Origin of the sequence: Aquitalea sp. FJL05, from assembly GCF_003852595.1 — a bacterium.
In the GTDB taxonomy this organism is placed as follows: Bacteria; Pseudomonadota; Gammaproteobacteria; order Burkholderiales; family Chromobacteriaceae; genus Aquitalea; species Aquitalea aquatilis.
On sequence record NZ_QAJS01000001.1, the window covers coordinates 1 to 113,610 of the forward strand.

The following is a 113,610-nucleotide window of genomic DNA, read 5'->3' on the forward strand; positions in this document are numbered from 1 at the left end:
CATGAATGCGTAGTTCTACGGATGGCCATTAATACATAGAGGGGGGGCTAGAATGATCGAGTTGCCTCCTTTGCCAATTCCGTTGAATGCGTCGTTGCAGGCTATCAACGGACTGCAGCAGAACAGGCGTGCAGCCTTCTGGCGGCCACTATCATTTAGCAATATGATGTTTGGATGATTAAAGCATTATCCTTATCCCTGCTACTGGCCAGCGCCAGCGCAGCCGCCCAGGTTTACACCTGTACCGACCCGCAAACCGGTCGGCCCATCTATAGCAATTACCCCGGTTGTACGGTCATGAATACCGGGCAACCCGCGCCTGGCCAAGTGGTGCAGCCCTCGACACCGGCGCAGGCCACGCCGCAGCCACTGCCCACCACGCCAGCCTTGCCGCCCGCGGAGGCTATTACTCCGCAGCCAGCGCAGGCGGCCAGTCAACAAGTACCGCCTTTGCCGGTTGTTATCCCTGCGCCATCCTTGATGGGACCCATCATGTGGGCGATCAAATGGCCGTTGATCTTCATGGCTATTGTGGGTGTGCTGGCCATGATGATGCCCAGGCGGCGACGTGGCACACGCGGCCGTGGCAAGCGGCCCGATCTCAGGCAAGAACCACGCACGGCATCTGCACCCGAGGCACCGCCTGAGCTGAAGTCTCCGCCTGTGGTTAAAAAGCCGATGGATTACGGCAATGCACGCTTCTGCCTGAAAAACCCGAGCCTGCTGACCGAGCGTGAGCAGGGCTGTTACTGGCGGCTGGTGGAGCACCTGTCGCCAGACTTTATCGTGCTGGCCCAGGTGGGTTTCAGCCAGTTGCTAAGCGTTAAGGGCGGGGCCAACGAACAGAACAATGCGCTATTTGGCACCATGCGCCAGAAGGTGGCGGACTTTGTGGTGTGCCGCAAAGACCTGAGCGTGGTGGCGGTCATCGAGCTGGACGATAGCAGCCACCGTGGTAAAGAAGAACAAGACAAAAAGCGCGACGCCGCCGTGCGCCAGGCTGGCCTGCTGGCCTTCCGGCTACCCAATACCCCCGGCAACGAGCCGGTGAAGAACCTGGCGGATGTGCTGCGGCGGATGTATCTGGGCGCTGATTTTGTATCATCCAATGCAGGGCCGTCTCCCGCCACAAAGGAAACACGATGAAGCAAAGTTTGGTAGCTGGCTTTACCCTGTTGGCGGTGATAGGTGGCGCACAGGCCATGGAGGTGGAAGTGCGTGGCCAGGCCATGCTGATGTCCGGGCCGGTTACCGGCATCGAGCTACGCGTGCTGGAAAGTACGCTGGAGAGCCATCCGGACATTACGACGGTGGTGCTGAAAAATTCAAACGGCGGCGATGCCCGCAGCGGCTATGCAGTGGGGGAGTTCATCCGTGCGCACAAGCTCAATACCGCGCTGTCCGGTTTCTGCATCTCCTCCTGCTCTCGCATGTTTCTGGGCGGGGTGCAGCGGCAGTACTCCGATGAACAGCCACTGAACAAAACCTTTGTCGGCCTGCATGGCAACTATGCGGCCGATGGCAGCCTGCAAGTGGGGCGCATGGGCTACTTGAAAGACTGGGTCATTAAATACAGCGATGGCAAGGCCAACCCCGACCTGGTGGAGCAGTGGGTGCACATTCCCAATCATCATGGCTACATCGCCTTTTATCACCGGGATGCCAGCATTCTGCCTGGCACGCAAAAAGTAATGCTGTGCCAGGGCACAGAGGATAAAGGCAAGCGACAGGAACAATGCGCCAAGCCCGAGATGGGAGATGCACTGGCTAATGGGATTGTCACCTCATGGGAGATATATCCTTTGCGTGTCAACACGCAACAAGCTGACTGAGGTTAGTTAAATGCACAAGCTACTAGGCGGTTTTATTGACGCTTTAAAGCTGGGGGCATTGTTTGTGCTCTTGCTGTGCTGGGGCTGCAATACACCGCATTACCTGATTTCCAACTGGGTAGGCGCACATTTTCCCTGGACCAGCAGTCGCCAGCTTTGGGATGTTTGGGCTGCCTTGCTGATTGAAGGCATGTTGATACATCTCATCATGGCCGTGCTTACCGTGCCTTTGCTGCTGTTGATTTACCGCCATCATGCCACCAAGGTGGCGCTTGCCCTGTCCGCTGTATTCATTACGCGCGCCATGGCTGAGCTACCTCTGTCAGACCCATCCCATATCCTTTACCTTTGCTATCTGTCTGTAGCCAACCTGATCATGATGGTTGGTTTGGCTTATTTGTTGATTAAACTTCTCGGCAGGCGCGACTGTCGAGGACAGTAAATATCTCCCATCCATTCTTGAAAGCAGTAACTGCCTGTGAAACCCATCCTGATTATTCTTGCCTTACTGCTTCCCGCCTATGTATTTGCCGGGTTCGATGAGGGCATGCAGGCGTATCAACATGCCGACTTTGCGGCCGCACGGGCACTGTGGCAGCCACTAGCCGAGCAGGGCAATCGGGATGCCCAATTCGGCATGGGCTTGCTGTATGAGGCCGATAAAGGAAAGCAGGCAGACCCTACGCAGGCCGTGCAGTGGTATCAGAAAGCCGCGACGCAAGGGCAATCCAGAGCACAAAACAATCTGGCAGATGCCTACCGCATCGGACTGGGCGTGCAGCAGGATTTTAGCCAGGCGGCACACTGGTACCAGCAGGCGGCAGACCAGGGCAACGCCCAGGCACAGGCCCGGCTGGGTGTGCTGTACTACAACGGCCAAGGCCTGAAGCAAGACATGCAGCAGGCCCGAAACTGGCTGCAAAAAGCGGCTGATCAGCACCAGGTACTGGCTCAGCTGTATCTGGGCATGATGGCTTACAACGGCGAAGGTGGCGCACGCGACTATGTGGCTGCAGAAAAGTGGCTGCGACTGTCAGCCAGTCAAGGCAATGCCGCCGCTGAAAACTTCATGGCCCACCTGTATGAAACTGGCCATGGCGTACCGCAAGACAACTACCAGGCACTGCGCTGGCGCTTGTCTGCGGCCCACCATGGCAACAAGGATGCACGCAAGCAACTACCTGCCATCTACCAGCAGCAAAAAACCTGTGTAAACAGCATGGATGCAGCACCTTATCGCTGTGCTCCGGAGTCGCCGATACCATAGCAGCGTGGAAGCAGTATGTGGCGGGTAACACAGCCTTGGCCAAGGGGCATGTGGACTGACTGTCCGGGAAGGCGCAGACCACCTGGCTGACACGCTCACATCAAGGGTGAGTCGGCCGGGTTGGCCGAGTGCCATGAAAGGGGAGGATGCAATGGAGATGACAAGCACGACAGGCAAGATCATCTTTGCCATTGTCAGCGTTATCGCGCTGTTGCTTGCGCTGGTAGTGAAAAAGCTGCTCGGGCGGTGGGTGAATAATTGGGTGATTGCAGGCGGTGCGGTGTTGTTGGCCTGGGGGCTGATGGAGTGGATCTACCGGGCCACTGTGAGGGTGTGTTACTGAGTGAGCGGGCGTGGCGATGTGTGATCTGTGCAACGTGGCGCTGCGGGTGGTGGTGAGCGGGAGAGCCGCGCGGGGTGGGCGTGTGGGGTTGTGGTGATGTATTTGAGATGTTTTGGTGTGGCGCGGAGTGGCCGGGGAGCGTTTACAGGGCGCGGGGATGAATCTAGAATGTGAGTTACAAAAAGAGGCAAACAGCGCTGCAACGCTGAATGCCTCTTCATGTTGTACCTCACCTTACCTGGTGGGTTTTGACTCCTTCTTCTTTCGATGGGTTGGGAGAGTCACCGGAAAGCTCAATACGATCACATGATCGTGTTGAGCTTTTTCCGTTTCTGCGGGGTGCTGCAGGTGACTGCCGTAATGCAGCAGCATGAATGCTGCCCGCCTGATCCACTTATACGCGTGGACTGCGCTTTCCTTCTTTGCCATCTCCACTCCTTGATGGAGGGTTGTATCAGACCGGACGGCCTGCATTAGCTATGGGGTGATGGCGAACCCAAAATCATGATTTAACAGACGTAATTATCGTGGCGTATCCAGTACGGGGCAAGTCTTGACAGTGTTCGGAAAATGCGGAATCCGCGCCAAATAAGGTTTTCGGTGAGGTTAAAATTTTTCTGGCTAGACAGGTTTATTTTTGGCTAAAACTGGAAAGCCTTAAAAGACAAGCATCTGGGTGTTGATGCAGTTTTGCAACGAGATATGGTTTTAGCCCTGTGTTGTAGAGGTGCTACGCGGTTGGCATTAAATTGTACATTTCTGCTGGCTGGCCGCGAAAGATCACGGTCTTCAGGGTTTTGCTACAGGATGGAATATTTCATTGGTACAGTATGTTGCGGTTTATTTTTGATAAGATATGAGGCGAGCAAAAAAGCCTAATACGATGTATGCATCGCATTAGGCTTTTGCCATTTTCCTGAATTGTTAATTTTTAAGGACATCCTGGATGTTAGGTGATATTTTCAATGTGCGATTTAAGGTGCTCCACGAAATCATCATCCAAGTATTTTAAAGGGTTGGATTTGAACTCTCCGAATGCGAGCGATTTTATTAGTTCGTTAGGTGCGGACCTCTCATTGGTAATTTTTTTATATAGCGTTGCTATCATTGTTATAGATATATTTTCCCAAAGATGTCCTTGAATTATTTTTTTATTAATCTGTCCCAGAGCTAGTTCGATAGTTGCTTTTGATACTTCACAATCAAATATGTTATAATTTTTCGCCTTTCTTATAATTCTACCAATCTCATTGTGAGAAATAATCCATGGCAGTTTGTTGTTCATGCTTATACCACAACTGCCTCCATTTTTTTGGAGGAGTGCTTTTCCGAAAATGTGCGCACAGGAGTCTAGCACGCTTAGTTTTGCAGCTCGGTTGCTTGCTATGCGGTAAGTGTGCTGAATAATATTTTCACCCGAACTATTTAAATTGTTTATAAATCCAGATTGTGGAATTAGCTTCATTGCAACTTCTGAGCATAGCTTTTCGCTCCAGAAGTCATTCTCCCAGCTGTATCCGTAAGTTGTTATTAGTTTATTGTGTGCAATAAGAGAGTGATTGATTCCTGCAAGATCATTATCAACGATTGCAATGCTATTTTCAATTCCTTCAATTGCAATTTTTGCATGATAATCAAGAACTTCACTTCGGCTGCCTACTACTTTAATTTTAAATTTTCGATCCTTTATTATTTCGGAAAGAGTGGCTTGGTAGAAAATTTCATCATAAGTTTCCTTTTCAGAAAATCTTTTCCCTTCAATGTAAAATATCCAATCCACCTTGTGAAATTTATTAAAATTCTTAATGCCACTAATAGTTCTCATGAAGGTCATGAAAAGCATGCCTCCATTTCAATTGCATTGTCTCCGTGTATTGACACGATGTCAGGCGAATGTGTTGCAAATAGAATTTGGGCATTCGGATTTAGTTGCGAAATTGATGCTGTTAGCTTCTCCTGCCACGAAATGTGAAGTGATAATTCTGGCTCGTCTGCAATGTAAATATAGCTATCACTTTTTTGTAAAAGAGCTTCGCCTAATATAATCAAAAGTTGCTTTTCGCCAGACGACAAATCTTCGATGTTAATTTCTTTTCCATTCTTTGTTTTGAAATACAATTCATTTCCGTCGGAGAGTTGAGCAGTTTTTGTTCCATCGAACAACTCGTTAAGAATTTTTAAGAAAACATCTTTACTTTGGAAAATAATTGACTCTTTCTTTTGCAATTCTTTGTATTCTTGCACAAATGAATGGCTGCGCCATGTGTTATATAAGATGGCAAATTGATCCACAGTGACGGCTGCATTTTCAGCTCTTTTGGATATTGTGTTAAATTTTTCAAAATGTAAATTTAACTTTGATTCGTATTTCTTCTTATCAAGACCGAGTAGATTAAATAGCTTTGTTAGTGAATTTTTTTCTTCATTTGCATCGATCTTGGTTGAGAATGCAAGGACCGCATCTTTTTTTCGTGAGTGAGTACGGATAGCAAAATGTTTTTCTGAAATTCAATTACTTCTTCAGAATATTTCCCTTGTAGTTCTGAAAAATATCGAACCAGATTGTTATTTAGTATGTTTAGTTTATGATCTATTGGAGTTGCACCTCGTCGATCTCCTGATGGTGCATTGTCTTCATGATAGCGATGGAGAGGAAGCCAGCACAGTTGGATCATTGAATCCAGATTTCTTTGCACAGCGCCAAATGAATCACGATAATAGCGCTCAAGTTGTACCTTGAAGTTTCTACTCTTGGTAAGAGAGTCTGATTGTGGCAATTCGATTGCTATTTGAACTGGATTTTCTCGTTGCGAAGTTTTGAATTCATAGATCACACCGTTCAAGCTCAAAGGGGAGTTATTTTTTCTTACAGTGATTGTGGGTTTTTTTTGGCCGGAATCAGGCCTTAGGTGAATTGTGATTCTATCAAATTCAATTTTTTCTAATTTTTCAATATTGGCTGAAAGAACAGCTGCTATCAAATTGATAACTGTTGTCTTTCCAGACCCGTTTCTCCCAATAAGAAAATTGAATTTTTTATCAAGGTTAATATTTATATTTGAGCCAATTCCCCACAAATTTTCAATTTGTACGGCAGCAATTGTGTTTGACTTTTTTGCAGGTTGCAAAAGCATTTCAAGAGTTATGCTCACAGTATCGCTCGGTATTTTTATAAAATTCAATTTTATGCCAGATAGGTAGGATGTCAATAGTGTTTGATCATATTGACTTTCATAGTTAACTTTTCCCTTGGCTGTCAGCTACATGGGCTCACCAGCCGCTGAATTTATTTCTGAACCGTCATGCTGTAGTGTTCAATCTCTCGGTCTTTGCTTTCCAATCAGCGACCATCCACTGGCTGTTTTCATTTCTGCCATGCCTATTGGTCAGTTTTCCCTTTTTTCTCAACTACCTACAGTGGCTTCAGGTGCTGAACACACCCTGTAGGCTGTCAGAACATGCCCGACAATAGCGGCATCTTTGCATCCATAGCTTCCGAATTGTCTTGAGCTACAGGACAATGACCATCTATGGCCGGGCGTCCGTAGTGATACAAGACCCTTCGGGGGAAAGCTATGGGCCGTCCTACAGCGGTGTTCAAGCCCCCGGCCGCCTCTCTGAACAAGAGGTGAACTTGAACTATCTGTAGGAGGCCATCATGGCTGCTCAATCCCTTTCCATTTCCCCCGATCATCCTGCCATCCGCGACTTGCGCCACGCTGTCGAGCTGATGGATTGCCTGTCACAGGAGGGCTTTGGCCAGATCGCGGCCATGGCGCGCTGTGCTGAGGCTTTTGTTGACCAATCTCCCACACCCACACAGCCGGACATCTTGCGGCAGGTGCTGCGTGCCATCCGTGGCAAGGCGGACGATATCCAGAACTGCATCAATGTGCAGGCGGATGAGGTGGGCTGTGCTTGTCCGGCTGGTTTGGCCTGTGCCGTGCCGGCCTTGTCACTGAACGGGGAGGGCTGAGTGATGCAGGCTTTGATTCCGGTGGTGGATTACGAGATCGGCGGCCTGTTGGTGCCTGCCGTGAATGCGCGGGAGTTGCATGCGTTTCTGGAGGTGGGGAAGGATTTCGCAACTTGGCTGAGGGATCGTGTTGCTCAGTATAAATTCATTGAAAACAAGGACTTTGTTTGCTCCCCAGTTTCGGGGAGCAAAATGCAGGGCGGTCACAATCGCAAGGATTACGTGATTTCTCTGTCCATGGCCAAGGAGCTGGCGATGGTTGAGCGCAACGACAAGGGCAGGCAGGCGCGGCTGTACTTTATCGTTTGCGAGCAGCGCGCCTTGCAGTTGGCCGGGGCGGTGCCGCTGCCGGTGGCGGATGCCTTGCCGGCTGGTTGCGCGCGGTTCAATGGTGTGCCGGTATTTACCAATCAGCAGCTGCAAGGCTTGCTGGGGGTGAGCAAGGATACCCTGTACAGCAATCGCCATTTGAGGCCGGGCCGCTTTCGGGTGGGGGTGGAGTTTTTCAACCTGAGCGGGGAGCCGCTGCGCAACTTTACCCTGGATAATATCAGCACCGGGGTGTTTACCCGGCGCGGTGGGCGCAAGCTGACGATCTGGACACTGGAGGGGGTGGAGGCGCATTTGTCGATGCTGCCGCCGTCGATTGCGGACCCGGCCCGGCAGGCGGTGCGGCAGTGGCTGGAGGGTGGTCGGGCGGAGGCTCCGTCAAGGGCCTTGCCGGTGGTGGTGCCTGCTGCTGCAGCCGCGCTGCCGGCGGTACAGTGTGAGGCTTACCTGGCGACCTTGCGCTTTCCCTCTGCAGCAGCCCTGGGCGCGGCCATGCCGGCGATTTTGTGCCTGATGCAGCAGCATGGGGCGGAGCTGGCGGGGGCGCAGACGGGGTAGGGTGGTGGTAGGGTGAAGGGGCTATCAGATCGGCTTCGGCATGAAAAAACTGGGGAGCGATTGCCCCAAATCGGCCCCAAATTTTCGAAATCGGCCCTGTAACATAGAACTGGCTTAAAACGGCCTCGGGTTCGATTCCCGCCGCCTCCACCAGAACCTCTAAAAGCCAGCACTGACGCGGATTTCCGCTGATCTGCTGGCTTTTTCTTTGCTTGCTGCCACGTCGGTCTGCCATAAGTAGAAAACGATATGGCGGAATGACCGATGTAGCAGTCCGCTTCTTCCGATGTGAAGCATTAGAACGTCATTTGACTTTGCTTAAGGTTTCCATAAAAATGGAAATATGGAAACATTAAATGCCGCTGAAATTCTTGCTGCCCTTGGGCATGAGTCACGCCTTGCGATCTTCCGTTTGCTGGTAGAGGCTGGCCCCAAGGGAATAAATGCCTCCGCCATTGGCGAACAGTTGAGCATCCCCAATGCCACACTGTCATTCCATCTATCCCACCTTAGCCGTGTCGGCCTGATCAAGGGTGAGCGGGAGAGCCGGTTTATTCACTACTCTGCCGAGTACGGGACGATGGATGATCTCATTGTTTTCCTGACCAATAATTGCTGCCAGGGCAAGGCCTGCCTGCCCAAGACGGCGGCCTGTGATACGACGAAAACGTCTTGCAGCCAGAATCCTGCTTCTCCGGAATGAAAACCATGACTACAGCTAAAACCGTCCTTGTCCTGTGCACGGGCAATTCCTGTCGCTCCCAGATGGGGGAGGCGATTCTTAATCACGAACTGGCCGGCCTGGTGCGTGCCATCTCTGCCGGGACCAGTCCCCAGCCCAAGGTGGCCGATGGTGCCATCGAGGCGCTGAAGCAAGCCGGTTTGCCGACTGATGGTTTGGTTCCCAAGACTGTCGAGGCGGTGATGGATCAGGACATCGACCTGGTGGTCAGCGTCTGCGACAACGCCAAGGAAAGCTGCCCCATTTTCCCGCGGCCAGTGAAGCGTATCCATATTGGCTTTCACGATCCGCATGGCGAGCCGCTGGAAAGCTTTCTGGCTGTGCGCGATGACATCCGCACCCGTCTGGTACCGGCTGTGCGTACAGCCCTTGGCTTATAAGGAGTGCTCATGACGAATACCCCGTGTGAAGTGACGGCCAAGCCGGCTGCCGGTACGCCGATGAGCATTTTCGAGCGCTACCTGACGGTGTGGGTTTTTCTCTGCATCGTGGCTGGTATCGGCGCGGGGCAGCTTGCGCCCGGATTGTTCAAGGCCATTGGTCATATGGAAGTGGCCCAGGTGAATCTGCCGGTCGGTCTGCTCATCTGGGTGATGATTATCCCGATGCTGGTCAAGGTGGATTTTGCTGCCCTGCATGAGGTGAGGCAGCATGTGCGCGGCATTGGCGTCACGCTATTTGTTAACTGGTTGGTCAAGCCGTTTTCCATGGCTTTTCTGGGCTGGCTGTTCATCCGCCACTGGTTTGCGCCGCTGCTGCCGGCCGATCAACTGAACAGCTATATCGCCGGCCTCATTCTGCTGGCCGCCGCGCCTTGCACCGCCATGGTTTTCGTGTGGAGCCGGCTGTCCAATGGTGACCCGCTGTTCACGCTATCCCAGGTGGCGATGAACGACACCATCATGGTCTTCGCGTTTGCGCCCATCGTGGCGCTCCTGCTCGGCATCTCGTCGATTACCGTGCCCTGGGCCACGCTGCTGACTTCGGTGCTGCTCTACATTGTCATTCCCGTCATCCTGGCGCAGCTGTGGCGCAAGCTACTGCTGGCCAAGGGGCAGCAAGCCTTTGATGCTGCCATGACCAGGATCGGGCCGTGGTCCATCACTGCGCTGCTGGCCACGCTGGTTTTGCTGTTTGCTTTTCAGGGGGAGGCCATCATCCGCCAGCCGCTGGTGATTGCACTGCTGGCCGTGCCTATCCTGATTCAGGTGTTTTTCAACTCGGCACTGGCCTACTGGCTGAACAAGCTGGTAGGGGAGAAGCACAATATTGCCTGCCCGTCGGCGCTGATTGGTGCGTCGAATTTCTTCGAGCTGGCGGTGGCTGCGGCTATTAGCCTGTTTGGCTTCGAGTCCGGCGCAGCATTGGCCACGGTGGTGGGGGTGTTGATCGAGGTGCCGGTCATGCTGCTGGTGGTGAAGGTGGTGAATGCATCCAAGGGCTGGTACGAAACCCAGCAGTCGTAAGGCGCAGTGCAGGGGGGCGTGGGCATGACCGTGCAACGCCGCCCCCATCGCACGCAGGTCATTTCACACTGCAATGGCTGCAATCGTCGTTGTGCCAACTTCACCGTGGAAACGATGGTTCCTGCAGGTGGCCAGCCATGGCCACCGCTGCCGCTATACCTGTACTGATGGCACCGACTTCATGCAGCGCAAGGCAAATAGCGAACGGCTGTGGCGAATGCCGGAAATCCGGTAGAGTTTTTCCCGCAGAAAGCACTCATAACCAGCCGTGCCATCCACGGCTACTTTGATCAGATAGTCATATTCACCAGACACCAGATGGGCTTCCAGTACCTCTGGCAAGGCCGCCAGCTCTTCCCCAAAGCGGGCCAGCGTATTTTCCTCGTGCGCATTGAGCGTGATTTCAATCAGCACGGTATCCCGCAGCCCCAGCTTTTGCTGGTTGATCAGTGCCACATAGCCCTGAATATAGCCATCTTCCTCTAGCTGACGCGTATGGTTCCAGCAGGCCGATGCGGACAGCCCTACGCGCTCAGCCAGTTCGGCATTGGACAGCCGGGCATTCTTTTGCAGCTCTTGCAGAATCTTTCTATCCTGCGGGCATAATTCTGTTTTATTTTCCGACATAACACTTCCTGAAAAATATTCTTCACCAAATTTGGCGAAGTCAAAAATAATTAACCGAAATCTCAGTAGGTGGCAAGCAATTGAAAAGCCTCTTCTCGCTTGGCCGGCATACATTAAGTCACATCAAGAAGTCATAGCGCAGAGCCTTTACAGACCGCCCGCCACCCGCAGGCTTGCCACCGGTCAACACCATTTGTCCTGGCTGCAAATGCTCTCAAGCCCCTTACCGAGCGGCTGGATCAACATGAACAGAATCGACATCAAGTGATGTGACTACCGCCTGGGCTGATCATCAAATGCCACGCTCCCGAGCATTGGCCTTGGCGGTATTTTTTATCAGCTTGTTTTGTCATTTTTGGTTTTTATGGTCAAAAAACAGCAGCATCATGAATTTATATCATTGATTGATGAGCATATCTGATGCTTTGTTGCTGTATTGGTACGGAGCAGGGAAAAACAGTCATCCGTAGCCCAAACTTGTAAAAATGAGTCTCTTATTTCTCTTTTAACCAGTTAAGCCTGCAAATGCATAGGGATTAACCACCTTCAGCTGACACGGACGTACCGAAATGTCCTGACGTTGTACGATTTCATGGCGTCGGCCTTGTTGGTCGGCAAAATTTTAACTTCATTTTAAGCAATTTGTTTCAATACCTTAAATACAATGTGCAAAAATTGTCGTTGCAGAAGCAGGATCGACACCCGGGGTGTCATGCCTTGTTCTGGATGCCTAGTGCATATGTGATGTCGAAAAATCAGAGAGGAGATCGGTGTGATTACAGTGTTGACGATATTTGGCACGCGGCCAGAGGCAATCAAGATGATCCCGATTGTGCAAGCGCTACAAAACTGCCCTGACGTGGTATCTCAGGTCTGTGTGACCGGACAGCATCGGGAGATGCTGGATCAAGTGCTGAGCTTGTTTGATGTAAAGCCGGATCATGATTTGCAATTGATGCACAAGGCACAGGGCCTGGCGCCGCTTACCGCTTTGCTTCTTCTGGAAATAGACCAGGTACTGGCGCAGGTGCAGCCCGACGTGGTGCTGGTGCATGGCGATACGGCTACCACCCTGGGGGCGAGCCTGGCCGCTTTTTACCGCAAGATTCCTGTGGGGCATGTCGAGGCAGGCTTGCGTACTGGTGACTTGTCTTCGCCATGGCCGGAGGAGATGAATCGCCGTGTGGTAGATACCTTGTCAACGTGGTATTTCGCGCCGACAGAGGAGTCCTGTTGCAACTTGCGGCGGGAGGGGGTGGACTCTGCCCGCATTTTCATCACGGGCAACAGTGTGGTGGATACCTTGCTGCTGACGGTGGACAAGCTGCAGCGGCAGCCGCATCTGCAGGCGAAGATGAGCGACAGCTTTGCGTTTTTACGCTCAGGCTCGAGGATGATCCTGATCACCGGCCACCGGCGCGAGAGCTTTGGCGAGAAGTTCGAAAACTTTTGCCGCGCGCTGCTTGTGCTGGCGAAACGCTACCCCGAAGTGGACTTCGTCTACCCGGTCCATCTGAATCCCAATGTGCGCGAGCCGGTATATGCCTTGCTGTCCAGGGTGGCCAATATTCACCTAGTTGATCCGCAAGAGTATCTGCCATTCGTCTATCTGATGGTGCGCTCCTACCTGATCATTACCGATTCGGGCGGTATACAGGAGGAAGCCCCGGCCTTGGGCAAGCCGGTACTGGTTACCCGCGATACCACGGAGCGGCCAGAGGCCCTGGCAGCAGGTACGGCGCGACTGGTGGGGACGGAAACCGAAAGCATCGTGGCGTCAGCCAGCGAGTTACTGGATGACGAAGCGGCCTATCTCAAGATGTCGCAAGCACACAACCCCTATGGCGATGGACATGCCAGCCGCCGCATTGCCGCTATTGTGTCTTCCTTGCCGTCCTTGCGCGGGTGCACCCAGGTGCCGGAAGCGACCGTCGCGACGGTAGCAGGAACATGAGCATGAGCCGATGTATCCAGATTTGCATCTATCTGCTGTGCTGTTTCTCTTTGGCTGCGCCTAGCCTGACCATGGCAGGCGCACACGAAATGCAGGCACGGCAGCCGGTGGCGCATGCCGATACCGTCCACCAGGCTGCATTGGCGGCCTTGCCGCTGGATGCCCCGCCTACACAGGGTGCCAGCGCGCCCTCGGTGCATGTGAAGGGCGCGGAGGAGAGCAAGGACTTGCGCCGCACGCAGCAATTGATCAAGGAACAGATTGAAGAGGCGCGCTTGCGCACAGTTGGCAAGGAGGATGATCCGCTGCTGCTGCGCCAGGGGCCTGGGCCTGGCGTCTGGGTATTACGCGTACTGACGCTGATGCTTTACGGCATCGTGCTGTTGATCATGATTTATGCCGTGCGGCATATGGTGTTCACGCTGAACCGCCTGTTCGGTCATCAGCGCCATCCTTATCTCGATATCGAGACCGCCGAGTGGCCGGCGGTGACGGTTTTCATCGCCGCGCATAACGAGGAAGCGGTGATCGCGGATGCCATGGAGGCGCTGCTGGATAGCGATTACCCGGCGGGCCGCATGATCATCATGCCGGTCAACGACCGCTCTACTGATGGTACCCGCGACATCATCGACCGCATTGCCGCCAGTCGGCCGGATGTGATTCGCCCCTTCCACCGGACAGAAGGCAAGCCGGGTAAGGCGGCAGCCTTGAAAGATGCCACCGCCTTGATCGACACCGAGTTATTCATCGTATTCGATGCGGACTATGTGCCGGGACGCGGTCTGATCAAACAACTGCTTGCGCCATTTTTCGATCCGGAAGTCGGGGCGGTGATGGGCCGTGTGGTGCCCTTGAACCCCGGAGCCAACCTGCTGACCAGAATGCTGGACATGGAGCGGGCAGGTGGCTACCAGGTTGACCAGCAAGCCAGGATGAACATGAAACTGGTGCCGCAATACGGTGGCACCGTCGGGGGCATCCGCGTGGCAGCGCTGAACAGCGTGGGTGGCTGGCACGACGATGTACTCGCCGAGGATACCGATCTGACCTATCGCTTGCTGATCGGCGGCTGGCTAACGGCCTATACCAATCGTTCGGAATGCTATGAGGAAGTACCGGAAAGCTGGCCGGTACGCATACGGCAATTGATGCGCTGGACTCGTGGCCATAACCAGGCGCTGGCACGTCATGTGGGACGGCTGCTGACAACAAGGGGCATACCGCAACGCGAAAAGGTGGATGGGCTGCTGCTACTGGGCACCTATGCCATGTCGCCATTGCTCATGCTGGGTTGGGCTGTGACGCTGGTGTTGTTCTTCTTCGACAGCATGTTGCCATCGCCAGGCATCCTGCTGGTGATGGCCTTGGTGTGCTACAGCGCGATGGGCAACTTTGCTGCCTTTTTTGAAATAGGCGTGGCCTGCTATCTGGATGGCAGCGGTAGACGGCTGCGTATTCTGCCCTTTGCCATCTTTGGTTTTTTGGTCAGCCTGGTGACGATTGCCAGAGCAACGCTGGCGCAATCGCTGCTGGAGCCTTTCCAGAAAAACAAGGCCTTGCACTGGGATAAGACCAAGCGTTACCGGGGGCAGGCCGCATGAGCACACTATTTTATGTACTGGGCGTGCTATTGCTGCTTTTTGCGCCTTTGCTGCCCGGCCTGCTGGAGCTGTATCAAAAGACGGATATCGCCGCCCTGGGCATCGACCGCTTGCACACGGGTAATGCCAATGCTTTCGCCGCGAATTACCGCAGTCGCGTGAGCGCACTGGACTCCGACCTCGTCAACAAGGACTGGAACGCTCGCTTCGCCGAATTGCAAAGCGAAATGCGGCCGACAGTTACCGAGGAAGTCCTTGCGCAGGGGAGCTTACGTATTCCGGCTGGCTTCAATTGCCTGCAGGAAGTGTATTGCAATGGTGATGTTTCAACGGGAATGGGCGTGGTTCTGCGCAGTGTCCTGGCCGATGGTGAACTGAGCCTTGGCGAGGACAGCTCCATCTTGCGCTGGGCTGGTGCACAGCGTATCAACGCGGCTGCGGGGTGCGCTTTGTTTGGCCGTGTGGTGGCCGAGCAAACGCTATGCATCGATGGCCCTGTCAGTTTTCAGCGCATCCAGGCTCCCACCATCTTGCTTGGCCGGGAAGGGCTGATGGCCGCATCACCTTCTTCCGCTCCCGCACCAGGGCAGGAGGTGGATATCTGCAGTCTGCCAAATATCCTTTTCTATAACTCAGCGATGCGACGTGTGGTGGTTGCCGGCGATTTCACGCTGCCAGAGCACAGCCTGTTGCGCGGTAATCTGGTGGTGCGCGGGCAGTTGCACATTGGCGATGGCTGCTACATCGACGGCAGCATCAAGGCCGCTGGCATGGTGTACCTGGGGTGCCAGGTGACAATAACCGGCTCCGTCATCTCGGATCAGTCTGTGCTCTGCCAGAGCGACTGCCGTATTGCTGGCCCCATCGTGGCCGACCGGCAGCTTTCCATTGCAGCCGGTTCTGTGCTGGGTAAACCCGATGCGCCAAGCAGCCTGTCATCCCGATTCGTCTTGCTAAAGCTGCCGCTGGTGGTACATGGCACGGTCTGGGCGCGCACGCGCGGAAAGGTTCTCAGCCTATGAAACGCTTGTGCTTGTTGCTGGTGATGTGGACCACGGCCTGCCTGGCCGATGGCGAACTCCACCTACCCGAATATCAGCTTGAGGATGGGGCCATCCTGCTGCAGAAGGGGGGGAAGCATGTCGACCCCTATTTTGCGATGAAGGCCCTGCTGACGGCGCGCGAACTGGGGTTGTCCACGGATGCCGTCACCGATGCGTGGGTCGCCTGGCTCCTGCCCCGACAGGAAGGCAATGGCAGCTTTCCACGCTTTGAGCGGCTGGCCAACGGTGGCTGGCGGCGCTCGGCGGCCGCCGATGCCGACGACTCCACTCTGGCGCTATGGATTTCCTTGTTATCCCGACGCTATGCCCCGCAGGCCATGCCGGCTTCCTTGCGCTCTTCGCTGGAGCGCGCGCGCAAAGCGCTCTGGCGTTTGCGCCGGGTAGAGGGTGGGGTTTACGAATACACGACAGGCTCCCGCCTGGCTTACCTGATGGATAACGCCGAAGTTTACACAGCCTTGCGTGACGACTGTACTCACTCCGGATACGGCTGTCAGCGGATGCGGCAACTGGAAAAAGCCCTGACACGCACATTCTGGGATGGCGGCAAGCAACGCTGGCGTGTGGCATCGCGCCATGAGCCGCCACTGGCATTTTATCCGGATGCGGCTGCACAGCAGTTTCCGCATATGGCGGGGCTGCCAGCGCCAGCAGGTCAGGCTTCTTTTGATGATTGGTTAGCGCGGGAAGGGCTCCCCTGGTTATTGCAAGACAAGAACAAGCTGGATTTTCCGTGGGGCGTGCTGGTGTTGGCCGCGCTGAAAGAGCGGCGTAGCGATGTGGCGCAGATCTGGCTGCAACATGCCACACCAGCACGCCATACCACCCGTTGGAACATATTGGAAGAAGCGGTTTTTCAGGGACTGACACAAGGTTTGGACCTGCCAGAACAAAAAGGAAGCGAGTCATGAGCAGATTTCGATCTTGGCCACATTGGGTATGGTGGTTGTTGCTATTGGGTCTGGTGCTGGTTGCGATAGCAGTGTGGCACCTGAAACAGCAAAAAGAAGAGCGACCACCGAGCGCGTTCATCGCGCTGCTGCTACCAGATCAACAGGCCAGTCACAAATACGTATTGGCCTGGCAGGACGCAGCCAGCGAAGCCGGCGTATCGATGATTCAGATCACCGCCAGCCAACTGGTAGCCATGGATGCGGCCCAGCGTGCCCGCCTGCGCGGGATTGTGCTGCCTGACAGCATTCATCGCAGCATCAGTGCCGCCCTGGCAGGGGTGCTGGAGGAGTACGTACAGGATGGCGGGGCTTTATGGATCAACTACGACGCCGCCACCGAAAATGCCGGAGGCCGTTTTCTGGACAAGCCTGCGCTGGCAAGGCTGGTGGGTGTGGACTACCTGCTTTACCAGGAAATGGGCAAGGCGATGGTACGTAGCGACCTGATGCTGATGCCTGCCGCTGCGGTGCAGGCACTGGGTATTGCGCCAGGGCGTTTTCAACCCTACCCGGGCAGCACGGAGCCACTGCTGCAGGCGGCTACTTATGGCTATGACGAGGCGGTTTTCAGTTACCTGGTTACGCGTGGCAACTTCCCGGGGCAGGTGCTCGCCAAGAGCAAGGATGGGTCTCTGATTGCGGGGCTGCGTCACTACGGACGCGGCCAGGTGTTGTTCGTCAACTTGCCGGTCACCTTTTTGCGTGTGCGTACGGATGGCTTGTGGCTGCAGTCCTATCTCAATTTCTTCAACCGACACGTGCTGCACCTGCCGCAGCTGGCCTCGGTGCCAGATGGCATCGGTGGGCTGGTGATGAACTGGCACGTGGATGCAGAAAATGCGATTCCTTATCTGGGCATGCTGGAAGATTTGGGCTTTTTGAAGCAGGGGCCTTACTCGGTCCACTTTACTTCCGGCCCCGACAACAATAGCCCGGGTGATCATCTGGGGATGGATGTCGCCCACAACACCACCGCACAAGGCTGGATCAGGCGGCTGCATCAGCTGGGCTATGAGGTCGGCGCGCATGGCGGCTGGGCTCACAACTATTTCGCTTTCAACATCAACGAGCATAACGGAAGGCAGTGGACGTCTTACCTCAACAATAACAAGCAGGACCTTGAGCAAGTCATCAACCAGCCATTGACCGAATATTCGGCCCCCAACGGCCACCATCCGGAGTGGGTAACCACCTGGCTGCGCCATAACGGTGTGCTGGCGTATTACTTTGTGGGCAACTCGTCGATGGGGCCCACGCGCGCTTATATCGATCCGGCCGACATGCATGGCCGTCCATGGGCCTTCCCGGTGTCTGCCAATGGTGATGTCGCCTCGTTCGAAGAGGCCGTGCGCAACAAGTTTTCCGATGCGCAGATGACCGCCTGGCTTGCATCCATGACTCGCTTCGCGACACAGCAGCATGAGGTCCGGCTGGTCTACTTCCACCCGCCGGGGGTCTACTTTTATCAAAAAGCGGCGACGCAATGGCTGGAACAGACCCGCCAGCTGAGCGAACAAGGCGTGTTTCGCTGGTACACCATGACACAGCTGGCGCGCTTTCTGTCGCAACGCGAACAAACCGTCTGGCAGGTAGCACCAGCTGCAGACGAGAAGGCCTCCTGGATCAGTATCGACGCCCGCAATCCGACATCGCTGGAGCGACAAAGCTGGCTCCTGCCCAAGACTGCGGCGCAGCCGGTGTTGCTGGCGGGCAGGGCCAATGTCGAGGCACTGCCGGACGCCTGGCGCGTGACCGCCAAAGCAGGGAAGAACCTGCGGTTTGAATATTTGCAGCCGGGTAGCGCGGCGGAAGGGGAAGCGAATGATTGAGCGAAAACAAGCAGCATGTTTGATGTTTTGCCTGCTACTGCAAGCTGGAAGTGCATGGGCGGCAGACGAAGAAGCATCCGCCCCGGCAGAAGAAACCGAGGCGATAGAAGCGCCGGCGGAACCCACCGCCGACTCGGCATACACCCAGGCACGCAGCATCGAGCTGGGTACTACCCGCTCGCATTTGAGCGCGGGCAATCCCAGCTGGAGTGGTGTGTATGTTGCAGGGGTGTGGCAAAGCAATGCAGGTAATGTTTTTGACTGGATTGCCGAACAGGACAGCCGCTTTGGCGAGCATGGTGTCGCGCTGAATGGCGGCTGGAACCACGATTTCAATCCCGACTGGTTCGGCCGGCTGGAGCTGGGGCGCAGTAGCAGCGGCACTTTCTGGCCAGGCACACACTATGGTGCGGCACTCAATCGCAAATGGCTGGCAGAGCGCAATCTGGTGACCACCTTTGGCCTTGCCTACAACGACAACCGCCAGGGCTATAGCGACCGCATCCTGACACTGGGCCTGGTCTATTACTTTGCGGCACCCTGGGTGATCGAGGGTGGCGTGCATCGTACGATCAGCAATCCCGGCGGTGTGGCGTCGATGCAAGGTTATGGTGCGGTTACCTACGGGCGCAACGCTTGGCGTCTGGTGACATTGGCCATCAATGCCGGCGGCGAAGGCTATATGCCAATCGGTAACAATCAACCCCGGCAGCTGTTTGATAGCCAGCTATATCAGCTAAGCTGGCGCGAGTGGGTGGGCAAGCATTGGGGGCTGCATGCCGGCGTGGAGCTTTACCATAGCCCTTACTACCAACGCAGCGGGCTGACCACGGCCGTATTCTGGGATCTGCCATGAATACGCAGCAACGTCTGGACTTGCTGAAATCCATGCGCCACACAGGGCATGGCGGTGGCCTTATCAGGATGCACCGCGCCATGCGTATCGAGCATTTCAGCCGCACACGCTGGACCTGGATCATCGGCTTGCCATTGCTATGCAATCTGGTAACGCTCAAGCTGCTACCCAACATCACCGGGCTATGGTTTGCACTGACGCGCTGGAGTATTGCGCTGACCGGGGGGATAGCTGATGTGTCCGCCTTGCGGGTGCAGCAAGGGTGGATGCGGCCTTTGGCACTACCCTGGCTGGAGCTGTCTTCTTCTACCCCATCGTTCTGGCAGTGCTGGGGCAATGCGCTGGCCGCCTTGCTCTTGCTGCTGCTGTCTTTCGTCATTAGCCAGGAGCGCATGCCCGCACGTTATTTACTGCGGTTGCTCGCCATTATCCAGGGTTGTTCTTGCCTGTATTTCTGCGTGATGCCGGCGGCGTTCAGCCATTCGCTATCCGACTATCACCACTCCTGCCTGGAATTTGTGCTGGCCCTGTTATTGCTGGTGCCATGGATACACGCGCTCACCTTTTACATTCTCGACAAGCCCACCTGGCACAAGCTGCTGCTGACCCTGTTTTCAATGGGATATCTCTGTGTGGAAGCACCGCTGCATTATTTTGCCGCAGCGCTGGCGCTGCACTTTGGCTCGCTATTGTTCATGCCATTAATCTTCATTTTGGGTAGCTTGATGGTGGAGGTGATGATGTTGATCGCGCTATATGGCTGGGTGATGAGTTGGGCGTGTCGGCCAACTGACAGTGCTGGTTTGGCCGGCGTGGGCATGGGCGAGCCATAAGCGACCATCTTCCCCGCAGCCTTGTGATTCAGGTCCCGAATCCGCTGCGCGGATGCTGCCAGCAGGGCGAGACCCGCGATTTGGTTTTTATTTTTTAGATATTCTAAATTTTACTAAGTGCTTTGCGAATTAATCATTCAATGAATTTTAATTGTCAGAGGGGTGAAATATTTTTATTCTTTTAAGAATTTTATTGCCTTCTGCGTCGCTCTGAAATAATTCAGTGTCAATGTCTTTTTGGTTTGTTGTGATGAGTGGAAGTTTTGTTTCAGTTGCTTTTACTAGCTTGTTGTATAAATTAATGGCTTCTAGTATTTGATCTTGAAGTTCGTGTCTGGGGTCTTGAGCTAAAATGGCACTGCTTAAACCAAGAGGATGTCCATTTATGTCGGTGATCCAACGAATGCATATCGGATATTCAAACATTGTTTCTATGATTCGCTGATGCCCATCAGGGGATGTCCCGATGTGGCGGATCCAACTGAACCAACTTGATGGATAGTTCATCGACAATGTTAGTAATACTAGGCAATCTCCAAAGGCAGCTATAATTGCATCTAAATGAAGATACTCTGTACCCACCGTAAAAGCTTCGGCATCAAGGTGTGCTCCAATTTTGTTGCGAACCCAGCGGATAGGACCCTGTAGATGTTTTTTTCTTAGACGCTTTGCTATTTCGTTGTATGTTTTTTGATCTGTGATTGGCCACCGATTACGGGTGTCGCGAGAAGTTACGTCATTCATCCTCGTTAGCAGAAGCGCTGTACCATCCATGAGTTTGCATACTGGTACAGTGACTGCCCTCATGGCTCTCCGTCGTACCTTAGTGTCAATTAATTGTTCTGCGTAAAACGTGATGTCACGGCAAGCTTCGACAGCAAGCACCAGCATGCGAGTGCGCTCGTCATAGGGTGTCCAGTGAGAAGTGGTGTTGTCGACATCAAGTAGGTCCACAATGCCAGGTGATAGCATTTCCCCATCCGGTCCCATTGTAATCGGTAGGCCATTAAAGCTTGATGCGATCTTTTTTAACAAGTCCGTGTCAATGATTAATTTTGGTGCAATCGCTTCTTTTCTTTCATGTGTTGCATCCATCTGCTGGTCTCCTTTGTGAATCGGGCTTTGTGGTGAGATTGTTAATGGCTGTAATCATTATTACATTTGGTTTTCCTGCTATAAAATTACTTGTAGTATTTTGCTTGTAAAAAAGCCCTGCACTTGCAGGGCTTTTTTACGGGAAGATTTTTTGCATTATAGCTGAAATTCAAGATTGCAAATTTCAACCTTTCCGATTTATGACATCGAGATTAATCCCAGCTCAACGCCCCGCCAGTCTGATACTCCGTTACCCGCGTCTCAAAGAAGTTCTTCTCCTTCTTCAAGTCAATCATCTCGCTCATCCACGGGAAGGGGTTGTTCACGCCCGGGAACAGCTGATCCAGACCAATCTGCTGCATGCGACGGTTGGCGATAAAGCGCAGGTATTCCTTGAACATGCTGGCGTTCAGGCCCAGCACGCCACGCGGCATGGTGTCTTCGGCGTAGGCGTATTCCAGTTCCACGGCCTGTTTGAACAGCTCGACGATTTCGGCCTTGAAGCTGTCGGTCCACAGTTGCGGGTTTTCCAGCTTGATGGTGTTGATCAGGTCGATACCGAAATTGCAGTGGCTGGATTCGTCACGCAGGATGTACTGGTACTGCTCGGCAGCGCCGGTCATCTTGTTCTGACGGCCCAGTGCCAGGATTTGCACGAAGCCGACGTAGAAGAACAGGCCTTCCATGATGCAGGCAAACACGATCAGCGAACGCAGCAGTTTCTGGTCGTTTTCCAGGGTGCCGGTCTTGAAGGCCGGGTCGCACAGTACATTGATAAACGGAATCAGGAATTCATCCTTGTCACGGATGGACTTGATTTCGTTGTAGGCGTTGAATACTTCGCCTTCGTCCAGGCCCAGGCTTTCCACGATGTACTGGTAGGCGTGGGTGTGGATGGCTTCGTCAAACGCCTGGCGCAGCAGGTATTGGCGGCATTCCGGGCTGGTGATCTGGCGATAGGTGCCCAGCACGATGTTGTTGGCGGCCAGGCTGTCGGCGGTAACGAAGAAGCCTAGGTTGCGCTTGACGATGCGCATTTCGTCTTCGGACAGTTGGCCGGTTTTCCACTGTTCGATGTCGCGCTGCATGTTCACTTCTTGCGGCATCCAGTGGTTGGCGCACTGGGCGAGGTATTTTTCCCAGGCCCATTTGTGCTTGAACGGTACCAGCTGGTTGACGTCGGTGGTGCCGTTGATGACTTTCTTGTCGACGGCGTTTACGCGGCCGCCGGTCTGGCTATCGTTGCTGGAGGGAACGGCCGGTTTTTGTACCGGGGTATCGTCAAAGCTCAACATGTTTTGCATTCTCCGTGTTTATTTGCCGGCTACGCCCTGTGGGGCGGCCGACTGGATCTGGTATTGCGCGCCGGGCAGGGCATGCGTGCTGGTGGCGCTGTCGGGCTGACAGGGCGCTTGTTCCAGCTGCATGGCGCTCTGGCGCATGATGCGGATGGCGGTACGGGGCGTGGCCGGCGTGTCGCGCAGCGGCTGCGGCAGGTCGACCAGTACCAGGCCCAGCTTGCGAAAGCGGTCTTGTTCCGGATGCTGCGCTGCGCGGCTGGCGCTGCAGAATAGGGTGGTGCTCATGCCGTACTCCCCGTGTGTTGGTTCGGTCTTCCGAAACCGGCTGCGGCCAGCCGGCTTGAGAAGCCTGTCCGGCTTAATGGGCCGGATGACTGTGTTCTTCAAACTGCGCCAGGCCGTAGATGCGCCATTCGCCGTGTTCGCGTTTCAGGTGGTAGCCGGTGGCAAACATCCACGGCTCGGCATTGTGGCGGCGGGCGGTCCAGCGCACCTTGACGGTGGCCAGGTCGCTGCCGAAAGGCAGCACTTCGGCCAGATAGCAGCTGGCACTGGTGACGCCCTGGGCGCGGTAGTACTCGAGAATGCCTAGCGTGGTCTGGTACAGCGTTTCTTCGTCGTTAATGCCAAAGGTGGCAATCTGGCCGTGGTGTACGGCGGTGAAGGGCCGGGTGAACATGGCCGAAACCGCGCGCGCATCCAGTGCCGAGTAGGCCTGGCTGTAACGGTTAAAAAATTCCTGAAGTGTCATGGGCATCTCTGATTGTTAAGGCCTTGTCGGCTTTGTTCAGATAAGGGCTGGCCATGCTGGCTGCGCCTTTGTTTGCTTTTACACTTCCCCATTCGGAAACCGCCTGCGGGCAAGCGGTTTGGAAATGGGCTGGCCGGGTGAGTGGCCAGTTTGCTTCGCGTCAATCCGTCTTGTTTGCCTGCTTACTGGCAGGCTTCACGCGCCCTGCGGGCTGGACACCGTCGCTTTGCTCCGGTGCCGTCCGGATTGTTGCTGCGCATCAGCCCATCCTGCTTGCTTGCCTTATTGGCAAGCTTCGCAGTCTGGATTGTCAATGCTGCAGAATTTGGCGTCGGTGGCCGGGGTGTTGTCCACCTCGACTGCCGGAGCGGCTTGTTCGGCTGCAGCGTTGTAGGCCGGGTTCAGGCCGCTGGCCACGGAATTCAGCTCGCCGCCCTTGCCGGTGGATTTCTCGGCGCTGGAGGCTGCCAGGGTGCGCAGGTAGTAGGTGGTTTTCACGCCACGAATCCAGGCCAGCTTGTACAGGTCGTCCAGCTTCTTGCCGGATGCACCAGCCATGTACAGGTTGAGCGACTGGGCCTGGTCGATCCACTTCTGGCGACGCGATGCCGCTTCCACCAGCCATTTCGGGTCCACTTCAAAAGCGGTGGCGTAGATGGCTTTCAGGTCGGCCGGGATGCGGTCGATGCGGCCCAGGCTGCCGTCGAAGTACTTGAGGTCGGCTACCATCACTTCATCCCACAGGCCGGCTTTCTTCAGGTCGCGCACCAGGTATTCGTTGGTGACGGTGAATTCGCCGGACAGGTTGGATTTCACAAACAGGTTCTGGTAGGTCGGCTCGATGGAGGCAGACACGCCAATGATGTTGGCGATGGTTGCGGTCGGGGCGATGGCCAGGGTGTTGGAGTTGCGCATGCCGTGCTGCTTGATGCGTTCGCGCAGGGCGTTCCAGTCCAGGCGCTCGGTGCGGTCCATTTCCAGATAGCCGCCGCGTTCGGCTGCCAGCAGGTTGATGCTGTCTTGCGGCAGCAGGCCACGGTCCCACAGGCTGCCCTTGTACGACGGATAGCGGCCGCGTTCTTCGGCCAGCTCGGTGCCAGCCCAGTAGGCGTAGTAGGCGACCATTTCCATGGATTCGTCGGCAAATTCCACGGCTTCCTGCGAAGCGTACGGTACGCGCTTCATGTGCAGGCAGTCCTGGAAGCCCATGATGCCCATGCCAACCGGACGGTGTTTCAGGTTGGAATTGCGCGCCTTCTTCACCGGGTAGAAGTTGATGTCGATGACGTTGTCCAGCATGCGCAGGGCGATGCGGATGGTGCGTTGCAGTTTTTCTGCGTCCAGCTTGCCATCAGCGCCCATGTGGGCTGCCAGGTTGACCGAACCCAGATTGCATACGGCGATTTCGTCGTCATTGGTGTTCAGGGTGATTTCGGTGCACAGGTTGGAGCTGTGAACCACGCCCATGTGCTGCTGCGGGCTGCGGATATTGCACGGGTCTTTGAAAGTGACCCACGGGTGGCCGGTTTCAAACAGCATGGTCAGCATCTTGCGCCACAGGCTGAGGGCCGGGATGCGCTTGTAAACCTTCATTTCGCCGCGTTCGCCCATGGCTTCGTAGTGCTGGTAGCGCTTTTCGAAGGCCGAGCCATACAGTTCGTGCAGATCAGGCACTTCCGACGGCGAGAACAGGCTCCATTCCGCGCCTTCCATCACACGCTTCATGAACAGGTCCGGAATCCAGTTGGCGGTGTTCATGTCGTGGGTGCGGCGGCGGTCGTCACCGGTGTTCTTGCGCAGTTCGAGGAATTCTTCCACGTCGGCGTGCCAGGTTTCCAGGTAGGCACACACGGCGCCCTTGCGCTTGCCACCCTGGTTGACGGCCACGGCGGTGTCGTTGACCACTTTCAGGAAGGGCACGATACCTTGCGATTTGCCGTTGGTGCCCTTGATGTGGGAGCCCATGGCGCGCACCGGGGTCCAGTCGTTACCCAGGCCGCCTGCAAACTTGGACAGCAGGGCGTTTTCCTTCAGGCCTTCGTAAATGCCGTCCAGGTCATCGGCAATGGTGGTCAGGTAGCAGCTGGACAGCTGGCTGCGACGGGTGCCGGAGTTGAACAGGGTGGGGGTGGACGACATGAAGTCGAAGCTGGACAGTACATTGTAGAACTCGATGGCGCGGGCTTCGCGGTTCACTTCGTTCAGGGCCAGGCCCATGGCGACGCGCATGTAGAAAGCCTGCGGCATTTCGATGCGGGTGCCGTCGATGTGCAGGAAATAGCGGTCGAACAGGGTTTGCAGGCCCAGGTAGCCGAATTTCAGGTCGCGCTTGGCGTCCAGGGCGGCACCCAGTTTTTTCAGGTCGTACTCGGCCAGGCGTTCGTCCAGCAGTTCGGCCTGAATGCCTTTCTTGATGAATTGCGGGAAGTATTCCGCATAGCGCTCGGCCATTTCTTCCTGGCTGACCGATTCATCCAGGATTTCCAGGCGGATGCTGTCCATCAGCAGGCGGGCGGTGACGTAGTCGTAGGCCGGGTCCTGCTCGATCATGGAACGGGCAGCCAGAATGGCGGACTTGTTGACTTCGTCCAGCGGCACGCCGTCGTAAATGTTTTTCAGGGTTTCCGACAGGATGGCGTCGATGCCGATGCCGGCCAGGCCCTGGGCGGCAGATTCAATACCGGCGCGCAGGCGGGCAATGTCCAGCGGCAGCTTGCGGCCATCCTTGCGGATGACGTTGATCTGGATCTGGGTCAGGGCTTCGCCACGGGCAGCACGCTCTTGTGAGCGCTGTTCGCGGTACAGCACGTAGGCGCGGGCCACATCGTGCTCGCCAAAGCGCATCAGCGACAGTTCAACCTGGTCCTGGATGTCTTCGATATGAATGGCGCCGCCTTCCGGCTTGCGGCGCATCAGGGCGTTGACCACCTGCTCGGTCAGTTGGGCTACCTTTTCGCGGATGCTGGCGGACGTAGCGCCCTGATGCCCCATCACGGCCAGGAATGCCTTGGTCATGGCGATGGAGATCTTGACCGGCTCGAATGCCACTACGGCACCATTGCGGCGAATGGTCTTGTAGTGGCTGAAGTCGGCCTGGGGGGCTGCGGCACGGCCGAGCTCGGCGGCGGTTTGCCCTTCAAAGGTGGTCAGTTGCATATTGCCCTCTTTGGGTGGTTTGCGTCTGTTGCGCTGCGGCCTGGGTGGCAGGCCGGGCAGGGCTGTGGACAAGTCTGTTGAAAAGCTGTGCGTGCCTTGTGAATAAACACAATATATATGTTTGCACTGCTTGATTGGCCCAAATTCTAGTGTTCTCGGCGCGATGGAGCAAGTCTTGACAGCGCTCGGAAAATGCGAAATCCGCGCCAGATAAGGCTTGCAGGGTGATAGGAATTTTTTGGGGCAGGCTTGCCTGCTTTTGGTGCCGGCAGGAAATCCAATAAAGACAAGCTTCTGGGGGGTGATGCGTGTCTGCCACAACATCTGGTGTTTTGCCGCTGTTGCGTGTCTGCTACGCTATTGGCATGAAAATTCGATGACAGTTCATGGAGAGCGGCAAGTGACCGGGCGGGCGGCAAAGAAAAACGGCGGCCGCCGCACCATAAAGTGCAGGGGCTGCCGTTGTCACTGGGGCAGGGTCAGTCTTGTGGCTCTAGCCAGATCAGGCTGGCCATGCGCCCGGTTACCCCGTCGCGGCGATAGGAGAAGAAACGCTCGCGCTCGATGACGGTGCAGAAGTCGCCACCATAGACCCGGCTGACGCCAGCAGCGGCCAGGCGCTGGCGCGCCAGCTGGTAGATGTCGGCCAGATACTTGCCCTCGCCAATATCGGTGAAGGCCGTGGCGGCGGCTGCGTCGCAGGCAATGAAGGCGGCGCGGACTTCTGCGCCAACTTCAAATGCATCCGGGCCGATGGCCGGTCCCAGCCAGGCCATCAGCGTGGCAGGTGCCGCGCCGGTGGCGCTGACAGCAGCTTCCAGCACGCCATCGCACAGCCCGCGCCAGCCAGCATGGGCGGCGGCGACCACGCTGCCGGCGTCGTCACACAGCAAGACCGGCAGGCAGTCTGCTGTCATCACCACGCACACCTTGCCCGGCTGGCGGCTGACGCTGGCGTCGGCATCCAGCAGGGTTTCGCCGATGTCGGCCGCGTCCACCACATTGATGCCATGTACCTGGTTGAGCCAGGCGGGTTCGTCCGGCAGCAGCAGGCGCAGCTGTTCGCGGTTGGCGGCAACGGCTTCCGGCTGGTCTCCCACGTGGGTGCCCAGGTTGAAGCTGTCGTAGGGTGGCTGGCTGACACCACCCTGGCGGGTGGTGAGCAGGGTGCGCACGGCAGCCGGAGCAGGCCAGTCGGCCTGCAGCAGCGGGTTGTTGCCGGCTTCAGTCACGGACATAGATGACCTCGATGTCGCCGTCGTCGTCTTCGTCATCATCGTCCTCGTCTTCGTGCCACTCTTCGGCAAGCGGCGTGGCCTGTTCCATGCGTTCGCCGCTTTCACCACGCAGGGTGTCCAGCAGGAAGCGGAAGTCGTCCGGCAGCGGGGCTTGCCAGCTACGCTCTTCGCCGGTGGCCGGGTGGATCAGCGCCAGCTTGTAGGCATGCAAGGCCTGACGACCAAAGCCTTTCACCACGGCAGCGATGTCTTCGTCCATCTTGTGGCGCGGGTTGCCGTACAGCTGGTCGCCGGCCAGCGGGTGGCGCGCTTCCTTCATGTGTACGCGAATCTGGTGGGTACGACCGGTTTCCAGCTTGCACTCGATATAGGAGTGGGCGTCGTAACGTTCCAGCACCCGCACGTGGGTGATGGCGGTCTTGCCACCAAACTTCAGCACGGCCATGCGCAGGCGGTTGTGCGGATCGCGGCCGATCAGCGTGTTGATGGTGCCGTCGAAGGGGACGATGCCATCGGCAATGGCGCGATAAATGCGCTTGACGCTGCGTGCCTGCATTTGGCGCACCAGCTCGGTTTGCGCCGGCAGGGTCTTGGCGACCACCATCAGGCCGCTGGTATCCTTGTCCAGCCGGTGCACGATGCCGGCGCGCGGCACATGCGCCAGCGACGGGCAGTGGTGCAGCAGGCCGTTGAGCAGGGTGCCGGTCCAGTTGCCGCTGGCCGGATGCACTACCAGGCCGGCCGGTTTGTTCACCACCAGGATGTGTTCATCTTCGTAAACAATGGGCAAATCCATGGCTTCCGGCTGGAAAGCCATTTCTTCATTTGACTGAACAATGGTAACGTCCAGCTTTTCGCCACCCAGCAGTCTGGTTTTCGGGGGGACGACTTTGCCGTCCACCAGAACATGGCCATCCTTGATCCATTGGGTCAGGCGGCTGCGGGAGTAATCGGGGAGGAGTTTGGCAAGAGCTGCGTCGAGGCGTTCGCTACCCAAAGAGAGCGGAACCTCCAGCTGTTGTCGAGCAGATACCTCGTTTTCCGAGATATCGCTATAATCCTCCGAGTCAAAGTAAGGATCGGTCATGAAAAGATACGTTGTAGCAGCAATGTTGGTGATGGGGCTTGCCGGTTGTGCAACCACGGAAACCTACGACGAAACGCGCGGCTGGACCGTGGAAAAGCTCTACTCGGAAGCTCGGGATGAACTGAATAGCGGTAATTATACCCGTGCTGTCAAGCTGTACGAAACGCTGGAAGCGCGCTACCCCTATGGTCGCTACGCCCAGCAGGCCGAAATGGACCTGGCCTATACCCATTACAAGGACAATGAACCGGAGCTGGCGATCGCCGCTGCCGACCGCTTTATCAAGCTGCATCCGGCTCACCCGAATGTGGATTACATGTACTACCTCAAGGGCCTGGTGTATTACAACGACGACCAGGGCATGTTGTCGAAATGGGCTGGTCAGGACATGAGCGAGCGCGACCCCAAGGCCGCCCGCGAATCATTCCTGGCTTTCCGCGAACTGACCAGCCGTTTCCCCGGCAGCAAGTATAGTGCGGATGCGCTGGCAAAGATGGATCGTTTGGTGGATGCGCTGGGCGGCAGTGAAATGCACGTGGCCCGTTACTACATGAAGCGCACCGCCTACCTGGCCGCCGCCAACCGCGCCCAGGGTGTGGTGAAAGAGTATTCCAACACCAAGTATCCGGAAGAAGCGCTGGCGCTGATGGTGACCGCCTACGACAAGCTGGGCATGACTCAGCTCAGCAGCGATGCCAAGCGCGTGCTGGCCCTGAACTACCCCAAGAGCGCCTATCTGTCCCAGCCGTGGACAGTCGAGGAAATGCCTTGGTGGAAGGTGTGGAAATAATTCCCACCATGCAGTCAGCTGAAAAGGCCGCGTTTGCGGCCTTTTTCTTTGCCTGCTGCCAGCCAGGCCGGCAGCAGGGCGCTGATCAAATCGCGTCTTCGTTGGTTTCGCCGGTACGGATGCGCACGACCTGTTCCACCGGGGTGACGAAGATCTTGCCGTCGCCGATCTTGCCGGTGCGGGCGGCGGCCACGATGGATTCGATGGCTCGATCCACCAGGTCATCGGCCAGAATGACTTCCACTTTCACCTTGGGCAGGAAGTCCACCACGTATTCGGCACCGCGATACAGTTCGGTATGGCCCTTCTGGCGGCCAAAGCCTTTGACTTCGGTCACGGTCAGGCCGTTGATGCCGATGTCGGACAAGGCTTCGCGCACTTCGTCCAGTTTGAAGGGTTTGATCACGGCTTCGATTTTTTTCATGCTCGGGTGCTCCTTGCGGTGACTTTATTGTTCCGGAAATGCGCTGTGGACGGTTGATTGCCCGACATTCGCCACAGAATGGCCTTAATGCACGGCCTGTTTTGCTGTATTATGACGCGCTTTCCTGATACTTGTCGCGAGTGTTGCATGTCGACCATTCTCAAGCTGCGGGGCGGTGCCGCCCTGTCCCAGTTTCGTCTTGAAAAACTTCTCGCTGCGGCGGCCGAGGCCGGTTTGCCCGAGATCAGCGTGAAAGCCGAATTCTGGCATTTCGCAGAAAGCGAAAGCCAACTCTCGACCGAACAGCAAGATATTCTGGGCAAGCTGCTCAATTATGGCGAGGCCCCGCATGCGGACGCGCCGCAAGGCGAGCTGTTCCTGGTGACGCCACGACTGGGGACGCTGTCGCCCTGGGCATCCAAGGCCACCGACATCGCCCGCCACTGCGGGCTGGAGCAAGTGCTACGCATCGAACGCGGCACGGCTTACTGGGTTAGCACCGCCGGTGTATCTTTAAGTGAAGAGGCTCGTCAGGTTTTGGCGGGCCTCTTGCACGATCGCATGACCGAAACCGTGTTGTCCGCGCTGGATGACGCTGACAAGCTGTTCGTGCACATGGATCCGCAACCGCTGACCAGCGTGGATATCCTGGGTGGTGGCCGCGCCGCACTGGAAGCAGCCAACCGCACGCTGGGCCTGGCCTTGTCCGAAGACGAAATCGTCTACCTGGTGGAAAATTTCACCCGCATGGGCCGCAATCCCACCGATGTTGAGCTGATGATGTTTGCCCAGGCCAACTCGGAACATTGCCGTCACAAGATTTTCAATGCCCAGTTCGTGATCGATGGCGTAGAGCAGGGCAAGTCGCTGTTCCGCATGATCCGCGATACGCACGATGCGCATCCGGAAGGCACGCTGGTGGCCTACAAGGACAATGCCTCGGTGATCGAGGGTGCCTTCATCGACCGCTTCTATCCGGCTCCGGAAACGGCCGAGTACGGTTTCACCACCGAACCGACCGACATCCTGATGAAGGTGGAAACCCACAATCACCCGACCGCCATTTCGCCTTTCCCCGGTGCTTCCACCGGTTCGGGCGGCGAGATCCGCGACGAAGGCGCTACCGGCCGTGGTTCGCGCCCCAAGGCTGGTCTGACCGGCTTTACCGTGTCCAACCTGAATATCCCGGGCTTTGTGCAGCCGTGGGAAGTGTATGGCGAGCAGCAGGCCGAATACGGCCGCCCCGGTCGTATTGCCTCCGCCCTGCAGATCATGCTGGATGGCCCGATTGGCGGCGCAGCCTTCAATAATGAATTCGGCCGTCCCAACCTGACCGGCTACTTCCGTACCTTTGAAGAAGTGGTGGATGGCGAAGTGCGCGGCTATCACAAGCCGATCATGATTGCCGGTGGTCTGGGCAGCATCCAGCAGCAACAGATTCACAAGAACGAAATCCCGGAAGGCGCTTTGCTGATCCAGCTGGGTGGCCCCAGCCTGCTGATCGGCCTGGGTGGTGGTGCGGCATCCTCGATGGATACCGGTGCCAACAGCGAAAACCTGGACTTCGACTCGGTACAGCGTGGCAACCCGGAAATCGAGCGCCGCTGTCAGGAAGTGATCGACCGTTGCTGGCAGTACGGCAGCAACAACCCCATCGTGTCGATTCACGACGTGGGCGCGGGCGGTCTGTCCAATGCCTTCCCGGAACTGGTGAACGATGCCGGTCGTGGTGCCATCTTCCACCTGCGCAAGGTGCATCTGGAAGAAAAGGGCATGACCCCGATGCAGATCTGGTCCAACGAATCGCAAGAGCGTTACGTGCTGGCCATTCTGCCGCAGGATCTGGAACGCTTCACCGCCATTTGCGAGCGTGAGCGTTGCCCGTTCGCCGTGCTGGGCGTGGCCACCGACGATGGCCATCTGCAGGTGCGCGACGATCACTTCAACAACAATCCGGTAGACATGCCGCTGGAAGTGTTGCTGGGTAAGCCGCCGCGCATGACCCGCGACGTGAAGACCGTGCCGCTGGAATTCCGCGTGTTCGACGCTTCGCGCTTCCCGCTCAAGGAAACCGCCTACCGCGTGCTGCGTAATCCGGCCGTGGCCGACAAGTCTTTCCTGATCACCATCGGCGACCGCTCGGTGGGCGGCATGACCGCGCGTGACCAGATGGTTGGTCCGTGGCAGGTGCCGGTGGCCGACGTAGCCGTCACCACCATGGGCTTCAACAGCCATCGTGGTGAAGCCATGGCCATGGGCGAGCGCACCCCGACCGCGCTGTTCAATGCCGCGGCCTCCGGCCGTATGGCAATTGGTGAATCGCTCACCAATATCGCCGCCAGCTTTGTCAGCCACATCGGCAATATCAAGTTGTCCGCCAACTGGATGGCTGCTGCCGGTCATCCGGGCGAAGAAGTGCGCCTGTACCAAACCGTGGAAGCGGTATCGCAGCTGAGCCAGGACCTGGGCATCAGCATCCCGGTGGGCAAGGACTCGCTGTCGATGAAGACCGTGTGGGAAGAAAACGGTGAGAAGAAGTCGGTGACTGCACCGGTTTCGCTGATCGTGACCGCCTTCTCGCCGGTGGAAGACGTGCGCAAGACGGTGACCCCGCAGCTGCGCAATGAAAAAGACACCGACATCATCCTGGTGGACCTGGGCTATGGCCGCTGCCGCCTGGGTGGTTCCATCTATGGCCAGGTATGGAAGGCAATGGAAGGCCGTGCGCCGGACGTGGAAAGCCCGGCCCAGCTGGCAGCCTTCTTCAATACCGTGCAAAGCCTGCTGCGTGACGACATGCTGCTGGCCTACCATGACCGTTCCGATGGCGGCCTGTTTGCCACGCTGGCGGAAATGATGTTTGCCGGCCATGTGGGCCTGACGGTTGATCTGCAGGAACTGGTGATCGAGCGCAAGAACACCCAGCGCCTGATCGACGATTTCGTGCAGCCGACCCCGGAAGCCGCTACCCATGGCCGCATCATGCGCGTGCTGTTCAACGAGGAACTGGGTGCCGTACTGCAGGTGAAAAAGGCACACACTTCCGAGGTGATTTCCCGCTTCATGGCTGCCGGCATCGGCCGCGAGCTGTTTGTGCTGGGCAAGATCAATAGCAAGGATCGCCTGGTCATCAATCATCATGGCAGCGAGCTGTTCAACGAAAGCCGTATCGATCTGCACAAGGCCTGGAGCGAAACCAGCTATCGCCTGCAACGCATGCGTGACAATCCGGCCTGCGCCGATAGCGAGCATCTGCTGTTGTCCCATGCCAAGTCGGATGGTCTGTTTGCCAAGCTGTCCTTCGATACCGAAGAAAATCCGGCCGCTCCGTTCATCGCCACCGGCGCGCGTCCGCGCATGGCCATCCTGCGCGAGCAGGGTGTGAACGGTCAGCTGGAAATGGGTGCCGCCTTTGACCGCGCCGGTTTCCAGGCAGTCGACGTGCACATGAGCGACATCATCAGCGGTCGCGTATCGCTGGCTGATTTCAAGGGCCTGGCTGCTTGCGGTGGCTTCAGCTATGGCGACGTACTGGGTGCTGGTGAAGGCTGGGCCAAGAGTGTGCTGTTCAACCCGCGTGCCCGCGAGCAGTTCGAAGCCTTCTTCCAGCGCGGCGATACCTTCGCGCTGGGCGTGTGCAATGGCTGCCAGATGATGTCCAATCTGTCCGGCATCATTCCGGGCGCACAGCATTGGCCGAAGTTCCAGCGCAATGCCTCCGAGCAGTTTGAAGCGCGCTTCACCATGGTGGAAGTCACCGAGTCGCCGTCCATCTTCCTGGCCGATATGGTGGGTAGCCAGCTGCCGGTGGTGGTCAGCCATGGCGAAGGCCGTGCCGTGTTTGCCCCGGGTGCACAGGATGGCGTGATCACTGCGCTGCGCTATGTTGATTTCGATGGCCGCGCCACCGAAACCTATCCGCTCAACCCCAACGGCTCGCCGGCCGGTATTACTGGTGTCACCACCGCTGATGGTCGCTTCACCATCATGATGCCGCACCCGGAACGCGTGTTCCGCACCGTGCAGAACAGCTGGCACCCGGATAACTGGGGCGAGAACGGCGCCTGGTTCCGCATGTTTGCCTCGGCACGTCGCTGGGTGGGCTAAGCAGTTCGGCAGCAAAACAAAACGGAAGCCCATGGGCTTCCGTTTTTTTATGTGCGTTGCGCGAGAACAAGCCGGGCAGGCTGTCGGCAGCTAGCAAGAACTGGCCGCATCGCTCAGGTTGTTTGGGCCAAAGGCATGGGGCAGCAAGACATCCAGCGTGGTGTCGATGCACTCGCTGCCATCGCAAATGCAGCGTACCAGCATGCCAGGGCCAAATTCGTTTAGTACCTGACGGCAAGCGCCGCAGGGTGAAGTAGGGGTGGCGGTGGGGGTGTAGACGCAGACCGCCACAATCTCCTGCAGATCGTGTAATACACGGGCCGAATAGATGGCGGTGCGCTCGGCGCAGTTGGCCAGGCCATAGCTGGCGTTTTCCACATTGCAGCCGGGGTGGATCTGCCCCTGTGCATCCAGGATGGCGGCACCGACGGCGAAGCGGCTGTAGGGCACATAGGCGCGGCGGGCTGCCGTGCGCGCGGCTTGTTCAAGCGCGGCCCACTGGGCCGGGGTGGGGGTGTGCTGCGGCATGTTTTCTGATCCTGAAGCAGGGCGCGTGATCTTGCCCCCGCTGCTGGCCGCTGTCAACGCTCGGGCAGCTGCTGACGTAATACCTGCTGCGCCCAGCCCAGCAGGGCGGTACTCAGATCGCCAGCCAGCGAAGACTCCACCCGCCAGTGATGCCAGTACAAGGGCAGGTCGACATACTGGCCGGGCAGCAAATCCAGCAGGCGGCCACTCTCCAGGTCATCGTCTATCATCAGCTCCGGCAGCAGGCTGTAGGCCAGCCCCAGCCGGGTTGCCTGTACGAAACCCTGTGGCGTGGGCAGGGTGATGTGGGGCGTGCTGCCGTCATAGCCGGCCACCTGGCGCAGAAACTGGCTGTGCAGATCATCCTTGCCACTGAAAATGATGGCCGGTGCCTGCGCCAGTGCCGCGTGAGTAAAACCGTCGGCAAAGTAGCGAGTGGCAAAGTCCGGCGTGGCCAGGCACAGATAGCGCATGCAGCCGAGGAAATGGCATTCGCCACCTTGTATTGGCGTATCCCGGGTGCCGATGCAGCCGGCGACATGGCCGCTGCGCATTAGCTCGTGGGTGTAGTCCTGGTCATCCATCATCACGTCGAACAGCAAGCGGCGGCGCTGCATGAGTGCTTGCACGGCTGGCAGAAACCAGGTGGCGAGGCTGTCGGCATTCACTCCCACGGCCAGCGTGGTGAAGTCGCTTTGCTCGCCATCCGGCAGCAGGGTGTTGAGCAGCTCACCTTCCATCAGGCTGAGCTGGCGGAAGTGTTGCAGCAGCAGGCGGCCTGCGGTGGTGGGGGCCGGTGGGCTGGTGCGGGTGAGCACCGGCTGCCCCAGGTTTTCTTCCAGCTGACGTATGCGTTGGGAAATGGCCGACTGGGTCAGAAACAGCTTGCGTGCCGCCTTGTCGAAGCCGCCGCTGTCCACCACGGCGGACAGGGCTTCCAGTTGTTTCGGGTCGAGCACGGCAGGCTCCGGCGATGACAGAAGAAAGCCATGCTAATGGCTGCGTGGCCGCATGGCAAACAGCATGGCGGCGAGCAGGGCACCCGCCAGAAACAGCCAGCGCGCCACGCTCCAGTCGGTGGAGCCGGCTACCATGGCTGCCAGCAGCAAGGGGCCGAGTAACTGGCCGAGATTGGCCAGTTGCACGAAGTAGCCTTGCAGAATGGCCAGCTGCACTGGTCCACGGCTTAGCCCGTGGGCAGAAGACAAGGCCGCCGGCGGTACCGCGCCACCACAGAAGGAGAGCGCCAGACAAAGCAGATAAGCCCTATCCGGCGACAGGCCGGGCCAGAAGGCAAGCAGGCCGCTCAGCCCCATCAGCCCCAGTGCCGCGCAAATCAGCGTATCGCGCCCCATGCCACGACGCAGCAGCCAGGCTCCGGCGAGGTTGCCGGGGATATTCGCCACCACGGCCAGCGCCGACAGCAGGGCGATGCGACTGGCGCTCAGCTCTGGCCGGCCATGCAACATCGAGGGCAACCACACAAACACTGCCCATAGCATCAGGGTATACAGCATGAAAGCGAGGCCATAACGCCACACAGCGGGCTGGCGCAGCACGGCGAATGGCGCTGCCTGCGCATCTGTATGGGTGGCGCTGTGCAAGCTGCGCTGGCGGAAGGCCGGTTTGCACGCCAGCAGCAATAGCAAAGCCAGCAATTGCAGCGCCATGCCGGCCAGCCAGGCTAGTCGCCAGCCGCCAACTTGTGCCAGCGCGGGTGTCAGCAGCATGCCGATGGCCGCCCCCAGCGGCAGATTCACCGCCCACAGGCTGAGTGCCAGCCGCTTGTCCCGCTCGCTGGCCAGGCTGACGATCATGCTGGGCATGGCCACCGATACCAGCAAGAAGCCGATGCCTTCGATCACCCGCGATACCAGCATCATGTCCAGCCCGCCTGCCGGCAGGGCCAGTCCGCCGCCCAGCAGCAACAGCAGCAGGCCGATGACGCCGGCTTGCAGGGCATTCCAGCGTGCCAGCAGCAAGCCCATGAACAGGCTGAGCACAATGGCGAGGCTATTGAAAGCCGAGGCGATCCAGCCGCCTTGCACCAGATTCAGCCCCAGCTCATGCCGCAGCAGGCCAAGTACCGCCGGCACCTTGCCCAGACAGAAGGCCCCGGCAGCCCCGGCGAAAATGGCAATCAGCAAGGCCGGCCAGTGGGTGGCCGGTGCTGTTGCAGGCTGGGCCGGCGTCGTCATGCGGGCTGCCGGCTGTTGTGCAGCCAGTCGTCGCTCAACTGGCCGAATTCGCCGCGCTGGTAAGCGTGGATACGGTCGTTGATTTCCTCGGCGCTATTCATCACGAAGGGCCCGTGCTTGACCAGTGGCTCCTTCAGCGCCGGGCCGGACAGCAAGACAAAATGGCAGCCCTCGGCAGCGTATAGCTGTAGTTCGGCCCCTTGCGCTGCCGTGGCATCCAGGCCAATGCCAACTGCGCTCCCCGCGGGGATGTCAGCCGTTTGTCCTGCTGCCTGTAGCTGTAAGGGACCGCTGATGGCGTAGAGCATGGCATTCCAGCCCGGCTCCAGCACATGGGCGAAGCGCTGGCCGGGATCAACAAAACCATCCAGCAAGGTAAAGGCTTCCGGCAGCGCTGCCGTGTGGGCGGCATGGATGCCGTTGCTGCTGCCGGCGGCAACGCGTACCCGCATGCCGGGGGCGTGGTATTCCGGGATGTCTGTCGGCTCGGCATGCACGGCAAATGGCGCCTGCATTTTCTTGCTGGCCGGCAGATTGACGAAAATCTGCAATGCATGCACGTGCGGGTTGATGCCTTCCGGCTGTTCGGTATGCACGGCGCCGCGTCCTGCGGCCAGCCAGTGCAGGGCTCCCGGTACGATAGGCCCCTGATTGCCCATGGAGTCATAATTGACATGCGGGCTGGCTGCGTCTTCGAACATATAGGTGACGGCGGAAATGCCGGCGTGGGGGTGGGGTTCGAAGGTAGTGGCGGTCATGTGGAAGTGATCCACCATCACCACCGGGTCGATCAGCCCGTGGAACATCTGTTCGCCAAAATGCTGGGCCTGGAAGCCACTGCCGATGGTGAGCGGCTGGCCGTGGACCGGTGCGGAAATCTTCAATTGCGTCATCTTGCGGGTATCCTGATTGCCGCCGGGCCAAGCGGCCGCAGCGTTGTTGAGAGCGGCTAACTAAAAGCGTGCTGCGGTTTTGGCCACGGGAACACGCATTTTTGTTAGCCACGCTAAAGTGGTAGGGGCTGCCAGTGCCGCAGCTGCCGTTCTGCCGCAAACATGGTGTGCACCTTGGCGAAATAGGGCTGGTAGTAAGCGCGCTGCAACTGCACCTCTTCCAGATGACGGCGGCTGCTCCAGCCTTCCAGCAGCAGGATGCGGCAGGGGTCGTCGTCATCCTGGAAGATCTCGAAGCGCAGGCAGTCTGCCTCTTGCTGCAGAATGAAACGGCTGAACTGCTGTAGTTCTAGCAGGAAATCCGCCACACATTCCGGTTTGATGGTGAGTTCAACCGTCAATACATGCATGTCAGCTGCTGCATTACAGGGCATCGGTCAGGCCGCCATCGGTCAGCAGGGTGCGGCCGGTTATCCAGCGCGCGTCTTCACTGGCCAGGAATGCCACCACGTCGGCGATGTCTTGCGGTTGCGCCACCCGGCCCAACGGTGTGCCATTGGCCACGGCTTCGCGGCGGGCCAGCGGTGTGGCTGCGGTCATGTCGGTTTCGGTCATCGCCGGTGCCACTGCATTGACGGTAATGCCACGCGGCCCCAGTTCCAGTGCATAGGCGTGGGTCAGTACCGAGACGGCCGCCTTGCTGGCCGAGTAAATGGCCGTGCCGATGCGCGGTGAGTAAATCAGGTTGCTGGACAGGTTGACTATGCGTCCGCCTTGCTCCGGGAAAAACGGCAGGGCATGACGGGTCATCAGCAGCATGCTGCCCATATTGCCGTCGAAAACACGGGCAATATGCTCGGCATCGACGTCGGCCAGACTGCGACCTTCGAACACGCCGGCATTGTTGATCAGGATGTCGATGCGGCCAAAGCGTGTGGCAATGGCGGATAGCACATCGCGCACGGCCGCTTCCTGGCTGACATCGGCTGCATAGGCTGCCGCCTTGCCACCCTGGCTGATGATGTCGGCAACGACATGCTCGGCCTGCTGCTGATTGCTGCGATAAACAATCACCACCTGCGCGCCCTGGCTGGCCAGCTTGCGGGCAATGGCTGCGCCAATACCACGCGAACCGCCGGTGATCACGGCCACCTTGTCTGCTTGTTTCATGATGAATCTGCTCTGTCTGGCTTGATGGAAGGCTGTTTGCAGCCAGCGCCGCCATGTGGGCGCTGGCTGTGCTCACTGCTGCGGCTTACTTCTTGGTGAAGCCGCTTTGCATCTGCCATACCAGGGTGGCAAACGGCATGTCCAGATCGCCGTAGACATCATGCGCCTTGGGGTCGACGTTGCTACGCAGCATTTCCACCGCTACCGTGGCATAGTCGGTGACCGGGATGCCGGCACCCAGCAGGCGTTGCAGGCCGGCAGTGCGCTTGGCTTCATTGAAGGTACCGGAAGCATCCAGTACGACACGGGTGTCATAGCCAGCGGCCTTGGCCGACAGTGCCGGGAAACTGGCACAGATTTCCAGCGACACGCCGGCGACGATGATTTGCTTGCGGCCGGTTTTTTCAATGGCAGCGCGGACTTTCGGGTCTTCCCAGGCATTGATCACGGTACGGCTGATGACTTGTACACCCGGCAGGGCTGCGGTCAGTTCCGGCATGGTCGGACCCCACATGCCGTCCGGCATGGTGGCAGTCACGATAACCGGTACGCCCAGGGTGCGCGCGGCCTTGGCCAGTGCCACGACGTTGTGCTTCAGATCGCCAACCGTGGTATCACGCACACCGCTGATCAGGCCGACCTGATGGTCAACCAGCAGCAATACGGCATTGTCACGCGACAGCATGCTGAGGTTGGCGTTTTGCTGAGCGGCTGCCGTAGTGGCAGCGGCGGCCGGCAGGGAGACGCTGGCAGCGGACAGGGTGGCGAGGCCGACCAGGGTGGCGGTGAGCAGTTGACGGATTTTCATGGCTTGGTCCTTTGCGTTGTGGTTGAAGCAATCTGGCCATGCCCCCGTTGCCTGGTTTGGGTAGGGACTGTACGAAAGGCTTGATTGCGTGGAGGTATTATGGACAAAGCACTCAGGATTAAAATATAGGAAAAATCGTATTTATCGTTCCGCTGGTGGAACGATAATCTGCAGACTGTCTGCAAGGAAATACCCATGATTCCGCTCGCGCTTGATTTGAATGATCTGTTTCTGTTCTCCCAGGTAGTACAGCGCCAGGGCTTCAGCGCAGCCGCCCGTACCCTGGGCCTGCCCAAGTCGCGTATTTCGCGCCGGGTCAGCCTGCTGGAGGAGCGGCTGGAAACACGCCTGCTGCAGCGTAACTCGCGCAGTCTGCGGCTGACCGATGCTGGCGAGGCACTGTATGCCCACTGCCTGGCCATGCTGGCCGAGGCGCAGGCGGGTGAGGCTGCCGTGCGCCAGCGCCAGCAGGAGCCCAGTGGCCAGGTGCGGCTGAGCGTGCCGATTGCCATTGCCGATGCCGTGTTGTCGCGCTTGCTGCCCGACTTCATGCAGCGCTATCCCAAGGTGAAATTGTCGGTGCAGGCCAGCAACCGCCAGGTGGACTTGCTGGAAGAGGGGGTGGATGTGGTGGTGCGCGGTGTCGGTTTCGAACAGGCATCTTCCAGCCTGGTGCAAGTCAGCCTGTGTACGGCGCAGTGGGGTCTGCTGGCCACGCCGGCCTGGCTGGCGCAAGCGGGGGATGTTCTATGGCCGCAACAGCTGGAGGGGTGTGGCAGCCTGCAGTTTGGCCCGCTGGATGGTGGCACTGATGTCTTGCTGTTGCGTCACGAATCTGGCAGCTACCAGGATGTGCGCGTGAATGTGCTACTGCGCAGCGACAATGTACAAACGCTGAAGCAGGCGGTACTGGCTGGACTGGGGGTAGCCGGGCTGCCGCTGTATAGCTGCGCGGAAGAGTTGGCCGATGGGCGCTTGCAGTTGCTGCTGCCACAGTGGCGGCCCAAAGATGGGCGGCTGGTGATGCTGTATCCGACGCGCCGTGGTTTGTCACCGGCGGTGCGGGTGTTGATTGATTTCTTCAAGAGCCAGTTGCCGGGCTTGCTGGAATATCGCGCCTGCCAGGGCGAGGACTAAAATCAGAATTTCTTATCGTGTATAAAAATTATTAGCTTAACTTCTATTCAAATTGACTTTAAGCTACGCGCCTATTCATGGCTCGCTTTGCCACCTGGCAGCGCTGCCGCTTGTATGGCGAGAAAATCATGTTCAACTTGAATGTCTATCTGGCTGCGCTGGGGCTGTCCACCAGCCAGATCGTGGGTATCGGCCCGCAAAACGCCTTCATCATCCGGCAGGGGATTGGTCGCAGCCATATCCTGCCCATCGTGCTGATCTGCATTGTGGCGGATGTGCTGCTGATCAGCTGTGGTGTGCTGGGCATGGGCAAGATCATCGGTGCCATTCCCGGTTTCGTGCAGACCGTGGCCTGGTTGGGTGCGGCTTTTCTGTTGTGGCTGGGTTTCAAGTCCTTCCGCGCAGCCGCTCACCCCGGCGCGCTCAAGCTGGAAGGGTCGGTGGAGCGTGACCGCAAACGCGCCATTCGTACCATCTTGCTGGTGACGCTGCTCAATCCCTATGTCTGGCTGGATACCGTGATACTGATCGGCAGCGTGGCATCGGTATACGGTAGCCTGGCTGCGCCTTCTTTCATTCTGGGCAGCATCACGGCGTCGGTGCTGTGGTTTGCCGGTATCGGTTTTTTTGCTGGCAAGCTGGCGCCTTTTTTCCAGAAGGAAAGCAGCTGGCGCGTGCTTGACTGCGCCATTGGCCTGATCATGCTGTTTACCAGCAGCCTGCTGCTGTGGAACTACGGTTTCAGCCACTAGCAGGTCGGTGGGTATATATGAAAAAAGCCGGACAATTGTCCGGCTTTTGCTATTGGAGCGGGCGCTGCCTTATTCGGCAGCCTCATCCAGTGCCAGGCCGTTGACCAGGTCTTCGCGGGTCAGCAAGAAGACAAAGCCATCACCGCTGGCGGTTTCCATCCACATGAAGGGCAGGTTGGGGAAGCATTCTTCCAGCATCTCGCGGTTGTGGCCGATTTCCACCAGCAGCACGCCTTGCTCAGTCAGCAGATCCGGTGCGCGGCGCAGGATTTCGCGGGTGGCATCCAGGCCGTCTTCGCCGGAGCCCAGCGCGATTTCCGGCTCGTGCAGGTATTCCTGCGGCAGCGCGTCCACCGATTCGGCATCCACATAGGGCGGGTTGGCGATGATCAGGTCGTAGGGTTCTTCCAGCCCTTCGCACAGATCGCTGTGGATCAGCTGGATCTGCTCTTCCAGGCCGTAGTTCTGCACATTGATGGCCGCCACTTCCAGCGCATCCAGCGAAATGTCGACGGCGTCGATTTCGGCATCCGGGTAGTGATGCGCCAGCTGGATGGCCAGGCAGCCCGAGCCGGTACACAAGTCCAGTGCGCGGTGCACCAGTTCCGGATGTTCGATCCACGGCTGCAGCGGCTCGCCCAGCAGCTCGTAGATGAAGGAGCGCGGCACCAGCACGCGTTCGTCCACATAGAAGCTGAACTCGCCCTGCCAGGCTTCGTGCGTGAGGTAGGCCACCGGCACTTTTTCTTCGGCCCGGCGTTCGATCAGGTCGATGATGTCCTTGACTTCAGTGGGTAGCAGGCGTGCGTCCAGATAGGGTTCCAGCCGGTCGATTGGCAGCTTCAGCATAGTCAGAATCAGGTAGGCGGCTTCATCGTGGGCGTTGTCGGTGCCGTGGCCATAGGTCAGGCCGGCCTGATTGAAACGCGACACCGCAAAACGCAGCAGATCGCGCACGGTGGTAAAGCTGCTGGCAGCCTGGGCGTACATGCTCATCCTTTCGGGACAGGGGGCCGCGATGGGCCATCCCTTGTCAATAATGACAGGGGACATGGCCTGCCATGTCCCCTGTGGTCTGGTTCGGCCGCCATTATAGGGCAAGCGGCCGCTACTGCACTATTTCCGTTCAGAACGGCAGTTTGGCATCCGTTGCGGTGGCCAGTACGCGGCGGAAGTCGGCCTTGATGCGTTCCAGTGCTTCGGCATTATCCGCTTCGAAACGCAGCACGATAACCGGGGTGGTGTTGGAGGCGCGCGCCAGGCCGAAACCGTCGGCATACTCCACGCGCAGGCCGTCCAGGGTGTTGATTTCCTCGGCACCGTCAAAGCTGGCAGTCTGTTGCAACTTGGCGATCAGGGCGTGGTTTTCGCCCTCGGCCTGCATTTTCAGGTTGAGTTCCGGTGTGGAAATGGCATTGGGCAGGGCATTGAGCACGGCGCTGGGGTCTTCTACCCGCGACAATACTTCCAGCAGGCGCACGCCGGCATACATGCCGTCGTCAAAGCCATACCAGCGCTCCTTGAAGAACACATGGCCGCTCATTTCGCCGGCGAGCAGCGCGCCGGTTTCCTTGATCTTGGCCTTGATGAAACTGTGACCGGTACGGGCCATCACCGGCTCGCCACCGTTTTCCAGAATCCACGGTTTGAGCAGACGGGTGGATTTGACGTCGTAAATCACCTTGGCCTTGGGGTTGCGCTCCAGCACGTCGGCAGCAAACAGCATCAGCTGGCGGTCTGGCCAGATGATATTGCCTTCCTTGGTGACCACGCCCAGGCGGTCGCCGTCACCATCAAAAGCCAGGCCCAGCTCGGAATCGGTCTTGGCCAGCGCTTCGATCACGTCCTGCAGGTTTTCCGGTTTGGCCGGGTCCGGGTGGTGATTGGGGAAGGTGCCATCCACGGTGCAGAACAGCTCGCGCACGCGGCAGCCCAGGCGACGGAACAGCACGGGGGCAAAGTCACCGGCGATGCCATTGCCGCAATCCACCACGATGTTCATATTGCGTTCCAGCTTGATATCACTGGTGATGCGCGTCAGGTAGGCCTCGGTAATGTTATGGGTGCTGTAGTTGCCGGCACCTGTAGCCAGCTTGCCGCTCTTGATGCGTTGATACAGCGCCTGGATGTCTTCGCCGGCCAGGGTGTCGCCGGCCAGCATCATCTTGAAACCGTTGTAGTCCGGTGGGTTGTGGCTGCCGGTCACCATGACGCCAGACAGCGTGCCCAGTTCGTAAGCTGCAAAATACAGCATGGGCGTGGCCACACGGCCGACATCGATGACATCCACCCCGGCGGCACGGATGCCATTGGCCAGTGCATCGCTCAGATCGGGGCCAGACAGGCGGCCATCACGGCCAATGACGATGGCCTTGACCTTGCGTGCCACGGCTTCCGAGCCGATGGCATGGCCGATTTGCTGGGCGGCTTCCACTGTCAGCGTCTTGCCGACAATGCCGCGAATATCGTAAGCCTTGAAAATGTCTTGGGATGGTGTGCGCATGATGGTAGGCAATATCTCGAGAAGCAGGAATCAGTGGTAAAACCGTCCGGCCACAGCGGGTGGCCGGACGTGCAAAAACGGGGTTACGCAGCCAGTGACTGGCTCAGCGCTATCAGTTGCTGCAGCTTGGCGCGCGCCTGGCCGCTGGCCAGTACTTCACGCGCCAGCGCAATGCCTTCCGGCAGCGTGGCGCAAATGTCGGCAGTATAAATCGCTGCGCCGGCATTGAGCAGGACGATGTCCCGCGCCGGGCCAGGCTGGTTGTCCAGTACCGACAGCAGGATGTCGCGTGAAGCGGTGGCGCTGGTGGCCTGGATGTCCTTGAGTTCGAAGAAGCTGAAACCCAGTTCGCGCGGGTCCAGGATGTATTCCTCGATCTGGCCGTCTTTCAGTTCGGCCACCATGGTGCGGTCGCTGAGGGTGATTTCATCCAGCCCGTCCAGACCGTGCACGATCATCACATGCTTGCTGCCCAGCTGCTTCAGCACCCGCGACTGGATGCCGACCAGGTCGGGGTGGAACACGCCCATGATCTGGTGATCGGCATTGGCCGGGTTGGTCAGCGGTCCCAGGATATTGAAGATGGTGCGCGCGCCCAGTTCCTTGCGGATGGGGGCAACATGCTTCATCGCACTGTGGTGATTGGGGGCGAACATGAAGCCGACGCCGATCTCATCGATGCAGCGGGCCACTTGTTCGGGGCTGAGCGCCAGATTGACACCCAGCAGTTCCAGCACGTCGGCGCTCCCCGAGCTGGACGACACCGAACGCCCGCCATGCTTGGCTACGCGCGCACCGGCGGCCGCCACGACAAAGGCCGATGTGGTGGAGATATTAAAGGTGTGGCTCTTGTCGCCACCGGTGCCGCAGGTATCGATCAGGTGCTCGCGCAGCTGTACCGGCACTGGCGTGGCAAACTCGCGCATCACCGTGGCGGCCGCAGCGATTTCCGACACGCTTTCCACCTTGGTGCGCAGACCAATCAAAATGGCAGCCGTCTGGGCCGAAGTCAGTTCGCCGCGCATGATCTGGCGCATCAGATCCAGCATTTCGTCAAAAAACAGTTCGTTGCCGTCAATCAGTCGGTTGAGGGCGGCCTGGGGGGTCAGCATGATGAAGGTCCTTGAATCTCGGGCGGGGCTGTCGTGGCAGCACGGCAAAGCAGGCCCCGACCGTGACAGGCGGGGCCGTCAGTCATTCGCTCAGGCGAATTCCTTGAGGAAGTTGTCCAGCATGCGGTGGCCATGCTCGGTCAGGATGGACTCGGGATGGAACTGCACGCCCTCGATGGGCAGGGTTTTGTGGCGCACACCCATGATTTCGCCGTCGTCGGTCCAGGCGGTGATTTCCAGGCAATCCGGCAGTGTTTCGCGCTCGATCACCAGCGAGTGATAACGGGTGCAGCTCACCGGATTGGGCAGGTCACGGAACATGCCGATATTGTGATGGTGCACCGGCGACACCTTGCCATGCATCAGTTGCTTGGCGTGAATGATATTGCCGCCAAAGGCCTGGCCGATACCCTGATGGCCCAGGCACACCCCCATGATGGGCAGCTTGCCGGCAAAGTGCTTGATGGCCGCTACCGAAATCCCGGCCTCGTTCGGCGTGCAGGGGCCGGGGGAAATCACCAGATACTGCGGCTGCAAGGCTTCGATTTCTTCCAGGGTGATTTCATCATTGCGAAACACCTTTACCTCTTGTTGCAGCTCGCCGAAATACTGCACCAGGTTGTAGGTAAAAGAGTCGTAGTTGTCGATCATCAGCAGCATGATTTCGTAAACCCTTGAATTTGCTGGAACATATTGACTTGCCAGCTATTTGCTACCCCCTTTGCCGCTCCAAATTGCTTTTATTGGGGCCGGGCAAGCGGGCAGGTGAATAAGATGGGCTTTACTATACCGGAACCGGGTTTGCTGTGCAGCCCATGCAAACCCGCCTGATCCTGACCAGGCAAGCACACGGTCCGCTGCAGGCTTCCATTCGGATCAGCCTCTGGCTGGTATCGAAGCGCCATGAGCACGGCCATTGCTGGCAGTCGTTCACCCCAAGCAGGCTACCTCAGCCACTCACTCACCCCGCCGTGGCGGGAGCAGGTGCCACGGTGATGCTGGCTGAAGCTATAGCTGCCATCGCGGCATTTGGCGGTGGCACCCTGTGGAGCCTGGCCGGATTTGCTGTGGGCCGGGCGGTGTACGGTGTTGCCATCGTTGTTGGTGTAGCTGCCGTGCTCGATCAGCTGGGTATCGTCTGGCTGATAGCCGCCGGGAGGCGGGGCTTTGGCATACAGGGTTTGGCAGGCGAGGATGGCAAGCAGAAATAGGACAGCGCGTTTCATGATGGCTTGTTCAGTGAAATGGCCAGTCATGACATACAAGTATTATCATGCGCCATATACTCCCAAAGAGTGCCTCGCGTCTATCGCCTTCAAGGCCAGGGTCGTGCATTGAATGCAAGCCTGGCCTTGGGCGTGTCTGCCATTTAGCTGGCGTATTGCGCGTCACTCACTTTTTCCAGCCAGTTCGCCACACTACCTTGTTGCTGTTCCTGAATGGCGATATGACTCATGGCGGTGGTGGGGGCGGCGCCGTGCCAGTGTTTGGTGTTCGCCGGAATGCTCACCACGTCGCCGGGGCGGATTTCCTGTACTGGCCCACCCCACTGCTGCACGCGGCCGCAGCCCGCGGTGACAATTAGCGTCTGCCCCAGCGGGTGGGTGTGCCAGTCGGTACGCGCAGCCGCTTCAAACGTGACCAGCGCGCCGGAGCCGGCTGCGGGGTGGCGCACGGCAAACAAGGGGTCGACGCGCACGCAGCCGGTGAACCACTCCGCCGGGCCGCGGTAGGAATCTTGCGTGCCGGCGCGGCTTACCGTGACGGCGTCGGTGCTGGGAAGTGTTGGCTCTGTCATGTGATGTTCTTTCTGGATGTCGGTATCAGGTGGGGCGATGTGCTTCGTACAGCCACTTCACCATGGCCGGGTCTCTATGGTCGAAAAATGCACTGCTGGCGGTATCGAGCGTAGCGATGCTGGCCATGTCGTCGGCAGTCAAGGCGAAATCGGTGATGGCGAAGTTTTCCGCCATGCGCTCTGGCCGCACTGATTTGGGAATGGCCACCACGCCGCGCTGTAGCAGCCAGCGCAATACCACCTGGGCTACCGTGCGCTCATGACGGCTGGCGATGGCTTGCAGCAGCGCATGGCCAAACAAGTTGTTGCGACCCTCGGCGAATGGCCCCCAGGATTCAAGCTGTATGCCCAGTTGCTGCAGGAAGGCTGCGCTGGCGGTTTGCTGGAAGAAAGGGTGGGTTTCCAGCTGGTTTACCGCCGGAACAATCTTGTTGCGCATGACCAGATCCATCACCCGGTCCGGGTGGAAGTTACTGACGCCAATGGCGCGGATACGGCCGGCGCGGTACAGCTCTTCCATTGCGCGCCACGAGCCGTGCACATCGCCATAGGGCTGGTGGATCAGATAGAGGTCGAGGTAATCCAGCTGCAGTCGCGCCAATGAGCGCTCGAAGGCCTGCAAGGTCTGTTCGTAGCCGCTGTCGTGCAGCCACAGCTTGCTGGTGATGAACAGTTGCTCGCGCGGGATGGCGCTGGCGGCGAGGGCGCGGCCAACAGCGGTCTCATTGCCATAGGAGGCTGCGGTGTCGATAAGGCGGTAACCGGTGCGCAGTGCGGCGGCCACGCAGGCCTCGCACTCGGCCAGATCGCTCATCTGGAACACCCCAAAGCCCTGCAAGGGCATCTGGATGCCGTTGTTCAGTGTGGTTGTCTGCATATTGCCATTCCTTTTCTGATGTTATTTGCGGATTTTCTGTATGTTCAGGCTGTTTGCGCCGCGGCCTTGTACGCCGTGTCCGGGCGCGCAGCGTCGAAGTCGAAGCGGATGTAGCGCAGCGATACCAGCAAGGCCACGCACAGGAACAGCGCAGCCGTATACAGGACGTGGCCGGTGTGCAATGCCATGCCGGCAGCGTCGTACACGGCGGCATGGCCGGCGGAATACACCACAACCAGAATGGCCAGCCCCAGGGTTGCGCCAATCTGGTGGGCTACGTTCAGCACCCCGGACGCCGCGCCCGCGTGGTGTTGCTCCACCCCGGCCACTCCCGCCACCGTCAGCGGTGCCAGCACCCAGCCCTGCCCAAAACCGACCAGCAACATCGGCACCAGCACGCCGCTCAGGTAAGACGCTTGCGTAGCCGCCAGCCCCTGCCACAGCACCCCGGTAACACACAGCGCGAGGCCGGTCAGCAACACGCGACGGTGGCCAAAGCGCCGTACCACCGCAGGAACAGATAGCGAGGTCGCCAGCTGGGGCAGGGTGACCGGCACGAAGGCAAGCCCGGCCAGCATGGGTGAGAAGCCCAGCACGCCTTGCAGGTATTGCGCGGTAAAGAACCAGAAGCCCACCATGCCGCACAGGAAAAGCAGCCGTGCGACATAGGCGGCATTACGTTGCGGATTGCGCAGCAGTGCCAGCGGCAGTAGCGCTTGTTGTGCGTGTGACTCAATCCACAAAAATGCCCCAAGCAGCGGTAACCCAATGGCGATGCTGGCCCAGGTCAGCGGCGAGGCCCAGCCGGATTCCGCCGCCTCGACGATGCCGAATACCAGCGCGCACATGCCCAGGGTGGAGGTCAGCGCACCGGCCATGTCGAAGCGCCCGGTCTGCCGCGGCGTTTCGTGGATATGGCGCACGCTGCCGGCGATCAGTGCCGCACCAATTGGCAGGTTGATGAAGAAGCCGGCGCGCCAGGAGATGAGATCGGCCAGCAGCCCGCCCAGTACCAGCCCCACCGTGGCACCAATGCCCGCGGCAGCTGCGTACAGCGAGAGCGCCCGGGTGCGTGCGTGGCCCTCCTCGAAATGGGTGGAAATCAGCGCCAGGGTCGAAGGTGCCAGCACGGCAGCACCGAGGCCCTGCACCGCACGAAAGCTGATCATCCAGGCCGGTGTACTTGCTGCGCCAATGGCCAGTGAAGCGAGGGTGAAGATGGCCAGGCCGGTGATGAACATGCGCCGCCGGCCAAGGATGTCGCCGGCGCGTGCCCCCAGCAGCAGAAAGCCGCCAAAGGTCAGGGTATAGGCATTCTGTATCCAGGACAGGCCGGCCGGGGTGAAACCAAGGGCCGCCTGGATGCGTGGCAGACCGGTGAGCACGATGGAGATGTCGATCACCAGCATCAGGTAGCTGACCATGATGATGGTCAGCACCATGCCGCGATCCGGCGGGCGAGAAGCAGGGGTCATGCTTGGTTCACTCCCGGGCTTTGCCCTATGGTGGTATGGCTCAACTCGACATGCAGCAGTAATGGTTTTCTCATCGTGCCAGCTTCAGTATTTCGACCACTACTTCGCGGGTATAGATATCGGCAATGCCGAACCATTGGGCATTGCCCAATACCACGTCGGTAATGGCTGGCACATCGGCCTCGGTGATGCCCAGTTGTGACAAGCGCGTTGGGGTGCCGATCTTGTCGAACCAGGCTTCCAGGGCGGCAATGCCTTGCTGCGCAGTGTCAACGCCGAATACATGCTTGGCGAAGCGCTGGAACTGCGCCGGGTTGCGACCGTGATACCACTTCATCCAGGCTGGCATGATCACTGACAGACCCGCGCCGTGTGGCACGTTGAACAGTGCCGACAGTGCGTGCTCGATCATGTGGTTCGGGTAGTTGAAACCGGCGGTGCCGGCGTAGAGCAGGCCATTGAGCGCCTGGGTGGCGGCCCAGGCAAACTCGGCGCGTGCTGGGTAATCGGCCGGGTTGTCCAGCAGGGTTTCGGTGGTGTCGATCACGGTGTTGACGATGGATTCCACCATGCGCGAGTGCAGCGTGGGCTGTACCGTGGCGGTGAAATAGCCTTCGATGCAGTGCGCAATGATGTCGGCGGCCGAGTAGACCAGGTAATCGCGTGACACGGTCTGCATCAGGGCCGGGTTGACGATGGATACCCGCGGGAAGGTATGCACCGACTGGATGGCAAACTTTTCCTTGGTGTCCTCATTGGTCACCACGGCACCGCTATTCATCTCGCTGCCGGTGGCCGCCAGGGTGAGGATGGAAAACACCGGCAATGCCGCATTGATCGTGGCCTTGCCGATGAACAGATCCCATACCTCGCCGGGGTAAGCCACGCCGGCGGCAATGGCCTTGCTGCTGTCCAGCACCGAGCCGCCGCCGACGCTCAGCACCGCGCCCACCTGATGGCCACGCGCCAGGGCAATGCCATCGCGCACTTTCGACAGCAGCGGGTTGCTGACAATGCCGCCAAATTCGACGAATTCGATGCCGTGCCCGGCCAGGCTTTTGCTTACGGTCTGGAACAGACCATCGCGCTTGATGCGCTCGCTACCAAAGCACAGCAGCACCTTATTGATGCCGTGTTCTGCCAGATGCTGGCCGATCAGTTGTTCCTTGTCTGTGCCGAAGTCGATCTTGGTGGGATTGAAGAAAGTAAAGTTGTCCATGCGTATTCTCCGCAGCCGTTGCGGCCGGTGGTCTTGATGGACGTCACTTTAATTTCCTGGAAAACATTAAACTAGCGCATGATTATTTGAATAATCTACAACTTTTTAATGTTAATTCACCGGCAGGATTGAACCATGTCCATGAACGAGCTGCGCTCCATCACCACTTTCGTGCGCACTGCCGAGTTCGGCAGCCTCAGCAAGGCTGCCGCTGCCCAGCAGATATCGCCACAAGCGGCCAGCAAGGCGCTAGGGCAGCTGGAGCAACACCTGGGGGTGAGGTTGTTTCACCGCACAACCCGCAGCATGTCATTGACGGAGGAGGGACAACGTTTTCTGGAGGCGGTGCATCCGTCGCTGATCGGCTTTCAGCAGGCGCTGTCGGCGGTGCGGCAGACCAAGGACGATCTGGCCGGGCCCTTGCGCATCGTCGGCCCGCGCACGGTACTGCAATCGGTGATTGGCCCGGTCATGGACGAATACTGCCGGCTCTACCCGGAAGTGCAGCTGGATGTACAACTGGATGACCGCATTGGCAACTGGGTGGAAGACCGCATCGATGTTGGCTTCCGGCTGGGCAACTCACCACAGGAAGGCGTGGTGGCCCGGCGGCTGATTCCCATGCAGCTGATTATCTGTGCCGCGCCCAGCTATCTGCGCAAGCACGGTATTCCGCAAAGTCTGTACGAGCTTAGCTCGCATCGCTGCAGCGCCTTTCGCCGTGCCAGCGATGGCCGCGTAGTGCCGTGGCGGGTGCGCGTGGGTGACAGCATGCAGGATCAGCCGATCAACCCGGCATTCTGTACCAATGATGAGGCCATGGAGTTGCGTGCCGTGCTGGCCGGCGAGGTGATCGGCCAGCTGGCGGCCCCTACCGCAGCGGCGTTGATCCGCAATGGCCGGCTGCTACCCATTCTGCTGGAACACATGGCCGATCACTACAGCCTGTTTGTCTATTACGGCAGCCGTGCCGCGCAGCCCGCCCGCGTGCGCAGATTCATCGACCTGGCGGTGGAGCGGCTGGCCGACGGTACTGATTTTGTACTGAGCAGCAAAGAGTTGGCGCAGGCCCATGCTGCAGGCCTTGCAGCAGGCTGACCGTCCCGCGCAGACCCGATACATTCATGGCGGCTTGGCTGGCGTGCTGCAGTCACGCTTGATCAGCGGCGCAGCGGCCAGGCTTACTTGATGACCCGCCAGGGGCTGAGTTCGGCCACGGTCATGGTGAATACCAGCAGCTCATCACTTTGATTGGCGTAATGGTGTGGTGCATCGGTACGCGCTACCGCCGCTGTGCCGGCGCGCAGGGTATGGACCACCTCCCCCACGCACAGCTGCAATTCGCCCTGTTCGACATGAAACAGCTCGAAAGTCCCCTGCGAATGCCCAGGCGAGGTGAATACCTCTCCCGGATGCATTTCCCAGCGCCACAGTTCCACCATGTCCGGGCCGCTGCTGCCGGCCAGCAGCCGGGCCGAACCGCCACCTGGCCCGCGCCACAGCAGCGGGATATCGGCTTGCTCGATGATGTGAATGGCCGGTGCGCTGGCCACATTCACAATATCGGCCACGGAAATGCCCAGCGCTGCCGCCAGCTTGCACAAGATGGCAATGCTGGGGTTGGCACTGCCTTTTTCGATTTCCACCAGCATGCCCTTGCTGACGCCAGCGCGGCGCGACAGCTCATCCAGCGACAGTTTCTGTTGTTTGCGATGTTGCTTCAGGCGGCTGGCCAATGCCGCGCTGATGGATTCGGCATCGGCACCGGGGTCGGTCATTATGTTGACTGTTTTGGACATTGGTCGGTAATATGAAATGAATCAGTCACCAAAGGATACCGCAATGTCAGCCTTTTTGCCGTCAATCAGTCCGGAGATCGCCACGATAGCCCCCGGTTTTCGGGCCGTCAGCATCCGCGTGGAAGCCGCCGCGCTGGCTGCACCTGAGTTTGGCGCGCAGCAGCTGCGCGAGGCCTGCCTGTTTGTTCAGGCTGGCGGCGCGGCCTGGGCCGATGCGCACCTGCAGGCCTGGGCCGATGTGTTCCGCGCCTTTGGTGCCAAGCCACAGCGTACGCCGTGTTCGGCCGAGGCACTGCGCAAGCGGGTGCTGCGGGATGGCAGCCTGCCGGCCATTGATCCGGTAGTCGATCTGTACAACGCCATCAGCCTGCGTCATGCCATTCCGGTGGGGGGTGAAAACCTGGCGGCTTATATGGGCCAGCCCAGACTGGTACTGGCTGACGGCAGCGAGCTGTTCGACACCATGAAAGAAGGCCAGCCGGCGACGGAGTCTCCAGAGCGCGGCGAAGTGGTATGGCGCGATGAGCAAGGGGTGACCTGTCGCCGCTGGAACTGGCGGCAAGGGGTGAGAACCCGGCTGAGTGCTGCCGATCAGCATATGTGGTTCATTCTGGAAAGCCTGCCGGCCATGCCGCTGGAGGCATTGCAGCAGGCCGGTGCCGAGCTGGCGCAGGGGATTGCGCAGATGATGCCCGGCTCGGTCATCGAATCCAGCCTGATCACCCTGTCGTGATGTGATGCCAAGGGTGAGTCTGCCAGGCTGACTTACATGGCAGCAGCCCGAACCAGCTAGGCTAGCCACCCGGGGGTTGGACGGGCAGGGCGGTTTCACTCAGGCTCGCCAGCACACTGTTTGCCACTCACCGCCGCGACCTAGCGCAGCGCGCTGATCTCGCCCAAGCGGATCAGCCGGGCGCGGATGATGTTGCGGCTGATGCCCAGCAGACGGGCTGCCTGCACCTGGTTGCGATGGCAGTAGTTATAGGCAGCGCGGATGATGCTGCTTTCGATGTCTTCATACAGATTGCTGCCATTGGCCTCGAACAGCGCTTGCAGTGCCTGCTGCAATTGCTGGTGGGCATCGTCGCTGCCCGCACCGCCGGCCAGTGGTGGGTGGCTGCTGCTGCGTTCGTTGCGCCGGTTCAGTTGCAGCGAGGACAGCTGCAGGTCTTCGCTGCGAACCACATTGTGCTTGCAGATCAGCAAGGCATGGTGGATGACGTTTTCCAGTTCGCGGATATTGCCCGGCCACGGGTGCTGCAGCAGCTTGCGTTCGGCTTCGGCATGCAGGCTGATGTCGCCATAGCCCAGGCGCTGGCGGTATTCGTCGACAAAATGGCGGGCCAGCGGCAGGATGTCGCCGGGGCGGTCACGCAGGGCTGGCAGGGCCAGATGGGCCACCCGCAGGCGGTAGAACAGATCCTCGCGGAAATGGCCGGCGGCGACGGCTTCTTCCAGCCGCACATTGGTGGCGGCAATCACCCGGACATTGATGGGGATGGGTTTGCGCGAGCCCAGTCGCACCACCTCGCGCTCCTGCAGGATGCGCAGCAACTTCACCTGAATATTCAGTGGCAAGTCGCCGATTTCATCCAGAAACACCGTGCCGCCATTGGCGGCCTCGAACCAGCCCGGCTTGGCGGCGAAAGCGCCGGTAAATGCGCCTTTTTCATGGCCAAACAGCTCACTTTCCACCAGCGATTCGGAAAACGCGCCGCAATTGACGGCGACAAAGGGCTGATTTGCCCGCTGGCTCAGCGCATGCACGTGGCGGGCGATCAGCTCCTTGCCGGTGCCGGTTTCACCAATGATCAGTACATTGGCGTCGCTGGGGGCAATCAGTTGAATGCGCGCCAGCAGGGCGGTGGATTGCGGGTCTTCAAACACCTGCGCCGTGGCGCGGATGGAGGTGGTCAGGCTTTGCCGGTTCGGCAGGGTAATCAGGGGCATGGCCGGGCCTTCCGCTGGCTCGGCCCGCCGGGCCGATGTGGGTTTCAGGAATAAAACGTCGGTGTCGGATAGCTGCGAATCAAAGCCCATTCCCCTAACTCCTTTAATTTGTAATCAACCGGATCGTGCAAGGTGTGGGTGCGCAGATTGCGCCAGTGCCGGTCCAGACGCAGTCCGGCATGGGTGGCGCGCGCGCCGGTTACCTCGAACATCTGACAGGCCAGGTTCAGCCCCATCCGGGTGGCGGCCACCTTGGCCGCCGCAATATTCATGGCCACTTCGCCGCGTTCGCTTTCGCTCAGCGCCTCGCCACGGGCCAGTACGTCCACCAGCCGGCTGCCCGCACGGTCGGTGAGGGCGCGCACGCTTTCCAGCCCCACCCAGAATTCGCCGTAATGACCCAGGATGTAGGGGTCTTCGTGGGTGTGGTCTACCTGCGCCGCCTGCCAGGGTCGCGCCTCGTGCAGGGTGTAGTGCCGGGCTTCTTCAAAAGCGCCTTCGGCAATGCCCAGATAGATATTGGTCAGGATCAGCTGCGCCAGCAGTGGCCGCAGGCAGGAGCGCGGCGTGGTGAGCGGGCCGGGCGTATCCAGAATTTCATTGTTTTCGATGCGTACCTTTTCAAAGTGCACGCTGCCGCTATCTGTCTGGCGTTGGCCGATATTGTTCCAGTCCTGCTGCACGCTGATACCACTGCGCCCGGTGGGGATGGCCGCCACCACGAGCTGCCCGCCCGGCTGGCGACGGGCAGAGACCACCAGCATTTGTGAATCCAGCGCACCGGAGCAAAAGCTTTTCTGGCCGGAAAACTCGTGCCAGCCGGCAAGGCGCTTGCTGACGGTGCGCTCGTCCAGCGGATTGAGCGCATTGCCCCAGAACCAGTTTTGCCGGGTGGTGATTTCATGCCAGGGCTGCCATTGTTCCGGCCGGCCAAACAGCTCTACCGTGGCCAGCATCAGATGGTGAAAGGCAAAAACATGGGCCACCGAGCTATCGGCCTTGGCAAACTCGCGCACCACCAGCAGGGTCTCCTGCCAGTTGGCACCCATGCCGCCCAACTCGCGGGCAATGGACAGGCCCAGCAGGCCGCTGGCGCGAATGGCATCGCGCTCGGCCTTGGGGGTGCCGCCGGCATGGTCGCGCTCTGCTGCGGTAGCGGCAAACTGACTGGCCAGTTGCTGCGCCAGCAGCAGGGCCGAGGCGGGTGTGCTGGCTGTTTGCGGTGCTGCCAGCAGGTGTTGGGGCAAATTCAAGCGTACATCCTTTATTGATCGGCTATTTCCAATAAAACAGCACAGATTTGGCTATGTTATTGGCGCGATGTAAACCAAGGATTTGTCAGGAATATATCTGGAATTTGAATTAGCCCAATGCAGGCGCTAATGGTGAATGGCTGAATGGTGCTGCGTGTGCAGCACCGTGTTTATTGGCTGCTGCGCAGGCAGCAGTGCCGAGTGAGCCATCTGCTGCCTGCGCAGCAATTTCCGGCTGAAATGATATTTTTCTAGCTTGATTCAGCTGGCATGCAACGTGCTATTGAATATCGGGCAAAACCGCTAAAGGTTTTATTTCAGCCTCAGGTAATCACATGCACAGCCATTCATTCAGTATGCAATATGTTTCATTCGCCACACTGCACGGGCGGGTCCGTCAGGCAAAGGAGGGCGCATGAGCACCCAGCCGATTGGCCCGGACAGCCCGCTGGCCATTGCCCGCGAACTGGCCAGCCGTTTTGCCCGCAGCGCCGTGGCCCGTGATCAGGCCGGCGGCACGCCCAAGGCCGAGCGCGATGCGCTGCGTGACAGTGGCCTGCTGGGCCTGATCATCCCGCGTGAATTCGGCGGCCTGGGCGAGAGCTGGAGCACCACATTGCAGATCGTGCGCGGACTGGCGCGGGTGGATAGTTCGGTGGCCCATGTGTTTGCCTTTCAGCACCTGTTGCTGGCCACCGCCCAGCTATTTGGCCGGCCAGAACAGTGGCAGCCGTGGTTCGAGCAAACGGTGCGCGAGCGCTGGTTCTGGGGTAACGCGCTCAATCCGCTGGATACCCGCACCCTGGCCACGCCGGATGGTGCAGGCTTCCGCTTTCATGGCGACAAGAGCTTCTGCTCCGGCGCTACCGATTCGGACATGCTGCTGGCCTCGGCACTGCGCAGCGGACAGAGTGGCTTGCTGATTGCGGTGATCCCCACCCGCCGTGCCGGCATTGCCATTCATCAGGACTGGGACAATATCGGCCAGCGCCAGACTGACAGCGGCTCTGCCCGTTTCGAACAGGTGCGAGTGGAGGCGGGCGAGCTGCTGCTGCAGCCCGGCCCCCTGTCCACGCCACGTGCCTGCCTGCGGCCGCTGATTGCCCAGCTGATTCTCACCAATATCTATCTGGGCATTGCCGAGGGCGCGCTGGCCGAGGCTCGCCGCTACACGCTGGAGCAGCGCCGGCTGTGGCCGGCCTCGCTGGCTGATCGCGCCAACAAAGACCCTTACACCCTGCTGCACTATGGCGAATTTCACGCCGCCCTGGAGGGTGCACGCCTGCTGAGCGACCACGCCGCCCGGCAGCTGGATGAGGCTTGGCAGCAGGGTGATGCGCTCAGCGAAGCCGGGCGCGGTCAGCTGGCGGTGCAGATTGCCGCCGCCAAGGTGCATGCCAGCCGCAGCGGGCTGGACCTCACCAGCCGCATTTTCGATGTAACCGGGGCGCGCGCCACCAGTGCTGCCCTGCGGCTGGACCGCTTCTGGCGCAATTTGCGCGTGCACAGCCTGCACGACCCGCTGGATTACAAGCTGCAAGAACTGGGTGACTGGGCACTGAATGGCCAGTATCCCGCCCCCTCGTTTTATTCCTGAGAAGCAACATGACCCTGAACAAGCAAGCACACGCAGACGATTTTGACGCAGTAGAACAGGCCATTGCCGCCATTGCCGCTGGTGGCTTTGCCGTGGTGGTGGACGATACCGACCGCGAAAACGAAGGCGACCTGATCATTGCCGCCGAAAAAATCACCCCGCAGCAAATGGCCTTTCTGGTGCGTTACAGCAGTGGCGTGGTGTGCGTGGCACTGACTGGCGAGCGGCTGGATCAGCTGCAGCTGCCGCTGATGGGGAGCAGCAATAACGAATCGCAGCGCACGGCCTTCACTGTCACCGTGGATTATCTGCATGGCACCAGCACCGGCATCAGCGCCGTGGACCGTGCCGCCACGCTGCGGGCATTGGCTGACAGCCGCATTCCGGCCAGTGATTTTGCCCGGCCCGGTCATATCTTCCCTTTGCGCTATGCGCCGGGTGGCGTGCTGGCGCGCCCCGGCCATACCGAGGCCGCACTGGACCTGTCGCGGCTGGCGGGCCTGGCTCCAGCCGGAGTGCTGTGCGAAATCGTCAACGACGATGGCAGCATGGCGCGCCGCCCGGACCTGCTGCGCTTTGCCCGCCAGCATGGCCTGCCCATCATCACCATTGCCGACCTGATTGCCTACCGCGAACGTACCGAGATGGCGGCGCTGGAAGCCAGTTCGCCTTTGGGTGTGGCGGCCTGAGCCTGCCAGACCGGTCTGCTCCTGCAACACCCGCCACGGCGGGTGTTTTTGTTTCTGTTACAGGGTGATGGCTGCTGAGCTGGCAGCAGTCGTGCAGCAAATTTGCTGCACGGGACTCAGCAGGTTTTGGTTTTTAATTCGCGCAATCCATTGAAAATTAACAATAAATATTCTGGCACGCTGTTTGCAATGATCTGGCTATCTATCTCGCCATCCCGCTGCCGGCCTCAGGCTGGCGGCCAACAAGGAAATCATCATGAGCAGCACCGTACTGGATACCCCCACACCTGTTACCACGCCGGATGTCGTGCCGGTGATTCGCTCCGACACCGAGGCCCTGCAAGTGGCACGGGCGCTGGCGCCGCAGCTGGCCGAGCAGGCCGCGCAGCGCGATCAGCTGCGCAAATTGCCGTTTGATGAGGTGGAATTGTTCTCCCGCAGCGGCCTGTGGGGCATTACTGTGCCGCGTGCCTTTGGCGGTGCCGAGGTGTCGGCGGTGACGCTGGCCGAGGTGATTGCCATTATTTCTGCCGCCGATCCGTCACTGGGGCAGATCCCACAGAATCACTACTGCCTGGTGGAAGATATCCGGCTGGAAGGCAGCCCGGAGCAGCAGCGCTATTTCTTTGACCTGGTGCTGCGTGGTCAGCGCTATGGCAATGCCTTTTCCGAGGCCGGTGGCAAGACGGTGCTGGACATCCAGACCACCATTCGCCGCGACGGCGACGACTATGTGCTCAATGGCCGCAAGTTCTACGCCACCGGCGCGCTGTATGCGCACTGGGTGCCAGTGCTGGCGGTGGACGAACAGGGGCAGGCGCTGCTGGCCTTTGTCGAGCAGGGTACGCCGGGCCTGACCGTGGTGGACGACTGGAGCGGCTTTGGCCAGCGCACCACCGCCAGTGGCTCGGTGATTGCCGAGCAGGTGCGCCTGAAACCCTTCCAGATTTTCCATACCCACCGCTCTTATGATCGGCCCACTTTTGCCGGGCCGTTCGCCCAGATCACCACCGCCGCCATCGACCTGGGCATTGCCCGCGCGGCGCTGGCTGACACGCTGGACTTTGTCCGGCAGCAGGCGCGGCCGTGGATAGACAGTGGTGTGGAGCGGGCGGTGGACGACCCGCTGACCATTGTCGCCATCGGCGATCTGCAATACCGGCTGGTGGCGGCAGAAGCGTTGCTGGAGCGGGCCGGGCGCTTTATCGACATCGCCAAGGCCGAGCCAGACGAAGACACGGTTGCCGAAGCGGCCATTGCCGTGAGTCTGGCCAAGATTGCCACGACCGAGATTGCCTTGTTGGCCGCCAGCAAGCTGTTCGAACTGGGCGGCAGCAAATCCACCCAGGGGCGTTTCAATTTTGACCGGCACTGGCGCAATGCCCGCGTGCACACCCTGCATGATCCGGTGCGCTGGAAATATCACGCCATTGGCAACTACACGCTGAACGGCATCAAGCCGGCACGGCATTCCTGGAACTGATCGCCACGACAAGGGCCCGCCGCAAGGGTGGGCCCGGGGAGCAAGCATGCAGCGCAAGTGCCTGGGCTGTTGACCACATGGTGCGGCTGCGCCGGTACGGAGCAGCTGGCGGTGGTGACTTGTCAGCGTCCATAACAATCAAGAGGTGTTTCATGATTCATTCCACGCAAGGCGAGGCGGTGCTGGAAAGCCCGTCTGCCGATAGCAGCAGTCAGCCCGCAGCCACGCTGCGGCGCAATTACCTGCGCCTGCCGGAGCTGGTGGCGCAGTCCATCGGCCTGGTCGGCGTATCCGGTGGGGTAGGCATTCTGGTGCCCGCCGTGTTTGCCACTGCGGGCAACGGCACCTGGCTGGCTTATGCCTTTGCCACCGTGGCCCTGCTGTTTTCGGCCTGGAGCATTTCGTTGTTTGCCCGCACCGCTGCATCGCCCGGTGCCTTGTATGCCTATGCCTCGCAGGGCATAGGCCCGATCTGGGGCGTGATCTGCGGCTGGTCCTTGCTGATTGCCTATGCCGTGGGCGCCGCCGGCATTCTGCAAGGCACGGTGAATACCTTTCTGGTGCTGGCACGCGAACTGGGCGTGGTAGCGGCCCATCCGCCGCTGGCCGTCAGCCTGCTGCTGACCGTGGTGGTGGCGCTGGCTGCCTGGGCGATTGCCTACCGCGATATCCGCCTGTCCACGCGTTTTACGCTGCTGGTGGAGTTGCTCACCATCCTGTTGATTGCCGTGGTGCTGATTGCCTACCTGCTGAACAGCAACAGCCATGTCGATCAGCCGCAGCTGGCACTGGAAGGGGTGAAGCCGGAACAGCTGCGCCTGGGCATGGTGCTGGCCTTCTTCAGCTTTACCGGTTTTGAAAGCGCCACCGTGTTGGGAGCCGAGGCGCAATCGCCACTCAAGGCCATTCCGCGCGCCGTCATCATCAGCATTGTCGGCCCGGCGCTGCTGTTCATTCTGGCGTCGTATACGCTGGTGGCAGCCTTCCATGGCCAGCATCCGGGCCTGGATCAGGCTGATGGACCCTTGTCCATTCTGGCGCATCGCCTGGGCCTGGGCGGCTTTGGCCTGATCATCGATGCCGGGGTGGCGCTCAGCTTCTTCGCGGCCTTTTTCTCCTCGATTAATGCTGCCGCACGCATTATCTACACCTTTTCCCGGCAGGGTTTGCTGCATGCGGCTACCGGCAAGGCGCATGCCAGCAATGCCACCCCACATATCGCCGTGACCCTGCTGGTGGTGCTGTCGCTGATCGTGGGCCTGGTCTTTACCGCCAATGGCACGGCCCTGCTGGATTCCTACGGTTATCTCAGCTCGGTGGCCACCTATGGTTATCTGCTGGCCTACGTGCTGGTGGCGGTGGGCGCGCCCTTGTATCTGCGCCGGCAGGGCAAGCTCAAGCCGCAACATGTGCTGATCAGCCTGGTGTCGGTATTGCTGCTGGCCATTCCGCTGGTGGGCAGCGTCTACCCCTTGCCGACCGGGGTGTACGCCTGGCTGCCTTATGTGTTCCTGGGGCTGGTAGGGCTGGGCTTGCTGTGGTTTCTGGCGCTGAAACTGCTGGCACCGGCACGTTTGCGCAGCATAGAGGACGAATTGCAGCAGGAGTGACTGCAGCAAACGCTATCAGTCGGCCCGCTTGCGGGCCGATTTTGTTGTTGCGGCTTGCTGCCGGCTCAGCATGGCTGCTGCGGAGGTGTTGGCAGGGCAGCAGGCTTGTTTGCTGGTGCGGGGTCGGTATTAAAGTATTATCTGAAGATGATTCGGCAAGTTACATGAATAAATAACATCAAGTTGCTGAATATAAATGAATTGTATTGTTTTTAATTAATGCAGTTTACGTGGATTGCTTAGCGGAATTGATGCTTAGGCATGGCTGGCGCAGGTATGGATATTGCAATCATGCAGCTGTATTCAAACACCCCTGACAGGAACTGCAATGAGCAAGACCATCCGCTTCAATGCCTTTGAAATGAACTGCGTGGCGCACCAGTCGCCCGGCTTGTGGACCCATCCGCGCGACCGCTCCTGGCAGTACAAGGACCTGGAATACTGGACCGACCTGGGGCGCATTCTGGAGCGCGGTTTTTTTGATACCGTGTTCATCGCCGATGTGATCGGCTACTACGACGTGTATCAGGGCAGCAACTACCACGCCATCCGCGAAGGTGCCCAACTGCCGGTCAACGACCCGCTGCAACTGGCCGCGCCCATTGCCCTGGCCACCAAGCACCTGGGTATCGGCATTACCGCGTCCACCTCCTTCGAGCACCCATATCCCTTTGCCCGCCGCCTGAGCACGCTGGACCACCACAGCAAGGGCCGGGTGGGGTGGAATATCGTCACTTCCTACCTGGAGAGTGGTGCCAAAAACATCAGCGAAGGTGGCTTGCGCCGCCATGACAACCGCTACGATGTAGCGGATGAATATATCGAGGTGATCTACAAGCTGCTGGAAGGCAGTTGGGAAGATGGCGCGGTGGTGCGCGACCGCGAACGCGGCATTTTCGCCCACCCGGAAAAAGTGCATGAGATCGGCCACAAGGGCAAATACTTCGAGGTGCCGGGCTATCACCTGAGCGAACCTTCGCCGCAGCGCACACCGGTACTGTTCCAGGCTGGCGCATCCGGCCGGGGCAAGGCCTTTGCCGCCCAGCATGCCGAGTGCGTGTTCGTGGCCGCGCCCACCAAGGACATCCTGCGCCGCTATGTGGACGATGTGCGCAGCCAGGCTGCCGCCGCCGGGCGCGACCCGCAGCAGATCAAGATATTCAACCTGGTGACGGTCATCGTGGACGAAACCGACGCCAAGGCCCAGGCCAAGTTTGCCGAATACCAGCGCTACGCTTCCTACGATGGCTCACTGGTATTCATGTCCGGCTGGACGGGCATCGACTTTGGCCAGTACGCCCCCACCGAACTGGTACGCCACGTAGACACCAACGCCATCATTTCCGCCGTCGAACATCTGTCCAATGGCAGCAAGGCCTGGACCATAGACGAACTGGCGCGCTTTGGCGGCATTGGCGGGCTGGGACCGGTGTTTGTCGGCTCGGCCGCCACCGTGGCCGACATCCTGCAGGACTGGGTGGAAGCCACCGATACCGATGGTTTCAATCTGGCCTATGCGGTGGCGCATGAAACCTTCGAAGACGTGGTGGAATACCTGGTGCCGGAATTGCAGCGCCGTGGCGTGTACCAGACTGCATACCGCCCCGGCACCTTGCGCGAAAAGCTGTTTGGTGCCGGCCCGCTGTTGCCGGACAACCACCCGGCCGCGCAATACCGCGACATCGAAGCCTGGAAGCAAAAGCACGCGGCAGCAGCTGCGGATTTGCAGCCGGCCTGAAGTCTGGAGCTGGCAGTCAACACCGCGCCCGTCATGGCGCGGTTTTTCTATGGGTCTTGGCCATGCAAAAGGCCCGCAGTTGCGGGCCTTGTCGTTATCCAACTCGCAGAACCAGTCAGCCCTTGCCGCGGCCAATCTGCCAGACATAGGGCGGCTCGGTGCCGTTGATGGCCCAGTCGCCGGCAATGCGCGCCTTGTAGATCAGCGGGTTGTGCGAGGCCACGGTGCGGGCATTGCGCCAGTGGCGGTCCAGCAGCAGCTCGGCCCGTGCCGACGATGCGCCCAGCGCATTGAACAGCTGGGTGGCGGCGCGCAGTACCAGTTCGGAAACCACGATCTGCGCTTTGCCCGATTCCAGTTCGGCGTCGATATTGGCCTGGCGTTCGCGGGCGGCGTCGTTGCCAAAGCGGGCTTCATAGGCGCGCTGGGCCGGCTGGGCGGCGCGGATGGCGGTGGCTTCGGCGGCATAGGCCAGGGCGGAGATTTCACCCACCACCTGCTGGATCTGCGCATCCTGGCTCACGCTGGCGGCATTGCCGGTGCTGAACACGCGTTTGCGCTCGCGCACTTGCTGCGCCACATCACGCTCCACCGCCTTGCCGATACCGGCCAGCACCGCCAGCAATACCAGCTGGTAGAAGGCGGTCTGGTATTTGAAGCGACTGGCAAAGTCGATCAGGTTTTCCGGTGCCACCGTCACGTTTTCAAACACGGTGCTGCCGCTGCCGGTGGTGCGCTGGCCAAAGCCATCCCAATCATCACTTTGCGTCACGCCGGGGTCGCTGGTGCGGATGGCGGCAATTACGTCCTGGTTGCTGCCATCCACCTGGGCGTAAACGTCGATCCAGTCGGCAAAAATACTGCCGGTGCTATAGAACTTGCGGCCATTGAGCAGCAGCTTGTCACCGTGGCGGCTGACACGAGTAATGACTTCACCCACGGCGACTTCACCGATTTCGGTCCAGGCATTGCCGACAATTTCACCGTCAACAAAACGCTTGAACCAGACTTCACGCTCCGGGCTGGCCGGAGCATTCAGGCGGTCTTCGACGAAGGCAAAATGGCCGCGCAGCGCTTGCGGCAGATTGGAATCTGCCGTGGCCAGCTCGGTCAGCAGCTGGAACAGCTGTGGCAGCGAGGCACCGGCGCCGCCATATTGCTTGGGCACGCGCACCGCGCCAAAGCCCGCCTGTTTCAGCCAGTTGATCGGCTCATACGGCAGCTTGCGCTCGCGTTCGCGTTGCAGGGCGGTCTGGGCAATTTCGGCAAAGATGGGGTGAAAGCGCTGCGCCAGGGCGTCGTAATCGGTGCCGGTGGACAGGTCGTCCGGCAGGCTGTGTTGGCTCATGGTTGTTTCCTGTTTGGCGTGATGGCAATCCCGGCCGCCACCGGCAGCCGGGTGATGGTCAGTTCCACGGATGGCGCGGCGGCGCAATGTGATTCAGGTAGTAGTTGCCGATGTGGAAGTACTTCCAGCGCACCGGGTCGTGCAGGGTGTGCACGCGGGCATTGCGCCAGTGGCGGTCCAGATTGTGGGCAATCAACGTAGCGCGGGTGCCGCTGCTACTGGGTGCGCCGCTGGCAGAAAACACCCGCCACTTCTTTGCCGCGCTTGGCGTGGAAGTGCGCAACTGGCCGGATAGCGCCGAGTGGCAGCAGCGACAGCTACCAGCCGAACCGGAAACCGGCACGCGGCAATGGCTGCAGGCCGACACCCCGCCGCTGGGTGCCTAAACCATGAAACAGGAAACAACACCATGAGCGCGACGGCAGCTCCCTTGCTGAGCCTGGCGCACATCTCCCTCAGCTTCAAGGGCGTCAAGGCGGTGACCGACATCGGCTTTGACGTGGCCGAAGGAGAAATCTGCGCCTTGATCGGCCCCAATGGTGCGGGCAAGAGCTCGCTGCTGAATGTCATCAATGGCGTGTACCAGCCGCAGCAGGGCGAAATCCGCTTTGCCGGCCACGCACGTCAGTCCATGCAGCCGCATGCGGCAGCGGTGCAGGGCATCGCCCGCACCTTCCAGAACATTGCGCTGTTCAAGGGCATGAGCGTGCTGGACAACATCCTGACCGGGCGCAACCTGGCCAGCCGCAGCAGCTGGCTGGAACAGGCTTTCCGTCTGGGCCGTGCCGTGGCCGATGAAGAAGCCCAGCGCGCAGTGGCGGAGGAGGTGATTGCCTTCCTGCGCCTGCAGCCCTGGCGTCACAGCCTGGTGGGGCAGCTGCCCTATGGCCTGCAAAAACGGGTGGAGCTGGGGCGGGCCCTGGCGGCCCGGCCGCGCCTGCTGCTGCTGGACGAGCCCATGGCCGGGATGAATCGTGAAGAGAAGCGTGAAATGAGCCAGTTCATCCGTGAAGTGAATCAGGCCTTTGGCACCACCATCGTGCTGATCGAACACGATATCGGCGTGGTGATGGAGCTGTCCGACCACGTGGTGGTGCTGGACTACGGCCGCAAGATCGGCGATGGCCCCCCGGCCGAGGTGCGCGCCTTGCCAGAGGTGATTGCTGCCTATCTCGGCCAGCAGCGCCACTGACGTCCATTTCCTGAGCCATTCCTTGTCCGGCCCGCCACGCTGTGCTGCGGGCGGGGGACGCTTTGCGCCGGCAATCCGGCGCGGGAGCCTGTCATGACTTTTTTTCTGGAAGTACTGCTCGGCGGCTTGCTGGCCGGGGTGATGTACTCGCTGGTGGCCATCGGCTTCGTGCTGATCTACAAGGCCAGCGGCGTATTCAATTTTGCCCAGGGCTCGATGGTGCTGTTTGCCGCGCTCACCTTTGTCAGCCTGCTGGAGCGCGGCCTGCCGTTCTGGTTGGCCTTTGTGCTGAGCCTGCTGTCCATGCTGCTGCTGGCGCTGTTGCTGGAGCGGCTGGTGCTGCGTCATCTGGTGAACCGGCCACCCATCACCCTGTTCATGGCCACGCTGGGGCTGAGCTATGTGGTGGAAGGCGTGGCCCAGGCGCTGTGGGGCGCGCAGGTGCACGGGCTGGATCTGGGCATCGAGGACACGCCGCTGGAACTGGGCGGGCTGATGCTGTCGCGCTTCGACCTGTTTGCCGCCGGCAGCGCCGGGCTTCTGGTGTTGCTGCTGTCCTTGCTGTTCAACAAGACCCGCATCGGCCTGTCGCTGCGCGCGGTGGCGGACGACCAGCTGGCCGCGTTGGCGGTGGGCATCCGCCTGCAGCGCATGTGGGTACTGGTGTGGGCGGTGGCCGGGCTGGTGGGGCTGGTGGCCGGCCTGTTGTGGGGTGCACGGCTGGGGGTGCAGTTTTCCTTGTCACTGATTGTGCTCAAGGCCTTGCCGGTGCTGATCATCGGCGGCTTTACCTCGATAGGCGGAGCCATTGTCGGCGGGCTGATTGTGGGTGCCAGCGAAAAACTGGCAGAAGTGTATCTGGGGCCATTGCTCAGCGGTGGCATTGAAAACTGGTTCCCCTATGTGCTGGCGCTGCTGTTCTTGCTGCTGCGTCCGGCGGGGTTGTTTGGTGAGCGCGCCATCGAGCGGGTGTAAGGAGAAGAGGCATGTTCTATCAGGAATCCGGGCAATTCAGCACCCGCTACCGGCAAGATGGCCGCGCATTGCGGCTGTGGCAGCAGCGTGCCGCGCTGTGGGCCTTGCTGGCGCTGGCCTTCGGCCTGCTGCCGCTCATCGGCAACGACTACTGGTTCAGCGCCATTCTGATTCCCTTTCTGGTGCTGTCGCTGGCCGGGCTGGGGCTGAATGTGCTCACCGGCTATGCCGGCCAGCTGTCACTGGGTTCGGCCGCTTTCATGGCGGTGGGGGCGTTTGCCAGTTACAACTTGCAATTGCGCCTGCCAGGCCTGCCGCTATTGCTCAGCTTTGTCGCCGGTGGCGTGGTGGCCGCGGCGGTGGGGGTGGTGTTTGGCCTGCCCAGCCTGCGCATCAAGGGCTTTTATCTGCTGGTCGCCACCCTGGCAGCACAGTTTTTTGTCGAATGGCTGCTCACCAAGTTTGCCTGGTTTTCCAATGGCAACGAATCCGGCGTCATCAGCGCGCCCCCCTTGCTGGTGGCCGGTCACGATTTTGGCAGCCCGGCCGGGCGTTACCTGCTGACGCTGATCGTGGTGCTGCCCTTGTTTGTACTGACGGCCAATCTGGTACGCAGCAGCCTGGGGCGCAACTGGATGGCGGTGCGCGACATGGATACCGCCGCCGCAGTGATCGGCATCCCCATCCTGCGCACCAAATTGCTGGCCTTTGCCATCAGCTCCTTCATCCTGGGGGTGGCCGGTTCCCTGTGGGCGTTTACCTATCTGGGCACGGTGGAGCCGCACGGCTTCGACCTCAGCCGCTCCTTCCAGGTGCTGTTCATCATCATTCTTGGGGGTATGGGCAGCATTCTGGGCAATTTCCTGGGGGCGGCCTTCATCGTGCTGCTGCCCATTGTGCTGTCCATCTTGTCCAGCACTTATCTGAGCGGCCTGCTGCCGGCCGGCCAGCTGGAAAACCTGCAAAAAATCATCTTCGGCGTGCTGATCATCCTGTTCCTGATCAAGGAGCCGGAAGGCCTGGCCCGCCTGTGGCAAAGCTGGCGCGCCCGCACCCGGCTGTGGCCACTGCGTTTCTGACCCGTTTTACCTTGTTGTTTCCGTTAGCAGTTTCGTCTATTGAACCAGGGAGTTTCACATAATGAAAAATCATCTGCACACACTGAAAGGGGCGGTCGTACTGGCTCTGGGGCTGGCGGCTGTCTCGGCCACGGCCCAGGCCGCAGGCGAACAGTATTTCCCGCTGCAAAGCTACCGCGTGGGGCCGTATGCGGCTGGCGGCACCGGCTTTTTTGGTGGCTTCATCGATTACCTGCAGTACGTGAATACCAAGGAAGGCGGCGTGAACGGCGTCAAGCTGAGCTGGAGCGAGTGCGAAACCGAATATGTGGTGGAAAAAGGGGTGGAGTGCTACGAGCGCCTGAAAAAAGGCCTGAACGGCGCACCGGCTGCCGCCACCAACCCGCTGTCGGTGGGCATTGCCTACGCCACGCTGGAGCGCTCCACCGCCGACAAGCTGCCGCTGATCACCATCAACCATGGCCGTACCGACTCTACCGACGGCAGCGTGTTTCCCTATGTGTTCCCGCTGCAGCTGAATCCGTATTCCGAGGTGTCGGCCATCATCAATTACATCGGCCAGAAGTCTGGCGGCCTCGCCAAGCTGAAGGGCAAGAAGATTGCCGTGCTTTACCACGGCTCGCCGTATGGCAAGGAAACCAACCCCATCCTGGAGCTGTTGTCGAAGAAATACGGCTTCCAGCTGGTATCGCTGGAAGTGCCGCATCCGGGCAACGAGCAGCAGTCGCAATGGCTGACCATCCGCCAGCAAAAACCGGATTGGGTGATTCTTCGTGGCTGGGGCGTGATGAACCCGGTGGCGTTGAAAACCGCACAAAAAACTGGTTATCCGGCTGACCACATCATCGGCAATATCTGGAGCAACTCGGAAGAAGACGCCGCGCCGGCCGGTGCGGCTGCCAAGGGTTTTATTTCGATTACCACCCATCCGTCCGGCACCCAGTTCCCGGTGCTGCAAGGCATCAAGAAAACCGTGCTGGATGCCGGCAAGGGCAATCTGGCCGACGCCAAGCGCTTTGGCACGGTGTATTACAACCTGGGCGTGGTCAACGGCATCCTGAACGTGGAGGCGGTACGGCTGGCGCAAGCCAAATTTGGCAAAAAGCCGCTGACCGGCGAGCAGGTGCGCTGGGGCTTCGAGCATCTGCGTTTTGACGACAAGCGGCTGAAGGAAGTGGGCGCACTGGGCCTGCTGCAGCCGCTGCAGCTGAGTTGCACCGACCACGAAGGCGGCGGTGCGGTGCGCTTCCAGCAGTGGGATGGCCAGCAGTGGAAGGTGATTTCACCGTGGGTACAGGCCGACCGCAAGCTGCTGCGCCCCATCATCGAGGATTCCTCGCACAAGTACGCCAAGGAAAAGGGCATCACCCCGCGCGATTGCAGCAAGGAGTCGTGATTTTCTGAAGCAAGACCTGCCCGGCGCGGCTTGCTGCGCCGGGTTTTTTGTCACCCAGCTTTTTGACTGATTGCGGAGTTGAATCATGAGCCAGCCCTTATTGCAGGTGGAAGGCATTCAGGTGGTGTACAACCAGGCCATTCTGGCGCTGGGCAGTGTGTCCTTGCAGGTGGAGCAGGGCCAGATCGTAGCCTTGCTGGGTGCCAATGGCGCGGGCAAGAGCACCACGCTCAAGGCCATTGCCGGGCTGGTGGCGGCCGAGCGCGGCTGCCTGCAGCAAGGGCGCATCATTTACGACGGGCAGGATGTCAGCCACACCGCGCCGCACCAACTGGTGCAGCAAGGGCTGGTGCAGGTGCTGGAAGGCCGGCACTGCTTTGCCCATCTGACCGTCGAGGAAAACCTGCTGACCGGGGGCTTTGTACGCAAGCCCAGCCGCGCGGCCCTGCAGCAGGATCTGGAGCGCATCTACCAGTATTTTCCGCGCCTGAAAGAACGGCGGCGCGCGCAGGCTGGCTATACCTCGGGCGGCGAGCAACAAATGGTGGCGATAGGCCGCGCACTGATGGCGGCGCCCCGCCTGGTGCTGCTGGATGAGCCATCGATGGGTCTGGCACCGAAAATCGTCGAGGAGATTTTTGAAATACTGCAGGCGCTGAACCAGCAGGAGGGCGTCAGTTTTCTGCTGGCCGAGCAAAACGCCAACCTGGCCTTGCACTACAGCCATCAGGCCTATCTGCTGGAAAACGGCCATGTGGCGCTGTCCGGCAGTGCGGCCGAGCTGGCCAGCCGCGAGGACGTACACCGCTTTTATCTGGGCGGCAGTGTGGAAGCCGCCTGAAGGCGCGGTGTCATTGCCGCTAATGGCTTGATATTCAAATCTGTTTTTCTTGGTTCGCATCACCATGGGCATGGCATATCTTGAGCTTCATCCGCACGCTTGGCGTGCCGCTAACGGAGTTGCCATGACCAGCCCCCATACCTTGCCCGTGATCGACATCAGCCTGCTTGATGGTGATCCGCAACAACGTCAGCAGCTATTGCAGCAGCTGCGCACTGCCGCCCGCGACAGCGGTTTTTTCTACCTGGTCGGCCACGGTATTGGCGCGGACAAGGTGGCTGCATTGCGGCAGGCGTCACACGCATTCTTTGCCTTGCCTGCGGCCGACAAGCTGGCCATCGACATGGAGCACTCACCGCACTTTCGCGGCTATACCCGTGCCGGGGAGGAGCTGACCCGTGGTGCAGCCGACTGGCGCGAACAGCTGGATATCGGTGCCGAGCGCCCGGCCCGACCGGATCTGGCACAGCAAGCACCGTGGTGGCGGCTGCAAGGCCCCAACCAGTGGCCGGCGGGATTGCCTCAGCTCAAGCCGGTGTTGCTGGACTGGCAGCAGGAAACCACCCGGCTGTCCATTCTGCTATTGCGTGCCTTTGCCGAGGCACTGCAGCAGCCGGCCGACAGTTTCGACGATGCCTTTGTCGAGGCTCCGGTGCAGCATCTGAAAATCATCCGCTATCCCGGCAGCCAGCATGGTGCAGCCGGGCAGGGCGTGGGCGCGCACAAGGACAGCGGCTTCCTCACTCTGCTGCTGCAAGACGATAGCCAGGACGGCCTGCAAGTGGAAACCGAGCAGGGCTGGATTGACGCGCCGTCGCTACCGGGCAGCTTTATCGTCAATATCGGCGAAGCGCTGGAAATGGCGTCCAATGGCTATCTGCGCGCCACCGTGCACCGGGTGGAAAGCCCGCCCGCCGGCAAGGAGCGCTTGTCGGTGGCCTTTTTCCTGGGCCCGCGGCTGGATGCCACCATCCCGCTGCTGCAGCTGCCGCCGCATCTGGCCGCCGAAGCGCGCGGCCCGGAAGCCGATCCGGCCAACCCGCTGTTTTACCAGGTGGGCGACAATTTTCTCAAAGGCCGGCTGCGCTCCCACCCCAAGGTGGCTGCCCGTCATCATGCCGACCTGCTGGCACCCCAAGCACCGCAGGCAGCTTCCCTTCCCACCACTGCAGGAGAATACGCATGAAACCCGCAAAACTCTGGCTGGCATTGTTCGGCCTGGCCGCCAGCCTCACCGCCCACGCGGAAGTACTCACCATCGGTGCCGAAGCCGTGCCGCATGCCGAAATTCTGGAACATGTGAAACCGGCGCTGGTCAAGCAAGGCATTGATCTGAAGGTAAAAGTGTTCAGCAACGGCCTGCAGGAAAACCTGGCGGTGGCCGGCAAGGAAATCGACGCCAATTACTTCCAGCATCAGCCCTTTCTGGATAGCTTCAACAAGTCCAAAGGCACCCGACTGGTGACCGTGGCGGCCATCCATGTCGAGCCTTTTGGCGCGTATTCGCACAAGTACCACAAGGCCAGCGAGCTGCCGGACGGTGCGACCATCGCCATTCCCAATGACCCGTCTAATGCCGGCCGTGCGCTGTTGCTGCTGCACAAGCAGGGGCTGATCAGCCTGAAAGACCCGGCCAATATCCTGTCCGGTGCACGTGATATCAGCGGCAATCCGCACCACTTCAAGATCAAGGAGCTGGAAGCGGCCACCCTGCCACGGGTGCTGGATCAGGTAGACATCGCCCTGATCAATACCAACTACGCGCTGCAAGGCGGACTCAAACCCAAGCGCGATGCGCTGTTCAGCGAAGGCAGCCAGTCGCCCTACGCCAATATCATCGTGGCGCGCGAGGACAATCGCAGCAGCCCGGCACTGAAGAAACTGGTGGCGGCACTGTCTACCGAGGAAGTGCGCCAGTTCATCGACCAGCGCTATCAGGGTGCAGTGGTGCCGGTGTTCTGAACCCGCCAGTCGTTGATGTAACAAAGGCGTCCCCTCATGGCGGACGCCTTTGTCTTGCCGGGCAGCGCTGGATCAGGCTTGCCAGGCTTCGGGCAAACCTTCTTTCAGTGTGGACACATAGCTGGCAGTACGCGGGTTTTGTGGTTGCAGGAACAGCTGGCGGCTGCTGCCTTGTTCCACGATCTGGCCATCTTCCAGAAACACCACGGTATCGGCCAGGGTGGCGGCAAGGCGCAGGTCGTGCGTGGCAATCAGCATGGTTATCTTGTTGGCGGCCAGTTCGCGCAGCACGGCCACCACTTCGCTGGCCAGTTCCGGGTCTAGCGCCGAGGTGGGTTCGTCACACAGCAGCAGGCCGGGCGATTGCGCCAGCGCACGGGCAATGGCCACCCGTTGCTGCTGGCCACCGGACAGGGTGCCGGGCCAGGCATCGGCCTTGTGTGCCATGCCCACCTGTTGCAACAGTTCGCGCGCCCGCGCTTCGGCCTGGGCGCGCGGCCACTTTTTCACGATCAGCAGGCCTTCCATCACGTTTTCCAGCGCAGTGCGGTGTGGAAACAGCTGGAAATTCTGGAACACCATGCCGGTTTGCAGGCGCAGGTGGTGAATGTCCTGCCGGCTGGGCTGTGCCTGACCAGGGGTAAAGTTCAGGCTGGCCTCGCCCACCGTCAGCTGACCTGCCGTGGGGGTTTCCAGCAGGTTGATGCAACGCAGCAGGGTGCTTTTTCCACTGCCGGAAGGGCCGATCAGCGCAGTAACCTGGCCTGCGGCCACCTGCAATGACACCTGCTTCAGCACATGCTGGCTGCCAAAGTGCTTGTCGATATGGCGAAGTTCAATCATTTCGTCTCCTGGGCCTGATGCAGGTGTTGGCCAAAGCGTGCTTCCAGCTTTTGTTGTCCGGTAGACAGTACCGAGCTGAACAGCAGGTAGATCAACGCGGTTTCGGTATACAGAATCAGCGGTTCATACGTGACCGAGGCAATGCGCTGCGCCGCCTGGAAAATTTCCGGCACAGTCAGCACCGCGGCCAGCGAGGTGTCCTTGATCAGCGAGATAAAGGTATTGGCCAGTGGTGGCACCGCCACCCGGCTGGCCTGCGGCAGGATGGTGCGGCGCATGGCCTGCGCCCAGGTCAGGCCGATGGAGTAGGCGGCTTCCCATTGCCCGCGCGGCACGGCCAGCAGCGCGGCGCGGATGACCTCCGAGGTATAGGCCCCCACATTCAGCGAAAAGCCGATCACCGCTGCCGGCAGCGGGTCGAACACGATGCCGGCCTTGGGCAGACCGTAGAAAATCAGGAACAGCTGCACCAGCAGCGGCGTACCGCGGATCAGCCACACATAAAAACGGAAGCCATCAGCCAGCGTTTTCGGGCCATACAGGCGGACCAGCGCGGTGACAAAGCCCAGCGACAGGCCACAGGCAAAGGACAGCAGGGTAAGCGGCACGGTGAAAACCAGCCCTGCATACAGCAGTGGCGGCAACGACTCCACCATCAGTTTCAACCATTCAGGCATGCCTCATTTCCTTTCATAGCGTGTGGTGCGCCAACAAAATTGCCCCGCAGCGCGGGGCAAGCTGGCACACCGTGCGAGGGGGTGGCGCTTAGTGCGACACGTCCTCGCCAAAGTATTTGAAGGAAATTTTCTGGTAGCTGCCGTCCGCCTTGATATCGGCCAGAGCCTTGTTGATGGCGGCCTGCAACTGCGGGTTGCCCTTGCGGAAAATGATGCCGGAGAAGTCGGCGTCTTTTTCGGTGGCGGCAATCTTCAGCTTGGAGTGGGGCTGGTGCTTTTTGTAATCCAGAAAGGACAAGCTGTCGTTGATGGTGGCATCCACCCGGCCAGAGGCCAGCAGCTCCAGCGAATCGTTAAAGCCTTGTACCGGCACCACTTCCGCCCCGAAGGACTGCGCCAGCTTGCCAAAATTGCTGGTCAGGGTATTGGCGGATTTTTTGCCCTTGAGGTCGGCAAAGCTCTTGATGCTGCTGTTGCCGTTAACGATCAGCGCGGCCTTGGAGGCGATATAAGCGCTGGAGAAGTCGTACTTGGCCTTGCGCGCATCGGTAATCGATACCTCGTTGGCCACGGCGTCGTAGCGGTTGGCATCCAGGCCGGCAATCAGGCCATCCCATTTGCCTTCGATGAATTCAGCTTTCACCCCCAGCCTGGCGGCCACAGCCTGGGCGATTTCCACATCAAAGCCCACCAACTTGCCGCTGGCGTCGTGGTAGGTGAAGGGGGCATACGTGCCTTCGGTACCCACGCGGATCACCCCGGCGGATTTGATCTTGGCAAGGTCTTCTGCGCCGGCAAGGCCGGGCAGCAGGGAGGCGAGCAGGGCGGCAATGGCAAATCGTTTCACAATGTACTCCTGGCTGTTTTTGTCGTGATGTCTTGCCGCCATCTGGCGGCCTGCGGCGACTATATCAAGCAGGCCTTATTCTCAATAAACAAGAAATAACACATTGCTAATCATAAAAATGAATAAGAAAGACTAGTCTTATCTTGGCGTTGGTATCGTCGCAGGCTGGCAGGTCTTGGTTCGGGATTTGTCACTGCATCTCGGGTGCGGGCATGCTTCCCGCCACGACACTGTGGAGTCGTATCACTTGCTGCTATATGTTTTGTCAACTATTAAACAGTACAGGTCTGCTGTAACTATGACGGGCATCATGCGCAGTTGTTTTAAAGTGTAGTTAGCGTGAGCTGGCCCGCTTGGCATTAACAAAAATTCGAAACGGGGGAGTTATGCTGAGTAGATTCACTGTACGGCAAAAGCTGCTGGGGAGCTTTTCATTCATCATTGTGCTGCTGTTGGTTTTGCTGGCGGCTGCTCTTGGCAATATGCAAACCATAAACAGCAAAATTGTCGACATGACGCAGGATCGCTATCCCAAGATTGCACTCACCAACAGCATAACCGTTAAATCACTGGATATTGGCCGGCAGATACGCAATGCCGTTATCTTCAGTGCAGGCGACACTGAAGAGTACCTGGCGAAGGTCAGCAGCCTTGATGCTGCAAAAAACGCTGATATGGCCAAAGTAGAACAATTATTGTCGACGGCAAAAGGCAAGGAGCTATTTGCCGAAATGCAAGAGAAAAATCGTGCACTGACCGCAGCGCTGGAACAGGCCTATCCATTGATTCGCAGCCATAAAACCACAGAGGCGGCTGATGTTGTCAAACAGAAAATCGCACCAGCCAACAATGCGTTCATGGCCAACTTAAAGGAGTTTGCTGACTTCCAGGAGGGATTGATGCAGAAGGCCATGCAGGACGCCAATGCCGCCTACCATCAGGCCGTAGTGAGTATGTTGACGGTGGCTGGCATCGCCTTGGCGCTTGCCCTTGGCAGTGCCTTGTTTATTGCCAGACTTATCACTGTGCCGCTGCAGAAATCTGCGCAACTCGTACAAAGAATCCGTGATGGCGATTTGTCTGGTAGTGATGAAAATATTCCCGCTGCCCGCGATGAGGCCCTGCAAATCGCCAGAGGTGTTCAGGAAATGCGTAGTGGCCTGCGTGGCATCGTGCAGGCTATCCAGCTGAATGCTCACAATGTTTCGGACTCGGCCCGCGAGCTATCCAGCATGGCCGAACAGGTTGCCAGCGGAGCGCAACATCAGGCTGAAGCGACGGCCGAAGCCGCCGCCACCATCGAGCAGCTTACCGTCAGCATCAACCATGTTGCCGACAACTCTGACGAAGCAACCCGCCAATCCTGCGAAACTGGCAGCCTGGCAAGAGATGGCGGCAAAGAGGTCATCGACTCAGTGGCGCGTATTCAGGATGTTACCCGCGCAGTAAGTGGCACATCCGCGCAAATGAATTCGCTGAGTGGCGAGGTGCAGCAAATCGGCAGCATTGTCACGGTTATCCGCGATGTGGCCGACCAGACCAATCTGCTGGCCCTGAACGCGGCCATTGAGGCGGCTCGCGCTGGAGAAATGGGCCGGGGTTTTGCCGTCGTGGCCGATGAAGTACGCAAACTTGCTGAGCGCACAACATCATCCGCACAGGAAATCACCCAGATGATCAACTCCATTCAGCATGGTGTGACACGGGTGGTTGGCAGCATGGATGCCAGCCTGGAAAGCGTAAATGCCGTATCCAGCAGCACCGAGCTGGCGTCACAAACAATCGAACGCATTGGTAATAGCACCCACGCAATCGAGCGCAGCATCGCGAATATCACCGGATCACTGGGCGAGCAACGAATTGCCAGCCAAAGCCTGGCGCAAAATATGGAGCGTGTCTCGCAGATGGCCGAAGAAAACAGTGCCACGGTAGAGGAGCTTGCAACCACCTCCGCGCAACTGAGCGCACTCTCTCATAATCTGCAGGATATTACGGCCCGATTTAAGCTGTAACAGCTGGTTGCTTGTAGATGAAATCAAAAAAAGCCAAGTTTGAACCTTGGCTTTTTTTACATGCTTGAGAACGGCCATGATCTGTTCTTCGGTGAATCGTTTCTTCATGTCTAATCTCCGTATGTGGTTGATTGGACTCTAAGGTCACGTGCTGCTCAATACTGGGAGACGTCGGTGAAGCCTTGTTATGCACTTTCCATGAAAAAGCCCACGCGAGGTGGGCTTGTTGGGAATTTTGCGGAAATGATCTTTAATTGCGGAAATGCAAAACGGGCCTTGTATCTCTACAAGGCCCGTGGAATATGGTGCCGGCGGCAGGAATCGAACTCGCGACCCCCTGATTACAAGATATCCCGATTACTTATTGAATTCATGCAGTTAACTACCCAAAAATTCTAAATCGATGTTGCTGAGAAAGGGCTGAAATCCTTATCTGGCGCGGGGTGCTTACTTCTTTTTAGAAGGTGTTTTTAGCTGTTTTGGGGTAGGGCTGACACGGTAGCCAATGCGGTCTTTAACGTAGTGCTCGGTCATGCTCCGACTCTTGTGGCCCAATAGCCGCTGGGCGTGTCCGAATCCGCTGATTTCCTCGGTATCCGTTGCGCTTTTTGCCCGGATGTCACGGAACTGGAAGTCCTTCACCCCAGCAGCCAAGCATGCTTTACTGAAACGGGTGCGCAGGCTGCCATAGGTCAGCGCCTGGCCATTTTCGGTTTGCACCAAGTGGCCAGATCTCACCATGCCTGGCTTCAAAGTTGGCATTTCGGTGGTCATCCGGATCACCAGCTCCAGCAGTTCACCAGTAAGCTCAATGCGTAACGGTGTCTTGGTCTTGTTCTGCCGAACCCACAGTGCGCCATCGCGTACATCACTGCGCATGATTTTCAGCACATCGGACGGACGTTGGCCGGTATAAAATGCCAGCTCTATCGCATCGCGCAGCGGGCGGCATGCGCAGGCAATTACTGCATTGAGTTCCTTATCCTCGATATACCGCAAGCGCCCGGTTTTCCGGTCAGCAAAACCCGGATGGCGGCGCTGAACAGCTTGCCGCATTGACGCACCCTGGCTTCTGAATCCACCCCGCAAAAGGCCAGCAGCGTGGCGTGGGGCGGAATCTGCGCAATGCGTTGTTGATCTGTCGTGGAAGGGCTCACCGGAAATTCTCCTGTCTGGTGGTGCTGCTTATGCGCCGAATCGACTACAGTGCATTCATGCGGCGGCTTGCTGTTGCTGCTGGGCCAGCCATACCGGCAGGCCGGCAAGGTAAATGGCGCGGGCAATGCTGCTTTCCGAACCACCTTGTTCCCGGCACAAGCGCTCAAATTCGCGGCGCTCTTCCGACACAAGCCGCATCTGCACCGGCTTTTCCTTGGCCACACTGCGCGGCCCATATGCTTTTGGCTTTGTGTTCATGTGAGTTACTATGTGCAAGAAAGTGAATCACAGCCGAATACTACTCCAATAATTTGTAGTATGCAAACTGAAAACTGCAAATATTTGGAGTTTTCGTTGACCCGTTCGGCGCGACAGGTACAAGAAATTGAATATCAGCGACCGACTGCGAGAAGAGAGAAACAGACTTGGCATGATCCAAACTGATGCCGCAAAGGCTGCCGGTGTTGGATACACGACATATCTAGGCTATGAAAAGGGCGAGCGCTTTCCCAATGCAGAATCACTGCATGGGCTGTTCCTGGCTGGCTTTGATGTCCTGTACATCGTGACAGGCACCCGCAACAACAGTACCCTCAGCAACGAGCAGTCAGCCGTGCTGGAACAGTTCAGCCGGATAGACGAAAGACTGCACCCAGCTGTGCTGACCAGTCTGCAGGCACTGGCTGCAACCAAGCTGTAGCCCCACACCCAACCGCCAGAAACGACAAAGCCCAGCCATGCCGCTGGGCTTTCTATTTTGCATTTCCTGATTTGATGTGGCAAAAAGTTGACTCTTTTATTGTTAAGTGATTCACTTTGTTCTATGTGACAGATTTCTGTGTGTGATGCAATGATTCGCTAGTTTAATTGATATGTGTTTGGTTGAAATTAAATAAATTTACGGAATTTAAAATGACGAATGCTATTCCTAGAGAATTGAAACGAGTTGAACCAATATTTTTGGATAAACTCAGATTCGATCCTTTAAATCCTCGGTTCCCTAATCATATCAATGCTGGATCGGAAGATCGTTTGATAGATAGGATGGTTAAGGAAGAGCGTGTTTTAGAGTTGATGGAGTCAATCGGTCTTCAAGGTTATTTTCCTGGGGAGCCATTGCTTGTAGTTGGTCCTCCCGATGCAGATGAGTTTTTTGTTGCAGAGGGGAATCGGCGTTTGGCAGCTTTGAAGTTGTTAAATGGTGATATTGCAATTCCTGAAAGAATGACAACCCTGCAGGAGGCTCGAGAGGCAATTGTCACACCACTTAATCCAGAAATACCATGCATAAGATTTGATACTGAGAGTGAAGTTTTGAGGTATTTGGGTTTTAGACATATAACGGGGGTTAAGCCATGGAAGCCTCTTGCTAAGGCTCGATATTTAAAGAGATTGCGTCAGGAATTGTATCCAGAGTTGAATGGTAATAATCTCCTTAAAGTGCTGGCTAAGGAAATAGGAAGTAGACCTGGGTTTGTTGGTCAAATGCTTGTTGGCCTAACGATTCTTGAGAAAGCTGAGAGCGGTGATGGTGAGGCTTGGTTTGGATTTCCTAATCTAGATATTGATAAAGTTGATTTTACACTGCTTACGACCAGTCTTAGTTATGAAAATATATATAGCTACGTAGGGCTTTCTGATCGTCGTGATATAGATGCCGAAAATGTTAATGTTGGTAATATTAAGAATATTATTAGATGGCTGTATGTGAAAGATGAGGAGGGGGAAACTATTGTTGGTGATTCTAGAAATATATCCATGCTGGCGGCAGTGGTTGGAAGGCCTGACTCGCTGGAGGATTTGATTGAAAATAAAGATCTTGAAGCTGCATTTAATTTGACAAGCGGCCCTGATGAGGCGCTTCAATTGGCCTTGACTGATGCGCATAAGTTACTTGAGCAGGCTTATCGATTGTTAGCAAGGGCTAGAAGTCCGAACTCTACACACTTAGATCAGGCTGAATTGAATTTTGATATTTCAAGAACCATTAGAAATGTGTTGAGGGATAAAATAGAAGATGCCCGCTGATATTTTACGAGGATTGGATAGAACTCCATCTCAAAATGCAGTTGATATCTGGGCGGATTATGTTGAGATGCGCTGTATATTACATCCGGATGGGTACTTTACAATTGACACCACTCAAGAGGCTGAAGAAGAGAGCGCTGACTATAGCGCGGGTGGTGGGTTGGTGCCGGCTCAAGAAATTGACTCTGCTTTGAGCGCTAAATGGGGTGATTTGAATAGACAGCTACGAAGAAGGCAGAGTTTGTTTGGAGATCAATATCCATTTGAATCAATGGAAGATGTTGATGGTATTCAGTTGAAGGATGGTTGGGAAGGCTGCGGTTGGTATTTGTTCCAGCTGCTAGCGTCATCCCTGCAATATATTCCTAATGCTAGACGCAATGATGTTACTCATGCGTTTGAGTTGGTTTCTTTTTTGATTTTTAAAAGTCTGCATGCGATTGATGCGGAAGTTCATGGATTTTGGGCAAATGGAGGTGGACGATACGCATTGCCAACATTGCCGGATAAATTAACACGCCTTGCAAGAGACATCCGAGCAACTCCCATTTTCGATAAATGGAAAGATTTTCGCCCAAATGATCGTGGCGATGGGGGGATTGACTTAGTGGCATGGCATGGTATGCATGATTTGCGAGATAGGGTACCTGTTGCAATAGGTCAATGTGGGTGTTCGGTTACGGAATGGAGTTCAAAGCCTGCTGAAATTGGGAGAGAGAAAATATCTCCGCTTCTTCATATTCCTGCTGAGTGGCATAGATATTTCTTTTCCCCCTTGTGTTTTACTGGGGGAAACAAGGGTAAGTGGTGTGAAGGAAAGGAGGCCGATATTGCAGGGGTTGTATTTGTTGATAGATTCAGAATTGTGAAGAGGGCTGAATCACTTGGGATACAGCTGCCTCCTCTGGCAGAACAATTGCTTACTGAAATGAAGGCAATTAATTACCATTAACTCCAAAGGTCTGGTAACGCACGTGCTACTGCCTCAAATAAAGGCGGTGGCACCGCATTGCCTGCAACTGTGTAGCAGTTGGTCAAGTTGGTAGCCTCTGTTTCTGGAAAAACAAAGGCTTTAGCAAAGCCTTGGATGCGGGCAGCTTCGCGGTAAGAGAAGCGGCGTGCCCGGCCTTCAGTTTCAAAGCGCCAGTCGTTGTGACCATGTTTGATCAGTTTTGGGCTCATCGGATGTAAGGGCATATGGCGCGGGTTGCTGACGATAGTCTTTGAAACTTCGTCCCATGCCCTACGGCGGTCGCGCGACATGTAATACCAATGGAATTCTTTGGCATAGAACTCCCCCTCTGGCCATTCCGGTAGGTCGCTAATTGCATCCCTGATGGTGACAAACGGACTGTCTGCCTTCGGGCCATGGGTGGCTTCTGGAAAGGTGAAGGTGATGCCGAAGTCTTGCCGAATCCCGACAATGAAGATGCGCTTACGCTCCTGTGGGACTCCGTACTCTGCAGCATTCAGTACCTTGAAGGTTACGTTGTAGCCTGCTTCGGTGAACACCTTGATCTGGTCATCTAGCAGGTGCTTGAAGTTGGAACGGGTCATGCCAGATACGTTTTCTACAATGAATGCTTTCGGTTTGATGGCATTCAGTGCGCGGGCAAATTCCTGGTAGAGGTAGTTGATTTTCCGATCAACCTGGCGCACTCCACCTTGACTGAAGCCTTGGCAGGGATAGCAGCCAACCAACAGCTCCGCATCGGGGAAACTTTCAATTTTCCGAATGTCACCAAGCACATAGTCTGTTTCCGGATGGTTCGCCAGATAGGTGTCACGGGCATAGGCCAGAATGTCATTGGCCATGACAACATCAAAACCTGCGCGAATGATGCCGGCATCAGAACCGCCGCACCCAGAAAAAAGTGATACTGCTTTTGGCATTGTAGCTCCCGAATAACGGTGCAAATTATAGCGTTAAAAGCGCGTTAACTGTAGTTAACTCAATCACTCAGGTAAGTTCATCCAGTTTTATCTCCAACTCCACATCTGTGACCAGGCCACCATCCCCCAGCGTATGGGTCAGCTTGTTGATGACCCAAGCCTGGCTATCGATGACGGGCTTGAAGCCCACCACCTTGGCCGGTAGTTCGGTGAACAGTTCCGGCCTGCCTTCGGCCAACTTGATGCTGAATTCCGCCGCACCGCGCTGCAGCTTCTGCCATGCGGCCTTGGCCCCCTGCAGGGCAGTGGCCTCGCTGGCATAGACATGGCGCAGCACTTTCACATTGCTGGCGCTCGGCTCAATGCCCTTTTGCTGGATGGCGGCCAGCTTGGTGCGCTTGCTCTTCTTCCCCAGTTTGGTGACAGTGGCCCGGCGCTCAAAGCGGGTGTTGGCATCCACGATGACTTCGCCGCGCCGGGCGCGCTGCACGTCCTGCCATTGCGCCTTGACTGCGGTATAGGCATTGCGGTCGGCTACGTTGAAGCGGTGGCTGTCGCCGCTGGCGCGGGTAATCAGGCAGGTGGGGAAGGGCTTGCCGCTGACACTTTCCGCATCCCCGGCCTACCGATACCGAGTCCGAGCTTGTCGCCAGCCTGCTCGGTAACGCCGATATTGTTGATGCGGCTCAGGAAGTCGCTGGACTCTTGAATGCGAGTTTCCAGCGTTTGCTGAACGCTCGGTTCAATGGAGAACTTCTCGCTTACATCCTGAGTACTATTCAAGCGGGCAATTGCCCCTTTGTAGGTGTTAAATGCGATTCGGGTTTCTTTGCGCATGATGACTCCGGTTCAATTGTCTGGTTTGGCTAGGGTGGGCACGGTCCTGGCGTGTATGGATTAGCAGTCGGTAACGGTTTCGGCGTTGCCGCCGGTTGCTGCCGGACGTGCCGGGCTGGCAGGGGATGCCGACAGCTTGGTAACAATGTCTTCCTGCTTTTCAGACATGGCAGTGATGGCGGCGGCCTGTTCTTCCACGGTCTTTTGCATGGAATTCAGCGCAGTGATGTTTTCTTGCAGTTCGCGCTGATTGGTGGCCAGCGCCTCGATGGCGGCGGACTGGTCAGCAAATTTGGCGGCATCGGTTTTGCCCTTGACGGACAGCAGTTCCTTGACGCGGGAGAAGATGGACGGGCCGGCGTCTTCTTCCAGCTCCAGGGTGAATTCGATGGCTTCGGTAAACAGGTTGCCGGGATGGCTCTTGCGGCTGGCCAGCGGGTTGGTGTGGGCCTTGGCGGCAAACTGCAGCATTTCGGTACCGAGGCTTGCCGGATCATCGGTGACGGCGAGGCCGACCAGATAGGCTTCGCCGGTATCGGCAAAATTCGGGTTGATTTCGATGGAGGTGTAAACCTTCTGCCGGGCCTTGTTCATTGCCACCAGCTCATCAATCGGGTCGATGACGGCAAACAGGCGCTTTTTCCCATCGACTACTTCTTCACTCAGTTCCAGCACGTCGCCATAGCGCTTGAACGGGCTGTCAGGCAGGATGCCCTTGATGTGTTCCAGATTGACCCGAGCGCCATATACCTTGGGGTCATAGCTCTTTGCCATCTGCTCGATATCGGTTCGGCTGATAGTGCGACCGTCGCAGGTTGCACCCTCGGTTGCTACGATGAATTTCTTAGCTTTTGCCATGTTCCGGTTTGTCCTTTTGCTGGTTCGTCGTGACGTGTTGTCGGTGCGATGCGCACAGGATGCGGTGGGCTTGGGCCTGTCTCAATCAATCCCTGTTGTGTGGCCTTCTGGCACAACTCCCCGGCAGTGAATGGCACGCGCATGGGCGGCATGCTGCCCGGCATGGACACTATTTCCCCGACACCGATAGACCTGGACCCGCGCCGGGTCGCCCGCTCCCTGTATCACCAGGGCTGGCGGATTTCGCGCATTGGCGTACAGCTGGACATCAAGCCGGCTACCCTGCACAGCTGGAAAAAACGGGATAAGTGGGATGACTGCACGCCGCTGGATCGGGTGGATGCAGCCCTTGAAGCGCGCATCATTCAGCTGGTGGCCATGCCCAATAAGGGCAACGGCGAATACAAGGAACTTGATGCGCTAGGCCGGCTGATGGAACGCACCGAGCGGGTGCGCAAGTACCGCAATGGCGGCAATGAAGTGGATCTAAATCCGAGCGTGGCCAAGCGCAATGCCGGACCTCGGCAGAAGCCGGAACAGAACGCGATCAGCGAAGAACAGCAGGTCAAACTGGTGGCCGCGTTCCAAGAGCGCATGTTTGGCTATCAGCGCCACTGGTACCGTGCCGGCGAAACCGAGCGCATACGCAATATCCTGAAAAGCCGCCAGATTGGTGCCACTTACTATTTCGCGCATGAAGCCTTCATCGACGCGCTGCATACCGGTCGCAATCAGATTTTTCTGTCGGCTAGCAAGGCGCAGGCGCACCAGTTCCGCAGCTATATCGTGGACTTTGCCAAGCAGGAGGCCGATGTAGAGCTAAAAGGCGAGGTGATCAAGCTGCCCAACGGCGCTGAGTTGAATTTCCTTGGCACCAATAGCCGCACTGCACAGGGCCGCCATGGCAACCTGTACCTGGATGAATATTTCTGGATTCCCAAGTACAAGGAATTGCGCAAGCTGGCTTCCGGCATGGCCAGCCAGAAGCGTTACCGGCAAACCTACTTTTCCACGCCATCGGCCATGTCGCATGAAGCCTATCCGGTGTGGACCGGCGAGCACTTCAACAAGGGCAGGCCGAAAAAGGACCACATGCGGCCCAGCTGATGCCGCCGTCCTTCCTCAGCATCGGCAGCTGTGGGCTGTCATCAGACCAGAGTATCCGCCGGCCAGCGAATTCAATACCAGCACACATGACACATTCCCAAAATATCCAAAAACACCCCTGTGGCCCCCCGGCGCGCGCAATCGAAGCCCCGCCTCGCCCGCCCACTTAACGTGTCGAAATATATGCACCTGCATGATTGCCCCGTAAACGGCCCGTGGCAAGGCTTTCGCATTAGGATGGTACCTAGTTGCAGTCATGCGAATTCATGCGCTCTTTGCATCCTTTTTGCAGTGGTGTCGGCAACCATATTTCGTGTTGCATTCTACATTCTGTCGGCACGTAGCTTTGCCAGTTTAAATTCGGTTGCCGCTCTGCCCGCTCCATCGCTACCTGGGAATAATGTTGCAGCAGAGAATCCATATTTTTTGCACTTTAATAGCAATTCTCCTACTTGTTTGTGTGGTAGCGTAATTTTGTATAGATTTATTTCTTTGTTATCACTTAGTATTTGTTCGATTGATGTTCCTGGATTAAATCTGTTATCTCTAGACTGCCCCATAATCCATTTTAACAGAATAAAGCAACCCTTTTGGGCTGCTAAATTTTTGCTTGTTACTCCCGGTAGTGATAAAAATTCAATTTGAGTAATTGATTCGTCTGTTTCGTGTTTTAATCTATCTATTTTATTTACGTCTGCTGCCCATACTACAATTTCTTTTTCTTTTTCATTTATATCAAAATTTAGTGCTTGTGTAGCTGCGAAGTATGCAGCCACAAATGGTGATCTTGACCAGTCCAGTAGCCTCGTTGGTATCCCATGGTGCTGTGCTGATGCGAGTAGTGGATAGAAATTGTTTGTTGGCCATTCGTTGGCTATCGATCCAAATCTGTTGGCGAAATTATAAAAATCAGTATCTTCTCTGAATTGTTGTGAATCCCCTGGGATGGTTAGTGCCATCTCATCGCTGTAGTGTATATAGGCTGAAAGTAAATCAAACTCGAAAAAAATTACATGATCAGTTTGACTGTAAACATGTCTTTCGTGCATATACTTATCAATTACATTTTTACGTAGCGCAGCAGGATGTAGTGTCCATGAAGCATCCCCTTGTCCTCTGAATATCGGATAGGATATTTGCCCCATTTGGTTAACAATTTCCCCGTCTGGTGAAATGAATTTCCAAAATTCATCAATATCTGTGAAATTATGTTCAATAATTGGCATTGCTATTTTCCCGATCAGCGATGCATGCCATATGGCATGCAAAATTAACGCACCATACTGCAGTCATCATTGCAATGTAAATGACATCGCAATTGCTTGGTATCGTTGTTGTATTTCCCTTGATCGTAACTTCGCTCTCTGTGCGAAATTTGTGCGAATTTTGACGCCGAAAGAAGCCGCTGGAAGCCACTTTGGTTTATTGTTGGTTTGGCTGAAACCCTTGCAGAACCTTGGTTTTAGCTGGTTTGACGTGGTTTTTTGTGGCTTACTGATGGCGGAAGATAATGGGAGTCGAACCCACCCTGGGTGTGCCACATTCTGTTGCCCGCTGCTACTGCCACCTTTGAGTGATTTTAGAAGACAGGCCAGATTTTTAGAAGATCAGGGCAGGCGGGTGTGATGGCCTGAAATGACTAAGGCCCTTGAATCCATTGGGTTCAAGGGCCTTATGTTTGGTGCCGGCGGCAGGAATCGAACTCGCGACCCCCTGATTACAAGTCAGGTGCTCTACCAACTGAGCTACACCGGCGAAGGGCTGCAATATAGCGTCTCGCCGGTCGGCTGGCAAGCCTGTCAGCGCATTTTTTTATGCTTCTTGGCGGGCTTTTTAGCTAGCTTATTGTTTTTGCTTGTTTTATGACCGGTGGCTTTGGGTGATTTTTTGGCGGGCGTTGCCAGATTTTGTTTGCCCCGCATCTTGGCGGATTTGGCGGCTGGCGTCATGCCATGGCGTGCCGGTGTGGTGGCGTGGTGTTTGCGATGGCGCGCTTGGCTGCGGGCATGATGCTTGCGGCTGGTGGCTTTGCCTACCTGCTGGCGTGCAGCCGGGGCGGTGGCATTGCTGTCAGCGACGCGGTGTGCCGGTTTTTTGGCACTTTTTAGCGGGGCGCTCTGTACGTCGCCCGGCAGGGGGATGTCTTCGGTCTCTGCGTGAGCGATGCCGCCCAGCAGCAGCGCCCCCAGCAGCAGAGCACGGCTGATAAGTGAGTGATTCATGGTGAAATCTGGGCCTTTATGGTTGGCAATCCGGCTTGGTCGTCACGGATGCAGGGAGCCAATACTAACATGGCTCGGCTTGCCTTATCACTTGGCGGCCTTGCTTGTCGCCAGTGGAGATTTGGCTCCTGTCATCGCTACCGGCATTAGGGTGTGCCAAATGCCTGGGTGTAATCCGCAACAGGGGGCGTGCTGTTTCATGCGATAATTTGCGCTTGCAATACAGCAAGCCTCATCTCTGCGCTAGTAGTTCTGCCACGGGCCACCGGCCTCATGTTCCGACTCCGCACTGGGTGAAAGCCATACTGCCCACATTTAATGCACGATTGACTCAATGATTATCTTAAAGAACGTGGCCTTGCGTCGCGGTAGTAAAGTTTTGCTCGACAACGCCTCGGTCACGCTCAATCCGGGCGAGAAAGTGGGCCTGGTTGGCCGCAATGGCGCTGGCAAGTCCTCCCTGTTTGCGGTGCTGAATGGCAGCCTGCATGAAGATGGCGGCGATGTGTCGATCCCAGCGCAGTGGCGCATGGCGCAGGTGGCGCAGGACATGCCGGAGACGGAGCAGAGCGCTACCGATTTCGTGGTCGAGGGCGATACCACCTTGCTGGCGGCGCGGCTGGAAGTGGCCGAAGCCGAGGCGGGCGAAGACTATATGCGCATGGCGCATGCCTATACCGCGCTGAATGATGCCGGCGAGCACGACGCGCCGGCCCGCGCCCAGTCGCTGATTCTGGGCCTGGGCTTTAGCGTGGCCGAGCTGAGTCAGCCGGTAAACAGTTTTTCCGGTGGCTGGCGCATGCGCTTGCAACTGGCCCGCGCGCTGATGTGTCCGTCTGATCTGCTGCTGCTGGACGAGCCGACCAACCACTTGGATCTGGACGCGCTGGTCTGGCTGGAAGCCTGGCTGAAAAATTATGGCGGCACCATGGTGGTGATCAGCCATGACCGCGAATTCCTAGATGCAGTCACTAATGTCACCTTGCATGTCGACAATGCCAAGCTGGTGCGCTACGGCGGCAATTACAGCAAGTTTGAAGACATGCGCGCCGAGCAGATGATTCTGCAGCAGGCCGCACAGGCCAAGCAGCAGGAGAAGATTGCCCATCTGCAAAGCTTCATCAATCGCTTCAAGGCCAAGGCCAGCAAGGCCAAGCAGGCGCAAAGCCGGGTCAAGGCGCTGGAGCGGATGGAGAAAATTGCTCCGGTGCTGGCCGAGGCGGATTTCCAGTTTGAATTCAAGGAGCCGCAAAGCCTGCCCAATCCGATGCTGACCATGTCGCAGGCCGAGTTTGGCTATCCGGCGGCAGAGGATGCCCCGGCAGGTACGCCGCCCACTGTCATCGTGCGTGGTGTCAATCGCTCGGTGCTGGCCGGGCAACGCATCGGCATTCTGGGGGCAAACGGGCAGGGCAAGTCGACACTGGTCAAGACCGTGGCAGAGGCCTTGCAGGCAACCGGTGGTGAGATCATTCGCGGCAAGGGGCTGAATATCGGCTACTTCTCGCAGCAGGAGCTGGACGTACTGCGCCCGCAGGACAATCCGCTGGAGCACATGTTCCGTCTGGCGCGCGACATTCCGGCGGCCATTCGTCCGCCAGCCAATGATTGCCGCGAGCAGGGGCTGCGCAACTTCCTCGGCACCTTCAACTTCAGCGGCGACATGGTCAAGCAGCAGGTAGGCAGCATGAGCGGCGGCGAAAAGGCGCGGCTGGTGCTGTGCATGATCGTGTGGCAGCGCCCCAATCTGCTGCTGCTGGATGAACCAACCAACCACCTGGATCTGGCCACCCGCGAAGCCTTGAGCGTGGCGCTGAACGAGTTCGAGGGTTCGGTCATGCTGGTGAGTCACGACCGCGCCTTGCTGCGTGCGGTGTGTGATGAGTTCTGGCTGGTTTCGCGCGGTGGGGTCAAGGATTTCGACGGCGATCTGGACGACTATCAGGTCTACCTGCTGGAAGAGGCGCGTCGTCGGCGCGAAGAAGCAGCCGGCAAGCGCTGACTGGCTGTTGTCGTACAGGTCAAAGGGTCGCCATGAGCGGCCCTTTGTCATTGTCGGGCTCGGACAGGTGCGGCGGTGTCGTGGGCGGCTTCCCGGGCTGGCGATGCTAAGTGCCTGACGCAGCAGGGCGGTGGCCGGCTTGCCGTCATCGCGACTGCCCATCAAGCGACAAGGCATGCGTAGGCGGGGTGGACGTGCTAGAATCTAGGCTATTTTTGATTCCTGAAAAGATAGCCATTTACCCATGACAGATCAGCTTTTCGCCAAGGAAACGATCCCAATCAGCCTCGAAGAGGAAATGCGCCGCTCCTACCTCGATTACGCCATGAGCGTGATCGTGGGCCGCGCTCTTCCCGATGTGCGTGATGGCCTCAAACCGGTACATCGTCGCGTGCTGTTTGCCATGCACGAACTTTCCAACGACTGGAACCGCGCCTACAAGAAATCGGCGCGTATCGTAGGCGATGTCATCGGTAAATATCACCCGCACGGTGACTCGGCTGTTTACGACACCATCGTGCGCATGGCGCAGGACTTCAGCCTGCGCTACCCGCTGGTGGATGGCCAGGGCAACTTCGGCTCGGTGGATGGCGATAGCGCCGCCGCCATGCGTTATACCGAAATCCGCATGGCGCGCATTGCGCACGAGCTGCTGGCTGATATCGACAAGGAAACCGTCGACTTCGGGCCGAACTATGATGGTTCGGAGCACGAGCCGCTGATTCTGCCGGCCAAGATCCCCAATCTGCTGATCAATGGCTCCTCCGGCATTGCCGTGGGCATGGCCACCAACATTCCGCCGCACAACCTGACGGAAGTGGTGGATGCCTGTCTGGCACTGCTGGCCAATCCGGAACTGACCATCGATGATCTGATCGACATCATTCCGGCACCTGATTTCCCCACCGCCGGCATCATCTATGGCACGGCCGGGGTGAAAGAGGGCTACCGCACTGGTCGCGGCCGCGTCATCATGCGCGCCCGCACTCATTTCGAAGACATCGGCAAGGGCGATCGCCAGGCCATCATCGTCGACGAAATTCCGTACCAGGTGAACAAGTCCCGTCTGCTGGAGCGCATTGCCGAACTGGTGCGCGACAAGCAGATTGAAGGCATTTCCGATCTGCGCGACGAGTCGGACAAGTCCGGCATGCGCGTGGTGATCGAGCTCAAACGCGGCGAAATGCCGGAAGTGGTGCTCAACCACCTGTTCAAGCTGACCCAGCTGCAAGACAGCTTCGGCATCAATATGGTGGCCCTGGTCGATGGCCAGCCGCGCCTGTTGAACCTGAAGCAGATCATTGACGAATTCCTGCGTCACCGCCGCGAAGTCGTTACCCGTCGCACCATTTTCGAGCTGCGCAAGGCACGCGAACGTGGCCATATCCTGGAAGGTCTGGCGGTGGCGCTGTCCAATGTGGACGACATCATTGCCCTGATCAAGGCCTCGGAAACCCCGCCGGCCGCCAAGATCGCGCTGATGGCGCGCCCGTGGCGCTCCGAGCTGGTGGAAGAAATGCTGTCGCGCGTGGACCAGAGCAAGGCCCGCCCGGATGGTCTGGATGTCGAGTTCGGCCTGCACGCGGACGGCTACCGCCTGTCCGACGCCCAGGCTCAGGCCATTCTGGAAATGCGCCTGCAACGCCTGACCGGCCTGGAGCAGGACAAGATCGTCGGCGAATACCGCGACATCATGGCCATCATTCTGGATTTGATCGACATTCTGGAACGCCCGGAACGCATCAACCAGATCATCGGTGACGAGCTGCTGGCCATCAAGACCCAGTTTGGCGATGGCCGCCGCTCCGAAATCGAGCCGTTTGGTGGCGACATCAACATCGAGGACCTGATCACCCCGCAAGACATGGTGGTGACCATTTCCCATACCGGCTATATCAAGACCCAGCCGATCGACGACTACCGCTCGCAGCGCCGCGGCGGTCGTGGCAAGCAGGCTGCAGCCACCAAGGATGACGATTTCATCGACACCCTGTTCGTGGCCAATACCCACGACTACGTGCTGTGCTTCTCCAGCAAGGGTCGCTGCTACTGGATCAAGGTCTACAATCTGCCGCAAGGCGGCCGCAACAGCCGTGGCAAGCCGATGGTGAATGTGCTGCCGCTGGCTGATGGCGAAAAGATCAACGCATTGCTGCCGATCAAGGCCTTTACCGACGGTGAAGTCGAGGACGAGATCGAGGACGACGAAGCCGCCGCCCTCAAGGCCAAGGGCCCGTTCATCTTCATGTGTACCGCCAACGGTACGGTGAAGAAAACCCCGCTGGAAGCCTTCTCCCGCCCGCGTACTGCCGGCATCATCGCCGTGCGTCTGGATGAGGGCGACAACCTGATCGGCGTGGCGCTGACTTCCGGCAACGAGCAGATCATGCTGTTCTCCGATGGCGGCAAGGCCGTGCGCTTCAGCGAAACCGATGTGCGCCCGATGGGCCGTACTGCAGCCGGTGTGCGTGGCATGATGCTGGCCGAAGGTCAGCACGTGATTTCGCTGCTGGTCACCAATTCGGAAGAGCAGCAAGTGCTGACCGCCAGCGATGGCGGCTATGGCAAGCGCACCCGCACCGGCGAGTTCCGCCATACCAGCCGTGGCACCCAGGGCGTGATCGCGATGGACCTGACCGACAAGACTGGCCTCAAGCTGGTTGCGGCCAGCCTGGTGGAAGACAGCGACGATGTGATGCTGATCACCACCGGTGGCGTGCTGATTCGCACCAAGGTGTCGGAAGTGCGCGAAACCGGCCGCTCGGCCCAAGGCGTCCGCCTGATCAATCTGGACGAGGGCGAGAAACTGATCGGCCTGGAAAAGGTTGCCGAAGGCGAGTCTGACGAAGAGGCGGAAGTGGTCGACGGTGATGCGGCTGACGCACCGGCAGCCGACGCCGCCAGTGCAGGGGACGCCGAGGCATGACGGCAACGCCTGCCAATGCGCAGGTACTGGAGACGATGAGCGCGCTCTTCGTCTCCTTGCCGCACTGCGCCACCCTCGGTTTCCAGTATCTGGGCACCGAGGGCCGCCAACCCACCCTGAAAGTGGACTGGCGTGAAGATCTGGTCGGCAACCCGGCCAGCGGCACCATCCACGGCGGGGTCATCACCTCGCTGGTGGATACCACCAGTGCCATTTCGGTTACCGCCTGCCTGCCAGACTTTGAAACCATCGCCACGCTCGACCTGCGCATCGACTATCTCAAGGCAGCAACACCGGGCAAGGCCATCTACTGCCAGGCCGAATGCTACCGCCTGGCCAGTCAGATCGCCTTCACCCGTGCGGTGTGCTACCACGACAACCCGTCTGACCCCATCGCCCATGGCGTGGCTACCTTCATGCGTGAATCCAGCCGTGCCTCCATGCTGAAAGAGGGGGCCTGATGAGCCAATTCATGCAGCAACTGGCCGCCCTGCGCGATGACAATAATGTCGCCGCACTGTGCGAGGCCATTCCCTATGCCCGCCTGATGGGCGTGGAAGTCAGCACTGGCGATGATGGCGAATTGCTGTTTCAGCTGCCGTTCCATCCACGCAATGTCGGCAATACCGCCTTACCGGCGCTGCACGGCGGGCTGATTGGCGGCTTTCTGGAAAATGCCGCGCTCTTGCACCTGATCTGGCATCGCGAATCGCTGGAGGCACCCAAGATTGTCGATTTTTCGCTGGATTACCTGCGCTCAGGCCGGCCGCAAACCCTGTTTGCCCGCTGCGAAATCACCAAGCAGGGCAAGCGCGTCGCCCATGTATTGATAGAAGCCTGGCAGGAAGACCGCCGCAAGCCGGTGGCTGTTGCCCGGGCCCATTTCCTGCTTACGCAGTGACACACACCGGCATGGCCTGCCGGGTCATGCCGCAACATTGAAGCAATGACTGAGGACAGACATGGCCAAGGTGTATAACTTTTCTGCCGGACCGGCGGTATTGCCCCACGAAGTACTGGCTCAAGCCCAGAGCGAAATGCTGGACTGGCACGGCTCCGGCATGTCGGTAATGGAAATGAGCCATCGCGGCAAGGAGTTCATGGAAATCATCCATGATGCCGAACACGATCTGCGCGAGCTGATGCAGGTACCGGCCGGCTACAAGGTGCTGTTCCTGCAGGGCGGCGCTTCCCTGCAGTTTTCCATGGTGCCGCTCAACCTGCTGGGCGACAAGCAGTCGGTGGACATCGTCAATACCGGCCACTGGTCCAAGCTGGCGGTCAAGGAAGCGCGCCGTTATTGCAATGTCAATGTGGTGGCCAGCAGCGAAGACCGCAATTTTGCCTATGTACCGGCAGAGGAAACCTGGCAGCGCGACCCCAACGCCGCCTATCTGCACTACACCTCGAATGAAACCATCGGCGGCCTGCAATTCCCCTTTGTGCCTGCCGATCAAGGCGTGCCGCTGGTTTGTGACATGTCGTCCGACTTCCTGTCACGCGAAGTGGATGTCAGCAAGTTCGGCCTGATCTACGCCGGCGCGCAGAAGAATATCGGCCCGTCCGGTCTGGTGGTGTTGCTGGTGCGCGAGGACCTGTTGGGCCGCGCCCGTGCCGACCTGCCGACCATGCTGAATTATCAGACGCACGCCGATGCCGACTCCATGTACAACACGCCGGCGACCTATCCCATTTATATTGCCGGCCTGGTGTTCAAGTGGCTGAAGCAGCTGGGCGGGGTCAAGGGCATGGAAAGCCGCAATGCGGAAAAGGCCGGCCTGTTGTATCACGCCATCGAGGCCAGCGAAGGCTTTTACCACACGCATATCGATGCGCCGTTCCGCTCGCGCATGAATGTGGTGTTCCGCCTGAAGGACGACGCGCTGGAGGAGAGCTTCCTGATGGAAGCCCGCAAGAACGGCCTGATCCAGCTCAAGGGTCATCGCGTGGTGGGTGGCATGCGTGCCTCCATCTACAACGCCATGCCTATCGAAGGCGTCAAGTCGCTGGCCAACTTCATGCAGGACTTCGCCCGTCAGCACGGCTGAGTGTCATTGTTCTGCTGTGGCGACAGTGTGTGCAAAAACCCGTGTTCAACACGGGTTTTTTCTTGTGCGCTGCAGTCTTATGATGGATGACCATAACAATATCGGAAATCATTCCATGGACCGCTCCATCCAACGCTTGCTGCTCGCCGGCGGCCTGATCGTTTCGCTCGCCATGGGCGTGCGCCACGGTTTCGGCTTTTTCATGCCCCCGATGACGACGGCCTTTGGCTGGAGTCGCGAGAGCTTTGCCTTTGCGCTGGGCATGCAGAATCTGGTGTGGGGCATGGCCCAGCCCTTTGCCGGCGCGCTGGCCGACCGCCACGGCCCGGGCAAGGTGTTGCTGGGCGGTGGCGTGCTGTATGCCCTCGGCTTGCTGCTGATGACGGTATCGGCCACGCCAACCTTGTTCAGCCTGTCGGCCGGCGTACTGCTGGGGCTGGCATTGTCTGGCACCACGTATAGCGTGATTTTCGGCGTGCTCGGTCGTACCGTGCCGGCGGCCTACCGTTCGCGCGCCATGGGATTAACGGCAGCGGCAGGCTCATTCGGGCAGTTCGCCATGGTGCCGCTGGAGCGCTCGCTGATTGACGGCCTGGGCTGGCTGCCGGCCTTGCTGGTACTGGCGGTGTGCGCCTTGCTGATGCTGCCGCTGGGTCGCTCGCTCACCCGCCAGGCGGCAGCCCTGCCACAAACTGCGCAGCCGCACAGTCATCCGCACTTGCTGCAAGGTATGTTGCATACCTTCAGCCGCGCCTGGACCGAGCCGGGCTTTCGCCTGCTGATGGCCGGCTACTTCGTCTGCGGTTTCCAGGTGGTGTTTATCGGCGTGCATCTGCCAGCTTATCTGCGCGATCACGGCATGGGCGGCAATGTGGCCAGCATGGCCTTGGCACTGATCGGCCTGTTCAATATCTTTGGCACCTTCCTGTTTGGCGAAGCCGGCAGCCGCTTTGCCAAGCCGCCCTTGCTGGCTGGCATTTATCTGGCGCGCAGCATTGCCATCGGCCTGTTTCTGCTGCTGCCGCTGTCCGTGCCATCGGTGCTGGTCTTTGCCTCGGTCATGGGCTTTTTGTGGCTATCCACCGTGCCATTGACCAATGGGGTCATTGCCAGCCAGTTTGGCGTACAGCATCTGGGCATGTTGTCCGGCGCGGTGTTTTTCTCGCACCAGGTGGGCAGCTTTCTTGGCGTGTGGCTGGGCGGCAAGCTGTATGACCTGAACGGCAATTACAATGTGGTGTGGGGCATTGCCATCGTACTGGGGGTCATGGCGGCATTGGCCAACTTGCCGATACGCGAGCGCGCCTCCACCGCCTTTGCCGAACGGGCGGCGACATGAAAACGGCGGGCTGGCTGCTGTTGGCTGCCATCATTCTGCTGGGGCTGCTGGCCATGTATCAGCAGCCACGCTTCATCCTGTCTTTTGCCGATCTGATTACCGCCTGCTTCTGATAACAAAAAGGGAAAGCTTATGCTGACAAGCCAAGTACTCACCAGACTGCAAGCCATCTGGGAGCAGGGTGAGCGCCACGACGCCGCTACCGGTGAACGGGCACAGAAAAACCTGTTCATCACGCCGGATACCGGGCGTTTTCTCTATCAGTTGCTGCGCCATGCCAATCCGCGACAGGTGCTGGAAATTGGCACCTCCAATGGCTATTCCACCCTGTGGCTGGCGCTGGCCTTGCGCGACCGCGCCGGCAGCATCACCAGTCTGGATATTCTCCCCGCCAAACAGCAGCAGGCGGCGGCGCATCTGCAGGACTTTGCCCTGACGCACAAGGCGACGCTACGCTGCGAAGATGCCGGCGCTTATTTGTCCGCGCAGGCAGACAGTAGCGTGGATATGGTGTTTCTCGATGCTGACCGCAGCTGTTACGCCGCTTACTGGCCGGCTTTATGCCGGGTTTTGCGCCCGGGCGGGCTGATCGTGGTGGACAATGTTTTGTCGCATGCTGCGGAATGTGCCGATTTCATACGACTGGTGCTTGCGACGGAAGGCTATCTCGCGGAAACTTACCAGATTGGAAAAGGCCAGTTTGTCATAGTGAAAGATTGATTACGTGTCAGAAGAACTGCTGAAGCAACACCGCGACGCCATCGATGCCATCGATGTGGAAATTCTCAATCTGCTGAATAGCCGCGCCAATCACGCCCGCGAAATCGGCGAGATCAAGGGTGGCGGCATCATCTACCGCCCGGAACGCGAAGCGCAGGTCTTGCGCCGCATCCAGCAGCTCAACCCAGGCCCGCTGCCAAACGAAAGCGTGGCCCGGCTGTTCCGCGAGGTAATGTCGGAATGCCTGGCGCTGGAAAAGCCGCTGTCCATCGCCTATCTCGGCCCGGAAGGTACGTTTACCCAGCTGGCAGCCACCAAACATTTCGGCCATGCTGCGCATACCGTGGCTTGCGCCTCGGTGGACGAGGCCTTCCGCCTGGTGGAATCGCGCGCGCTGGATTATGTGGTTGCCCCGGTGGAAAACAGCACCGAAGGCGCGGTAGGGCGCACGCTGGACTTGATGGTCAGCAGCCCCTTGCGCATCTGTGGTGAAGTGGTGCTGCGCATACATCATCATCTGCTGCGCAAGCAGGAAGGTGTAGCCGGCATTACCCGTGTTTATGCCCATGCCCAGGCTTTGGCGCAGTGCCACGAATGGCTGAACAAGAACCTGCCGGACAGCGTGGAGCGCGTGTCGGTGGCGAGTAATGCCGAAGCGGCCCGGCTGGCCAGCGAAGATGGTCAGGCGGCGGCCATTGCCGGTCAGGCAGCTGCTGAGCGCTATGGCCTGATCAAGCTGGCAGAAAACATCGAAGACGAACCCAACAACACCACCCGCTTCCTGGTGCTGGGCCACCAGCAAGTAGGGGCAACCGGGCAGGACAAGACATCAATCGTGGTGGCTGCGCCCAATCGCCCGGGTGCCGTGCATCAGTTGCTGGCACCGGTTGCGGATAATGGCGTTTCCATGACCAAGTTCGAATCACGGCCGTCGCGGGCGGGCTTGTGGGACTATGTGTTCTTTATCGACATGGAAGGTCATCACGATGACGCCAATGTCGCCACCGCACTGGCCGGGCTGGCGGAGCGCACGTCCTTTGTCAAGGTATTGGGTTCCTACCCGCAAGCCGTTTTGTAAGCTTATCGACATGCCATACGCAGCCGGGCTGGAGCACTCCACCCGGCTGCGGCTTTTTGGGAGAGAGTCAACATGAAGTCTGTTTGTCTGTTTTGTGGTTCGAACAAGGGCCAGCGCCCGGAGTACATCACCGCGGCCGCCACTTTTGGCCGCACGCTGGCCGAGCAGGGCATCACCCTGGTGTATGGCGCGGGCAAGGTCGGGCTGATGGGCGTGGCTGCCGACGCGGCACTGGCCGCTGGTGGCAAGGTGATTGGTGTGATTCCGGAATTTCTCAAGGCCAAGGAAGTCGCCCATCTGGGGCTGACCGAGTTGCATGTCACCGACACCATGCATCAGCGCAAGGCGCTGATGGCCGAGCTGGCTGATGGCTTTGTGGCGCTGCCCGGTGGCTTTGGCACGTTTGACGAGCTGTTTGAAATCCTCACCTGGGCCCAGCTCGCCGTACACGACAAACCGGTTGGGCTCTTGGATGTGGCTGGCTTTTATCAGCCGTTGCTGGCGCTGACCCGCCATGCCGTGGATGAAGGTTTCGTGCCGGCAAGCAATATGGAATTGTTTAGCCACTCGCCCGATGTCGTGACGTTGCTGGATGCCATGCGTAATTATCAGCCGCGCCATACTGCCAAGTGGCTTGATCTGGCCCATACCTGACCCCACCTGTAAGGCATCGTCTTTCATAAAGCCAGCCATGTGCGACAGCCGCTGTAAAACCATTACCTGGCGCGTGAAGCGCATCGTGAGCGGGCCGCTGGTACTGCTGGCGGCACTGCTCATCGCCTTTGAGGAATTCGCCTGGGACGAGCTGGCGGCAGTGCTGGCCAGACTGGGCCGGCTGCCACTGCTGCGCCAGATCGAGGGCTGGATTGCCAGCCGCCCGCCGGCAATCGCCCTCAGCCTGTTTTTGCTGCCGGTGCTGGGCCTGCTGCCGGTGAAGCTGATGGCTGTGTTGTTGATCGGTCGTGGGCATGCTTTGCTTGGTCTGCTGGTGATTGTGCTGACCAAGCTGCTGGGCACGGCCATTGCCGCCCGCCTATTCGACCTGACCCGCAATCAGCTGCTGCAGGTGTCCTGGTTTGCCCGCAGCTATCAGGCCTTCCTGCGCTTCAAGACCTATGTGTTTGCCCGCCTGGCAGCCTCGCCATACTGGCAGGCCATACAAACCTTGCTGCACCAGTTGCGTAACAGGCGGCCAGCCGTGTGGATGCGGCTGGGCCGCCGTCTGTCGCGGCAATGGCAGCATCTGCGCAAATAGCCAGCCGCCGGCAGGCTGGAGCGATCTGGTAGAATCGCGCAGTCAAACCGTTAGCTCGGTCCACGCCTGGAATGGCAGGCCGGATCTTCCCTTGCAGGAAATCAGCATGATTATTGTGATGAAGCAGCACGCCCGCGATGAAACCATCCAGGCGGTAGTAGACAAGATTCGCGCCGCCGGCCTGAGCGAGCATGTTTCGCGCGGTACCGAGCGCACCATCATCGGCGCAGTGGGGGACGAGCGCGTATTCAGTCCGGATGCTTTCGAGCTGATGCCGGGGGTGGAGCGGGCGATGCGGGTGGTGAAGGATTACCGCATCGTCTCGCGTGAAGTGCACCCGGCAGACAGCGTGGTGCACGTGCGCGGCCAGGCCTTTGGCGGCAAGGCCATCCAGATCATCGCCGGACCGGCTGCGGTGGAAACCGCCGAACAAATGGCCCAGTGCGCGGAGCTGGTAAAGGTTGGCGGCTGCCGCTTGCTGCGTGGCGGCGCATTCAAGCCTCGTACCAGTCCCTATGCTTTCCCGGGAATAGGCGTGGCCGGACTAGAGCAATTGCGCCAGGAATCGCGCCAGCATGGCCTGCCCATGGTGAGCGAACTGCTGGACGTGCGCATGCTGGAGACCTTTCTGGAGCTGGATGTCGACATGATCGAAATCGGCGCGCGCAATATGCAGAATGTCGGCTTGCTCAAGGAAGTAGGGCGGATCAACAAGCCGGTCATTCTCAAGCGCGGCCCATCAGCCACACTCACCGAGTGGCTGATGGCAGCCGAGCACATCGCCGCTGGTGGCAACCACAACATCATTTTCTGCGAACGCGGCGTGCGCAGCTTTGAGCCGAGTTATCGCAATATGCTGGATTTGTCGTCCATCCCGGTGCTGAAGCGCGAAACCCATTTGCCGGTCATCGTCGACCCCAGCCATGCTGGCGGCAAGGCGTGGATGGTGCCTTCGCTGGCCAAGGCTGCCATCGCAGCAGGCGCGGATGGACTGATGCTGGATATCCACCCCGATCCTGCCAATGCCTGGTGCGATGGCGAGCAGGCGCTCAATCCGCAGGATTTCCGGCAATTGCTGGGTGAATTGGCAGCACTGGCTGAGGCACTGGGCCGCAGCCTGGCCTGAGCTGCAGGCTGAAAAGCAAAAACCGGCCATGGGCCGGTTTTTTATTGTCGCGTAGGAGCGTATCAGGTCCAGCCCAGCAGATAAGGTGCCAGCCACGCCCCCAGCTGCATGCTGAGCAACGGCGACAGCAGGGTGCTGGCCAATAACAGCGCCCAGGAGAGCCGATTGCTGCCATTACGCCGCAGCAGAATGGCAAACAGGCGGTATAGCAGATAGCTGATCACCACCATTACCGGCGGCAGCATCACATAGGCCGCCATCGGGCGCCAGTCTAGCAGCGGCGACAGCAGCAGGGTGCCCAGACTCAACGTCAGCTGCGAACTGAGCAGGGCACTGATGAGTGGTGGCTCACCGGGAAAGCTCAGTCCGCGCCGTGAAACCTTGGCAGTCGCCAGCAGCCAGATGGCAGCGCTGAAAGCCAGCCAGACATAGCAGTAGATAAAAGGCAGCCAGACCGGTCGCAGCACGGGGTAGGGTTCCGCATGACGGAATAACGCCGCCAGCATGAAATAGCCCGCCACAAAGGCCGCGATGGCCACCGGACTGCGTGCGGCGATCTGCCGCCAGAGAATGTGCAGGTAGTAACTTACCAGCAGGAGAATCAGGATCCAGCCGCCCAGCGTTGCGGTCATGCCTGGCCCAGTACGCGCAGCAGTGCTGCAGAAATGATCTCGCCCATTTGCGCCAGGTAATGGGTGTGCATGTCGAAGGTAAAGCGCTGGGCATCATCACTGGCCAGTACCAGCAGGCCAAAGACCGCGCCGCTGGCATCCGTCAGCGGGATCTGGCTGAAAGACTGCAGCACCGGCGTAGCGGGGAACCAGCCCAGTACCTCGTCGTTGACATAAGGCCCGCAGTAGGGGGCCGACAAATTGCGCGCCAAGGCCTGCACTTCGTGGCGGGCATTGAACAGCGGTGAGGCTTCGGCGGCAGGGTGCCACAGGCGCAAGGCCATGCGCTCAAGGGCAAAGTCCTGCTGGAAGCAGCTGGCCAGTCCGTCGGCCACCTGCTGCAGGGTGAGGCAGCGCTGCAGCGTCAAGGACAGGCGGTGTGCGCTGTGAATGATCTGGTCATTGGCCTCGCCATGGCGGATGAGTTGATGCAGGCGCGCTTCCAGCTGGCGGTTACGGTCTTTCAGCTCCAGCATCTGGCGGTCGGCCAGCGACACCACCACCCGATCCTGCTGGGCGGCTGCAGCACGCAGGCCGAAACGGTCGGCATGGTGCTGCAGGAAGTCCGGATGATTCTCCAGATAAGCCAATACCTCATCGCTATGCATCAATCACATCCTTTTCATGGGGGGGGGCCGGCTGCTCAGACTTCGATTTCACCCTGGAAAACGGTCATGGCCGGACCGGTCATGCGTACGGCCTGGCCTTCGCCATGCCATTCGATCTGCAGATCGCCGCCACGGGTATGCACCAACACCTTGGCATCCAGCAGGCCACGGCGAATGCCGGCCACCACGGCGGCGCAGGCACCGGTGCCGCAGGCCAGGGTTTCACCCGCGCCACGTTCGAACACGCGCAAGCGGATTTCATGGCGGGAAACAATCTGCATGAAGCCGGCGTTGACCTTTTCCGGGAAGCGGTGGTGGGTTTCAATCAGGGCACCCAGTTGCTGTACCGGCGCAGTATCGACACTATCGACCACTTGAACAGCGTGCGGGTTCCCCATCGACACCACGCTGATGTCGCAACTGTAGTTGTCGATATCCAGCGGATAGGTGATGGCTTCGCCTTCGGCGACAAAGGGGATGTCCAGCGGACGGAAGCGCGGCACGCCCATATCGACCACGGATTGGTTCTGGCCAAGGTATTCCGGAATGATCACGCCTTTGGCGGTTTCCACCCGGATGGCTTTTTTGTTGGTCAGTTTCTGGTCGCAAACAAATTTGGCGAAACAGCGCGCGCCATTGCCGCATTGCTCTACTTCGCTGCCATCGTTGTTGAAAATCCGGTAACGGAAATCGTTGTTTTCTGCGTGGGGAGACTCCACCAGCAGTAGCTGGTCGAAGCCGATGCCGAAGTGGCGGTTGCCGAGCTGGCGGATTCTGTCGGTATCCAGTGAAACGGTCTGTCTGACGCCGTCTATCACCATAAAATCATTGCCCAGGCCATGCATCTTGCTGAATTTGAGTCGCATCGGAAAAGGTCCGGTCTCAGGGTTGGCCAAATGCCTTCCATCATAACTGATACGCTAAGCCTGTCCAGCTTTCAGGGGTATTGGATTGACACCTTACTAACCAGTAAGTAGAGTTTCCGCATGAAACCTGCCGCCGACGTCAAAAACGATACCAGCAAACGCATTCTCGATATTGCCGAGCAGCTGTTGCTGACACGCGGCTTCAATGCTTTCAGCTACCAGCACATCAGCTCGGAACTGGGAGTACGCAATGCCGCCATCCACTATCACTACCCGAAAAAAACCGATCTGGGCGTAGCGCTGATCCAGCGTTATCGCCGCCGTTTTCAGCGCTTTGTCGATGCCCAGCACACGCTGGCACCGCAGCAGCAACTGGAACGCTACTTCACCCTGACCGATGCCTATTTCGAGCACGACCAGCAAATCTGCCCCAGCGGCATCCTGACTACCGAATACCAGACCTTGCCACCCGAAATGCAGGCAGAGGCTAATGCCTTTGTCGACGAGATGCGTGACTGGGCCGTACGCATCGCCGAGGCGGGCAGGAGCGATGGCAGCATGCAGTACGCCGGCACGGCTCAGGCGATGGGTTTGCTGATGCTAGCCGCCCTGCAGGGCGGGCTGCAACTGGCACGCACTGATCAATCAGTGCTGCCAGCACTGAAGATTCAAATCCGGGCCTTGTTGGGCCTGGCCACTCCACTTCCATGACATAACAAAGAGGGCTAACACGCATGGACTATCAGAAAAACAGCATGAGCCGCATCGCTGACAAGGTGGAAAAACTGCCTGTTGGCCTGCGCAGCAGGGTTCTTTCCCTGTTGTTTGGCCGCCTGGTGCCATTTCTTGCCACTTCCGGCCTGCGCTTTGAACAAGTTGGGCACACCCGGCTGACGGTCTCCATTCGCAACCGGCGCAAGGTGCAGAACCATATCAAGGGTGTACATGCGGCAGCCATGGCCTTGCTGGCAGAAACGGCCAGCGGCTTCGTGGTGGGCATGAATGTGCCGGATGACAAGCTGATGCTGCTCAAGTCGATGAAGGTGAATTACACCAAGCGCTCGCAAGGAGACATGCGGGCGGTAGCTACGCTGAGCGAGGCGCAGATTCGTGATCTGTACCATATTGATAAGGGTGAAACCCTGGTTGAAGTCACGGTAACCGACGAATCTGGTGAATCGCCCATCCAGTGCGAGATGGTCTGGGCGTGGATTCCCAAGAAGCGGCCGCAATAAGGAGCAGGCGATGCAATGGCAAACCTTTAGCGTCGAACAGCAGGACAAGGTGGCGCTGGTGCGCTTTAACCGCGCCGACAAGGCTAATGCACTGAACCAGGCCATGTGGCTGGAGCTGCAGGCGGTGATGGAGTGGGCAGATGCCGAGCCGACCGTACGCGCGGTGGTGCTGGCCGGGCAGGGCCGACATTTTTGCTCCGGCATCGATTTGGCCATGCTGATGGGCATCCAGTCGGTGATTGCGGATGACTGCGAAGGCCGTAAGCGCGAAAAGCTGCGGCGGCTTATTTTGCAGCTGCAGGATACCGTTTCCAGCCTGGAGAACTGCCGCAAGCCGGTCGTGGCGGCCATTCATGGTGCCTGTCTGGGTGGCGGGCTGGATATTGCGCTGGCAGCCGATTTCCGCTTTGCCGCGGCCGATGCGGTATTTGGCGTGCGTGAAGTGGATATCGGCATGGTTGCCGATGTGGGCACGCTGCAACGTTTGCCTGGGGTGGTCGGGCAGGGCATGGCACGGGAAATGGCGCTGACCGGGCGTGATGTTGGTGCGGAAGAGGCGCTAGCCATCCGCTTGGTCAATAAATTGCTACCTGATGCGGATAGTGTACTGGCCGCAGCACTGGAAACCGCACGCCTGATGGCAGCCAAGTCGCCGCTGGCAGTGCGTGGCAGCAAGGAAATGCTCAACTATGCCCGCGACCACAGCGTAGCGGACAGCCTGAATCATGTGGCCACCTGGAATGCCGCCATGCTGCTGTCAGAAGACATCCAGCAGGCCGGCATGGCCATGATGACGCGCCAAACCGCCAGCTTCCGCGACTAAGCTGGTGCACTGCATGAAAAACGGCAGCTTGTGGCTGCCGTTTTTCTTTGGCGATCGCACAAATGCTTATTGTGCTGCGCTGGCTGCTGCCTTGGCCGGGGCGGCCACCGATTCCCACTTGCTGTTCTTGAGCTGATACAGGGAAACCGTACCGTTCATGATATTGCCCTTGGGGTCGAAGGCGATTTCACCGGTCACGCCTTGCAGCTTGGTCTTGGCCACTTCCGGCAGGTACTTGGCCGGGTCGGCCGAGCCGGCACGCTTCATGGCTTCGATCATCACGCGGGTTGCATCGTAGGTGTACGGTGCATAAGCCTGGATTTCAGCATTGAAGCGCTTCTTGAACTTGTCATTGAAGGCAGCAAAGCCCGGCATGCTTTCCTTGGGGGCGCCAGCGCTGGAAGCGTAGCTGCCGTCGGCATCCTTGCCGCCCAGCTTGCCGAATTCGGCGGTATTCACGCCATCGGCACCCATGAAGTCAGCGGTAATGCCCAGCTTGCGCATCTGCTTCACCATCGGGCCTGCCTGGGCATCCATGCCGCCGTAGAATACCAGGTCCGGCTTTTCACCCTTGATGGAGGTGAGGATGGCCATGAAGTCGGTAGCGCTATTGGTGGTGAATTCACGCTTTACCACCTTGCCGCCGGCTGCTTCTACCGATTTGGAGAAGTCATCCGCCAGGCCTTGGCCGTAGGTGGTGCGGTCATCGATGATGGCAATGCGTGCACGCTTGAGATCGCCCACCGCAAATTTGGCCAGCGCCTGTCCCTGCTGCTGGTCATTGGCAATGATGCGGAAGGTGTTCTTGAAGCCTTGTTCAGTGAACTTGGGGCTGGTTACCGAACCGGCAATCATCGGAATGCCCGCGTCGGAGTAGATTTTGGAGGCCGGGATCGCTGCGCCGGAAGTCAGGTGGCCGATGACGCCGGCAACCTTGTTATCGACAAAGCGCTGTGCCACCTGGGTGGCGGTTTTCGGGTCGGCCTGGTCATCTTCCGACACGACTTCAAACTTGACCGGCTTGCCGTCCAGTTTCAGGTTTTCCGCAGTGGCTTCTTCGGCAGCCAGCTTGACGCCGTTGTCGGCATCGCGGCCCCAATGGGCGAACGGGCCGGTCAGCGGATTGGCAGAGCCGATCTTGACGATGACGGCATCGCTGGCGGCAGCGCCGGCAGATGCGTTCTGTTGCGGAGCGGCGGCGTCCTGTTTGCTGCAAGCAGCCAGTGCCAGCACGGCGGCGGTGATAAGGGTAATACGCGGGAGATACATGGAAATGCCCTGGTCTAATTAGAATTGGATGAGGGTCATTCGCCACGAAAGCTTTTGGCATTTCATGTCAGCACACCCCGGGGGTGGTAGGGTCTGTTGATGGCATGGACTGGATACAATCTACGCCACTGACCCGGACATTTTTGTTGTTCCGCAGCATTTCGTCAACCTTTGTGGCTGATCCAGATCAGGCAGCCGTGAAAATGGCTGCTTACGCTCAAGGCCAGACATAAAAAAAGCGCAGCCGAAGCTGCGCTTTTCTGGTGATGCGAGGGGGAATTACTGAGCTGCGCTGGCAGCAGCAGGTGCGCCGCCGACAGTGGAAACCACTTCCCACTTGCCGCCCTTGACCTGATACACGGTAACGGCACCATTCTTGATGTCGCCCTTGTCGTCAAAGGTGATCTTGCCGGTTACGCCGGTGTAGTCGGTCTTGCCCACTTCCGGCAGGTATACCTTGGGATCGGTGGACTTGGCACGCTTCATCGAGTCAACCAGTACACGTACGGCATCGTATTCATACGGAGCGTAGATTTGTACTTCGGTGTTGAACTTGGCCTTGAACTTGTCGTTGAAGGCAGCAAAACCCGGCATCTTGTCGCGCGGAACGCCGCAGCTGGAGGAGAACTGACCTTCAGAAGCGTCGCCAGCCAGCTTGATGAATTCCGGGGTCTGCCAGCCATCGCCACCCATCAACTTGGCCTTGATGCCCAGACGGCTCATCTGCTTGGCCAGCGGGCCAGCTTGTGCGTCCATGCCGCCGTAGAAGATGACGTCCGGCTTGGTAGCCTTGATGGAGGTCAGAATGGCATTGAAGTCAGTAGCGGTGTTGGTGGTGAACTCGCGTTTAACCACATCCACGCCCTTGGCTTTGACGGCTTTTTCAAACTCGTCTGCCAGGCCTTGGCCGTAAGCGGTACGGTCGTCGATGATGGCGACCTTCTTGGCTTTCAGGCCATCAGCAGCGAACTGACCCAGCGCCGTGCCTTGCTGCACGTCGTTGGCGATTACGCGGAAGGTGGTCTTGAAGCCTTGCTTGGTGTAGTCCGGGTTGGTGGCGGACGGGGAAATCTGCGGCAGGCCTGCGTCGGAGTAGATCTTGGATGCCGGGATGGTGGTGCCGGAGTTCAGGTGGCCAACCACGCCGACTACGCCAGCATCAACCAGGCGCTGAGCAACCTGGGTACCGATTTTCGGATCGCCCTGGTCATCTTCGGAAACCAGTTCGAACTTGACTTTCTTGCCGCCGATCTCAACGCCTTCAGCGTTCAGGTCTTCGATGGCCAGCTTGGCGCCAAATTCGTTGTCTTTGCCCAGATGCGAGATCGGGCCGGACATCGGGGATACCTGACCGATCTTGACGGTCACGTCGCCACCGGTGCTGGCCGCAGCTGCGGGAGCGGAGGCGTCGGTAGCGGCCGGTTGCTCTTGTTTGCCGCAGGCAGCCAGGGTCATGGCAGCAGCAGCGATGAGGCTCAGACGAGCATACTTATTCATATTTTATTTCCCCTGATCTTATCTATGTAGACTTGGCGATCTCTGCGGGCAGCCTGATTGAAATTCAGACCTTGCCCATTACTGATTCAGGCCATTCTTTTGGAATGGCTACCAGCTGCGCTGATTATGGGGAGCAGTTTGCGCGAGTGTCAACGGGGTTTATTCGGGCGTTTAAAATTTATTTTTTCGGAGGTCAGCGACTGGCTCCAAGCGACTGTGCGCGCTGCTGGCGCTTGGCGGTATCTTGTTCTATAACTTCCTGCCAGCCTTGAAGATTTTTCCCCACAATACCCGCCAATGCAGCAATCCATTGCGGGCTGTCATTCAGGCAGGAGATGTAGCGAAATTCACCGCCGCCACTGCTTTGGAAACTGTGTTTGCCTTCCATGGCGATTTCTTCCAGCGTTTCCAGGCAATCAGACACAAAGCCGGGACAAATCACATCCAGACTTTTGGTGCCGGCCTTGCCGAGCTGTTCCAGTGTGGCGCTGGTATAGGGCTGCAGCCACTCGGCACGACCAAAACGGCTCTGGAAGCTGACCACGTATTGTTCCTTGCTCAGGCCCAGTCGTTCGGCCAGAAAACGCCCGGTTTTCAGGCATTCACAGTGATAGGGGTCACCCTTGTCCAGCGTGAAACGCGGTACACCATGAAAGCTCATCAGCAATTTTTCTGCGCGGCCATTTTGCTGCCAGTGCGCCTGTACTTGCTGGGCCAGGGCATCGATATAGCCCGGGTCGTCATGAAAGTGGCGCACCGTGCGCAGTTCGGGCATGTTGCGCAGCTTCATCAGTACACGGAACACATCATCCAGTGCGGTGGCACTGGATGAGCCGGCATATTGCGGATACAGCGGCACAACCAGCAGCTTGTCCACGCCTTGGGCGCGCATGTTCTGAATAACGCTTTCGATCGAGGGTTGGCCGTAGCGCATGGCGTAGTCGACCACGACATTGCGTACACCTTGCTCGCCCAGCAGGCCTTTGAGCAGGCTAGTCTGCTTGCGGGTGTTCACCAGCAGCGGCGAGCCGTCCTTGCTCCAGATGCTGGCGTATTTTTTCGCGGATTTTTTCGGCCGCACATTCAGAATGATGCCATTCAGGATCAGCCACCAAACGGCTTTGGGAATCTCAATGACCCGGCTATCCGACAGGAATTGCTTGAGATAAGGACGTACTGCCTGGCCTGTGGGCGCTGTCGGCGTACCCAGATTGATCAGCAAAATGCCAGTCTTGGCCTGGCTGTCATGGGAGAAGGGGGGCTCTGGGAGGTATCCGGACATGGGTTTCTCGCTACCGGTGCTGGGTTGCACCACCGGCAGGATAGCCGGTGGCCAAGTTGAATTACTGCATGACGGGCGTTGCCGGCTTAGTCTTCGCGCGCCGGTGCCAGTACTGTGCGATTGCCATTGGTTTCCATGGCGGAAACCAGGCCTGCACTTTCCATTTGTTCGATCAGGCGCGCTGCGCGGTTATAGCCAATGCGCAAATGCCGCTGCACTGAAGAAATGGAGGCCTTGCGGGTTTTCACCACAATGGCGACTGCCTCGTCGTACAAGGGGTCGGATTCGCCGCTGCCGTCAACATCGCCGCCACTGGTGGCTGCACCCTCGTCGGCCTCGCTCTGGCCGCTGAGTATGCCTTCAATGTAGTCCGGCTCGCCGGTGGTCTTGAGGAACTCCACCACGTGATGCACTTCGTCATCGGCGACAAAAGCGCCGTGCACCCGGTTGGGGTAGCCCGAACCTGGCGGAAGATAAAGCATGTCACCTTGTCCCAGCAAGGCCTCAGCGCCCATCTGGTCGAGAATGGTGCGGCTGTCGATCTTGCTTGATACCTGAAAGGCAATCCGCGTCGGGATATTGGCCTTGATCAGGCCGGTAATCACATCAACCGACGGGCGCTGGGTGGCCAGAATCAAGTGAATGCCGGCGGCACGGGCTTTCTGGGCCAGGCGGGCAATGAGTTCTTCGATTTTCTTGCCAGCCACCATCATCAAGTCAGCCAACTCGTCGATGACCACCACGATCAGCGGCAGGGAATCCAGCGGCTCGGGCGTTTCCGGGGTCAGGCTGAAGGGATTGGGGATTTTCTCGCCAGCCTTGTTCGCATCCTTGATCTTCTGGTTGTAACCCGCCAGATTGCGCACGCCCAGCTTGGACATCAAGCGGTAGCGCCGTTCCATTTCGCCCACGCACCAGTTAAGCGCGTTGGCTGCCTGTTTCATGTCGGTGACCACGGGTGCCAGCAGGTGCGGAATGCCTTCATACACCGACAATTCCAGCATTTTCGGGTCGACCATGATCAGACGCACTTCACGCGCCGTGGACTTGTACAGCAGCGACAAAATCATGGCATTGATCGCCACTGACTTGCCCGAGCCAGTAGTGCCCGCAACCAGCACGTGCGGCATCTTGGCCAGATCCACCGTAACGGGCTGGCCAGCGATATCCTTGCCTACGGCAATGGCCAGGCGGGAGGTCATGTTCTGGTAGCCATCGGAGCCGATGATTTCCGACAGGCGCACGATCTGCCGCTTCGGATTGGGCAGCTCCAGACCCATATAAGTCTTGCCGGGGATGGTTTCCACCACCCGCACGGATACCAGCGACAGCGCGCGCGCCAAGTCCTTCATCAGGTTGACGATTTGCGCGCCTTTGACACCAACGGCCGGTTCGATTTCATAGCGGGTAATCACCGGACCGGGGTAGGCGGCTATCACTTTCACATCCACACCGAAGTCGGCCAGCTTGCGTTCGATCAGGCGCGAAGTGTATTCCACCGTTTCGGCGGAAACCGGTTCATGCTGATCCTTGGGCGCTTCCAGCAGGCTCAGACCGGGCAGCTCGCCACGATTGGGGTCGGCAAACAGCGATTGCTGCACCGGCTTTTGCACCTTGGGCGACAGCGGCACTTCGGCAAGGGTGGCTTCGATGCGCACCGGAGTCTTGTCTTCCTGCTTTTTCTTTTCGGTGCTGACCTTGGCTTCGCGCTGCTGGGCGGTCTCGCGGCCGATTTCGCGGTCCTTGCGCGCCTGCCAGCCATGCCACAGCTTGAGCACGCCATCTTCCAGCGTGCCACCGATTCTTTCCATGATGTCCAGCCAGGACAGGCCGGTGAACAGCGAAAAGCCGATGGCCCCGCTCACCGACAGCAGCAGGTAAGCACCGGGCAGGCCCAGGCCATGTGACAGGGCTTTGCCCAGCCAGTGTCCCAGCATGCCGCCGGCAGTCAGCGGCAAGTTCAGCTGTTTGCTGGCCAGGACGATGCCTTCCACGCTGGAGCTGGACAGCAACAGCAGGAAGAAACCGCCCATGGCGGCCAGCGTCATCGGATTGAGGCGAAAACCCAGCGTTTCCATGCGGCGGTAGCCCCAGGCGATGGCCACCAGGCAGAACACCACCAGCCACCAGGCGGACAGGCCGAATACATAGAGCAGCATGTCGGACAGCCAGGCGCCGAACGCGCCGCCGTAATTGCGCACGGTAGGGTCGGAGGAGCTATGTGACCAGGAAGGGTCTTGTGCGGAATAGCTGGCAAGTACCAGCACCAAGTAGACCGCAGCAACGGCCATCAGCAGCCACCAGGCTTCGCGCAGCAGGCTGGCAAGCTTGGGGGGCAATGGCGTTTGACTGTTCTTGACGACGGCCTTTCTTTTGAAAAGTCGCATTTTTCTCGTTATGGGCTATGACAGTGGCTGATTATAGCCTGACAAGGCCACTCAGAGTGGCTGGCGTTGTCAGGCTACCGGCCGGTGCGCCGGCTCAGCGCGGATAGAGGGCACCGAGCACCCGCAACCCGCTGGCACCGGTAACATCCGGCAGATTGGCGGACTGGCGCTGACAGAAACACCAGGCCAGCCAGGCGAACGCAGCCGCTTCCACCTGATGCACGGGCAAACCCAGTGCGGCCGTGCTGCTGATGAGCAGTTGCGGCAGCTGCTGTTGCAAGGCCTGCATCAGCGCGACATTCAGCGCGCCTCCACCGCAAACGTAGACGCTGCGGGTGTCCGGACAGTAGCGGGTAATGGCATCGGCAATACTGTGGGCAGTCAGCTGCAGCAGGGTGTGCTGGACGTCGGCTGCCGGAATGTCTGGCTGCAGCGCCAGTTGGGCTTCCAGCCAGGCCAGATCGAACAGGTCACGCCCGGTGCTTTTGGGTGGCGGCAAGCGGAAAAAGGGTTCATCCAGCATCTGCTGCAACAGTGGTGTATGCAGCCGGCCACTGGCCGCCCAGTCGCCATTGGCATCGAAGCCGGCACCGGTGCGGCGTTGGCACCAGGCATCCAGCAGCATATTGCCCGGACCACAGTCAAAGCCGATGACCGCGGTGCCACTGGCCAGCCGGGTCAGATTGCTGATGCCACCGATATTCAGAATGACGCGATTTTCCGCGTCGCTGGCAAAAACATGTTGATGAAATGCCGGTACCAGCGGTGCGCCATGACCACCCGCAGCGACGTCGCGGCTGCGAAAATCGCCGATCACGTCGATGCCGGATAGCTCGGCCAGCAGCGCGTGGTTGCCAATCTGCAGCGTGTAGCCGGCATGCGGGGCATGGCGGATGGTCTGGCCGTGGCAGCCGATAGCCGTGATGGCAGCAGGAGGCAGCCGCTGCTCGGCCAAGAGTTGCGCGACCACTTCGGCATACAGCCGGGCCAGCTCATTCCCCAGCCGTGCGGCGCGATCCAGCTCGTCCGAGCCCGTGGGCTGCAACTGCAGCACCTGCTGGCGGATTTCCAGCGGAAAGGCCAGAAAGCTGTCGGCCTCGACGCAAGGACGGCCTTGCGCATCCATGCTCAGCAAAACTGCGTCCACGCCATCAAGGCTGGTGCCGGACATCAGTCCGATATAGCGCTCCGTCATCTGCGTCGGTCTTTCCATCAATCCAGTTGTGCGATCGTTCCCGGCGTGTCACGCAATAGCGCCAGCTTGTCTGTCAGCTGACTGCTGAGTTTGGCAAAGGCGAGGCGCTGGCCGGCAGCCAGGCCAGGGGCGGGCAGGGCGGCGGTGGCAGGATCGACAGCCTGGCCATTGAGTTTCACCTCAAAGTGCAGATGCGGCCCGGTGACACGCCCGGTGCTGCCAACATAGCCCAGCAGATCGCCAGCCTTGACCGGCTTGCCCGCCTTCACGCCGGGGGCAAAACGCTGCATGTGCGCATACAGCGTGCTCAGCTTGGCATTATGTCTCAGGGTGATGACTTTGCCATAGCCATTCTGCGTTTCGGCGGCGCTGATCACGCCATCAGCCGGCGCAACAATGGGCGTGCCCGGCGCAGCAGCGTAATCGACGCCCTGATGCATGCGCAGGGAATGCAGCACCGGATGATAGCGGGTGCCAAAGCCCGAGCTGATACGGTAATGGGCTACCGGCTGCTGGCTGAAACCCTTTTTGACCGGCCGACCGGCTGCATCGTAATAGGCACCGCTTTCACTGTCATGAGCAAAGTAGAAGGCGCGATGCCATTGCCCCGCACGGCTGATTTCAGCAGCCAGGATATTGCCATTGGCAATGGGGCTGCCATTGTAGATCAGGCTTTCGAAGACCAGTTGAATGCTGTCGCCAGGCTGCAGGCTGTCCAGCGCGAACTGGTCGGCAAAGATGTCTGCCAGTTGCGCCATCACCTCGCGCGGGACGCCGGCCGCTTGCAGCTCGCGCTGGGCGCTGCGGCGGATGGTGATGGAGCGCAGGCTGTCCATGCTCTCGGTCGCCAGCGGGTCGGCACTGGCCTGCCATTGATCGCCCTGTTTGGCGATGGCCACCAGCACTTTTTCGCCGTTTTCGTCATCATTCAGAAAACGCAGGGCGTACAGTTCGCCCTCATCACTGGTTTCCACTGCAAGGGTGGCACCGGTATTCAGCTTGAGCAGGTCGCGTGACAGTGGGCTGGAATAAAGAAAACGCCGCGCCTCACTATCGCGCACGCCTAGCCGGTTCAGTACGCGGGCAATGGTGTCGCCACGATTCACCGTTTCATTGCGCCAGTAGCGCGTACCACTGGTCGACGGAGTGAAGGCCGGCAATGCCAGTTTTTCGGTCACCATGCGCTGGCGCACTTCGGCGGCGGCCGCATGCGGGTCGCCCGGTGCCACGGCAAAGGCGGTGACCATGCCGAACAAGGGCAGGCTGGCGGCCAGGCCCAGCCAGCTCAGATGATGATTGATCAGACGACGGGTACAATTTTGCGGGAACTGCAGCAGTTTGCGATAATTCATGTTTTGGTGGACGCCATGCGTGCTTCCGGGAAAATACAGGGTTTGTGACAAGTGGCATTGCGCCCGACCATCTTGGTTGGGTCCGGCTGTCATAAGTTCCGAAAACCATCCATTCAATGAAGGACTTGGCCTCGCTGCCGAGTGCTGTGCGGACATGAAACATGCCCGCCACCTGCCTGTACCTCAATCAATGAAGCTGACACTGCTGATGCCTGGCCTGAGCTGGCTGGATGCCCATGACGGGGCCGAAGTTTGCCGTGGACTGGCACTGCCAGCACTATCCACTCTGCTGGGGCGCGGAACCCGGCAAACCGCACCCACGACGCTGAGCCAGCTCTATCAGCAGCTGCTGGGCATGCCCGGTGAAAGCATTGCCAGCCAGCTGGCACGCCGCGCCGGACTGGACGCCGGCCACTGGCTGCTGGCCGATCCGGTGCATGTGCGCATCGACCGCGACCGCGCCCTGCTGGCCGATGTCGGGGTAATGGCCCTCGCCCAGCACGAGGCCGATGCGCTGCTGCTCAGCCTGAACCAGCACTTTGCCGAAGACGGTCTGCAATTTCATGCGCCGCAACCGGGGCGCTGGCTGCTGCAACTGCCGGATGCCAGCCGGGCCACGTTTACCCCGCTGCCGGATGCCGTGGGAGAAAACGTCAACGAACACCTGCCCGCTGGTGAGCGCGGCCTGCACTGGAGTCGTCTGCTCAATGAGATGCAGATGCTGCTGTACATCCACCCGCTGAATGATGAGCGCGAAGCGCGCGGCGAGTTGCCGGTCAACAGTGTCTGGCTGTGGGGCGATGCCATCGAAGCCGGGCCGGATGCAGCAGTGGAGCGGCCAGATCTGGTTCTGGCCGATGATGAACTGCTGCAACTGCAGGCGACGGCCGCCGGGCTGCCCTGTGACGCAGTCCCTTACGCTGGTGATGGACTGCTGGCTACTGCCGGCAATAGCGAGCATGTGCTGCTGGTGCAGGATGCCCTGCTGGCGGCGGCGCAGTATCGCGACGCCTGGGGCTGGCGCGAACAACTGCAGCGCATGGAACAGGACTGGTTTGCGCCCTTGCTGCAGCTATTACGGCAGGGGCAGCTGCAACAGCTGCGCTTGCTGTGCCATGGCCCGGCTGGTTTCGAGCTAACCATTTCCCGCCGCGCGCTGTGGAAATTCTGGCAGCGGCCGCAAGCGCTGGCTGCCGTGTACTGAGAACACTATGTCGCACATTGTTACCCGCAGCGTCTCCGCAGACTCTCACTCCACCCTGGTGGCCCAGGGGCTGAGCCCGCTGATGGCGCGGCTGTATGCCGCCCGTGGCATCGCCGGCAGCGAGGAGCTGGACTACGCCCTCAAGGCCCTGCTGCCTTATCAGCAGATGAAGAACATCCAGGCCATGGCCCAGCGCCTGGCCGATGCCATCACAAGCAGCCAGCGCATGCTGGTGGTGGCCGATTACGACGCCGATGGTGCAACCGCGTGCTCGGTAGCGGTAAAAGGCCTATCCATGCTGGGCGGCAAGGTGGACTTCATCGTCCCCAACCGCTTTGAATACGGCTATGGCCTGACGCCGGAAATTGTCGAACTGGCCGCGCAAAGCCAGCCGGACATCATTGTCACCGTGGACAACGGCATTGCCAGCGTGGCCGGGGTGGAGCGGGCACGCGAGCTGGGCATCGAAGTATTGATTACCGACCATCACCTGCCGGGCGATACCCTGCCGCAGGCGCTGATCGTCAACCCCAATCAGCCGGGCTGCGATTTCCCGTCCAAGAATCTGGCCGGAGTGGGGGTGATGTTCTATGTATTGATGGCCTTGCGTGCCGAACAACGCCAGCGTGGCGTGTATGCCGGCAAGACCGAGCCGAATCTGGGTGAATTGCTGGATTATG

Annotated in this window: 110 protein-coding genes, 1 tRNA gene and 1 pseudogene (1 of these 112 only partly in view); 57 read left to right on the top strand and 55 right to left on the bottom strand. The window is 58.7% G+C overall.

The genetic code is table 11. The features are described from left to right. Positions 1-174 precede the first annotated feature (174 nt). The 5 genes from DBR44_RS00005 to DBR44_RS00025 all read left to right on the top strand — a co-directional run bounded on the left by DBR44_RS00005 (position 175) and on the right by DBR44_RS00025 (position 3,442). Entirely contained in the window at positions 175-1,146 is a 972-nt protein-coding gene (locus tag DBR44_RS00005; RefSeq protein WP_124640800.1) for a DUF2726 domain-containing protein, read from the top strand. After that, complete coding sequence (locus DBR44_RS00010; protein WP_124640804.1) at positions 1,143-1,832, top strand: hypothetical protein; 690 nt, start codon at positions 1,143-1,145, stop codon at positions 1,830-1,832. Before DBR44_RS00005 ends, DBR44_RS00010 begins: the two co-directional genes overlap by 4 nt. 10 nt (positions 1,833-1,842) lie before the next feature. Next, positions 1,843-2,274: a hypothetical protein gene (locus DBR44_RS00015; RefSeq protein ID WP_124640806.1), complete on the top strand. Its 432-nt coding sequence runs from the start codon at positions 1,843-1,845 to the stop codon at positions 2,272-2,274. A gap of 36 nt (positions 2,275-2,310) precedes the next feature. Continuing rightward, the gene (locus tag DBR44_RS00020) at positions 2,311-3,099 is read left to right on the top strand and encodes a tetratricopeptide repeat protein (RefSeq protein ID WP_124640808.1); all 789 of its coding nucleotides are present in this window, start codon (positions 2,311-2,313) and stop codon (positions 3,097-3,099) included. 151 nt (positions 3,100-3,250) lie between these two features. Continuing rightward, entirely contained in the window at positions 3,251-3,442 is a 192-nt protein-coding gene (locus DBR44_RS00025) for a hypothetical protein (protein ID WP_233578241.1), read from the top strand. 234 nt (positions 3,443-3,676) lie between these two features. On the opposite strand, the gene DBR44_RS00030 is transcribed toward DBR44_RS00025, so the two are convergent. From DBR44_RS00030 to DBR44_RS00045, 4 genes are all read right to left on the bottom strand, one after another. Further along, positions 3,677-3,871 carry a hypothetical protein gene (locus DBR44_RS00030; protein ID WP_124640812.1) on the bottom strand — a complete coding sequence of 65 codons (195 nt, stop codon included), beginning with the start codon at positions 3,869-3,871 and terminating at the stop codon, positions 3,677-3,679. Positions 3,872-4,391: 520 nt separating this feature from the next. Continuing rightward, a complete protein-coding gene (locus DBR44_RS00035) occupies positions 4,392-5,276 on the bottom strand; it encodes a DUF4435 domain-containing protein (RefSeq protein ID WP_158613520.1) in 885 nt (294 codons plus the stop codon). Beyond that, entirely contained in the window at positions 5,273-5,950 is a 678-nt protein-coding gene (locus tag DBR44_RS00040; protein ID WP_124640816.1) for an AAA family ATPase, read from the bottom strand. The genes DBR44_RS00035 and DBR44_RS00040 overlap by 4 nt, the downstream gene beginning before the upstream one ends. Further along, positions 5,848-6,594, bottom strand: a complete 747-nt coding sequence (locus DBR44_RS00045; RefSeq protein ID WP_124640817.1) for an ATP-binding protein — start codon at positions 6,592-6,594, stop codon at positions 5,848-5,850. The genes DBR44_RS00040 and DBR44_RS00045 overlap by 103 nt, the downstream gene beginning before the upstream one ends. Positions 6,595-7,100: 506 nt before the next feature. Here DBR44_RS00045 and DBR44_RS00050 point away from each other — a divergent pair. The 5 genes from DBR44_RS00050 to arsB all read left to right on the top strand — a co-directional run bounded on the left by DBR44_RS00050 (position 7,101) and on the right by arsB (position 10,514). Then, entirely contained in the window at positions 7,101-7,418 is a 318-nt protein-coding gene (locus tag DBR44_RS00050; protein WP_124640820.1) for a hypothetical protein, read from the top strand. Positions 7,419-7,421: 3 nt separating this feature from the next. Further along, positions 7,422-8,306, top strand: coding sequence for an antA/AntB antirepressor family protein (locus DBR44_RS00055; protein ID WP_124640822.1), 885 nt, complete (start codon positions 7,422-7,424; stop codon positions 8,304-8,306). A 343-nt stretch (positions 8,307-8,649) separates the two neighbouring features. Continuing rightward, positions 8,650-9,009 carry a helix-turn-helix transcriptional regulator gene (locus DBR44_RS00060; RefSeq protein ID WP_124640824.1) on the top strand — a complete coding sequence of 120 codons (360 nt, stop codon included), beginning with the start codon at positions 8,650-8,652 and terminating at the stop codon, positions 9,007-9,009. A 5-nt stretch (positions 9,010-9,014) separates the two neighbouring features. Next, positions 9,015-9,428: an arsenate reductase ArsC gene (locus DBR44_RS00065; protein ID WP_124640826.1), complete on the top strand. Its 414-nt coding sequence runs from the start codon at positions 9,015-9,017 to the stop codon at positions 9,426-9,428. 9 nt (positions 9,429-9,437) lie between these two features. Next, positions 9,438-10,514 (top strand): ACR3 family arsenite efflux transporter, encoded by a 1,077-nt coding sequence (gene arsB, locus DBR44_RS00070; protein ID WP_124640828.1) that lies wholly within the window; start codon positions 9,438-9,440, stop codon positions 10,512-10,514. A 153-nt stretch (positions 10,515-10,667) separates the two neighbouring features. Here the strand turns inward: arsB and DBR44_RS00075 are convergent, their stop codons facing one another. After that, the gene (locus tag DBR44_RS00075; RefSeq protein ID WP_124640830.1) at positions 10,668-11,141 is read right to left on the bottom strand and encodes an Lrp/AsnC family transcriptional regulator; all 474 of its coding nucleotides are present in this window, start codon (positions 11,139-11,141) and stop codon (positions 10,668-10,670) included. 781 nt (positions 11,142-11,922) lie between these two features. Here DBR44_RS00075 and wecB point away from each other — a divergent pair. Genes wecB through DBR44_RS00110 form a run of 7 tightly spaced genes read left to right on the top strand, consistent with a single transcriptional unit; the run spans position 11,923 to position 20,234 of the window. Next, a complete protein-coding gene (gene wecB, locus DBR44_RS00080) occupies positions 11,923-13,095 on the top strand; it encodes a non-hydrolyzing UDP-N-acetylglucosamine 2-epimerase (protein ID WP_370449616.1) in 1,173 nt (390 codons plus the stop codon). Between the two features lie 2 nt (positions 13,096-13,097). Continuing rightward, complete coding sequence (locus DBR44_RS00085) at positions 13,098-14,699, top strand: glycosyltransferase (RefSeq protein WP_199730933.1); 1,602 nt, start codon at positions 13,098-13,100, stop codon at positions 14,697-14,699. Then, complete coding sequence (locus DBR44_RS00090) at positions 14,696-15,721, top strand: polymer-forming cytoskeletal protein (RefSeq protein ID WP_124640834.1); 1,026 nt, start codon at positions 14,696-14,698, stop codon at positions 15,719-15,721. The genes DBR44_RS00085 and DBR44_RS00090 overlap by 4 nt, the downstream gene beginning before the upstream one ends. Then, positions 15,718-16,674: a hypothetical protein gene (locus DBR44_RS00095; RefSeq protein WP_124640836.1), complete on the top strand. Its 957-nt coding sequence runs from the start codon at positions 15,718-15,720 to the stop codon at positions 16,672-16,674. Before DBR44_RS00090 ends, DBR44_RS00095 begins: the two co-directional genes overlap by 4 nt. Then, entirely contained in the window at positions 16,671-18,545 is a 1,875-nt protein-coding gene (locus DBR44_RS00100; protein ID WP_158613521.1) for a hypothetical protein, read from the top strand. Before DBR44_RS00095 ends, DBR44_RS00100 begins: the two co-directional genes overlap by 4 nt. A gap of 22 nt (positions 18,546-18,567) precedes the next feature. Beyond that, positions 18,568-19,401, top strand: coding sequence for a YaiO family outer membrane beta-barrel protein (locus tag DBR44_RS00105; protein ID WP_158613522.1), 834 nt, complete (start codon positions 18,568-18,570; stop codon positions 19,399-19,401). Beyond that, a complete protein-coding gene (locus DBR44_RS00110; RefSeq protein ID WP_124640842.1) occupies positions 19,398-20,234 on the top strand; it encodes a hypothetical protein in 837 nt (278 codons plus the stop codon). The genes DBR44_RS00105 and DBR44_RS00110 overlap by 4 nt, the downstream gene beginning before the upstream one ends. Before the next feature lie 147 nt (positions 20,235-20,381). Here DBR44_RS00110 and DBR44_RS00115 read toward each other — a convergent pair whose 3' ends face one another. From DBR44_RS00115 to rluD, 7 genes are all read right to left on the bottom strand, one after another. After that, a complete protein-coding gene (locus tag DBR44_RS00115) occupies positions 20,382-21,329 on the bottom strand; it encodes a hypothetical protein (RefSeq protein ID WP_124640844.1) in 948 nt (315 codons plus the stop codon). A gap of 212 nt (positions 21,330-21,541) precedes the next feature. Further along, entirely contained in the window at positions 21,542-22,624 is a 1,083-nt protein-coding gene (locus DBR44_RS00120; protein ID WP_124640846.1) for a ribonucleotide-diphosphate reductase subunit beta, read from the bottom strand. A gap of 18 nt (positions 22,625-22,642) precedes the next feature. Next, the gene (locus DBR44_RS00125) at positions 22,643-22,915 is read right to left on the bottom strand and encodes a hypothetical protein (protein ID WP_124640848.1); all 273 of its coding nucleotides are present in this window, start codon (positions 22,913-22,915) and stop codon (positions 22,643-22,645) included. Between the two features lie 73 nt (positions 22,916-22,988). Beyond that, entirely contained in the window at positions 22,989-23,381 is a 393-nt protein-coding gene (locus tag DBR44_RS00130) for a hypothetical protein (protein WP_124640850.1), read from the bottom strand. A gap of 282 nt (positions 23,382-23,663) precedes the next feature. After that, positions 23,664-26,537 (bottom strand): ribonucleoside-diphosphate reductase subunit alpha, encoded by a 2,874-nt coding sequence (locus DBR44_RS00135; RefSeq protein WP_124640852.1) that lies wholly within the window; start codon positions 26,535-26,537, stop codon positions 23,664-23,666. 479 nt (positions 26,538-27,016) lie between these two features. Then, positions 27,017-27,775 (bottom strand): peptidoglycan editing factor PgeF, encoded by a 759-nt coding sequence (gene pgeF, locus DBR44_RS00140; protein ID WP_124640854.1) that lies wholly within the window; start codon positions 27,773-27,775, stop codon positions 27,017-27,019. Further along, positions 27,762-28,862: a 23S rRNA pseudouridine(1911/1915/1917) synthase RluD gene (rluD, locus tag DBR44_RS00145; protein WP_124640856.1), complete on the bottom strand. Its 1,101-nt coding sequence runs from the start codon at positions 28,860-28,862 to the stop codon at positions 27,762-27,764. Before rluD ends, pgeF begins: the two co-directional genes overlap by 14 nt. Between rluD and DBR44_RS00150 the strand changes: the two genes are divergently transcribed. After that, positions 28,861-29,652, top strand: coding sequence for an outer membrane protein assembly factor BamD (locus DBR44_RS00150; RefSeq protein ID WP_124640858.1), 792 nt, complete (start codon positions 28,861-28,863; stop codon positions 29,650-29,652). The genes rluD and DBR44_RS00150 overlap by 2 nt on opposite strands. An 85-nt stretch (positions 29,653-29,737) precedes the next feature. On the opposite strand, the gene DBR44_RS00155 is transcribed toward DBR44_RS00150, so the two are convergent. Further along, positions 29,738-30,076, bottom strand: coding sequence for a P-II family nitrogen regulator (locus DBR44_RS00155; RefSeq protein ID WP_103524502.1), 339 nt, complete (start codon positions 30,074-30,076; stop codon positions 29,738-29,740). A gap of 147 nt (positions 30,077-30,223) precedes the next feature. Between DBR44_RS00155 and purL the strand changes: the two genes are divergently transcribed. Next, positions 30,224-34,183 carry a phosphoribosylformylglycinamidine synthase gene (gene purL, locus DBR44_RS00160; protein ID WP_124640860.1) on the top strand — a complete coding sequence of 1,320 codons (3,960 nt, stop codon included), beginning with the start codon at positions 30,224-30,226 and terminating at the stop codon, positions 34,181-34,183. 90 nt (positions 34,184-34,273) lie between these two features. On the opposite strand, the gene DBR44_RS00165 is transcribed toward purL, so the two are convergent. From DBR44_RS00165 to DBR44_RS00195, 7 genes are all read right to left on the bottom strand, one after another. Beyond that, positions 34,274-34,711 (bottom strand): cytidine deaminase, encoded by a 438-nt coding sequence (locus DBR44_RS00165; protein WP_124640862.1) that lies wholly within the window; start codon positions 34,709-34,711, stop codon positions 34,274-34,276. 53 nt (positions 34,712-34,764) lie between these two features. Then, the gene (locus DBR44_RS00170; RefSeq protein ID WP_124640864.1) at positions 34,765-35,670 is read right to left on the bottom strand and encodes a LysR family transcriptional regulator ArgP; all 906 of its coding nucleotides are present in this window, start codon (positions 35,668-35,670) and stop codon (positions 34,765-34,767) included. Positions 35,671-35,703: 33 nt separating this feature from the next. Further along, positions 35,704-36,909 carry a CynX/NimT family MFS transporter gene (locus tag DBR44_RS00175; RefSeq protein ID WP_124640866.1) on the bottom strand — a complete coding sequence of 402 codons (1,206 nt, stop codon included), beginning with the start codon at positions 36,907-36,909 and terminating at the stop codon, positions 35,704-35,706. Beyond that, positions 36,906-37,802 (bottom strand): pirin family protein, encoded by an 897-nt coding sequence (locus DBR44_RS00180; protein WP_124640868.1) that lies wholly within the window; start codon positions 37,800-37,802, stop codon positions 36,906-36,908. Before DBR44_RS00180 ends, DBR44_RS00175 begins: the two co-directional genes overlap by 4 nt. A gap of 113 nt (positions 37,803-37,915) precedes the next feature. Beyond that, entirely contained in the window at positions 37,916-38,212 is a 297-nt protein-coding gene (locus DBR44_RS00185) for a putative quinol monooxygenase (protein ID WP_158613523.1), read from the bottom strand. 13 nt (positions 38,213-38,225) lie between these two features. After that, positions 38,226-38,972, bottom strand: coding sequence for an SDR family NAD(P)-dependent oxidoreductase (locus tag DBR44_RS00190; RefSeq protein WP_124640881.1), 747 nt, complete (start codon positions 38,970-38,972; stop codon positions 38,226-38,228). An 85-nt stretch (positions 38,973-39,057) separates the two neighbouring features. Further along, positions 39,058-39,780, bottom strand: coding sequence for an isochorismatase family protein (locus DBR44_RS00195; protein WP_124640883.1), 723 nt, complete (start codon positions 39,778-39,780; stop codon positions 39,058-39,060). A 195-nt stretch (positions 39,781-39,975) separates the two neighbouring features. Here DBR44_RS00195 and DBR44_RS00200 point away from each other — a divergent pair, with 195 nt between their 5' ends. Together DBR44_RS00200 and DBR44_RS00205 are read left to right on the top strand one after the other, a co-directional pair. Beyond that, the gene (locus tag DBR44_RS00200) at positions 39,976-40,917 is read left to right on the top strand and encodes a LysR substrate-binding domain-containing protein (RefSeq protein ID WP_124640885.1); all 942 of its coding nucleotides are present in this window, start codon (positions 39,976-39,978) and stop codon (positions 40,915-40,917) included. A 128-nt stretch (positions 40,918-41,045) separates the two neighbouring features. After that, complete coding sequence (locus DBR44_RS00205) at positions 41,046-41,669, top strand: LysE/ArgO family amino acid transporter (RefSeq protein ID WP_124640887.1); 624 nt, start codon at positions 41,046-41,048, stop codon at positions 41,667-41,669. A 69-nt stretch (positions 41,670-41,738) separates the two neighbouring features. Here DBR44_RS00205 and prmB read toward each other — a convergent pair whose 3' ends face one another. From prmB to DBR44_RS00250, 9 genes are all read right to left on the bottom strand, one after another. Further along, positions 41,739-42,659: a 50S ribosomal protein L3 N(5)-glutamine methyltransferase gene (prmB, locus tag DBR44_RS00210; RefSeq protein ID WP_124640890.1), complete on the bottom strand. Its 921-nt coding sequence runs from the start codon at positions 42,657-42,659 to the stop codon at positions 41,739-41,741. A gap of 136 nt (positions 42,660-42,795) precedes the next feature. Continuing rightward, a complete protein-coding gene (locus DBR44_RS00215) occupies positions 42,796-44,172 on the bottom strand; it encodes a phosphomannomutase/phosphoglucomutase (RefSeq protein WP_124640892.1) in 1,377 nt (458 codons plus the stop codon). An 83-nt stretch (positions 44,173-44,255) separates the two neighbouring features. Then, positions 44,256-45,284 (bottom strand): anthranilate phosphoribosyltransferase, encoded by a 1,029-nt coding sequence (gene trpD / locus DBR44_RS00220; RefSeq protein ID WP_124640894.1) that lies wholly within the window; start codon positions 45,282-45,284, stop codon positions 44,256-44,258. A gap of 90 nt (positions 45,285-45,374) precedes the next feature. Continuing rightward, a complete protein-coding gene (locus DBR44_RS00225; protein WP_124640896.1) occupies positions 45,375-45,944 on the bottom strand; it encodes an aminodeoxychorismate/anthranilate synthase component II in 570 nt (189 codons plus the stop codon). Positions 45,945-46,228: 284 nt separating this feature from the next. Continuing rightward, the gene (locus DBR44_RS00230; RefSeq protein ID WP_124640898.1) at positions 46,229-46,510 is read right to left on the bottom strand and encodes a DUF3761 domain-containing protein; all 282 of its coding nucleotides are present in this window, start codon (positions 46,508-46,510) and stop codon (positions 46,229-46,231) included. 143 nt (positions 46,511-46,653) lie between these two features. Further along, positions 46,654-47,082, bottom strand: coding sequence for a cupin domain-containing protein (locus tag DBR44_RS00235; protein ID WP_124640900.1), 429 nt, complete (start codon positions 47,080-47,082; stop codon positions 46,654-46,656). A gap of 25 nt (positions 47,083-47,107) precedes the next feature. Continuing rightward, positions 47,108-47,959: an aldo/keto reductase gene (locus tag DBR44_RS00240; RefSeq protein ID WP_124640902.1), complete on the bottom strand. Its 852-nt coding sequence runs from the start codon at positions 47,957-47,959 to the stop codon at positions 47,108-47,110. Between the two features lie 44 nt (positions 47,960-48,003). Further along, positions 48,004-49,434 (bottom strand): MFS transporter, encoded by a 1,431-nt coding sequence (locus tag DBR44_RS00245; RefSeq protein ID WP_124640904.1) that lies wholly within the window; start codon positions 49,432-49,434, stop codon positions 48,004-48,006. A gap of 70 nt (positions 49,435-49,504) precedes the next feature. Next, positions 49,505-50,653, bottom strand: a complete 1,149-nt coding sequence (locus DBR44_RS00250; RefSeq protein ID WP_199730934.1) for an iron-containing alcohol dehydrogenase — start codon at positions 50,651-50,653, stop codon at positions 49,505-49,507. 135 nt (positions 50,654-50,788) lie between these two features. Between DBR44_RS00250 and DBR44_RS00255 the strand changes: the two genes are divergently transcribed. Further along, positions 50,789-51,751, top strand: a complete 963-nt coding sequence (locus DBR44_RS00255) for a LysR family transcriptional regulator (protein WP_199730935.1) — start codon at positions 50,789-50,791, stop codon at positions 51,749-51,751. Between the two features lie 83 nt (positions 51,752-51,834). Here DBR44_RS00255 and DBR44_RS00260 read toward each other — a convergent pair whose 3' ends face one another. Beyond that, a complete protein-coding gene (locus DBR44_RS00260) occupies positions 51,835-52,431 on the bottom strand; it encodes a helix-turn-helix domain-containing protein (protein WP_233578242.1) in 597 nt (198 codons plus the stop codon). 64 nt (positions 52,432-52,495) lie between these two features. Between DBR44_RS00260 and DBR44_RS00265 the strand changes: the two genes are divergently transcribed. After that, complete coding sequence (locus DBR44_RS00265) at positions 52,496-53,185, top strand: B3/4 domain-containing protein (protein WP_124640909.1); 690 nt, start codon at positions 52,496-52,498, stop codon at positions 53,183-53,185. A 140-nt stretch (positions 53,186-53,325) separates the two neighbouring features. Here DBR44_RS00265 and DBR44_RS00270 read toward each other — a convergent pair whose 3' ends face one another. Together DBR44_RS00270 and DBR44_RS00275 are read right to left on the bottom strand one after the other, a co-directional pair. Further along, positions 53,326-54,492 (bottom strand): sigma-54-dependent Fis family transcriptional regulator, encoded by a 1,167-nt coding sequence (locus tag DBR44_RS00270; RefSeq protein ID WP_305000446.1) that lies wholly within the window; start codon positions 54,490-54,492, stop codon positions 53,326-53,328. Beyond that, the gene (locus DBR44_RS00275; protein ID WP_124640911.1) at positions 54,447-55,655 is read right to left on the bottom strand and encodes an acyl-CoA dehydrogenase family protein; all 1,209 of its coding nucleotides are present in this window, start codon (positions 55,653-55,655) and stop codon (positions 54,447-54,449) included. Before DBR44_RS00275 ends, DBR44_RS00270 begins: the two co-directional genes overlap by 46 nt. Before the next feature lie 415 nt (positions 55,656-56,070). Here DBR44_RS00275 and DBR44_RS00280 point away from each other — a divergent pair, with 415 nt between their 5' ends. The 5 genes from DBR44_RS00280 to DBR44_RS00300 all read left to right on the top strand — a co-directional run bounded on the left by DBR44_RS00280 (position 56,071) and on the right by DBR44_RS00300 (position 62,772). Continuing rightward, complete coding sequence (locus tag DBR44_RS00280) at positions 56,071-57,252, top strand: acyl-CoA dehydrogenase family protein (RefSeq protein WP_124640913.1); 1,182 nt, start codon at positions 56,071-56,073, stop codon at positions 57,250-57,252. A gap of 8 nt (positions 57,253-57,260) precedes the next feature. Next, the gene (ribB, locus tag DBR44_RS00285) at positions 57,261-57,941 is read left to right on the top strand and encodes a 3,4-dihydroxy-2-butanone-4-phosphate synthase (RefSeq protein ID WP_124640915.1); all 681 of its coding nucleotides are present in this window, start codon (positions 57,261-57,263) and stop codon (positions 57,939-57,941) included. Between the two features lie 256 nt (positions 57,942-58,197). Then, positions 58,198-59,424, top strand: a complete 1,227-nt coding sequence (locus DBR44_RS00290) for an SfnB family sulfur acquisition oxidoreductase (RefSeq protein WP_124640917.1) — start codon at positions 58,198-58,200, stop codon at positions 59,422-59,424. Between the two features lie 152 nt (positions 59,425-59,576). Then, positions 59,577-61,034 (top strand): APC family permease, encoded by a 1,458-nt coding sequence (locus DBR44_RS00295; protein ID WP_158613524.1) that lies wholly within the window; start codon positions 59,577-59,579, stop codon positions 61,032-61,034. Positions 61,035-61,362: 328 nt separating this feature from the next. Continuing rightward, positions 61,363-62,772 (top strand): LLM class flavin-dependent oxidoreductase, encoded by a 1,410-nt coding sequence (locus tag DBR44_RS00300; protein ID WP_124640921.1) that lies wholly within the window; start codon positions 61,363-61,365, stop codon positions 62,770-62,772. A 115-nt stretch (positions 62,773-62,887) separates the two neighbouring features. On the opposite strand, the gene DBR44_RS00305 is transcribed toward DBR44_RS00300, so the two are convergent. Together DBR44_RS00305 and DBR44_RS00310 are read right to left on the bottom strand one after the other, a co-directional pair. Continuing rightward, positions 62,888-64,120, bottom strand: coding sequence for an acyl-CoA dehydrogenase family protein (locus DBR44_RS00305; RefSeq protein WP_124640923.1), 1,233 nt, complete (start codon positions 64,118-64,120; stop codon positions 62,888-62,890). A gap of 58 nt (positions 64,121-64,178) precedes the next feature. Then, a complete protein-coding gene (locus tag DBR44_RS00310; protein ID WP_199730936.1) occupies positions 64,179-64,316 on the bottom strand; it encodes a hypothetical protein in 138 nt (45 codons plus the stop codon). Between DBR44_RS00310 and DBR44_RS00315 the strand changes: the two genes are divergently transcribed. The 8 genes from DBR44_RS00315 to DBR44_RS00350 all read left to right on the top strand — a co-directional run bounded on the left by DBR44_RS00315 (position 64,303) and on the right by DBR44_RS00350 (position 71,565). Continuing rightward, entirely contained in the window at positions 64,303-64,506 is a 204-nt protein-coding gene (locus DBR44_RS00315) for a hypothetical protein (protein WP_124640925.1), read from the top strand. The genes DBR44_RS00310 and DBR44_RS00315 overlap by 14 nt on opposite strands. A gap of 23 nt (positions 64,507-64,529) precedes the next feature. After that, positions 64,530-65,312 carry an ABC transporter ATP-binding protein gene (locus DBR44_RS00320; RefSeq protein WP_124640927.1) on the top strand — a complete coding sequence of 261 codons (783 nt, stop codon included), beginning with the start codon at positions 64,530-64,532 and terminating at the stop codon, positions 65,310-65,312. Positions 65,313-65,405: 93 nt separating this feature from the next. Further along, positions 65,406-66,287, top strand: coding sequence for a branched-chain amino acid ABC transporter permease (locus tag DBR44_RS00325; RefSeq protein ID WP_124640929.1), 882 nt, complete (start codon positions 65,406-65,408; stop codon positions 66,285-66,287). Positions 66,288-66,298: 11 nt separating this feature from the next. Further along, positions 66,299-67,366, top strand: a complete 1,068-nt coding sequence (locus DBR44_RS00330) for a branched-chain amino acid ABC transporter permease (protein WP_124640931.1) — start codon at positions 66,299-66,301, stop codon at positions 67,364-67,366. 61 nt (positions 67,367-67,427) lie between these two features. Then, positions 67,428-68,762, top strand: a complete 1,335-nt coding sequence (locus DBR44_RS00335; protein WP_124640933.1) for an ABC transporter substrate-binding protein — start codon at positions 67,428-67,430, stop codon at positions 68,760-68,762. Positions 68,763-68,847: 85 nt separating this feature from the next. Further along, entirely contained in the window at positions 68,848-69,603 is a 756-nt protein-coding gene (locus DBR44_RS00340) for an ABC transporter ATP-binding protein (protein WP_124640935.1), read from the top strand. A gap of 124 nt (positions 69,604-69,727) precedes the next feature. Continuing rightward, complete coding sequence (locus tag DBR44_RS00345) at positions 69,728-70,789, top strand: isopenicillin N synthase family oxygenase (protein WP_124640937.1); 1,062 nt, start codon at positions 69,728-69,730, stop codon at positions 70,787-70,789. Further along, positions 70,786-71,565: a MetQ/NlpA family ABC transporter substrate-binding protein gene (locus DBR44_RS00350; RefSeq protein ID WP_124640940.1), complete on the top strand. Its 780-nt coding sequence runs from the start codon at positions 70,786-70,788 to the stop codon at positions 71,563-71,565. The genes DBR44_RS00345 and DBR44_RS00350 overlap by 4 nt, the downstream gene beginning before the upstream one ends. Before the next feature lie 72 nt (positions 71,566-71,637). On the opposite strand, the gene DBR44_RS00355 is transcribed toward DBR44_RS00350, so the two are convergent. The 3 genes from DBR44_RS00355 to DBR44_RS00365 all read right to left on the bottom strand — a co-directional run bounded on the left by DBR44_RS00355 (position 71,638) and on the right by DBR44_RS00365 (position 73,932). Further along, positions 71,638-72,408 (bottom strand): amino acid ABC transporter ATP-binding protein, encoded by a 771-nt coding sequence (locus tag DBR44_RS00355; protein ID WP_124640942.1) that lies wholly within the window; start codon positions 72,406-72,408, stop codon positions 71,638-71,640. Continuing rightward, on the bottom strand, positions 72,405-73,085 hold the full coding sequence (locus tag DBR44_RS00360) for an amino acid ABC transporter permease (protein WP_124640944.1): 681 nt from the start codon (positions 73,083-73,085) through the stop codon (positions 72,405-72,407). Before DBR44_RS00360 ends, DBR44_RS00355 begins: the two co-directional genes overlap by 4 nt. Before the next feature lie 88 nt (positions 73,086-73,173). Next, positions 73,174-73,932 carry an amino acid ABC transporter substrate-binding protein gene (locus DBR44_RS00365; protein WP_233578243.1) on the bottom strand — a complete coding sequence of 253 codons (759 nt, stop codon included), beginning with the start codon at positions 73,930-73,932 and terminating at the stop codon, positions 73,174-73,176. Positions 73,933-74,318: 386 nt separating this feature from the next. Here DBR44_RS00365 and DBR44_RS00370 point away from each other — a divergent pair, with 386 nt between their 5' ends. Further along, entirely contained in the window at positions 74,319-75,944 is a 1,626-nt protein-coding gene (locus DBR44_RS00370; protein ID WP_124640948.1) for a methyl-accepting chemotaxis protein, read from the top strand. A gap of 447 nt (positions 75,945-76,391) precedes the next feature. Here DBR44_RS00370 and DBR44_RS00375 read toward each other — a convergent pair whose 3' ends face one another. Together DBR44_RS00375 and DBR44_RS00380 are read right to left on the bottom strand one after the other, a co-directional pair. Continuing rightward, a complete protein-coding gene (locus tag DBR44_RS00375; RefSeq protein ID WP_124640950.1) occupies positions 76,392-77,000 on the bottom strand; it encodes a tyrosine-type recombinase/integrase in 609 nt (202 codons plus the stop codon). Positions 77,001-77,156: 156 nt separating this feature from the next. After that, on the bottom strand, positions 77,157-77,306 hold the full coding sequence (locus tag DBR44_RS00380; protein ID WP_199730937.1) for a hypothetical protein: 150 nt from the start codon (positions 77,304-77,306) through the stop codon (positions 77,157-77,159). A gap of 181 nt (positions 77,307-77,487) precedes the next feature. Here DBR44_RS00380 and DBR44_RS00385 point away from each other — a divergent pair, with 181 nt between their 5' ends. The 3 genes from DBR44_RS00385 to DBR44_RS00395 all read left to right on the top strand — a co-directional run bounded on the left by DBR44_RS00385 (position 77,488) and on the right by DBR44_RS00395 (position 80,082). Next, on the top strand, positions 77,488-77,802 hold the full coding sequence (locus DBR44_RS00385; protein WP_124640954.1) for a helix-turn-helix domain-containing protein: 315 nt from the start codon (positions 77,488-77,490) through the stop codon (positions 77,800-77,802). A 212-nt stretch (positions 77,803-78,014) separates the two neighbouring features. Then, positions 78,015-79,130, top strand: coding sequence for a hypothetical protein (locus DBR44_RS00390; RefSeq protein WP_124640956.1), 1,116 nt, complete (start codon positions 78,015-78,017; stop codon positions 79,128-79,130). Continuing rightward, a complete protein-coding gene (locus DBR44_RS00395; RefSeq protein WP_124640958.1) occupies positions 79,120-80,082 on the top strand; it encodes a hypothetical protein in 963 nt (320 codons plus the stop codon). Before DBR44_RS00390 ends, DBR44_RS00395 begins: the two co-directional genes overlap by 11 nt. On the opposite strand, the gene DBR44_RS00400 is transcribed toward DBR44_RS00395, so the two are convergent. From DBR44_RS00400 to DBR44_RS00415, 4 genes are all read right to left on the bottom strand, one after another. Then, positions 80,079-81,023: a DNA cytosine methyltransferase gene (locus tag DBR44_RS00400; protein ID WP_124640960.1), complete on the bottom strand. Its 945-nt coding sequence runs from the start codon at positions 81,021-81,023 to the stop codon at positions 80,079-80,081. The two genes, DBR44_RS00395 and DBR44_RS00400, sit on opposite strands and share 4 nt — an antisense overlap. A gap of 67 nt (positions 81,024-81,090) precedes the next feature. After that, positions 81,091-81,513, bottom strand: a complete 423-nt coding sequence (locus DBR44_RS00405; RefSeq protein WP_233578245.1) for a hypothetical protein — start codon at positions 81,511-81,513, stop codon at positions 81,091-81,093. 83 nt (positions 81,514-81,596) lie between these two features. Then, entirely contained in the window at positions 81,597-81,860 is a 264-nt protein-coding gene (locus DBR44_RS00410) for a P2 family phage major capsid protein (protein WP_124640963.1), read from the bottom strand. Positions 81,861-81,920: 60 nt separating this feature from the next. Continuing rightward, positions 81,921-82,718 carry a GPO family capsid scaffolding protein gene (locus DBR44_RS00415; RefSeq protein WP_124640965.1) on the bottom strand — a complete coding sequence of 266 codons (798 nt, stop codon included), beginning with the start codon at positions 82,716-82,718 and terminating at the stop codon, positions 81,921-81,923. A gap of 162 nt (positions 82,719-82,880) precedes the next feature. On the opposite strand from DBR44_RS00415, the pseudogene DBR44_RS00420 reads away from it, so the two are divergent. Next, positions 82,881-83,807 (top strand): annotated as a pseudogene (locus tag DBR44_RS00420) (terminase large subunit domain-containing protein); the annotation flags it as partial. A 341-nt stretch (positions 83,808-84,148) separates the two neighbouring features. On the opposite strand, the gene DBR44_RS00425 reads toward DBR44_RS00420, so the two are convergent. The 3 genes from DBR44_RS00425 to DBR44_RS00435 all read right to left on the bottom strand — a co-directional run bounded on the left by DBR44_RS00425 (position 84,149) and on the right by DBR44_RS00435 (position 86,047). Continuing rightward, positions 84,149-85,051, bottom strand: a complete 903-nt coding sequence (locus DBR44_RS00425; RefSeq protein WP_124640969.1) for an FRG domain-containing protein — start codon at positions 85,049-85,051, stop codon at positions 84,149-84,151. A gap of 453 nt (positions 85,052-85,504) precedes the next feature. Continuing rightward, a tRNA-Thr gene (locus tag DBR44_RS00430) sits at positions 85,505-85,580 on the bottom strand. Between the two features lie 44 nt (positions 85,581-85,624). After that, positions 85,625-86,047: a hypothetical protein gene (locus tag DBR44_RS00435; RefSeq protein WP_124640971.1), complete on the bottom strand. Its 423-nt coding sequence runs from the start codon at positions 86,045-86,047 to the stop codon at positions 85,625-85,627. Between the two features lie 334 nt (positions 86,048-86,381). Between DBR44_RS00435 and DBR44_RS00440 the strand changes: the two genes are divergently transcribed. The 11 genes from DBR44_RS00440 to aroF all read left to right on the top strand — a co-directional run bounded on the left by DBR44_RS00440 (position 86,382) and on the right by aroF (position 98,541). Then, positions 86,382-88,049: an ABC-F family ATP-binding cassette domain-containing protein gene (locus DBR44_RS00440; RefSeq protein WP_124640973.1), complete on the top strand. Its 1,668-nt coding sequence runs from the start codon at positions 86,382-86,384 to the stop codon at positions 88,047-88,049. Positions 88,050-88,293: 244 nt separating this feature from the next. Next, the gene (gene gyrA / locus DBR44_RS00445; protein ID WP_124640975.1) at positions 88,294-90,975 is read left to right on the top strand and encodes a DNA gyrase subunit A; all 2,682 of its coding nucleotides are present in this window, start codon (positions 88,294-88,296) and stop codon (positions 90,973-90,975) included. Next, positions 90,972-91,436 (top strand): PaaI family thioesterase, encoded by a 465-nt coding sequence (locus tag DBR44_RS00450; RefSeq protein ID WP_124640977.1) that lies wholly within the window; start codon positions 90,972-90,974, stop codon positions 91,434-91,436. The genes gyrA and DBR44_RS00450 overlap by 4 nt, the downstream gene beginning before the upstream one ends. Next, entirely contained in the window at positions 91,436-91,876 is a 441-nt protein-coding gene (locus tag DBR44_RS00455; protein WP_124640979.1) for a PaaI family thioesterase, read from the top strand. The genes DBR44_RS00450 and DBR44_RS00455 overlap by 1 nt, the downstream gene beginning before the upstream one ends. Positions 91,877-91,937: 61 nt before the next feature. Continuing rightward, a complete protein-coding gene (gene serC, locus DBR44_RS00460) occupies positions 91,938-93,023 on the top strand; it encodes a 3-phosphoserine/phosphohydroxythreonine transaminase (RefSeq protein WP_124640981.1) in 1,086 nt (361 codons plus the stop codon). A gap of 115 nt (positions 93,024-93,138) precedes the next feature. Then, on the top strand, positions 93,139-94,362 hold the full coding sequence (locus DBR44_RS00465; RefSeq protein WP_124640983.1) for an MFS transporter: 1,224 nt from the start codon (positions 93,139-93,141) through the stop codon (positions 94,360-94,362). A 132-nt stretch (positions 94,363-94,494) separates the two neighbouring features. Next, positions 94,495-95,082: an O-methyltransferase gene (locus tag DBR44_RS00470; RefSeq protein ID WP_124640985.1), complete on the top strand. Its 588-nt coding sequence runs from the start codon at positions 94,495-94,497 to the stop codon at positions 95,080-95,082. A 4-nt stretch (positions 95,083-95,086) separates the two neighbouring features. Continuing rightward, positions 95,087-96,160 (top strand): prephenate dehydratase, encoded by a 1,074-nt coding sequence (gene pheA / locus DBR44_RS00475; protein ID WP_124640987.1) that lies wholly within the window; start codon positions 95,087-95,089, stop codon positions 96,158-96,160. Between the two features lie 72 nt (positions 96,161-96,232). Further along, entirely contained in the window at positions 96,233-96,814 is a 582-nt protein-coding gene (locus tag DBR44_RS00480; protein ID WP_124640989.1) for a TIGR00730 family Rossman fold protein, read from the top strand. Positions 96,815-96,851: 37 nt separating this feature from the next. After that, positions 96,852-97,415 (top strand): hypothetical protein, encoded by a 564-nt coding sequence (locus DBR44_RS00485; protein WP_124640991.1) that lies wholly within the window; start codon positions 96,852-96,854, stop codon positions 97,413-97,415. Positions 97,416-97,521: 106 nt separating this feature from the next. Continuing rightward, the gene (gene aroF / locus DBR44_RS00490) at positions 97,522-98,541 is read left to right on the top strand and encodes a 3-deoxy-7-phosphoheptulonate synthase (RefSeq protein ID WP_124640993.1); all 1,020 of its coding nucleotides are present in this window, start codon (positions 97,522-97,524) and stop codon (positions 98,539-98,541) included. Between the two features lie 62 nt (positions 98,542-98,603). Here the strand turns inward: aroF and DBR44_RS00495 are convergent, their stop codons facing one another. From DBR44_RS00495 to dapF, 3 genes are read right to left on the bottom strand one after another with little or no spacing between them, the layout of a single operon-like run. After that, positions 98,604-99,173, bottom strand: coding sequence for a hypothetical protein (locus DBR44_RS00495; protein WP_124640995.1), 570 nt, complete (start codon positions 99,171-99,173; stop codon positions 98,604-98,606). Further along, entirely contained in the window at positions 99,170-99,820 is a 651-nt protein-coding gene (locus DBR44_RS00500; RefSeq protein WP_124640997.1) for a DUF484 family protein, read from the bottom strand. The genes DBR44_RS00495 and DBR44_RS00500 overlap by 4 nt, the downstream gene beginning before the upstream one ends. Positions 99,821-99,855: 35 nt before the next feature. Further along, positions 99,856-100,686, bottom strand: coding sequence for a diaminopimelate epimerase (gene dapF / locus DBR44_RS00505; RefSeq protein WP_124640999.1), 831 nt, complete (start codon positions 100,684-100,686; stop codon positions 99,856-99,858). 120 nt (positions 100,687-100,806) lie between these two features. Here dapF and DBR44_RS00510 point away from each other — a divergent pair, with 120 nt between their 5' ends. Genes DBR44_RS00510 through DBR44_RS00520 form a run of 3 tightly spaced genes read left to right on the top strand, consistent with a single transcriptional unit; the run spans position 100,807 to position 102,744 of the window. Beyond that, positions 100,807-101,397, top strand: coding sequence for a TetR/AcrR family transcriptional regulator (locus DBR44_RS00510; protein ID WP_124641001.1), 591 nt, complete (start codon positions 100,807-100,809; stop codon positions 101,395-101,397). Positions 101,398-101,441: 44 nt separating this feature from the next. After that, positions 101,442-101,921: a DUF4442 domain-containing protein gene (locus DBR44_RS00515; RefSeq protein WP_233578246.1), complete on the top strand. Its 480-nt coding sequence runs from the start codon at positions 101,442-101,444 to the stop codon at positions 101,919-101,921. 10 nt (positions 101,922-101,931) lie between these two features. Continuing rightward, positions 101,932-102,744 carry a crotonase/enoyl-CoA hydratase family protein gene (locus DBR44_RS00520; protein ID WP_124641005.1) on the top strand — a complete coding sequence of 271 codons (813 nt, stop codon included), beginning with the start codon at positions 101,932-101,934 and terminating at the stop codon, positions 102,742-102,744. A gap of 66 nt (positions 102,745-102,810) precedes the next feature. On the opposite strand, the gene DBR44_RS00525 is transcribed toward DBR44_RS00520, so the two are convergent. From DBR44_RS00525 to DBR44_RS00550, 6 genes are all read right to left on the bottom strand, one after another. Further along, positions 102,811-104,013, bottom strand: coding sequence for a branched-chain amino acid ABC transporter substrate-binding protein (locus DBR44_RS00525; protein WP_124641007.1), 1,203 nt, complete (start codon positions 104,011-104,013; stop codon positions 102,811-102,813). 279 nt (positions 104,014-104,292) lie between these two features. Then, positions 104,293-105,510: a branched-chain amino acid ABC transporter substrate-binding protein gene (locus tag DBR44_RS00530; protein ID WP_124641009.1), complete on the bottom strand. Its 1,218-nt coding sequence runs from the start codon at positions 105,508-105,510 to the stop codon at positions 104,293-104,295. 193 nt (positions 105,511-105,703) lie between these two features. Beyond that, complete coding sequence (gene hemH / locus DBR44_RS00535; protein ID WP_124641011.1) at positions 105,704-106,792, bottom strand: ferrochelatase; 1,089 nt, start codon at positions 106,790-106,792, stop codon at positions 105,704-105,706. Between the two features lie 86 nt (positions 106,793-106,878). After that, a complete protein-coding gene (locus tag DBR44_RS00540; RefSeq protein ID WP_124641013.1) occupies positions 106,879-109,179 on the bottom strand; it encodes a DNA translocase FtsK in 2,301 nt (766 codons plus the stop codon). A 94-nt stretch (positions 109,180-109,273) separates the two neighbouring features. Then, a complete protein-coding gene (locus tag DBR44_RS00545) occupies positions 109,274-110,392 on the bottom strand; it encodes an anhydro-N-acetylmuramic acid kinase (RefSeq protein ID WP_233578247.1) in 1,119 nt (372 codons plus the stop codon). Then, positions 110,392-111,726: a M23 family metallopeptidase gene (locus tag DBR44_RS00550; protein WP_124641015.1), complete on the bottom strand. Its 1,335-nt coding sequence runs from the start codon at positions 111,724-111,726 to the stop codon at positions 110,392-110,394. The genes DBR44_RS00545 and DBR44_RS00550 overlap by 1 nt, the downstream gene beginning before the upstream one ends. Positions 111,727-111,916: 190 nt before the next feature. Between DBR44_RS00550 and DBR44_RS00555 the strand changes: the two genes are divergently transcribed. Together DBR44_RS00555 and recJ are read left to right on the top strand one after the other, a co-directional pair. Next, positions 111,917-112,930: a hypothetical protein gene (locus DBR44_RS00555; RefSeq protein WP_124641017.1), complete on the top strand. Its 1,014-nt coding sequence runs from the start codon at positions 111,917-111,919 to the stop codon at positions 112,928-112,930. 7 nt (positions 112,931-112,937) lie between these two features. Beyond that, on the top strand, positions 112,938-113,610 hold the 5' end (the start) of the coding sequence (gene recJ / locus DBR44_RS00560) for a single-stranded-DNA-specific exonuclease RecJ (RefSeq protein ID WP_124641019.1). Its footprint extends 1,019 nt past the window's final position; only the first 673 of its 1,692 coding nucleotides appear in the window; its start codon is at positions 112,938-112,940; its stop codon lies beyond the right edge, outside the window.

Coding starts and splice junctions, on each gene's coding strand:
- DBR44_RS00005 (WP_124640800.1), top strand. CDS start 175: ATGATTAAAGCATTATCCTTATCCCTGCTACTGGCCAGCGCCAGCGCA.
- DBR44_RS00010 (WP_124640804.1), top strand. CDS start 1,143: ATGAAGCAAAGTTTGGTAGCTGGCTTTACCCTGTTGGCGGTGATAGGT.
- DBR44_RS00015 (WP_124640806.1), top strand. CDS start 1,843: ATGCACAAGCTACTAGGCGGTTTTATTGACGCTTTAAAGCTGGGGGCA.
- DBR44_RS00025 (WP_233578241.1), top strand. CDS start 3,251: ATGGAGATGACAAGCACGACAGGCAAGATCATCTTTGCCATTGTCAGC.
- DBR44_RS00030 (WP_124640812.1), bottom strand. CDS start 3,871: ATGGCAAAGAAGGAAAGCGCAGTCCACGCGTATAAGTGGATCAGGCGG.
- DBR44_RS00035 (WP_158613520.1), bottom strand. CDS start 5,276: ATGACCTTCATGAGAACTATTAGTGGCATTAAGAATTTTAATAAATTT.
- DBR44_RS00050 (WP_124640820.1), top strand. CDS start 7,101: ATGGCTGCTCAATCCCTTTCCATTTCCCCCGATCATCCTGCCATCCGC.
- DBR44_RS00055 (WP_124640822.1), top strand. CDS start 7,422: ATGCAGGCTTTGATTCCGGTGGTGGATTACGAGATCGGCGGCCTGTTG.
- DBR44_RS00060 (WP_124640824.1), top strand. CDS start 8,650: ATGGAAACATTAAATGCCGCTGAAATTCTTGCTGCCCTTGGGCATGAG.
- DBR44_RS00065 (WP_124640826.1), top strand. CDS start 9,015: ATGACTACAGCTAAAACCGTCCTTGTCCTGTGCACGGGCAATTCCTGT.
- arsB (WP_124640828.1), top strand. CDS start 9,438: ATGACGAATACCCCGTGTGAAGTGACGGCCAAGCCGGCTGCCGGTACG.
- DBR44_RS00075 (WP_124640830.1), bottom strand. CDS start 11,141: ATGTCGGAAAATAAAACAGAATTATGCCCGCAGGATAGAAAGATTCTG.
- DBR44_RS00085 (WP_199730933.1), top strand. CDS start 13,098: ATGAGCCGATGTATCCAGATTTGCATCTATCTGCTGTGCTGTTTCTCT.
- DBR44_RS00090 (WP_124640834.1), top strand. CDS start 14,696: ATGAGCACACTATTTTATGTACTGGGCGTGCTATTGCTGCTTTTTGCG.
- DBR44_RS00095 (WP_124640836.1), top strand. CDS start 15,718: ATGAAACGCTTGTGCTTGTTGCTGGTGATGTGGACCACGGCCTGCCTG.
- DBR44_RS00100 (WP_158613521.1), top strand. CDS start 16,671: ATGAGCAGATTTCGATCTTGGCCACATTGGGTATGGTGGTTGTTGCTA.
- DBR44_RS00105 (WP_158613522.1), top strand. CDS start 18,568: ATGTTTTGCCTGCTACTGCAAGCTGGAAGTGCATGGGCGGCAGACGAA.
- DBR44_RS00110 (WP_124640842.1), top strand. CDS start 19,398: ATGAATACGCAGCAACGTCTGGACTTGCTGAAATCCATGCGCCACACA.
- DBR44_RS00115 (WP_124640844.1), bottom strand. CDS start 21,329: ATGGATGCAACACATGAAAGAAAAGAAGCGATTGCACCAAAATTAATC.
- DBR44_RS00120 (WP_124640846.1), bottom strand. CDS start 22,624: ATGTTGAGCTTTGACGATACCCCGGTACAAAAACCGGCCGTTCCCTCC.
- DBR44_RS00125 (WP_124640848.1), bottom strand. CDS start 22,915: ATGAGCACCACCCTATTCTGCAGCGCCAGCCGCGCAGCGCAGCATCCG.
- DBR44_RS00130 (WP_124640850.1), bottom strand. CDS start 23,381: ATGACACTTCAGGAATTTTTTAACCGTTACAGCCAGGCCTACTCGGCA.
- DBR44_RS00135 (WP_124640852.1), bottom strand. CDS start 26,537: ATGCAACTGACCACCTTTGAAGGGCAAACCGCCGCCGAGCTCGGCCGT.
- pgeF (WP_124640854.1), bottom strand. CDS start 27,775: ATGTCCGTGACTGAAGCCGGCAACAACCCGCTGCTGCAGGCCGACTGG.
- DBR44_RS00150 (WP_124640858.1), top strand. CDS start 28,861: ATGAAAAGATACGTTGTAGCAGCAATGTTGGTGATGGGGCTTGCCGGT.
- rluD (WP_124640856.1), bottom strand. CDS start 28,862: ATGACCGATCCTTACTTTGACTCGGAGGATTATAGCGATATCTCGGAA.
- DBR44_RS00155 (WP_103524502.1), bottom strand. CDS start 30,076: ATGAAAAAAATCGAAGCCGTGATCAAACCCTTCAAACTGGACGAAGTG.
- purL (WP_124640860.1), top strand. CDS start 30,224: ATGTCGACCATTCTCAAGCTGCGGGGCGGTGCCGCCCTGTCCCAGTTT.
- DBR44_RS00165 (WP_124640862.1), bottom strand. CDS start 34,711: ATGCCGCAGCACACCCCCACCCCGGCCCAGTGGGCCGCGCTTGAACAA.
- DBR44_RS00175 (WP_124640866.1), bottom strand. CDS start 36,909: ATGACGACGCCGGCCCAGCCTGCAACAGCACCGGCCACCCACTGGCCG.
- DBR44_RS00180 (WP_124640868.1), bottom strand. CDS start 37,802: ATGACGCAATTGAAGATTTCCGCACCGGTCCACGGCCAGCCGCTCACC.
- DBR44_RS00185 (WP_158613523.1), bottom strand. CDS start 38,212: ATGCATGTATTGACGGTTGAACTCACCATCAAACCGGAATGTGTGGCG.
- DBR44_RS00190 (WP_124640881.1), bottom strand. CDS start 38,972: ATGAAACAAGCAGACAAGGTGGCCGTGATCACCGGCGGTTCGCGTGGT.
- DBR44_RS00195 (WP_124640883.1), bottom strand. CDS start 39,780: ATGAAAATCCGTCAACTGCTCACCGCCACCCTGGTCGGCCTCGCCACC.
- DBR44_RS00200 (WP_124640885.1), top strand. CDS start 39,976: ATGATTCCGCTCGCGCTTGATTTGAATGATCTGTTTCTGTTCTCCCAG.
- DBR44_RS00205 (WP_124640887.1), top strand. CDS start 41,046: ATGTTCAACTTGAATGTCTATCTGGCTGCGCTGGGGCTGTCCACCAGC.
- prmB (WP_124640890.1), bottom strand. CDS start 42,659: ATGTACGCCCAGGCTGCCAGCAGCTTTACCACCGTGCGCGATCTGCTG.
- DBR44_RS00215 (WP_124640892.1), bottom strand. CDS start 44,172: ATGCGCACACCATCCCAAGACATTTTCAAGGCTTACGATATTCGCGGC.
- trpD (WP_124640894.1), bottom strand. CDS start 45,284: ATGCTGACCCCCCAGGCCGCCCTCAACCGACTGATTGACGGCAACGAA.
- DBR44_RS00225 (WP_124640896.1), bottom strand. CDS start 45,944: ATGCTGCTGATGATCGACAACTACGACTCTTTTACCTACAACCTGGTG.
- DBR44_RS00230 (WP_124640898.1), bottom strand. CDS start 46,510: ATGAAACGCGCTGTCCTATTTCTGCTTGCCATCCTCGCCTGCCAAACC.
- DBR44_RS00235 (WP_124640900.1), bottom strand. CDS start 47,082: ATGACAGAGCCAACACTTCCCAGCACCGACGCCGTCACGGTAAGCCGC.
- DBR44_RS00240 (WP_124640902.1), bottom strand. CDS start 47,959: ATGCAGACAACCACACTGAACAACGGCATCCAGATGCCCTTGCAGGGC.
- DBR44_RS00245 (WP_124640904.1), bottom strand. CDS start 49,434: ATGACCCCTGCTTCTCGCCCGCCGGATCGCGGCATGGTGCTGACCATC.
- DBR44_RS00250 (WP_199730934.1), bottom strand. CDS start 50,653: ATGGACAACTTTACTTTCTTCAATCCCACCAAGATCGACTTCGGCACA.
- DBR44_RS00255 (WP_199730935.1), top strand. CDS start 50,789: ATGTCCATGAACGAGCTGCGCTCCATCACCACTTTCGTGCGCACTGCC.
- DBR44_RS00260 (WP_233578242.1), bottom strand. CDS start 52,431: ATGACCGACCCCGGTGCCGATGCCGAATCCATCAGCGCGGCATTGGCC.
- DBR44_RS00265 (WP_124640909.1), top strand. CDS start 52,496: ATGTCAGCCTTTTTGCCGTCAATCAGTCCGGAGATCGCCACGATAGCC.
- DBR44_RS00270 (WP_305000446.1), bottom strand. CDS start 54,492: ATGGGCTTTGATTCGCAGCTATCCGACACCGACGTTTTATTCCTGAAA.
- DBR44_RS00280 (WP_124640913.1), top strand. CDS start 56,071: ATGAGCACCCAGCCGATTGGCCCGGACAGCCCGCTGGCCATTGCCCGC.
- ribB (WP_124640915.1), top strand. CDS start 57,261: ATGACCCTGAACAAGCAAGCACACGCAGACGATTTTGACGCAGTAGAA.
- DBR44_RS00290 (WP_124640917.1), top strand. CDS start 58,198: ATGAGCAGCACCGTACTGGATACCCCCACACCTGTTACCACGCCGGAT.
- DBR44_RS00295 (WP_158613524.1), top strand. CDS start 59,577: ATGATTCATTCCACGCAAGGCGAGGCGGTGCTGGAAAGCCCGTCTGCC.
- DBR44_RS00300 (WP_124640921.1), top strand. CDS start 61,363: ATGAGCAAGACCATCCGCTTCAATGCCTTTGAAATGAACTGCGTGGCG.
- DBR44_RS00305 (WP_124640923.1), bottom strand. CDS start 64,120: ATGAGCCAACACAGCCTGCCGGACGACCTGTCCACCGGCACCGATTAC.
- DBR44_RS00320 (WP_124640927.1), top strand. CDS start 64,530: ATGAGCGCGACGGCAGCTCCCTTGCTGAGCCTGGCGCACATCTCCCTC.
- DBR44_RS00325 (WP_124640929.1), top strand. CDS start 65,406: ATGACTTTTTTTCTGGAAGTACTGCTCGGCGGCTTGCTGGCCGGGGTG.
- DBR44_RS00330 (WP_124640931.1), top strand. CDS start 66,299: ATGTTCTATCAGGAATCCGGGCAATTCAGCACCCGCTACCGGCAAGAT.
- DBR44_RS00335 (WP_124640933.1), top strand. CDS start 67,428: ATGAAAAATCATCTGCACACACTGAAAGGGGCGGTCGTACTGGCTCTG.
- DBR44_RS00340 (WP_124640935.1), top strand. CDS start 68,848: ATGAGCCAGCCCTTATTGCAGGTGGAAGGCATTCAGGTGGTGTACAAC.
- DBR44_RS00345 (WP_124640937.1), top strand. CDS start 69,728: ATGACCAGCCCCCATACCTTGCCCGTGATCGACATCAGCCTGCTTGAT.
- DBR44_RS00350 (WP_124640940.1), top strand. CDS start 70,786: ATGAAACCCGCAAAACTCTGGCTGGCATTGTTCGGCCTGGCCGCCAGC.
- DBR44_RS00355 (WP_124640942.1), bottom strand. CDS start 72,408: ATGATTGAACTTCGCCATATCGACAAGCACTTTGGCAGCCAGCATGTG.
- DBR44_RS00360 (WP_124640944.1), bottom strand. CDS start 73,085: ATGCCTGAATGGTTGAAACTGATGGTGGAGTCGTTGCCGCCACTGCTG.
- DBR44_RS00370 (WP_124640948.1), top strand. CDS start 74,319: ATGCTGAGTAGATTCACTGTACGGCAAAAGCTGCTGGGGAGCTTTTCA.
- DBR44_RS00375 (WP_124640950.1), bottom strand. CDS start 77,000: ATGCGGCAAGCTGTTCAGCGCCGCCATCCGGGTTTTGCTGACCGGAAA.
- DBR44_RS00390 (WP_124640956.1), top strand. CDS start 78,015: ATGACGAATGCTATTCCTAGAGAATTGAAACGAGTTGAACCAATATTT.
- DBR44_RS00395 (WP_124640958.1), top strand. CDS start 79,120: ATGCCCGCTGATATTTTACGAGGATTGGATAGAACTCCATCTCAAAAT.
- DBR44_RS00400 (WP_124640960.1), bottom strand. CDS start 81,023: ATGCCAAAAGCAGTATCACTTTTTTCTGGGTGCGGCGGTTCTGATGCC.
- DBR44_RS00410 (WP_124640963.1), bottom strand. CDS start 81,860: ATGCGCAAAGAAACCCGAATCGCATTTAACACCTACAAAGGGGCAATT.
- DBR44_RS00415 (WP_124640965.1), bottom strand. CDS start 82,718: ATGGCAAAAGCTAAGAAATTCATCGTAGCAACCGAGGGTGCAACCTGC.
- DBR44_RS00425 (WP_124640969.1), bottom strand. CDS start 85,051: ATGCCAATTATTGAACATAATTTCACAGATATTGATGAATTTTGGAAA.
- DBR44_RS00435 (WP_124640971.1), bottom strand. CDS start 86,047: ATGAATCACTCACTTATCAGCCGTGCTCTGCTGCTGGGGGCGCTGCTG.
- DBR44_RS00440 (WP_124640973.1), top strand. CDS start 86,382: ATGATTATCTTAAAGAACGTGGCCTTGCGTCGCGGTAGTAAAGTTTTG.
- gyrA (WP_124640975.1), top strand. CDS start 88,294: ATGACAGATCAGCTTTTCGCCAAGGAAACGATCCCAATCAGCCTCGAA.
- DBR44_RS00450 (WP_124640977.1), top strand. CDS start 90,972: ATGACGGCAACGCCTGCCAATGCGCAGGTACTGGAGACGATGAGCGCG.
- DBR44_RS00455 (WP_124640979.1), top strand. CDS start 91,436: ATGAGCCAATTCATGCAGCAACTGGCCGCCCTGCGCGATGACAATAAT.
- serC (WP_124640981.1), top strand. CDS start 91,938: ATGGCCAAGGTGTATAACTTTTCTGCCGGACCGGCGGTATTGCCCCAC.
- DBR44_RS00465 (WP_124640983.1), top strand. CDS start 93,139: ATGGACCGCTCCATCCAACGCTTGCTGCTCGCCGGCGGCCTGATCGTT.
- DBR44_RS00470 (WP_124640985.1), top strand. CDS start 94,495: ATGCTGACAAGCCAAGTACTCACCAGACTGCAAGCCATCTGGGAGCAG.
- DBR44_RS00480 (WP_124640989.1), top strand. CDS start 96,233: ATGAAGTCTGTTTGTCTGTTTTGTGGTTCGAACAAGGGCCAGCGCCCG.
- DBR44_RS00485 (WP_124640991.1), top strand. CDS start 96,852: ATGTGCGACAGCCGCTGTAAAACCATTACCTGGCGCGTGAAGCGCATC.
- aroF (WP_124640993.1), top strand. CDS start 97,522: ATGATTATTGTGATGAAGCAGCACGCCCGCGATGAAACCATCCAGGCG.
- DBR44_RS00495 (WP_124640995.1), bottom strand. CDS start 99,173: ATGACCGCAACGCTGGGCGGCTGGATCCTGATTCTCCTGCTGGTAAGT.
- DBR44_RS00500 (WP_124640997.1), bottom strand. CDS start 99,820: ATGCATAGCGATGAGGTATTGGCTTATCTGGAGAATCATCCGGACTTC.
- dapF (WP_124640999.1), bottom strand. CDS start 100,686: ATGCGACTCAAATTCAGCAAGATGCATGGCCTGGGCAATGATTTTATG.
- DBR44_RS00510 (WP_124641001.1), top strand. CDS start 100,807: ATGAAACCTGCCGCCGACGTCAAAAACGATACCAGCAAACGCATTCTC.
- DBR44_RS00515 (WP_233578246.1), top strand. CDS start 101,442: ATGAGCCGCATCGCTGACAAGGTGGAAAAACTGCCTGTTGGCCTGCGC.
- DBR44_RS00520 (WP_124641005.1), top strand. CDS start 101,932: ATGCAATGGCAAACCTTTAGCGTCGAACAGCAGGACAAGGTGGCGCTG.
- DBR44_RS00525 (WP_124641007.1), bottom strand. CDS start 104,013: ATGTATCTCCCGCGTATTACCCTTATCACCGCCGCCGTGCTGGCACTG.
- DBR44_RS00530 (WP_124641009.1), bottom strand. CDS start 105,510: ATGAATAAGTATGCTCGTCTGAGCCTCATCGCTGCTGCTGCCATGACC.
- hemH (WP_124641011.1), bottom strand. CDS start 106,792: ATGTCCGGATACCTCCCAGAGCCCCCCTTCTCCCATGACAGCCAGGCC.
- DBR44_RS00540 (WP_124641013.1), bottom strand. CDS start 109,179: ATGCGACTTTTCAAAAGAAAGGCCGTCGTCAAGAACAGTCAAACGCCA.
- DBR44_RS00545 (WP_233578247.1), bottom strand. CDS start 110,392: ATGGAAAGACCGACGCAGATGACGGAGCGCTATATCGGACTGATGTCC.
- DBR44_RS00550 (WP_124641015.1), bottom strand. CDS start 111,726: ATGAATTATCGCAAACTGCTGCAGTTCCCGCAAAATTGTACCCGTCGT.
- DBR44_RS00555 (WP_124641017.1), top strand. CDS start 111,917: ATGAAGCTGACACTGCTGATGCCTGGCCTGAGCTGGCTGGATGCCCAT.